Origin of the sequence: Methyloprofundus sedimenti (assembly GCF_002072955.1) — a bacterium.
Taxonomy (GTDB): Bacteria; Pseudomonadota; Gammaproteobacteria; order Methylococcales; family Methylomonadaceae; genus Methyloprofundus; species Methyloprofundus sedimenti.
The window spans coordinates 152672-268014 of sequence record NZ_LPUF01000001.1; the positions used below are offsets into that span (position 1 = coordinate 152672).

General features: G+C 40.2%; 81 protein-coding genes, 1 tRNA gene and 6 pseudogenes (2 of these 88 running past the window's edge). 25 read left to right on the forward strand and 63 right to left on the reverse strand.

All coding sequences use genetic code 11. The features are described from left to right. The 10 genes and pseudogenes from AU255_RS00630 to istA form a co-directional block, all read right to left on the reverse strand. Window positions 1-81 carry the 5' end (the start) of a MotA/TolQ/ExbB proton channel family protein gene (locus AU255_RS00630; protein WP_080521073.1) on the reverse strand. It extends 1281 nt beyond the left edge of the window, so only the first 81 of its 1362 coding nucleotides appear in the window; its start codon is at window positions 79-81; its stop codon lies beyond the left edge, outside the window. After that, window positions 78-857, reverse strand: a complete 780-nt coding sequence (locus tag AU255_RS00635) for a DUF3450 domain-containing protein (RefSeq protein ID WP_080521074.1) — start codon at window positions 855-857, stop codon at window positions 78-80. The genes AU255_RS00630 and AU255_RS00635 overlap by 4 nt, the downstream gene beginning before the upstream one ends. 1260 nt (window positions 858-2117) lie before the next feature. Next, window positions 2118-3440 (reverse strand): sialidase family protein, encoded by a 1323-nt coding sequence (locus AU255_RS00640; RefSeq protein WP_080521075.1) that lies wholly within the window; start codon window positions 3438-3440, stop codon window positions 2118-2120. Between the two features lie 9 nt (window positions 3441-3449). Next, window positions 3450-4301, reverse strand: a complete 852-nt coding sequence (locus AU255_RS00645) for a redoxin domain-containing protein (protein ID WP_158083018.1) — start codon at window positions 4299-4301, stop codon at window positions 3450-3452. A gap of 14 nt (window positions 4302-4315) precedes the next feature. After that, window positions 4316-5731, reverse strand: coding sequence for a sialidase family protein (locus tag AU255_RS00650; protein WP_143735823.1), 1416 nt, complete (start codon window positions 5729-5731; stop codon window positions 4316-4318). A 428-nt stretch (window positions 5732-6159) separates the two neighbouring features. Beyond that, window positions 6160-6648, reverse strand: a complete 489-nt coding sequence (locus AU255_RS00655) for an REP-associated tyrosine transposase (RefSeq protein ID WP_080521077.1) — start codon at window positions 6646-6648, stop codon at window positions 6160-6162. A 66-nt stretch (window positions 6649-6714) separates the two neighbouring features. Further along, window positions 6715-7260 carry an RNA polymerase sigma factor gene (locus AU255_RS00660; protein ID WP_080521078.1) on the reverse strand — a complete coding sequence of 182 codons (546 nt, stop codon included), beginning with the start codon at window positions 7258-7260 and terminating at the stop codon, window positions 6715-6717. Window positions 7261-8480: 1220 nt separating this feature from the next. Further along, window positions 8481-9910 (reverse strand): annotated as a pseudogene (locus AU255_RS21185) (diaminobutyrate--2-oxoglutarate transaminase). 857 nt (window positions 9911-10767) lie between these two features. Continuing rightward, a complete protein-coding gene (gene istB, locus AU255_RS00670) occupies window positions 10768-11529 on the reverse strand; it encodes an IS21-like element helper ATPase IstB (RefSeq protein WP_080521079.1) in 762 nt (253 codons plus the stop codon). Between the two features lie 12 nt (window positions 11530-11541). Then, a pseudogene (gene istA / locus AU255_RS00675) lies at window positions 11542-13088 on the reverse strand (IS21 family transposase). Window positions 13089-13377: 289 nt separating this feature from the next. Between istA and AU255_RS00685 the strand changes: the two are divergent. After that, window positions 13378-13986 (forward strand): annotated as a pseudogene (locus AU255_RS00685) (IS5 family transposase); the annotation flags it as partial. Window positions 13987-14208: 222 nt separating this feature from the next. Here the strand turns inward: AU255_RS00685 and AU255_RS00690 are convergent. The 16 genes and pseudogenes from AU255_RS00690 to AU255_RS00765 form a co-directional block, all read right to left on the reverse strand. Continuing rightward, window positions 14209-15885, reverse strand: a complete 1677-nt coding sequence (locus AU255_RS00690; RefSeq protein ID WP_080521081.1) for a cyclic peptide export ABC transporter — start codon at window positions 15883-15885, stop codon at window positions 14209-14211. A gap of 3 nt (window positions 15886-15888) precedes the next feature. Further along, the gene (locus AU255_RS00695) at window positions 15889-18279 is read right to left on the reverse strand and encodes a penicillin acylase family protein (RefSeq protein WP_080521082.1); all 2391 of its coding nucleotides are present in this window, start codon (window positions 18277-18279) and stop codon (window positions 15889-15891) included. 129 nt (window positions 18280-18408) lie between these two features. Beyond that, the gene (locus AU255_RS00700) at window positions 18409-19647 is read right to left on the reverse strand and encodes a sulfotransferase (protein WP_080521083.1); all 1239 of its coding nucleotides are present in this window, start codon (window positions 19645-19647) and stop codon (window positions 18409-18411) included. Between the two features lie 290 nt (window positions 19648-19937). Continuing rightward, window positions 19938-22223: an aminotransferase class III-fold pyridoxal phosphate-dependent enzyme gene (locus AU255_RS00705; protein ID WP_143735824.1), complete on the reverse strand. Its 2286-nt coding sequence runs from the start codon at window positions 22221-22223 to the stop codon at window positions 19938-19940. Continuing rightward, window positions 22159-26655 (reverse strand): non-ribosomal peptide synthetase, encoded by a 4497-nt coding sequence (locus tag AU255_RS00710; RefSeq protein ID WP_080521085.1) that lies wholly within the window; start codon window positions 26653-26655, stop codon window positions 22159-22161. Before AU255_RS00710 ends, AU255_RS00705 begins: the two co-directional genes overlap by 65 nt. A gap of 22 nt (window positions 26656-26677) precedes the next feature. Beyond that, window positions 26678-27892 carry a PepSY-associated TM helix domain-containing protein gene (locus AU255_RS00715; protein WP_080521086.1) on the reverse strand — a complete coding sequence of 405 codons (1215 nt, stop codon included), beginning with the start codon at window positions 27890-27892 and terminating at the stop codon, window positions 26678-26680. Window positions 27893-27968: 76 nt separating this feature from the next. After that, window positions 27969-30494 (reverse strand): TonB-dependent siderophore receptor, encoded by a 2526-nt coding sequence (locus AU255_RS00720; RefSeq protein WP_080521087.1) that lies wholly within the window; start codon window positions 30492-30494, stop codon window positions 27969-27971. Window positions 30495-30577: 83 nt separating this feature from the next. Further along, window positions 30578-39391 carry a non-ribosomal peptide synthetase gene (locus tag AU255_RS00725; RefSeq protein WP_080521088.1) on the reverse strand — a complete coding sequence of 2938 codons (8814 nt, stop codon included), beginning with the start codon at window positions 39389-39391 and terminating at the stop codon, window positions 30578-30580. Window positions 39392-39401: 10 nt separating this feature from the next. Next, window positions 39402-40382 carry a cupin-like domain-containing protein gene (locus AU255_RS00730; RefSeq protein WP_080521089.1) on the reverse strand — a complete coding sequence of 327 codons (981 nt, stop codon included), beginning with the start codon at window positions 40380-40382 and terminating at the stop codon, window positions 39402-39404. Between the two features lie 62 nt (window positions 40383-40444). Next, window positions 40445-41221, reverse strand: coding sequence for a 4'-phosphopantetheinyl transferase family protein (locus AU255_RS00735; protein ID WP_080521090.1), 777 nt, complete (start codon window positions 41219-41221; stop codon window positions 40445-40447). A gap of 2 nt (window positions 41222-41223) precedes the next feature. Then, window positions 41224-41466 (reverse strand): MbtH family protein, encoded by a 243-nt coding sequence (locus AU255_RS00740; RefSeq protein ID WP_080521091.1) that lies wholly within the window; start codon window positions 41464-41466, stop codon window positions 41224-41226. A gap of 376 nt (window positions 41467-41842) precedes the next feature. Further along, the gene (locus AU255_RS00745; protein ID WP_080521092.1) at window positions 41843-42820 is read right to left on the reverse strand and encodes a FecR family protein; all 978 of its coding nucleotides are present in this window, start codon (window positions 42818-42820) and stop codon (window positions 41843-41845) included. A 118-nt stretch (window positions 42821-42938) separates the two neighbouring features. Beyond that, window positions 42939-43029, reverse strand: a pseudogene (locus tag AU255_RS21535) (IS1 family transposase); the annotation flags it as partial. Between the two features lie 326 nt (window positions 43030-43355). Beyond that, window positions 43356-43877 (reverse strand): hypothetical protein, encoded by a 522-nt coding sequence (locus tag AU255_RS00750; protein WP_080521093.1) that lies wholly within the window; start codon window positions 43875-43877, stop codon window positions 43356-43358. A gap of 394 nt (window positions 43878-44271) precedes the next feature. Next, complete coding sequence (locus AU255_RS00755; RefSeq protein WP_080521094.1) at window positions 44272-46449, reverse strand: hypothetical protein; 2178 nt, start codon at window positions 46447-46449, stop codon at window positions 44272-44274. Window positions 46450-46967: 518 nt separating this feature from the next. Then, entirely contained in the window at window positions 46968-48728 is a 1761-nt protein-coding gene (locus AU255_RS00765) for a histone deacetylase family protein (RefSeq protein ID WP_080521096.1), read from the reverse strand. Window positions 48729-48852: 124 nt separating this feature from the next. Here AU255_RS00765 and AU255_RS19975 point away from each other — a divergent pair, with 124 nt between their 5' ends. Then, window positions 48853-49029 carry a hypothetical protein gene (locus AU255_RS19975; protein ID WP_158083020.1) on the forward strand — a complete coding sequence of 59 codons (177 nt, stop codon included), beginning with the start codon at window positions 48853-48855 and terminating at the stop codon, window positions 49027-49029. Between the two features lie 151 nt (window positions 49030-49180). Here AU255_RS19975 and bamE read toward each other — a convergent pair whose 3' ends face one another. Then, on the reverse strand, window positions 49181-49528 hold the full coding sequence (gene bamE, locus AU255_RS00770) for an outer membrane protein assembly factor BamE domain-containing protein (RefSeq protein ID WP_080521097.1): 348 nt from the start codon (window positions 49526-49528) through the stop codon (window positions 49181-49183). Window positions 49529-50201: 673 nt separating this feature from the next. Here bamE and AU255_RS20580 point away from each other — a divergent pair. The 4 genes and pseudogenes from AU255_RS20580 to AU255_RS00790 all read left to right on the forward strand — a co-directional run bounded on the left by AU255_RS20580 (window position 50202) and on the right by AU255_RS00790 (window position 52563). Then, a pseudogene (locus AU255_RS20580) lies at window positions 50202-50534 on the forward strand (Fic/DOC family N-terminal domain-containing protein). 339 nt (window positions 50535-50873) lie between these two features. Next, window positions 50874-51107 (forward strand): type II toxin-antitoxin system VapB family antitoxin, encoded by a 234-nt coding sequence (gene vapB, locus AU255_RS00780; protein WP_080521098.1) that lies wholly within the window; start codon window positions 50874-50876, stop codon window positions 51105-51107. Beyond that, complete coding sequence (gene vapC, locus AU255_RS00785) at window positions 51107-51505, forward strand: type II toxin-antitoxin system tRNA(fMet)-specific endonuclease VapC (RefSeq protein ID WP_080521099.1); 399 nt, start codon at window positions 51107-51109, stop codon at window positions 51503-51505. Before vapB ends, vapC begins: the two co-directional genes overlap by 1 nt. Window positions 51506-51528: 23 nt before the next feature. Next, the gene (locus tag AU255_RS00790; protein WP_080521100.1) at window positions 51529-52563 is read left to right on the forward strand and encodes a type I restriction endonuclease; all 1035 of its coding nucleotides are present in this window, start codon (window positions 51529-51531) and stop codon (window positions 52561-52563) included. A gap of 696 nt (window positions 52564-53259) precedes the next feature. On the opposite strand, the gene AU255_RS00795 is transcribed toward AU255_RS00790, so the two are convergent. The 23 genes and pseudogenes from AU255_RS00795 to AU255_RS00905 all read right to left on the reverse strand — a co-directional run bounded on the left by AU255_RS00795 (window position 53260) and on the right by AU255_RS00905 (window position 82499). Beyond that, window positions 53260-53336: transfer RNA gene (locus tag AU255_RS00795), tRNA-Arg, on the reverse strand. A gap of 36 nt (window positions 53337-53372) precedes the next feature. Further along, window positions 53373-55382 (reverse strand): DNA helicase Rep, encoded by a 2010-nt coding sequence (rep, locus tag AU255_RS00800; protein WP_080521101.1) that lies wholly within the window; start codon window positions 55380-55382, stop codon window positions 53373-53375. Continuing rightward, window positions 55382-56893, reverse strand: a complete 1512-nt coding sequence (locus AU255_RS00805; protein ID WP_080521102.1) for a YifB family Mg chelatase-like AAA ATPase — start codon at window positions 56891-56893, stop codon at window positions 55382-55384. Before AU255_RS00805 ends, rep begins: the two co-directional genes overlap by 1 nt. A gap of 196 nt (window positions 56894-57089) precedes the next feature. Next, the gene (locus AU255_RS00810; protein WP_198942508.1) at window positions 57090-59483 is read right to left on the reverse strand and encodes an SbcC/MukB-like Walker B domain-containing protein; all 2394 of its coding nucleotides are present in this window, start codon (window positions 59481-59483) and stop codon (window positions 57090-57092) included. Beyond that, on the reverse strand, window positions 59399-60823 hold the full coding sequence (locus tag AU255_RS00815) for an AAA family ATPase (protein ID WP_080521104.1): 1425 nt from the start codon (window positions 60821-60823) through the stop codon (window positions 59399-59401). The genes AU255_RS00810 and AU255_RS00815 overlap by 85 nt, the downstream gene beginning before the upstream one ends. Next, on the reverse strand, window positions 60823-62067 hold the full coding sequence (locus AU255_RS00820) for an exonuclease SbcCD subunit D C-terminal domain-containing protein (RefSeq protein ID WP_080521105.1): 1245 nt from the start codon (window positions 62065-62067) through the stop codon (window positions 60823-60825). The genes AU255_RS00815 and AU255_RS00820 overlap by 1 nt, the downstream gene beginning before the upstream one ends. Window positions 62068-62176: 109 nt before the next feature. After that, the gene (mnmE, locus tag AU255_RS00825) at window positions 62177-63523 is read right to left on the reverse strand and encodes a tRNA uridine-5-carboxymethylaminomethyl(34) synthesis GTPase MnmE (protein WP_080521106.1); all 1347 of its coding nucleotides are present in this window, start codon (window positions 63521-63523) and stop codon (window positions 62177-62179) included. Between the two features lie 397 nt (window positions 63524-63920). Further along, window positions 63921-65543 (reverse strand): membrane protein insertase YidC, encoded by a 1623-nt coding sequence (yidC, locus tag AU255_RS00830; RefSeq protein WP_080521107.1) that lies wholly within the window; start codon window positions 65541-65543, stop codon window positions 63921-63923. A 2-nt stretch (window positions 65544-65545) separates the two neighbouring features. Further along, window positions 65546-65773, reverse strand: a complete 228-nt coding sequence (gene yidD, locus AU255_RS00835; RefSeq protein WP_080521108.1) for a membrane protein insertion efficiency factor YidD — start codon at window positions 65771-65773, stop codon at window positions 65546-65548. Further along, window positions 65755-66123: a ribonuclease P protein component gene (rnpA, locus tag AU255_RS00840; RefSeq protein WP_080521109.1), complete on the reverse strand. Its 369-nt coding sequence runs from the start codon at window positions 66121-66123 to the stop codon at window positions 65755-65757. Before rnpA ends, yidD begins: the two co-directional genes overlap by 19 nt. Before the next feature lie 3 nt (window positions 66124-66126). After that, window positions 66127-66261, reverse strand: coding sequence for a 50S ribosomal protein L34 (gene rpmH / locus AU255_RS00845; protein ID WP_080521110.1), 135 nt, complete (start codon window positions 66259-66261; stop codon window positions 66127-66129). 574 nt (window positions 66262-66835) lie between these two features. Further along, window positions 66836-67450 carry a class I SAM-dependent methyltransferase gene (locus tag AU255_RS00850; protein WP_080521111.1) on the reverse strand — a complete coding sequence of 205 codons (615 nt, stop codon included), beginning with the start codon at window positions 67448-67450 and terminating at the stop codon, window positions 66836-66838. Between the two features lie 85 nt (window positions 67451-67535). Continuing rightward, a complete protein-coding gene (locus AU255_RS00855) occupies window positions 67536-68369 on the reverse strand; it encodes a thymidylate synthase (RefSeq protein WP_080521112.1) in 834 nt (277 codons plus the stop codon). Window positions 68370-68464: 95 nt separating this feature from the next. Then, the gene (gene lgt, locus AU255_RS00860) at window positions 68465-69259 is read right to left on the reverse strand and encodes a prolipoprotein diacylglyceryl transferase (protein WP_080521113.1); all 795 of its coding nucleotides are present in this window, start codon (window positions 69257-69259) and stop codon (window positions 68465-68467) included. Window positions 69260-69293: 34 nt separating this feature from the next. Beyond that, window positions 69294-70898, reverse strand: a complete 1605-nt coding sequence (locus AU255_RS00865; RefSeq protein ID WP_080521114.1) for a tetratricopeptide repeat protein — start codon at window positions 70896-70898, stop codon at window positions 69294-69296. Window positions 70899-71543: 645 nt separating this feature from the next. Continuing rightward, window positions 71544-71765 (reverse strand): annotated as a pseudogene (locus AU255_RS00870) (transposase); the annotation flags it as partial. 11 nt (window positions 71766-71776) lie between these two features. Beyond that, on the reverse strand, window positions 71777-72772 hold the full coding sequence (locus tag AU255_RS00875) for an IS30 family transposase (protein WP_143735826.1): 996 nt from the start codon (window positions 72770-72772) through the stop codon (window positions 71777-71779). A 280-nt stretch (window positions 72773-73052) separates the two neighbouring features. Then, window positions 73053-73592: an REP-associated tyrosine transposase gene (locus AU255_RS00880; RefSeq protein WP_080521116.1), complete on the reverse strand. Its 540-nt coding sequence runs from the start codon at window positions 73590-73592 to the stop codon at window positions 73053-73055. 729 nt (window positions 73593-74321) lie between these two features. Continuing rightward, the gene (gyrB, locus tag AU255_RS00885; protein WP_080521117.1) at window positions 74322-76736 is read right to left on the reverse strand and encodes a DNA topoisomerase (ATP-hydrolyzing) subunit B; all 2415 of its coding nucleotides are present in this window, start codon (window positions 76734-76736) and stop codon (window positions 74322-74324) included. A 44-nt stretch (window positions 76737-76780) separates the two neighbouring features. Beyond that, on the reverse strand, window positions 76781-77893 hold the full coding sequence (gene recF / locus AU255_RS00890; RefSeq protein ID WP_080521118.1) for a DNA replication/repair protein RecF: 1113 nt from the start codon (window positions 77891-77893) through the stop codon (window positions 76781-76783). 6 nt (window positions 77894-77899) lie between these two features. Continuing rightward, window positions 77900-79000 (reverse strand): DNA polymerase III subunit beta, encoded by a 1101-nt coding sequence (gene dnaN / locus AU255_RS00895; RefSeq protein WP_080521119.1) that lies wholly within the window; start codon window positions 78998-79000, stop codon window positions 77900-77902. A 327-nt stretch (window positions 79001-79327) separates the two neighbouring features. After that, a complete protein-coding gene (locus AU255_RS00900; protein WP_080521120.1) occupies window positions 79328-80743 on the reverse strand; it encodes a nicotinate-nucleotide adenylyltransferase in 1416 nt (471 codons plus the stop codon). A 1156-nt stretch (window positions 80744-81899) separates the two neighbouring features. Continuing rightward, window positions 81900-82499, reverse strand: coding sequence for an arylesterase (locus AU255_RS00905; RefSeq protein WP_080521121.1), 600 nt, complete (start codon window positions 82497-82499; stop codon window positions 81900-81902). 1 nt (window position 82500) lies between these two features. Here AU255_RS00905 and AU255_RS00910 point away from each other — a divergent pair, with 1 nt between their 5' ends. The 7 genes from AU255_RS00910 to AU255_RS00940 all read left to right on the forward strand — a co-directional run bounded on the left by AU255_RS00910 (window position 82501) and on the right by AU255_RS00940 (window position 90957). After that, window positions 82501-83190 (forward strand): ABC transporter ATP-binding protein, encoded by a 690-nt coding sequence (locus AU255_RS00910; RefSeq protein WP_080521122.1) that lies wholly within the window; start codon window positions 82501-82503, stop codon window positions 83188-83190. Next, complete coding sequence (locus tag AU255_RS00915; RefSeq protein ID WP_080521123.1) at window positions 83187-85670, forward strand: ABC transporter permease; 2484 nt, start codon at window positions 83187-83189, stop codon at window positions 85668-85670. The genes AU255_RS00910 and AU255_RS00915 overlap by 4 nt, the downstream gene beginning before the upstream one ends. Window positions 85671-85926: 256 nt before the next feature. Further along, on the forward strand, window positions 85927-86754 hold the full coding sequence (gene proC, locus AU255_RS00920; protein WP_080521124.1) for a pyrroline-5-carboxylate reductase: 828 nt from the start codon (window positions 85927-85929) through the stop codon (window positions 86752-86754). Then, the gene (locus AU255_RS00925; RefSeq protein WP_080521125.1) at window positions 86754-87329 is read left to right on the forward strand and encodes a YggT family protein; all 576 of its coding nucleotides are present in this window, start codon (window positions 86754-86756) and stop codon (window positions 87327-87329) included. Before proC ends, AU255_RS00925 begins: the two co-directional genes overlap by 1 nt. A gap of 276 nt (window positions 87330-87605) precedes the next feature. Beyond that, window positions 87606-88598, forward strand: a complete 993-nt coding sequence (locus AU255_RS00930) for a DUF4124 domain-containing protein (protein ID WP_080521126.1) — start codon at window positions 87606-87608, stop codon at window positions 88596-88598. Window positions 88599-88822: 224 nt separating this feature from the next. Further along, a complete protein-coding gene (locus tag AU255_RS00935) occupies window positions 88823-89923 on the forward strand; it encodes an NAD(P)/FAD-dependent oxidoreductase (RefSeq protein ID WP_080521127.1) in 1101 nt (366 codons plus the stop codon). An 11-nt stretch (window positions 89924-89934) separates the two neighbouring features. Then, window positions 89935-90957, forward strand: coding sequence for a quinone-dependent dihydroorotate dehydrogenase (locus tag AU255_RS00940; RefSeq protein WP_080521128.1), 1023 nt, complete (start codon window positions 89935-89937; stop codon window positions 90955-90957). 88 nt (window positions 90958-91045) lie between these two features. Here the strand turns inward: AU255_RS00940 and AU255_RS00945 are convergent, their stop codons facing one another. The 3 genes from AU255_RS00945 to trxA form a co-directional block, all read right to left on the reverse strand. Continuing rightward, the gene (locus tag AU255_RS00945; protein ID WP_080521129.1) at window positions 91046-91471 is read right to left on the reverse strand and encodes a hypothetical protein; all 426 of its coding nucleotides are present in this window, start codon (window positions 91469-91471) and stop codon (window positions 91046-91048) included. 179 nt (window positions 91472-91650) lie between these two features. Next, the gene (rho, locus tag AU255_RS00950; protein ID WP_080521130.1) at window positions 91651-92907 is read right to left on the reverse strand and encodes a transcription termination factor Rho; all 1257 of its coding nucleotides are present in this window, start codon (window positions 92905-92907) and stop codon (window positions 91651-91653) included. A 190-nt stretch (window positions 92908-93097) separates the two neighbouring features. Next, a complete protein-coding gene (trxA, locus tag AU255_RS00955) occupies window positions 93098-93424 on the reverse strand; it encodes a thioredoxin TrxA (RefSeq protein WP_080521131.1) in 327 nt (108 codons plus the stop codon). 231 nt (window positions 93425-93655) lie between these two features. On the opposite strand from trxA, the gene AU255_RS00960 reads away from it, so the two are divergent. Continuing rightward, complete coding sequence (locus AU255_RS00960; protein ID WP_080521132.1) at window positions 93656-94906, forward strand: DEAD/DEAH box helicase; 1251 nt, start codon at window positions 93656-93658, stop codon at window positions 94904-94906. Window positions 94907-95069: 163 nt separating this feature from the next. On the opposite strand, the gene yrfG is transcribed toward AU255_RS00960, so the two are convergent. Further along, window positions 95070-95729: a GMP/IMP nucleotidase gene (gene yrfG / locus AU255_RS00965; RefSeq protein ID WP_080521133.1), complete on the reverse strand. Its 660-nt coding sequence runs from the start codon at window positions 95727-95729 to the stop codon at window positions 95070-95072. Between the two features lie 48 nt (window positions 95730-95777). Here yrfG and nudE point away from each other — a divergent pair, with 48 nt between their 5' ends. Continuing rightward, window positions 95778-96329: an ADP compounds hydrolase NudE gene (gene nudE, locus AU255_RS00970; RefSeq protein ID WP_080521134.1), complete on the forward strand. Its 552-nt coding sequence runs from the start codon at window positions 95778-95780 to the stop codon at window positions 96327-96329. A 65-nt stretch (window positions 96330-96394) separates the two neighbouring features. Here the strand turns inward: nudE and AU255_RS00975 are convergent, their stop codons facing one another. Both AU255_RS00975 and dnaA read right to left on the reverse strand, forming a co-directional pair. After that, on the reverse strand, window positions 96395-96955 hold the full coding sequence (locus tag AU255_RS00975; protein ID WP_080521135.1) for a sugar transferase: 561 nt from the start codon (window positions 96953-96955) through the stop codon (window positions 96395-96397). A gap of 137 nt (window positions 96956-97092) precedes the next feature. After that, window positions 97093-98430 carry a chromosomal replication initiator protein DnaA gene (dnaA, locus tag AU255_RS00980; RefSeq protein WP_080521136.1) on the reverse strand — a complete coding sequence of 446 codons (1338 nt, stop codon included), beginning with the start codon at window positions 98428-98430 and terminating at the stop codon, window positions 97093-97095. Between the two features lie 147 nt (window positions 98431-98577). Here dnaA and AU255_RS00985 point away from each other — a divergent pair, with 147 nt between their 5' ends. Next, window positions 98578-99405 (forward strand): SDR family oxidoreductase, encoded by an 828-nt coding sequence (locus tag AU255_RS00985; protein ID WP_080521137.1) that lies wholly within the window; start codon window positions 98578-98580, stop codon window positions 99403-99405. Window positions 99406-99444: 39 nt separating this feature from the next. Here the strand turns inward: AU255_RS00985 and AU255_RS00990 are convergent, their stop codons facing one another. From AU255_RS00990 to AU255_RS01000, 3 genes are all read right to left on the reverse strand, one after another. Next, the gene (locus AU255_RS00990) at window positions 99445-99972 is read right to left on the reverse strand and encodes a DUF4136 domain-containing protein (protein WP_158083021.1); all 528 of its coding nucleotides are present in this window, start codon (window positions 99970-99972) and stop codon (window positions 99445-99447) included. Between the two features lie 4 nt (window positions 99973-99976). Next, window positions 99977-101056 (reverse strand): AI-2E family transporter, encoded by a 1080-nt coding sequence (locus AU255_RS00995; RefSeq protein ID WP_080521139.1) that lies wholly within the window; start codon window positions 101054-101056, stop codon window positions 99977-99979. 187 nt (window positions 101057-101243) lie between these two features. Next, window positions 101244-101741 carry a dihydrofolate reductase gene (locus tag AU255_RS01000; protein WP_080521140.1) on the reverse strand — a complete coding sequence of 166 codons (498 nt, stop codon included), beginning with the start codon at window positions 101739-101741 and terminating at the stop codon, window positions 101244-101246. A 109-nt stretch (window positions 101742-101850) separates the two neighbouring features. Between AU255_RS01000 and AU255_RS01005 the strand changes: the two genes are divergently transcribed. The 6 genes from AU255_RS01005 to AU255_RS01030 all read left to right on the forward strand — a co-directional run bounded on the left by AU255_RS01005 (window position 101851) and on the right by AU255_RS01030 (window position 108542). Then, on the forward strand, window positions 101851-102432 hold the full coding sequence (locus AU255_RS01005) for a PhnA domain-containing protein (RefSeq protein WP_080521141.1): 582 nt from the start codon (window positions 101851-101853) through the stop codon (window positions 102430-102432). Window positions 102433-102761: 329 nt separating this feature from the next. After that, entirely contained in the window at window positions 102762-103268 is a 507-nt protein-coding gene (locus AU255_RS21000) for a DNA cytosine methyltransferase (protein ID WP_080521142.1), read from the forward strand. Between the two features lie 79 nt (window positions 103269-103347). After that, entirely contained in the window at window positions 103348-105153 is a 1806-nt protein-coding gene (locus AU255_RS01015) for an MrcB family domain-containing protein (protein ID WP_080521143.1), read from the forward strand. Window positions 105154-105270: 117 nt separating this feature from the next. After that, on the forward strand, window positions 105271-107586 hold the full coding sequence (locus tag AU255_RS01020) for a DUF2357 domain-containing protein (protein ID WP_080521144.1): 2316 nt from the start codon (window positions 105271-105273) through the stop codon (window positions 107584-107586). A gap of 26 nt (window positions 107587-107612) precedes the next feature. Beyond that, the gene (locus tag AU255_RS01025; protein ID WP_233144517.1) at window positions 107613-108074 is read left to right on the forward strand and encodes a very short patch repair endonuclease; all 462 of its coding nucleotides are present in this window, start codon (window positions 107613-107615) and stop codon (window positions 108072-108074) included. Between the two features lie 147 nt (window positions 108075-108221). After that, window positions 108222-108542 (forward strand): helix-turn-helix domain-containing protein, encoded by a 321-nt coding sequence (locus tag AU255_RS01030; RefSeq protein WP_080521146.1) that lies wholly within the window; start codon window positions 108222-108224, stop codon window positions 108540-108542. Here AU255_RS01030 and AU255_RS01035 read toward each other — a convergent pair. The 3 genes from AU255_RS01035 to AU255_RS01045 form a co-directional block, all read right to left on the reverse strand. Beyond that, complete coding sequence (locus tag AU255_RS01035; protein ID WP_198942509.1) at window positions 108539-108877, reverse strand: type II toxin-antitoxin system RelE/ParE family toxin; 339 nt, start codon at window positions 108875-108877, stop codon at window positions 108539-108541. The two genes, AU255_RS01030 and AU255_RS01035, sit on opposite strands and share 4 nt — an antisense overlap. Window positions 108878-109006: 129 nt before the next feature. Next, window positions 109007-109690 (reverse strand): TSCPD domain-containing protein, encoded by a 684-nt coding sequence (locus AU255_RS01040; RefSeq protein WP_080521147.1) that lies wholly within the window; start codon window positions 109688-109690, stop codon window positions 109007-109009. A gap of 13 nt (window positions 109691-109703) precedes the next feature. Beyond that, the gene (locus AU255_RS01045) at window positions 109704-112985 is read right to left on the reverse strand and encodes an LAGLIDADG family homing endonuclease (protein ID WP_080521148.1); all 3282 of its coding nucleotides are present in this window, start codon (window positions 112983-112985) and stop codon (window positions 109704-109706) included. A 344-nt stretch (window positions 112986-113329) separates the two neighbouring features. Here AU255_RS01045 and AU255_RS01050 point away from each other — a divergent pair, with 344 nt between their 5' ends. Genes AU255_RS01050 through AU255_RS01060 form a run of 3 tightly spaced genes read left to right on the forward strand, consistent with a single transcriptional unit; the run spans window position 113330 to window position 114217 of the window. Continuing rightward, window positions 113330-113524 carry a hypothetical protein gene (locus tag AU255_RS01050; protein WP_080521149.1) on the forward strand — a complete coding sequence of 65 codons (195 nt, stop codon included), beginning with the start codon at window positions 113330-113332 and terminating at the stop codon, window positions 113522-113524. Continuing rightward, window positions 113521-113805: a type II toxin-antitoxin system Phd/YefM family antitoxin gene (locus AU255_RS01055; RefSeq protein WP_080521150.1), complete on the forward strand. Its 285-nt coding sequence runs from the start codon at window positions 113521-113523 to the stop codon at window positions 113803-113805. The genes AU255_RS01050 and AU255_RS01055 overlap by 4 nt, the downstream gene beginning before the upstream one ends. After that, the gene (locus AU255_RS01060) at window positions 113783-114217 is read left to right on the forward strand and encodes a type II toxin-antitoxin system VapC family toxin (protein WP_233144518.1); all 435 of its coding nucleotides are present in this window, start codon (window positions 113783-113785) and stop codon (window positions 114215-114217) included. The genes AU255_RS01055 and AU255_RS01060 overlap by 23 nt, the downstream gene beginning before the upstream one ends. A gap of 22 nt (window positions 114218-114239) precedes the next feature. Here the strand turns inward: AU255_RS01060 and AU255_RS01065 are convergent, their stop codons facing one another. Beyond that, window positions 114240-115343: the 3' portion of a DNA phosphorothioation-associated putative methyltransferase gene (locus tag AU255_RS01065; RefSeq protein ID WP_080521151.1), read on the reverse strand. Its footprint extends 924 nt past the window's final position; 1104 of the gene's 2028 nt are visible here — the last part of the coding sequence; its start codon lies off the right edge, out of view — the gene reads right to left on this strand; it ends in the stop codon at window positions 114240-114242.

Sequence of the window (115343 nt, forward strand, 5' to 3'; positions counted from 1 at the left end):
ATTTAAAGAGGGAGCAGCAACTGCTAATCCAGAGCCAAGTATCAAGAATATGGATACGAGTACTATTTTATATATCGTCATTGCACAGCCTCCGGTGCTGAAACTGGCAATTTAAGCAAATCAGGAGCAGTCTGTTTTTTAGCAATTCTCAAGCCTTGTAAAATAGAGCTACGATAACTATCTGATAAAGTTTCCCAGCGCTTTTCCTTACGCATCCAGTATCCGGCCTGACTACCATCTAAGGTTAAATAATAAAGCCCCAACCGTCCAAAACGTAAAAAATCAACCGTATTTTTCTTACCATCTAGCTCCAGGTTTCCCGTATAGCTTTCGATTGTGCGTCCATAATCCGTTTCAATCATATAAGCTTCAATCAGACGACGATATTTTTCAGCCAAATCAATATCAGACCGATCCATCATTTGTTGCAGGCTGGTAATTCGCAATTTACGTTCTTGTTGCAAAAAAGGCGCATCCAGCTCTACAAACTGTTCCAGCACTTTTTGCATGCGTAACATTAAAGGTATGATATTGCGTTGAGTAATCTCAATTTCCAGCATCTGCTCATTCAAATCTATTTTTTCTTGCTCTTGGCTACTCACAATTTTTTCTAGTTGATCGTGATAAACCTCTAAATTCTTCAACTCCAGACTGGCTTCTCGAAATTCAGCCAGCATAGATTGAGTCTGGTCATCAAGTTTTTCAACTTTATGTTGAGATTGACTGGCTTTATTATGAATTTGTTGCTGTACCTGAGTGGCAGAATCTAAATGAGTTGCATAGACCGGCTGAACTAAAGTAGCAAGCAACGGCAAGGTAACAAATTGTCGAGGTATTCCTCGCCAAAGATGAATCATGGGTTTATAACCTCTTATAAATTTAATTTACGTTAGTTGAAAATGAATTTTAAATAATTTAGACAGAGTGGAAAAAAGCTAAAAAACATCTTCTATATATTCATACGCTGACATTCTTCGAAGAATATTTCGGATTATTTTTTACTACCTTTAACCTACCCACATTACTCCTGTGTATTTTCTTGGTTTTTAATATTAACAAATACCTGACTAAAACTTACCTTCGCTATCTTACGATATAAAGGTATTTAATTTGCTTCCCATCTTATAAGACGAAATACAAGTCTGAAGACCTCACATAAAAAGCTAAAAAATTTATCCAATAGCCCAAACGGAATGAATACACGCCGTTATTATCAAGAACAAGTTCATAATGCAAACACTCTGTATACGACAAAAACCAATAAAATTTAAGCTATCGATTTTTTAAACAAATATACCGTAAGTAGTGAATTTTGTGCACAGAGGTGCAAATGACTATTTTTCCACCCTTACGATATTAAGATATTTATTTTGCTAATCCTAAGTAAGACGAAATACAAGCCTGAAAACCTCACATGAAAAGGTAAAAAATTTTCCAATAGCCCTAACGAAATAAATACACGCCTTTATTATCAAGAACAAGCTCATAATGCAAATCCTCTGTATACGACAAAAAGCAATAAAATATAAGCTTAAGCTATAGATTTTTTAAACAAATGTACCGTAAGTAATGAATTTTGTGCACAGAAGTGCAAATGACTATTTTGTCACCCGTATATTACAAAATTCAGCAAAAAACTGTGTAATATTGTGCTCTGAAAAGAGTTGAAATATTACTTGTAATTCAAGCATTGGTGAACAGCAATGTGAAGCCGAAAACTATATTCTGCACTAGAGTCCATAACTAGGGGCAGCTTCGATTGATATTTAAACTTTCCTTATAAATTGTTGATTTCCTATCGCCACCCTTTGATTTTGGAATGGCTTGCCGCTTCGTTAATTTTTCTATCTGTTCTCTGAATTTATCATTACCAGGCACCCATGCTTTATACCCTCCTTTTCATAAGCTTCCTGTACGATGATATTGATATAAGTCACTGGGCTCAACCGCATGTCCGGTGGTGAGGGAGAGCTGACGGGCGCAATCCCGATGCCTCCAACCAATCAATTTATCAACTGTCAGACAAGGCATGTAGCTCCGCAGAGTCTCACGATAGTGGGCAACGTGTTACTGACTTTTTACCCTTGAGCACACCCTTGTCATCATCAGAACACTGGTTACATGGCGTCAGCCTGAAGCGCCTGGATCGCGCCCTTGGGGCCGGCCCAGACTAGCGTGGCCGCACCTTCACGCGCGGCAATATCAGGCGAGTGGCCGAGCCAGGATCGGGGCTGCGATAGAAGCCCTTGAACATCAATCCGGACCATCACCACTCGCTCGCCATGTTCATTACGGTGATCTTCGAAAGCAATCCAGGCGGCGTCGCTTCCGTCCACGGCAAGTTTGACATCCGCGTAGGGCACCCAAGCAGCGGTGAGCAAGGCCAGTGGCTTGGAGAAGTGCCGCCCTTGGTCTGCGGACACTGCGTAGTAGACGCCAGGCCTTACACTGGTGCCCGTGTACCAGGCGACATGCAGCCGCCCCTTGGAATCGACACCAATTCCCAAGGTTATCTCCGGGCAATCACCTGCCTTGAAGCGGTCATCGTGAACCTTGACAGGAGAAGACCAGGTGGCGCCGCCATCGCTGGAAGCCGAAACCAACACATCCCGCACGGCATCGTATGAGCCCTTGAACTGGTCAAGCTTCGCACGCCAGGCGCTATACAGGACGCCGTCAGGCCCGACCGCCAGGGCAACACGACTGCGTTCGGAAGCACTTGCCGCGATCATTATACTGGGCCCGAAGCTTAATCCGCCGTCGGTGGAGCGAGCGAGACGCAGCTGCACCTTGGGGTCGTCCGAATTTAGATAACGCTTATCTTCCGGTCGTTGATCCTCGGGTAGCTTGGCGCGGGCAAAGGCATCCCGGTAGTCCAGCCAAGCGACGATCACCGTCCCGTCAGGAGTAATAACCAAGTGAGTCGCCTCGGCACTGGTTTCAACCCCGTCTGCCGCTGCTACATCCACCGGTGCTGAAAAACTCCGGCCACCGTCGGTGGAGCGTACCAACCGAGGAATGGTGCGGCCGCGCTCGTCATACTGCGAAGGTACACGCCGCCCGTAGAGGACATACACCTCACCCTTGGGACCTACGGACACTTGAGCCGGATTTACGGTGGCGGAAACGATGTCGGTGTCGTCCAGGCTGGCTACGACGGGATCGGCATAGCCCCGTTCGCCATTGGAACGAACAACGACCACCTCCGGAGAATTTTTGCCCTGCCGGATCCAGGCCACGTAACGGATGCCGGTGCTAACGTCGAGAGCCACGGTCGGATTGGCTCCATCAGTGGCGAGAACGATTGGTTTAGAAGCGTCCGATATCTTGGCGCTGGGTACTTTCCGTGCGGCAACAGGTGTTGCTGGCGTCGACTCGACAACAACGGCGAGCGCGAAAACACAGAACGCCACCGTAAGTATGGTTTGCTTATTGTACATTCTGCCCACCTATTGAGATAAGGATTCTAAATAACGAACCAGCGTTTCAACCTCGATCTTCGACAAGCGTTTACCCGGCATCGCCCCGGCCATCATTCCCTCGGAGTAGCCTGTGACGATCTCAACATCGGGATCCACAATGGCGCGGGTGAGGTAGGCGCGATCGCGCAGTACACTGCGACCATCAGTGAGTTGGGCTGTTGAACCGGCCAAGCCCTTCCAGCTTGGCCCCATACCCTGCGTACCGTCGCTGGAGTGGCAAGTCAGGCAGCCGCGCTGATCCGCTAGTCGTCGGCCACGCCGGACCGCCGCCAACTCGCCGTCTTGCGCTTGCGGATTAGCCGCAATCGAGGCTGGGGCAGATCCCAAGGCTGCTTTGATGGTCTTAAGATTGTCGGCAGCACCGGGATCCATCGGACCCTGCCAGCGGCGTACGATCATCCCTTCCCGGTTGATGAGCAGGGTTGCGGGAACACCCAGCACGCGGAAACGCTTACCAAAGCGGTTGTTCGGGTCGCGCCAAATCGAGAAGCCAATCTTCATGCCTTGCACGTAGCGTATCACCTCGTCGTCGGCCTCGCCTTCGTCGATGTTCACACCCACCACCGCAAGGCCTTGTTCCTTATAACTAGTATAGATGGCTTCGAAGTCCGGCATTTCCTCGCGGCAAGGGGGACACCAGGTGGCCCAGGCATTGAGCAAGACGACCTGGCCACGCAGACTGGCGAGAGTCGCTTCCTGCTCGCTGCCGAGCACGCGCGCACTATACTCCGGCGCGAGTTGCGGTTCCGCACCACAAGCCGATGCGGCGAATCCGTTGACCATAATCAGTGCTATCATCCAAATATGAGTATTTTTCATGCGCTTCGCCATGTTCACGGTTCCATTTTTGGACTGGCGATCAGGGTTTGAATTCCTCCGCCCTGTTCCTCACCCTCGGGTACGAGGCCTCCCCAGGCCACTACAACCGAGTCGCCAAGTCCCGCGACATCAGGAATGGTGCCCGGCCAAGGTTGGGCGCGGATAACCTGACCATCCGTAGCCACCCGCACCAGATGAATCAAATCGGTATCGCCGCGCCGATCTTCGAAGGCCACCCAGGCGTTATCGTGGGCGTCGAGAGCGAGCTTGACATCACCGTAGGGCACCCATTCATCCGTGAGCAGCGCGATCGGCTCGGAAAAACTTTTCCCGCCATTGCTGGATACGGCGTAAAAAACGCCAGGATGTAGTTCAGTACCGGTGTACCAGGCGGCATGCAAGCGTCCCTTGGAATCTACCGAAAGTCCGGGAGTTATGTCCGGGCAGCCGCTAATCTTAAAGCGGTCGTCGTGAACCTTGACGGCCTTGGACCACGTTGCCCCATGATCGCGCGAGGCGGCGACGATAATGTCACGCACAGCATCCACCGAGCCTTTCAACTCGGAGAAAGCCGAACCTCGTGTGCTGGCATAGAGTGGCCCGTCCACTCCTTGCGCCACTTTGGTTCCGCAACAAACGCAGACGGGCTTGGTAACCAGGGTGCTCTTGGCAAAACTGCGCCCGGCATCGATCGATCGCGTCACACGCAATTGTGACGCATACACGCCCCGAGGCGGGTGTTTCTTATGCTTCAGGACGTAAGTGATCGATTCACGAGAATCTAGCCAAGAGACGTAGAGTGAGCCGTCCGGAGCTACGAACAAATTCGCCATACCCAGCGATGTGACCAGACCTTCGATGGCCTCACTTCCGATCTCAATCGGCGCGGCAAAGCTCCGTCCACCATCTTCGGAGCGTGCCAATCGCAAGGTCTGGCGTCCGAGGTAGCTGCCCTCCAAGGTGAAATCCGGATCTTTGCTGCCATAAAGCACATAGACCTCGCCCTTCGGCCCCACGCCCACCTGGGTAGGATTGACAGAATGAGATATCACCCGATCCTTGGGCGAATTTACCACCACCGGGATACCGAAATGGCGGCCACCGTCATCCGAACGGGCCAGCAGAACCTCGAGTTTGGGATCAGCCTTCTTGCCCGTCTTCTGCACAGGTTCGGATGACGGCGCCTCTTGCGCCCAGGCCATATACACGGCCCCGGATTTCTGATCAACCGCCACGGTAGGGTTGCGCCCGCCCGTCTGTTTGAGTATCAGCGTTTCGGAAAGAGCCAGCGATGGTGTAACAGCGGCTGATGCGTGAGGCGATTGCGCCGTGTCGCCGAGAGGGGCTGCGATGACCGGCGTAAGTCCGCCGCCGGATGCCATTAAAAGTGCGCCGAGCATTGTAGCGAGTCGTCGGGTATTGGGTGACATTATTGTTTTCCTCTTTGTCTCAAGACGTTGCGTATGAATAGTCACGGCGATGCATGGCAACCCTGTTTTCTCCTCCGCAACAAATGTAACTTTTCATTAGCTGCTGACCGTATAGGTCTACATTTATAAGACGTTTGAAAATGCATTTTCCCCACCTGAAAATTATAACTTTTTTCAAATGCTTACCATTTGCTATTATTTCAACCCTATAATCACTTTAAAATATTATATTTTTCAATGAATTGCTTCTATTGAGCGGATGATAAAAATATTTATAGCCGCCCAGAAATTAAAAATAGCCCCCTCGCTAGCTAATTATTTTTTTGAAAATTATGGTGTGGGTAATATTGGCAGTACATTTCACCGTATGTGTTGAATTAGCTAAAAATGTCGGGTTACGCTACGCCGACTTGCCTGGCTACCCAAGATCATTCTCCATAACCCTCATCCTTAACACTCCCAAGATACCCAGACCAATCAGGGGGATAAATTCCAAGCTTAACAAAGCGGTGAAAGCTTGAATACGACCAGTTGCCAGGATGAGGCGCTAAGTCGTGTTTCACGGGATTCCAATGAATGTAATCACAATGCTTTTCGAAGTCCCGGTCATCGCGGATTTGATGTTCCCAGTAACGCGGTTGCCAGATGGTTTGCGCCCGTTTGCGTTGTTGGGAAAGAGACGGCGGTGATTTGTAGCGTTTTGAGCAACGGCGCGTAAAATAGTTTTTGATGGCGTTCCAACGCATCGGGTATTCCTTGTCGCCGGGTGGCAACATCCAAATGCAATGCAGATGTTCCGGCAGCAGCACAAAGGCATCAATAGTAAAAGGGTGCACCGATTTTACGCTACGGAACGCCGTCCGCAAGAGCTTGACGTTGCAGCATCCGATGATAAAGCCACGGCAACAATACCACAATGTTTATCACATTGGAGCATCGAAACGTCGGGCAGAAAAGCTTGCCCGACCTACGCGGCTTTGATTTTAACAATCATGAGGAGAGAGTTTTAAAACTAGACAATGCGCCAGTGCAATACGAATATTTTTTTCCACTGCACTTTTTGATACTCCAAAATGTTCAGCAATTTCTCCATGTTTCCAACCGTGGATTCTATTCAAAATAAGCATTTCACTGCGCCGTTTCGGTTGTTTTTCAAGTAAGTTAAGTAGCTGATTCAATTCTTGACTAGCCTGTGTGGCTATTTCAGGAGTCGGAGCACTATCTCTTATTTGTTCATATGAAAGGTCATCCATTTTCTCACTTTCGACCAGCTTCGTATTTCTAACTTTTTGTTTGCGTAGGTAATCCAGAGCCAGGTTTTTTGCTGTTTGATATAAATATGGCTGGGGATATTCAATAATTTTCTTTGCTGAAGCAACAGAAACTTTTAAATAAGCTTCCTGAGTAAGATCTTCCGCCGTTTGATGGCAACCAACCATACCTCGCAATATATGAATAAGGGTTTGTTGATGAGTAAGATACAGACTGTCAATATCAGTTTGAAGAATATTTACAGTGGAAGAAGTCACATGCGTTTCCTATAAGAAAAGAACTTAAAATGTGCACGCTCACTTACACTATTAGGCAAAAGATTTTTTAACCCCATACTGTAGTCATAGTGGTTAAAATTATTGCTCAAAATTTTATGCGTAGTCAAATTTACACCTGAAAAAAAAGGCCAATTCACACTCCTATTTTTACACAGGTAAATTACTTAACTTAAGAATATATGAATAGGCCATCTAATTAATAAGCAAAAAATATACCATAATAAACCTGCACAAAGATAACTCCAATAAAGTCTTTTATTTCGCATTCTTGCAGGGTTTTAAAATAGGCTCAAAGCAACAAAGACTAGCCACTATTGTTTTAGATAAGTTACCTATCACCTTTGCTACGGGGGTAATGCCATGAATAGCGCTTAGTAATTTAATATAAGGGAGACCGGACAATATTTATTTGTGTAAGGTAACGTATTTAACCCTTTATATCAACGGGCTGGGAATGTTATCAGTATCATTAATTTAACATTGTTATTTAACCTATATCAATGAGTCATATGCTTCGCTTTCAATATCTATAAATGTAATCGATTGTTGTAAATATACTTTTTCACAATAATTTATGCAGATTATATTATGATATTTTTTGTGAAAAATATCATCTTAGTCACTACATCTAAATGTTGATCGGCTAATTTTATGGACAGAAAGTACGGATACTCAATAATTAAACCAGGAAAATAGGTCATATAACAAAAACTAACGCGCTATTGTGTTGGTTAACTATAAGTTTTGGGATTCTTATCGCAAAACTAGATCCTCTACACAGCAAATCAATAGTGCCTCGGGCGCGCGTGCCCCATCAACTATGCACAAAGCCGCTTCGTTATGTTTACTTAAATGGCCATAAGACTCTTCGGATAAAATTTTTCCTAATTACGTACAATTCACAGCCATGTTAAAAGTCTCGTCATTCCCGAAGTCTTTTATCGGGAATCTTTGCTTTCCCCATGAGATTCCTGCTATAGGCATAGGATGACGAATATAGCTGAGAGTTATGGGTAGTCAGGAAAGTTTTTACTCCCTTGAGCACTGACGCGGACTAAAAAACAACCATGATTTTCAACGGGTGAAGAATAGCCAGGCAAGAAATTCTCACACAAGACTGTCAAGATAAATATTCTATTTAAGAACATACATTTGAGAGCGAAGATAAAATAATATCTCAATCTTGACTTCAATCTGTGTTATCCATATGTTAGTGCATTTAACGCGTCATTAAAGATTTGTCCGACCTGATCGACTTCATCGGAAGTAATAATTAGCGGTGGCAAAAAGCGCACGACACTGCCTTTTCGTCCTCCTAACTCAACAATCAAGCCACGTCTCAGGCACTCTGCCTGAATCTGGCTGGCTAATTCACGATCAGCGGGATAAGCACCCAGCGTATTGGAAGACAAGTCGGTATTTACAATCTCAACACCGATCATCAGCCCTCTACCTCTAACATCCCCTATATGCGGATGTGCAATTTGCGTTTTACGCAGCATAGCCATTAATCTCTTACCCATTTTATCGGCATGAAGATCCAAACGATATGTTCTAATATAGTCAATTGTCGCAGTACCGGCTGCCATCGCCAGTTGATTACCGCGAAAGGTTCCGGCATGAGCCCCTGGCTGCCATTCATCCAAAGACTTATTGTAAACTACGACACTCATAGGTAAGCCACCACCGATTGCTTTTGACAATACCAAAACATCCGGCACTATGCCGGCCTGTTCATAAGCATACATAGAGCCTGTTCTACCCAAGCAGGTTTGTACTTCATCAATAATTAACGGAATATCCCTTTCCTGAGTGATACGCCGGATCTCTCGCAGCCACTCATCTGGAGCCGGAATAACCCCCCCTCGCCTTGCACAACTTCCAAAATCATTGCCGCTGGTGGCACAATACCACTATTGCTATCATCAAGAAGTTGTTCGATATAGGCAATAGAAGTCCGCCAACTGGCTTCACCACCCAAACTAAATGGGCATCGGTAATCATAAGGAAAAGGTAAAAAATGTACATCCGGCATTAATCCAGACACTTGTAACTTTGGGCCAACCTCCCCTGTTATCCCAAGCGCCCCATGTGTCATACCATGATAAGCACCTTGAAATGCCAGGATTGATCGTCGCCCGGTTGCTGTTTTTACTAATTTAATGGCCGCCTCAACCGCATCGGCACCAGATGGACCACAAAACTGAATATAAGCTTGACCAGCGAATGTCTCCGGCAAACTAGAAAACAATTTCTCGACAAACTGATCCTTGACCGGCGTTGTCAGATCCAGTGTTTGAAAAGGAACACCGTCTGCCAGCGTCTGCCGAATCGCCTCCACCACATTCGGGTGATAATGGCCTAATGCAAGTGCCCCAGCTCCTGCCAGGCAATCAATATAGCGCCGTCCATCCATATCTTCAACAAACACTCCTTCGGCTTGTTTAATAGCAATAGGAAGTCTGCGTGGATAACTTCTGGCATTAGATTCATATCCAGACTGCTGATCAAGATAATACTTATTGTCACGTACGACTGAAATTTCCTTTTTTTCGTTAACTACATCTTGTACAACCACTTCTTCATTAGAAGCGTAATTTATTTCAGATTGAATTACTTCTTGCACCATAGCGACAACTCCGTATCTTCATTAATTAACAACATAGTCAACACAACATTTCGCTTTGTTCATTAGTATCAATAACTAATTTTTCACTGAGCTTTCCACCCTCAATCTTCATCAGTCAATCCGAAATTATTGTCGACCGTTTCTTAAGCCAAACCCGTCAAATGCAGGTCACTAAAAACACGAAACAAGCTTACCCACAGGAACCATTTCAGCCTATTCAGAATGAACTATCTGGTCCAAATTATTGCGAACTGTATATGCTTACTATTGCATGCATTCATTAACAATAAAGACCACATTAAAATACAAACTAAATTTAAACAGCTGTGTTATTCAAAATCAGTCAATTTTCATCCTGTCAGCTAAACTTTGAAATACCAGAAAACATATCAGAATTTGCATGAAGAGTTGTTCAAAAAAAATTGATACTCTTTGTTACCGACAAGACAGCATCCGATTTTGTAATCTTCATATACCAAGACGTTACAACTCGTTAAAATCCTTACCTGGGATATATGAAACTACTCCAAGTCATCTTTAACATGGCATAAAAGTGGTTGATCTGAATCCGAGAAACGAGGAATATACGTAATTACATTTGCGATACCACCTAAGTGCGTGTTTTAAAAGTGGCAAAAATACCTAAAAGGTAGAATACTAAGCTTTTTAATAGCTAAAAAGTGTCGTAAATCAAAAGTTAAGTGTTATCCAACAGATTTGAATGATAAAAAATGGGGCATTATTAGTCCCTTGTTGCCCGTCGCTTTATCGGGTGGTCGCCCAATGCATATACCGCTGATCATGAACACCCATACTGCGCCATCGTGAACACCTCCCTTGTTCACGCATTGGTTTTGTTATTTTACCTCTAAGTGTTCACGATCAGTCAAATTTGACTGTGTTTTTCGCATCGATTCTCCCTTTAATTTGATTCGGTGAGCGTTATGCATGAGCCGATCTAAAATAGCATCTGCCAATGTGTTATCACCGATAGATTGATACCATTGATCAGTCGGTAATTGGCTAACCATAATAGTGGACGAGCTTTCGTGACGATCATCCATAATTTCCATTAGGTCATTTCGTTGTGCAGCTTTTAATGGCTTTAATCCCCAGTCATCAATAATCAGACAATCTAGCTTGGCTAATGTTTGTAGTGCTTTGCTGTAGGTACCATCGGCTTTTGCTTGAGTCAGTTCCAGCATCAACCGAGACAACCGATAATATTTAACACTGTAACCTTTCATACAGGCGGTATGTCCTATCGCACAGGCAATATAGGTTTTACCACTGCCACAAGGGCCTGTAATCAGTATGTTTTGTGACTTGTTCAGCCAATCACAATGTAACAGTAAGGCCATCATGGATTGATTCAGCCCTCTGGGATGCTGATAATCAATGGCATGACTGTTGGCAGCCAGTTTTAGTTTTGCTGCTTTGAGTAAGCGTTGTTGTTTTCTATTTTCTCTGTCTTGATACTCACTATCCGCTAATAATTGCAGCCGTTCTTCAAAAGGCAGGCCTTCATAGGTGTTCGGTTGTTCTACTTGGCTGACCAATGCATTGGCCATGCCTGAGAGTTTAAGCTGACTGAGTTGTGTAATCGTTTGTTCTATCATCGCTTTATCCTGTTAATGAAAGCTTTCTGGGCCACGGATGTTTTCATGTGTTTGCGGCAGTATGGGCTTTGCCTCTTTTTGTTCTGTGACCAATTGATCTTGGTTACTCGATAGAATGTCTTTGATATGTTGTAGCCTGTATAAGCTGTTTTTATTGGCAATGGCACAGGCTTTGTTTAATCGCTGAGCAGGATAACTTTTGGATAGATTCAGTAGGCCCAAGCAGACTCTATAGGCCTGCTCTGGGTGTTGTCGTTGATTAAGCACGGTTTTAATCCACAGTAAGACCTCGTCACCGATATCTTTAGCCCAGTTCATAAGTCTCCCTGGTGTCCACTTATGGTGTTTTTCATGTTTAACGGGCATATGCTCAGATTCTGTCGTCATGCCAGCATAGTATTTTCTCGCATGGCTAGTGATGCGTTGGTTATGAAAGTAAAGTTCGATTAAGTATTCTTTGGCGTGTAATTGAATCTCTTCACCTACCAAATGGTGTGGGATGGAGTAAAAGTGATCGTCATATTGAATATGGTAATCAATATTGACCTTCACGGTTGTAATATCAGTGTATTGATAAGTCTGCTTAGGTAACGGTAACAGTGCGGGCTTATCTATGGATTCAAACCATTGTTGCCGAGTGCCTTTAAGCTGTTTAAAGGGTTTGTTATTCACTTACTCTAGCAGTGCTTTAATGCAATGGTTAAGTTCCGCTAAAGAGAAAAACGTATGATGGCGCAATCGAGCCAATATCCAGCTTTCTATAATTTGAACCCCGACTTCAGCTTTGGCTTTATCTTTGGGTTTCAAAGGTCTGGCTGGAACCAATGCGGTGCCATAATGCGCAGCGAGCTGTTGATACGATGGATTGATTTCTGGGTCATATCGACAGGCTTTAGTCACTGCACTTTTAAGATTATCAGGGACCACTATCACAGGAACACCACCGATAAATTCAAACGTCCTGACATGGCTGTTAATCCAGTCAGGCAATTTCTGACTCCACGTTGCTTCACAAAAGGTGTAGTTGGATGCGCCAAAAACAGCAACGAAGATCTGCGCGGTTCTGATTTCGCCCGTCTTGTGACTGACAATAGGCACGGTTTGGCCTGCATAATCCACAAACAGCTTTTCACCTGCCTTGTGGGTTTGACGCATGGAGCGTCTTTGCTTTTTTAGCCAGCGTTGATAAAGAATACAATATTGTGAATAGCTGTAATGCCGATCAGGGTATTGCTGACAGTATTCTTCCCATAGCAAGTGTTTCGTTATGCCTTTACGCTTGAGTTCTTGATAGAGCTCAATCCAGTCAGGCAGCTCAAATTTGCTGGATTGTCTGGTACCAGGCGTTACATAAAATTGCTGGAGGAGTTGCTGATCATTTAACTTTTCTATTGCTTCCCACATGTAAGGCTTAACTCATCCGCTTTGCTAATGACCTTTTGTATTGCCCCTAAGCTTAATTTAAGGCTATCCCTTATTTGACGCAGGCTTAATTTTGTATGCAGTCGTAATCGTAAGATTTCTCGTAATTGTCGCATTGGTATTCTCTTTGTTGCCATAACCCTTCCTGAAATAAAAAATCAGCTAGGGTAACAGTGGAAAAAATCAATGCGTGAAAAAGGTGCTGTTTTATCGTGAACACCAATTCTGGAAAAATCGCAAAAGTGTTCACGATGAAACCAGAATCAGCGTTCACGATGGAGCAGTATGGGTGTTCACGATAACGCAGAATAGGTGTTCATGATGGGGCAGAATATGCACCCAAGAGAAATTAGTTTAAGAAAAACTATCAATGCAATTTTTTATATTACCCGTAGCGGCTGCGCGTGGTGATTACTTCCACACGAATTTCCTGCATGGCAAACAGTGTATGGTTATTATAGTCGCTGGAGAAAAGATAAGACATGGCAACGTATTCACGATACATTGCGTGCTAAAGTGAGACAGAAGGCCGGTCGGCATAAACATCCCACAGCAGGCTCCATAGATAGTCAAAGCGTCAAAACAACCGCTTTGGCAGGAATAAAAGGCTTCGATGCAGGAAAGAAAATTCAAGGACGAAAACGCCATATTCTTGTGGATACACTTGGACTGATTATGGTCGTCGTGGTTACGGCTGCTTCGATTCAAGAGCGGGACGGCGCAAAAATATTATTCAAAGCATTCACAGGTAGTTGTAAAAAAATACGTCGTATTTGGGTTGATGGCGGTTATCGTGGCGCAAATATGATGGAATGGGTCGCTCACCGCTTTCATATTGTCTTGCAAACTATTTTGCGTTCAGAGGATACTAAAGGATTTAAATTATTACCGCGTCGCTGGGTCGTTGAAAGAACTTTTGCCTGGCTTTATCGTTATCGCCGATTAAGTAAAGATTACGAAGTGCTAACCGATTCAAGCACGGCGTTTATTCATATTGCGATGATTAACTTGATGCTTGGGCGGCTTGAGGGCTGATTCTTCGAACTTTTAAAACACGCACTAAGTACTCAGACATATTTAATTTAATATTTCTCGTAGGTTCGAATTTATTCGAATCATGTAGCATAAAACTTATTTTCAGTACGAATGATTTCGCACCTACAAAAAACACATTGAAAATCTGTTAGATTAATTCACCACATGTACTTATGTCTTTCATTTGTTTCACGATAAAGTGCATTCGATTTCCATATTTCCTTATACCACTGATATTTCAGATAACTGACCATCCTCCAATCGAAAACAGCGATCAGCTACATGAAAATATTGCTCATCATGGGAAATCACAATTACTGTTTTGCCTTTATCTTTCAGCGCTGGCAAAATTTCCGTGTAAAAAATCTTCTTAAATATCGGATCCTGATCCGCCGCCCATTCATCAAACAGATAAAAAGGTCGATCTTCCAGATAGGCAACTAATAATGCTAACCGCTTGCGTTGTCCTTGTGACAAATCCAATGTAGAAAACTCCCCGTGTTCAATTTGAACCTTATGATCTAATTGCAAACACGCCAAATAAGCACGAGCTTCAGCATCAAGCTCATTCCCATGAAAACCAAGTAGACTATCAAACAAATAAAAATCGGAAAAAACGGCTGAGAATTGCTGACGATATTCTTCTCGATTAGCTTTGGTAATGCATTGCTCCCCTAATCTTATTATTCCTTGTTCGGGCATATAAAGACCGACCATTAGCAGTGCCAGTGTCGTCTTACCACTGCCATTGCCACCAGTAAGGAAGACGACTTCACCAGGTTGCAATGTCAGATCAACAGGGCCTAACGTAAAAGGACGGTCCTCACCTTCCTTGCTGTACTGATGTGTCACTCCCATCAAGTTCAAAACAACCTGATGAGAAAATTCCAATGATTCCCCAGGCTTTGCCAATTCAGGTTCACGAGAATCCTTCCCCAAACCCTCAATTTTTTTTAATGCAATATTCCCTTTGGCCAAAAGTGGTAGACCCTCCACAAAAGCTGCTAAAGGAGATATCATATACAAAATAGTCAAGCAATAACCCCGTAAAACATCAGGTTTCATTGCCGGCCAAATAGGCAGTACAGCGACATCCAATTCCACAACTTGTGCAAATTTAACGATAACTTCCTGCCCATACGGCAACAAAAAAAGCACAGTACCGATTGACAGATAAAATAAACTGTTACCCCAATTTCCTGCCAGAATATAAAAACTGATCCCTTTGATGTACTGTCGACGATAGCTTTTTGCATCCGCTTCTAGGCATTCAGAAAAAAAAGCATTGCGACGCAGTTCGTGTAATTTCAGTTCTTTTACACCTTGCGTCAGACTGCGAAAATGACCATACAAAGCATCATCGTATTCACGAGCCATTGTTAGACTATGCAGAGCTCGAGTCTCAATAAGTCGAAACCCAATCACCCCTACAAGTATCGAAAACAACACAAGAATCAACAAGGCACTAGATAACCATCCCAAATAAAGCAAACAACCTAAAATAATGGCAGCATTAACGCAAAGCATTGGTAGCCATTGAAATGCCTCTGCTAAGGTTGCGATATCTTGAGTCAAACATGCTAGAATTCTTGCAGGACCCACTTTTTGCAAACGTGAGAAAGATACCTGTAAAATCTGTCGACTTAGCTTTAGGCGCAAATCAAAAATGACATCCTGCCCTAGTCGCATCAACAAAAAAGCTGAGATTATTCGAGCCACTAATAATAATCCACATAGCCCTGCAAAACACCACCCCAGTAGAACCAAAGTATTTTTTTCGTTACCCAAAGCCATATTAATAACGGCGATTAACCCAGCAGAACTTAATCCACTAATCAACCCAGCACACACAGAAAAAAATAAAACCCACCTCGAATTACCTAGTAAAAAACGGAACATGTTTTATAATCCTGCATTATTTTCAGACGTAGGTACAAATGTAAGATGATGGACTGTTACTCCTGTCTCCAGCGGAGACGCTATGCCATCAACCCAAGCCTGTTGCTGATCACTATAATGAACTGAAAGCGGGTGACCTGACTGACCACCGGGCATATGCAAAATACCATTTCCTTCATGCCCAGGTGACACAACCAGACGTTCGCTTACTCCGTAGTCGGCAGCCGAGATTCTTACACATTGCTTACAACCAGGCAAAGTAACCTGAGGCATATCCAACCAGTTTTTCAGTAATGGAAAGGAAGCCGAAAAAGGATGAGAAATACTGACTTGGTTAATCCCTCCCCAAACTAAGCTATTGGGTAAATCAGCTGGATTCTGCTGTAAAACATTGCGTTCAGATTGAACCAGTAATCTAAGCAAAAATGAATCCCAATCCCGATAGTGAATTTTATCGGGTAGCAATTCCGGCAATTTTGTTTCCAGTAACTGTTGCAAAGGAATATCAACCATTCCTGAAGAGAATTGAAACTCAGAATCATACTGTCGGCATTTCTGCATAAAAGGGGCAATTACAGCATCCAATAAAAGTTCACGAAACTCCACCAGAACCGCAAACCCTACAGAATTTTTCTCAGCAAAACCATCCCAGTTTGTCAGCCTTTGTTTAAGTCTCACTTGCGCTTCATCGTTACTTTCATTTAGGAGAGATAAAGCCAACTGTTGATAAAAACGATAAAATTCCACTCTTGTATCTAGTTGCAAAGCAAGCATTTCTCTTTCTGTAATATTTTGTGCTTCGGTAAGAGTTTCAGTAATGCGATAAGCGCGGTAACCTTGATCGAAATCATTTCCTATCTCATAGGAATAGTCATCACCCAACATTCTCTGATTGGCATTAACAATGAAACCGGAAGGAGGATTTAGCAAGTGAGGTAGTTCGTCAGGTAAAATATAGCCATTCCAACCGCGTGAACCATCAGCCCAGGAAAGACTCACCGAACCATTCAGCCCAAAGCGTTTAGGAATTTTACCGGTATAAGTCCAACCGATATTACCCTGCTTGTCTGCTATCAATGCATTCAAGGGTGGACCACCCGCTTGGTTAAACACTGTTAGTGCCGCCTGTACATCCTGTACTTTATCCAGATTAAGCAAATGTAAATCGGTAGCGCTGGGATCTAAGGCTGTCCAGTGCACCGCTACGGATTTGGAAAGCAAGGGTTTAGATAACATAGGGCCCCACACCGTAGTTTGTACTATGAATGTATAATCCGCCTCACCTTTTACATGAACCGTTTCCTCTCGCTCACCAAAACGCACAAAACCTTCTGGAGTCTGATACTTTTTGGGGTCGTCAGGATCAAGCTCCAACGAAACCAAATCCACATAATCCCCTTCTATATTGGTAAATCCCCAGGCCACCTTGCCATTCGAACCAACGACCATCAACGGAACACCAGGTAAAGTGAGACCAGTGAGTTGCACATCGTCGTAATGAATTTCAGCCCGGTACCAAATATTCGGAACCCGTAACGCTAAATGCATATCATTAGCTAAAATTGCTCGTCCATCCCAGGTTTTAGAAGATCCAACCACCCAGCCATTCGATCCTTTAGGCGGAGGGCCATCCGTCACTAAACCAGTGTAACGTTCATGGTTATCATTGATATCCAACAACGCAGACAATTCATCTTTAGGAATGGGTTGTGAAGAAATGCCTGATGCTTTACCATTCAGAAGTCGATCAGTATATAGATCAATAGAAGGCATAAAAAACTCATTTACAGCTTCAGGTAAAGCCGCTTTCATAATACTGCTCCTGCGTTCCCCATCGCTCGTCCAGCCTAAATCGGCTTCCATACCCAATACAACCAGCAGGCTATCCTCGGGCAACCAGACAGAAGGACTGTAACCCAGCAACAAAAATTCGGGCGGTAAAACTGATAAAGAACCTATAGCCTGATTAACACCGTCTGCGTATGCCTGCAACACCTGTTTTTGATCTTGCGGAAGACTTAGAAAAATATCGTTTGCCACCTGTTCAAACCCCATCACCCGATGCCATCGGTCGGATTCTTTCAATGCTGCCCCCATCACTTCAGCCAAACGACCTGCCATATGCCGACGTAATAAATCCATCTGAAATAAACGCTCGCGTGCTGTTAAAAAACCAAGTGCTTGAAATGCATCTTCTTGCGATTTTGCTGATATATTTGGAATACCTTTTTTGTCGAAATCCACTGTAACTTGAGAAGAAAAGCCTGATAGATGATACTCTCCATCCAGGGCAGGCAACGATTCCAGCAAGACAACGTAAATTCCAAGGCAATTAATAACTACCATTAAAACAATAGTGAGAATAACCCTTTGATAAAACTTTTTTTGTTTCAAACATCGCTCCAATTCAAAACGGTCACAAAACGAGTACCGGAAAACGTTAATGTGATAGGAAACTGTTACACTCTGATGAACAGCATGAGTCAAAACAGCAACTTAATTTAGCAGAAGACCCCATACTCCTCATCCAAACAGTAATTTCCCAAATTGTAGTGCGATGGGCTCGCTACCAAAAGATGTCACTTCACCTCTCTCATAAACTTCTTCAACACTTGCAGTATCATTGATCAAATTAAGGAATGCCCCATAGGTAATTGCAATGGTACAATCAGCTTGATCCTCGTCACGTGCCTCGCGTATTTCTGCAACTGATTCTGAGAGATCGATTACCCAAGATCCGCCACCTTTACCATCTACAACGAATCGACACATACCCCGTAGCATATCAACTTTGCCACCTTTTTCTCTAATGATTTCTCTTACCTTAATCTTAAAAAATTCATCTGGTTCTATTTGCTTAGCATGACTGTATTTTTCTGAATGTGATTCGATTGATAAAATGTCCTTACAGTTATCCTGATAAAAACTTTCAAGACTAGGATAATCAAGCCAATCGTTCACTTTGTCGAGCCGTTCTTTGAGGCCGCCGGGAATCGTCGCGAGAGGTATAGATTTTCCTTTACCGATTGAATCCCCACTGATTCGCCTAGAAAAATGAACCTTAAGATCACCTTCTCCTTGATCATGCTGCACCGAAAACACTTTCTGCAGAATGCATTCCTCCCAATCGACCCCTAAGAACTCAAATAGTGGAGGAAGCACAGTCAGAGGGTCATTAACCATGTGTTCATAATGAACTCTGAAGCACTGATCTGGATGAGTTGTTTCGAATGTAAATATCTTTTCGTTTTTTGCCAACCAATTTTCAGCCATGGCAACAACTAAATTTTCTGGATATCTTTGTACAAACTGTACTAGTTCAGGCATAAAACCCAGAGGATTAAATTTCAAGCAGGAATGAACCACATCCATACAATTACGATAAAGGCATATATACCTTGCTTCTGGAAACAAGTCAGACAATATCTTAAGATAATCAGTATTCAACGTAGTTTTTTCACACCAAATACTCTTATTACGAGCAGCGGAATAACGCTCCATCAATCCATCGATAATCCCTCTAACTTCCTGTAAAACCAGCTCTTTCCGTTCTATTTCCTTAGTGGCATCAAAAGTTTGTCCAAGGGAATAATTCATTGTACGGTACAACTCATTGCTCATGGAACCGAGATACAGTTGTCCAGGGCATGCAATTTCTGAATGAGTATCGACAATCAGGCGTAATAAGGTCGAACCTGAGCGCTCACAGGACAGAATGAAAATTGGTTGAACCTTGGCTTTATCAGCACGGAGAGAAGTCATATGCAATAGTATCCTTTCAAATATTTTAAGGGATGTAAACGTTATTAAACCATTAACAGAGTAGGTTACAGCAAGATACTCAATATTTATAATTCAAAAAAGAACGATTATTTTAAAAACATAATCTATCTCAGTTTATTATTGATCGAATTATTCTTCTTAGCAGTAAGCCTTTTGTTATCAAATTAGAACTAACCACACAACAACCATTTGTTTTCAATAAAGCAGATAATTCATCTCTGGGAATCGGTGGCGATGAAACTTCAACATCTTTTTTATTCAATAGGTTATCAGCATGCCTCACCTTTAATACTCCCTACCAGCTGTGCAACACCAGACCTAAACTGAGCTACCATCAATAAATAAAGAAAAATAAAACCATGCTTGAGTCCAAATAAGAAAAAGACTAAACGATTAATTTTTAAGGATTTTTCAATACCGGCTACTAATTCAAGAATCTCAGAATCAGAAATATTCAAAGGTGGTAGTAATCGGCAGAAATATTGTAAAACATGTCCTTGAGAGAGAAATAAACGCGAAACAAGTAATTCAGAAATGTCTTTACCAAACAGTGATAGTGGAAACCTCTCCAAATCAAGTAGTAATTGTAAATGAAGTCCTTCTCCTCTTATTTCTTTTAATAACGGAGACTGTTTGACAATTTTATTCAACTCAGACTTTAATAAACCTCCCGCATTCTTGATGCGATCTTTACCGTACAGTTTGTTTGCATTTATTAAGCTATTTAATGCTATATGCGCCCCTAATTGGTTGAGAAACAAACTCTGATAGCGTGTTACCAATTTTTCATTAACAAGCTTGGCACGACTATATATTTCATCGGTAAACAACACAGCCGAAACAGGAAATGTCAAATCACTTAAACCTTTAGACAGAGTAATGATATCCGGCTCATACTGAGTTCGGTTGAAAGATACAAAGGGTCCGGTTCTAAACATTCCATTCAGTATTTCATCAATGCCAATAATGTAATCATAATCCTTTTTATATTCGAAAATTATATCCATCAGCCTTGATGGAACTCGATCCAGGCTATTACCTTGCATAACTTCAAACCAAACTAAAGCAATTTTTCCAGACTGCAATTCCTTTAACAATTCAGCTTCAGCATTCTCAGCAAAAATATCCAGATAAACAACATCCCAATACAAAGGTGCAAAAGGCTTTCTATCGAATTCCTCTTCACTACCATTTATGGAAATCATAGTCTTACCAGCATAATTACCTTTAAAAACAAGAATTATGCTTTTTCCCGAATTGGCAAGCATGGCCAGTGACATAGCAATATCAACTGCGCAAGCACCGCTCACTGCCGGAAATACATTACCCAATCCGGTTAAGTCGCTTAACATGTGAGCTAGTTCCTTCCAATAATTGAAGGTTGGTTGGTGGGTTTCTAGCAGCCGTCCTATATCGTCCGGGTTATATCCCCGCAAATTACTACCGGCACCTCCGATGCAATCAATTAAATTAACTTTTTTACCGTATTGATCCTTAATGGTAATCTTCGAACCTTTAGCACTGATTATATCTAAGTCAAGCTTTGCAGCCCGATAAATTAAAGGTGTCATTGAATTAATATAAGTACGAAATATTTCCATTCGTGCATCCAAGTTATCCGCAATATTCTCAAGCTGAAAAAGAATATCTGATGTTACTGAAATTTTTTCAAGAACCCTGTCACGAACTATAGATGTAACTAAACTATTACCACCATAAGTTGACGAATGTATAAAACAGGTGGAGATATTGCCCCAAACTCTGTAAAGGTTATCTATCACCGAAAAAGCAGCAAAAGGAACCTGATGATCAGTCAATTCTTCTCCCCAAATAATAATATCGGGGGTATAAGATATAAAACTTAGAGCTAGCTCTATCACTCTGTCTGTTACATGTGAAGTATCAATTACCAAAGTCGCTTTATTCTCTTTACAAATTTGTTGTATGTCATTCAAACAGTCAATAGAAAAATCATCATATAAACAAAAGACCACTGCGTTAGTCGATACGCATGATTTGTTTAAATAATTTAATAAGTCAGAAAACACGTCGTAAAAAAACACATTAGGAACAAGTGCTTTACTCGACCCTTGAGACAACGGATCAAACAAAGCATCGTAATAGCGACCTTTGTCATAAACCAATACATTTCCAGTGCTATTGGAATGGATAATACCTGCATTGTGTCTTGAAATTTTTATTGCCCCATGCAAAGCTTCAATACGGGAATTACAAAAAAAGGTTTTATAAATTTTCCTTGTGCCTTTTTTTCTTAATACATTAATATATTCACACAATAAGTAGGCGGCCTGTGCGGATTCTGCAAAAATAGGTTGAGAAGCTAACAGGAAAGTTACTTTACCAGTTTGATTGCGTTGCTGAATCGTATTTAATATCGAACTGGTTGCTGGCTTATATAATCCCCCTCCAATACTTAGTTCTTTTCTCTCGACGGAAATACTAACACTATTTATACGCAATTTCATATCCTCAAAGACTATCATTGGCAGTATGTAAAGGTGGATTGAGGAAATTGATGCGAATAAAATAAGCAATGTATCGATGCACTATTTCGTTATCAATATCAGGACAAACAACACCACTATCCCTCAAAGCTATAACTGTTTTCTTACAACTAAAATGGGGTGAATGAGCCTCTTCAGCCGAATCGCTAATGTGTTTCGTAAGAAGAAATACCAACGGATACAATGGATGCTCAGGCGAACCATCGACTTCTTTGTCAATTTTGTTTATCCACTCTTGCATAGAAACGAGATCAAGCTTAAACCTCTCAGCTCGCAGTACATCAATTATCAGACGGTTGGAAACGGAATTAGGATTATTCAGGTGAAAAGTTTGCCCTCGGGATTCGTGTTTACTAGAAAGATATACAATCGCCTTGCTGACATAATCTACGGGAGCTATGTCAAATCCTGTCCATTCAGTTGGGGCATAGCCAACATCAACATAAGCTTTGATCATCCGGCAAATAAAATCACCAGTGTTCCACACGCCGGTTTGACTATGCCCAGAGATCTGTGCAGGTCTAAAAATACAAACTGGTATTCCACGTTTACCAGCTACCCTAACTATCTTTTCTGCCACCCACTTTGATTGTGCATAACCACCAATCAGTCCGGAACAATCTTCAGGAAAATCATCTTCCACGACTTTTTCTGAATCAGAATTCAAATCATCTTTAAATATGGATACAGTGGAAATATAATGAACAGGTTTGATCTTTTCTGTGCAGGCAAGACGTAACACTTCCTGGGTGCCTATCACGTTGGCAGGCTTTAAAGTTGAATAAGGATAAATAAAATTAACCAATGCACCATTATGGTAAATCACATCAATTACTTCCACTAATTGTTGCCATTGGCTTGTTTGAATTCCAAGATGCGCTTTGGATAAATCACCACATACGGGATAGATTTTAGAGGCATAATCATTGTCCCATAAACCATAATCTTCTAGGCTTCGTTTTATTTTTTCAAACCCTTGCTCCGATGTCGAAGAGCGCACCAGACAATAAATATCTATTGAAGTTTGTTGTAACAATTCTTTCAACAAAAACACACCAAGGTAGCCCGTTGCACCTGTCAAAAATATGCTCTTTATATTTGAGATAGGGTGATATTGAGAATCTGGACGAATAGAATCATCAAGTCTAGCTTCCTCTTTCCAATCAATGGAGTCTACATTTGAATCTTCATTAACGTTATCTGCAACTAATAATTGTGCTTGTGAAGCCAAGGTGGGTGATTGAAATAAATCGAGTAATGGTAAATTACAACTAAATGATTCCCTGATTTTAAATAATAATTGTGTTGCTAAAATGGAATGCCCCCCCAACCCAAAAAAGTCATCATGGACACCAACCTCTTCAACACCTAACACGTCACTCCATAGTTGCGCTAATCTTTGTTCCACTTGACTTCTTGGTGCAATGTATTCGGTAGCCAGTAAATGTCTGCTACCTAAGGCAGGCAGTGCATTCCTGTCCAGTTTCCCATTCGGATTCAATGGTAATTCATCCATAAAAATATACATACTAGGCAACATGTATGTGGGTAAGTTTTTTTTCAAAATTGTTCTAAAATACTCTGCATCCTGTTGGACTTGAGCCGAACAAACGATATATGCGACTAATCTCTTTTCGCCGGGTTGATCTTCACGAGCCATAACCACAGCATCTTTAATTTGTTGACATTGCAACAATTGAGCCTCAATTTCAGTCAACTCAATACGGAATCCGCGAATTTTGACTTGGTAATCCGTTCGCCCTAAAAACTCTATATTGCCTCCCAGACTAAAACGAGCTAAATCACCAGTTTTGTATAAACGACTACCGTCTCCCCGAAAAAAGTTGGGAACAAACTGCATCGCTGTTTGCTTAGGCTGTTCAAAGTATCCACGGGCAACTCCTCCCCCTCCAATATAAATTTCTCCATTCACTCCCACAGGAACTGGGCTTAGACATTTATCTAAAATATAAATCTGAATATTACTTATAGGTTTGCCAATTGAACTGGATATCCCCTCATCGAATGCTTTTGTCTGATAAACACTACACCATACTGTCGTTTCTGTGGGACCATACTCATTGTAGAGTTCCACTTGTGGAAATTTGGCATAATGCTGATTAACCATAATGGAAGGACAAACATCCCCAGCTAAAATTACAGTACCTAATGAATCAATTTTATCCCTGGTTGCATGTTCTAATAGCAAATTGTAAAATGCTGGCAGAGCAAGCAGATGAGTTACTTTGTCCTGAACAATACACTCAACTAAAACTGAGGAATCGGCGAGCATTTCATCAGATGAAATACACAATTTCCCACCTTGAATTAAAGTCCAAAAAATCCCTGCAACAGAACTATCAAAAGCAAAGGAAGATAACAAAAGAAAACAGTCTATTGGTTCTTGATAATAATGAAGTCGAGCGTAGGTAGAATTTACAATATTTCTGTGACTGATTACTACACCTTTTGACTTACCAGTTGAACCAGATGTATATATCATATAAGCGCTGTTTTCAGGTATCATTTTAGATGATAAATTCTCTTTCGAGTATTTCGATATTTTCCCCCACGCGCTGTCTAAGCAGATTGTCTTAGGAGATACTTTAGGTAATCTTGCCAACAAAGGTTCTTTTGTCAACAGTAAAATTGACCGAGAATCTATCAATAAATGCGTAATTCGCTTTTTAGGATAACTAGGATCAATCGGTACATAGCACCCTCCAGCTTTAAGTATCCCCAATAATCCAACGATCATTTCCAAAGAGCGATCAATACAAATAGCAACCTGCATCTCAGGCTTTACACCTTCAGATCTAAGATAATTTGCTAATCGATTGGCATCTTCATTAAGTTTTTTATATTTTATAGTTTTTTTCTTATAAACTACTGCTACTTTGTTAGGGTTAATTTCAGCTCTTTCCTCAAAAATATGATGAAGACATTTATTTTTCGGGTAATCAGCTTGAGTATCATTCCATTCATGTAGGGTTTTACTACGTTCTTCACCTAGCAATAAAGATAATTCTGATAACTTGCTAACATCGGGGGATTCAACAATACTCTTTAATAAAGATTCATAATGGACAGCAAGCCGCATGATCGTATCTTGTTCAAATAGGTCAGTATTGTATTCAAATGCCGCTTCTATCCACCCGTTGAGTTCTGTGGCATGAAGTACCAAATCAAACTTTGTTGTACCATAATCAATATCTAAAGGTGTTATCACTAAACCATCAACATTTAATGAACCTAAAGGTACATTATGTAATACAAACATGACTTGAAAAACTGGACTGTAACTAAGATCACGTTCTGGCTGAATGGTTTCGACAAGTTTCTCAAAAGGAAGGTCTTGATGCTCTAAAGCATCAATTGAAGTTTGATTAACTTTCTCTAAAAAGTCTATTAAGCATGGGTTTCCTGATAAATTGGATCGTATAACCAAAGTATTTACAAAAAATCCAATTAAGCTTTCGGTTTCAAATCGGTTTCGATTGGCAACAGGAATGCCAATATTAATATCACTTTGTCCACCATAACGATATAAAAGAATATTCAATGTCGAAATTAGAACTGAAAACAACGTCAATCCTTTTTGTTGACAATACAAATTAAGATTTTTTGCTAAATTACTCGTAATGGAAAACTTATATGTTTTTCCATTAGAGTTTTGAACCGAAGGTCGAGGATGGTCGATTGGCAATTTCAATAAAGTTGGAGAACCATTCAATTGTTCTCGCCAATAATTTAATTGTTTTTCTAACCGAGCACCTTGAAGCCATTTACGTTGCCAACTAGCAAAATCTGCATACTGTATCGCCAGATCAGGTAAAAGCGATTTCGTTTCATTACAATAAGCACTATATAATACAGAGAACTCTCGAAATAAAATCGCTGCAGACCAGCCATCTGAAATAATATGGTGCATGGTAATAAGAAAGATATACTCCTTTTCGCCCGTCTTATTACCTAAATAAAGTAATCGAAACCGAAACAAAGGAAAGTCCTTAAGGTCAAATGCCTTTATTCCTTCGGAATAGATAATGTCTTGAAGAAACAAATTCATTGATTCAGAAAATGAGCCACTTATATCTTCAACAGGAATATTCACAGAAACTTCAGGAATTATCATTTGTCTTGGCTGTTCATTCTCCATTACAAACTTTGTCCTTAAAATCGCATGCCTTTTAATAATGGCATTAAATGCCTTCTCCATCGCTCTATAATCTAATTTCCCTGATAATCTAATTGCCGTTGGAATGTTATAAGCAGAATTTTCTGACTCTAACTGACAAAGAAGCCATAAACGTTGTTGAGCAAAAGACAAAGGTGCTATCGAATCATTCTTACTTTGAATTTTTTCACTATACACTTGGTTTTTTGCTTTAAGAAGCTTTTCCAATACCGCCTGTTTTGTCGAAGAAAGGCTAGACTTATTTGAAAGCAATGCATTGGTCATTAAGTTTTACTCCATAATTCGATTAATATATCTTTTTTAAAGCTCTTTTTACTCGTCGTTTCTGACACCAACGGATGACACCTGTAACGTATAAAACCACGCAGTTAATACCCGTAAGAAAAACTAGAATTCGACCTGCCCACCCAAAAGCTTGACCACTGTGCAATGGCCATTGCCATTTTAAAAACACATCACCTGCGCTACCTGTTTTTTGATCATTAACACTTAGAATCTCACCAGAATATTGACCAACAAATACGCATCGCGTACTAACAAAACGATTTAATGACAGAATTCCTTTTTTACATACTTGATATCCCGCCATTTCATTTTGTGGTGGCGATAGATTACTGATCCTGCCCTCTGGGTAGTTTTTATCAACAATTTCAGCTGCATCACCCCAACTGATAACTGCCTCTAGTGTGTTTTCTTTTGCCGATTTTTGCTGCACTGATGATAACGGGGAAAACACTCCTATAACATTGGTAAATTGTTCAGGTAGGTTCATAGATACACCTGACATTAATACAGCTAATAAAACAATTGCACCATAGAACCCTGCCGTTTTGTGTAAATCAAAAATCAATCGTTCTTTACTGGCTTTAAACTTAATGGTGAGGGCCTGATGCCATTTATGCGTTAACGGCCACCAAAGTATTAACCCTGTTAATACAGAAATGATTAATATTACCGCTATGATGCCAACGAAAACCATGCCATTCGTTTTCATTAACAATGCATAGTGAAGTTTAAATATCAATGGAATAAAGTCCATGCCGGAAAAGTAATCCGCTGGATACCATAGCCTTGTGCCTTTAATTTGTGCACTAAAAGGATCAATATAAAGTTTCCATTCATCCATTTCTCCTGATACCGATAAGGATGGCATACTATAGTTTAAAACCAAAGATTCATGGCTATGATTTGGAAACTCTATCCAGCTTATTTCTGCCTGTTCAGGCAACATTGATTTTGATGTTTCGGCCAGTATTACAGGTGAAAGATAAACCTTGGTATCCGGAACTTCGACTTGCAATAATTGAGGATTCAACCAAGCATCTATTTCCTGCCAGAACACCAAAATACTGCCGGTCAAGCCTATTAAAAGTAAAGCTGCTCCAGCAGTTAATCCTAACCACAAATGAACATTAAGCCAAAGCTTTCGCCGGGCTTTTAGCCTCAATAGACTAGTATTTTTTTTAAGTGGCTTTATTGCCGTATTATTAGTATGTGACATTCATTTTCCATTTATATCTACCAGAGTACGCCTGTTAGTTTTGCGCACCCTGAATAAGACTCCAGCTAGACTTCGATCAATATTCAATCTTTATTGAACCCATCACCATCATAGGTTCAGCAACAGAAATGCCAGCACGTGGACTACCATCCAAAGTATTAGAGGCTGTATAATATGTCTTATCTAAAATATTATTGACATTCAGTTGTGTCGTGATCCGTGTTAAACCAGCATTAAATTGATAGGCAACCATCGCATCCCATCGGACATAGCCAGGTAATCTAAACGTATTTTCATTATCACCCTCTCGGTAACTCGAAACAAATGTACCGGTACCAATAGTTAATCCTTTAACCGTTTCAAATGGGAAGTCGTATTTAATCCATAAACTTCCTGAGTTCTCCGGAACATTAGCAAGTCGGTTACCTATATTGCCTGGTGCTTGATCATCACTGGTAATGCGAGCATCAATAAATGAATAGGAGCCAATGACACTAATTTCGTCGGTAATTTGCCCACTAAAATCCAACTCAATACCCTGACTAAGTGCTTTTCCTACTGTACGATAGAATGAGGTATCCGATGAATTGACAGTATCCAACGCCTGAATATTTTCTTTAGTCAGGTGATAGAATGTTAAACTGCCAGAAAAGCGTCCACCCCAAAGTTCAGTTTTAGCACCTACTTCGTATTGTATTCCCGTTTCAGGTTCAAGAACACTGCCATCAAAAGAGCGCCCTATATTGCTACCGACTGATTCCGAAAAATTCCCGAACACTGATAACCATTCCCACGGTTGATACAAGACTCCAACTCTTGGGCTAAAAAAACCAAAATCCAAACTACTAGACTCATTTGTAGTGAAAAATAAGTGCTCCCATCTTAGTTCATTTTGTTGTCGAATCCAGTCATAGCGACCTCCACCCATGATGTGCAGTTTTTCGAATAAAGTGATTTGGTCTTGAAAATAAATGCCATACCACTCTTCCATACTTGGAGCATGCCAATTGTAATCAGCCGAAGAAGGAAACTGTGATGTGTCAAAATTAAAAGCGGCATTCCCCCTTGGGTTATACGGATCAAAACCGTCTGTACCAGGAGGCCAAGGTAAACATGTACCTCCTTGTCCAGGTCCTACACACCCGTCACTATCTTCTTCATGCCTATAAAAGTCACCCCCCAGCAACATATTATGTTTAATACCATAAGTCTCTATCTTGCCATTTAAATTCAGACTGGTTGTGTAGGTTTGTCTTGGGTTCTCAACTTGCCAAAGCCCTCGGTGATACTCATCGTTACCAAAATCATTAACCGGCAAATAGCTTTCCGTGAAAGTCCTATCTTCGTAGATAAACGCAAGTTTCACAGACCAATTATCATTAAATTCATGAGTCCCATTAAAATCAACCAATACGCCTTCGTGCGTTGCAAAGTCACCTTCCCCACCCATAAATTCACTTCTATTCACATTTGCCGGACGGTTACCTTCTGCAACAATGCCAGAATCAATTACAAAATCGTCATTCGTATATTCCAACGCTAAATTGACTCTAGTTCTCTCACCTAATTTCCAACTGACTGATGGCGCAAAAAATATGCGCTCCTGATTTACATAGTCACGAAAAGACCCTTGATTAAGATAAGCAAAATTAACTCGATAACTTAAGTCCTCCATCAACGGTCCTGTTGCATCAAGCGTTGTACGATATAAATCATAAGAGCCAAACTGTTGTTGCAATGAATATCTAGCGTCATCCAAAGGTTGTTTGGTCACTAAATTTATTAACCCTCCTGGTTGAATACGTCCATATAATGCAGAAGAAGCGCCTTTTAAAACTTCTATCTGTTGCAAATGAGATGTTTCGAAAGAAGAACGAGGCAACCTCACACCGTTTCTGTATATTTGACTATCTGTACTAAAACCTCGAATAGTAAAGTTTTCACGTAAATTCCCAAAACTGAAGTTTTTCTGTACACCACTGATATTTTTAACCGCATCTTCAACTCGAATGACTTGTTGATCATCCATAACTGCTCGCGATATGACTTGTATCGAAAGTGGCGTGTCGAAAATCGGCGTGTCGGTTTTAGTCGCTGTACTTGAATCAAGGATGTTATATCCACTCAACTCCCGACCACTAACCATCAAGTCTTCCTGTTCAACCGGCCCATCATATTCCGCGCTATCAATCACCGTCTCAGGGTAATTTTCTTTAGGTGCTTGAGCTAGCAACATTTCAGTCGTAATTCCTTTAGCAGTGCGTTTTTGCAATGTAATTGAATTCTCTTCAACAACCTGGTATTGAATATCCGTCCCTTCTAGCAATTTTTTTAATGCCTGCTCTTTGGTGTACTCGCCTTGAACAGCTTTAGACTGTACACCCTTGGTTTGAGCCGTAACGAAACCGACTTGCCAGCCGGTTGTTTCTATAAAACTATTAATCGCTTCATTCAATGGTAGAGCTGGAATGGAAAATTCTTGCTTGGCTTGTTGCTGATTTTCGTTTGCCCACACTGGGTTAACAGATAGCAGCGTTACTGCTATGCTGGGTAAAATAATCATATCTACTACTGACTTTGAGGCGGTATTTATAAACGTCATCGGTACTCCTTTTGATAGTTCTTTACCTAGACGTACCTACGTTAAAAAGACGTAAGAGGAAAATGGAAATCATTTGAAATTACCTATTCGTCCTGCTCATGATCGTTCAATAAAGCCTCTGCCTCTTCTTCCGACAAACTATTCAAATGTTCAATCAGGAATTCTTCAACCAATAAGGCAAGCACTTCAATAGTAGACGCTTCGAAAAGTTGACGTAGAGGCACCTCAATGCCAAAGTCTTTGCGTATTCGCGACAACACTTGTACAGCTAGCAATGAGTGTCCGCCCAGTTCAAAAAAATTATCCGTTACGCCTATTTGCTCTATATCCAGTACCTCCCTCCAGATATCGACCAATGTTTCTTCGGCAGGGTTACGTGGCGCTAAATAAGTTGTATCACTTTGCTCTGCCATATCCGGTTCTGGTAATACTTTGCGGTCAATTTTTCCATTACTACTGACCGGCAAGGTATCCAATAGAACAAAAGCGGATGGCATCATAACTATAGGTAATAAAGTCGATAGATGATTACGTAACCCTGCTATCAGTTCAACATCTCTGGTAATTTCACTTTTATCACAAACTACGTAAGCCACCAGACGCTTTCCAGTTGCGCCGTTTTCTCTGACCATTACAAAGACTTGAACCACTTGCGGGAAGGTCAGGATATGTGCTTCGATTTCCCCAGGCTCTATTCGTACACCGCGTATTTTAACCTGATGATCGATTCTGCCCAAAAATTCAATCGTTCCGTCTTCGCGATAACGTCCAAGGTCCCCGGTGCGATATAATCGTTGCCCTGCTTCGTCGAATGCATCTGGAATGAACTTTTCCGCGGTTAAATCCGCACGACCAAGATAGCCTCGCCCTACTTGAATGCCTGATACACAAATTTCACCTGGCACACCAATAGGTGCAAGTTTCTGCCAATGGTTCAGAAGATAAAGTTTGGTGTTATGAACGGGCTGGCCGATCGGTACTATTGCGTCGGTTTCACCCGGTTGTTCCGGTACCTGATAGTAGGAAACATCATCTGAACATTCTGCCGGACCATAGGCATTGAGTACCTTGACATGAGGATACTGGTCCATCCAGCGACGACACAATTCCGGCGGAAAAGCTTCACCGCAGGCAATCAACCAGCGTAATTCGGGTAATTTATTTGACTCGTCGGCCATATCTAACAAGGCCTGAATCATAGAAGGGACAGCCTCAAGAATAGTGACACTATTTTCCGCTAAATGAGATAACAACAAGTTAGGTTCTTTAACGATTTCATCCGGGATAATTTCAACTCTTGCACCACAAACTAGTGCGGTTAAATGTTGCCAGACAGAAATATCAAAACATTGTCCAGCTGTTTGTGCAATGGCATCATGTTCGGTCAGTCCTAGAGTAGGTACCTTGGTAATCAAGTTATTAAACATACCTTGATGCTCAACCATCGCCCCTTTCGGTAAACCGGTTGAACCTGAGGTAAAGATAACGAAAGCTAGGTTAGTCGGGAAATGTTGCCTAGGTGGATTGGCTTTATTTTCACATATTTCTAACACTTCCAACCTAAGCACATCAGGTTGATGAAGAGACTCAAATGGTGTTATTACGTCCGTACTAGCCCCCATTTGGCTGGAATTCGTTGCGCTCTCATCAGCTAACGAATCTACCAATGTTTGCGCACGTTCAGCATAAGCCGCATTGGTAAAGATTTTATTCGCACCACTTTCTTTTACAACCTGTTCAATTCTTGCATCAGGATGGGCTGGATCTAACGGCATATATGCTGCACCAACCTTAAACACACTTAGCATCATCACCATGTATTCAACACCGCGATCACTAAATAATGCTATCAACATCTCGGGAACTACCCCTTCAGCTAGTAGGGCATGTGCTACGCAGTTAACACGATGATTAAGTTCCAAATAACTCAGCTTTTGCCCTTTGTATGCTACCGCCATCTGATTCGGCGTTTGAACCACTTGTGCTTCAAATGATGCCACAATATCGCAAGGCTCTGAATAGCTATATTGAGTTTGATTCCAGTATATTAAGCTATTATTGCTTTCTTCTACCGATAACATATCTACATTACAGAGCTGTTTATCTGGGTAAGCAACCATATCCTCCAATAGATTTTTGAAATGAAGGAGCATTCGCTCAATCACATCAACTTCAAAACGCGCAGTCTGATAAGTAATTTGTAAATGTATTTTCGTATCGGGAATAACCATAACGGTGATTGGATAGTTAGTATGAGTGCGAACAGAAATATCCTCAAACCAAAATGACCCAGTCCGTTTCCGTAATTTTGGATCAACCGGCGCATTCTCAAAAGTAAGTAGGTGCTGAAAAAGATCTTGGTCACGCGATAAACCGCTCCACTCCTGAATACTCGTCAATGAACTGTGTTCAAACTGCCGCATTTCCAGATTCTGGTTCTGTAACTCATGCAGAAACACCCTTACAGATTTACGACGATCAATACTAACGCGTAATGGCAAACCATTAATAAATAACCCTAAAATCCCCTCAACATTTGTTAGCTCTACCGGTCGGCCGGTTACTGTAATACCAAACAAAACTTCGTTAAGATTACTGTAACGGTTTAATAATAAAGCCCATGCTCCTTGCACAAACGTATTAGGAGTCAATCGTAGCTTTTGAGCAACATCGTTAAGGCAGCGTGTCGAAGTTTCAGGCAATTGAATGGAAACATCAGCAACATCCATCAATTCGTTGCCGTTAGTTAAGCGATCAACGACTAACGGGGTAGACACGGTGAAACCATCAAGGTAGTTACGCCAAAACTTTTCTTCGGCTATTACATCTTGTTTTTGTAGCCATACCACATAATCAGAGAATGGTGTTGCCGCAATTTGTTCAATTAAGTCATTTGCGATCAGCTTGTCATAGTTAGATTTAAATTCTGTCAAAATTAACGAGGTACACCATGCATCAAGCAGTATATGGTGATGGCTACGAACAAACTGGTACTGTTCTTCAGATATCAGTATTAAACGCAATCGAAGTAAGGGAGGATGCAATAAATCAAAGCCATCCTTTAACTCATTTTGCAATATATTTTCCAATTGGGATTTCTGATCTTGTTTTGAAAGATCTCTCCAATCAAAAAACTCAAATGCTACATTAAGCTGTTTATGAACAATCTGATGAGGAGTTGACGTGACATTCCAAACGAAACTACTCCGCAAAATAGGATTTCTTCGAATCACCAGATCCCAGGCTTTTTTAAATACAGCTACATCTATCGCTCCTTTTAACTCAAACCTATCCTGCATCAAATAGACACCTGAACCAGGCTCCATCAAGGTATGAAATAACATTCCTTCCTGCATAGGTGTCAGGGGATATATATCTTCTAATTCGTCAAGATCATACGGTAATTCAGATAATTCCTTGAGTTCTAATCGTGATAATGGGAATTGCTCACAAATAACTTTTTCAGCGAGTTTCGTATCTTCTATATCCTGCTCAACGGATTGAATTACACTTGCCAGTTCTGCAATGGTTTGATTTTGAAATAGTTCACGCGCTGTAAAAGAAAGTCCTGCTTTATGAGCCTGAATAGCGATCTGAATCGCTAATATTGAATCACCACCTAAACTAAAAAAGTTGTCATTTATTCCAGCTTTTTCTAGGCGTAACACCTTTGCCCATATCTCACTTAATTGTCTTTCAATAGCAGTGCCAGGGGCAGTATATTGTTGTATTGATAGCTCATTCCATTCCGGTACAGGTAGAGCCTTTCGATTAATTTTCCCGTTAGCAGTTTTAGGTAATTGCTCCAATTTTACGAAAAAAGAAGGGATCATATATACAGGCAGGCAGCTCTTTAAATACAATGTCAGTCTATCAATACTAACCAACTCTTCCAGGTCACTTTGAACAGGAACAAAATAAGCGATTAGGTGTTTAGTACCAGCGTTACTTTCACTAGCGATTACCATCACCTCCTCAACCTCACCATATTCCAGCAACCTTGATTCAATTTCATCCAATTCAACTCGAAAACCTCGAATTTTGACCTGATGATCTACGCGTCCCAAAAATTTTAAATTCCCATCATTTGTCCAACTCGCCAAGTCTCCGGTTCGATATAAACGTTCACCCACCCCAGATTCAAAATGGTTAGGAATAAATCGTTCTGCAGTCAAATTGGGTTGTTTATAATAGCATCTGCAAACGCCTCTCCCCGCTATATACAACTCCCCTGTTACACCGATAGCTACCGGGTTTAAATACTCATCAAGCAAGTAAATCTTTGTATTGGAAATTGGATTTCCAATGAAGGCTGACATCCCTACATTAACATCAGACTTTTTAAACTCATAAGCGCTACACCATACAGTCCCTTCGGTCGGTCCATACTCATTGTAGAATCGAGTGTTTTTCAAACTTTTGAAATGTAAGCGTGGTAATGTTGATGGGCAGTTTTCTCCGGCCACAATAACCGTCTTCAAACCTGCCAATTGACTAGATTTCACTCCTTCAAGAAGTAGACTATACAACGCGGGCAAACAGAGTAAATGACTCAATTGCTCTTGTTGAATTACCTCGGCTAGTGCAATTGGGTCCTGATAGCTTTCCTCGCTTGGAATACATAACTTCCCTCCCTGACTTAACGTCCAAAAAATCCCAGCAATAGAGCTATCAAAAGTGTATGAAGATAATAATAAGAAACCTTCAACTACTTCCGGGTAAAAGTTAAAACGAGCAAATGTTGAAGCCACTGCATTTGCATGGCTAACCACAACACCCTTAGGTTTGCCTGTCGAACCGGAAGTATAAATGATATAAGCAGCATTATCTGGTTGGACATAACTCGGTTGCGATATTAGTTCTTGTTCGGTAATCTTCCCCCAGTCTCGATCCAAATATAAAACAGAGATGTTTTCTATTTTTATCTGTTCCAATAAATGATCTTGTGTTATTAATATTTTTGCATCACAGTCTTTTATAATATCGGTTATTCGTTCACTAGGCGACCCCGGGTCAACAGGTACATAAGTACCTCCTGACTTTAGGACTGCAAAAATACAAATTATGACTTCAATGGAACGCTCTAAGCAAAGCCCGACTCGATCTTCACGACTAATTCCAATTCTGGATAAATAAGAGGCTACATAATTAGCTCTCTCATTTAACTCTTGGTAATTAATACTCATTCCAGAACAGCATACTGCTGTAGATTGCGGAGTTTTTAAGGCTTGCTTTTCAAATAACTCATGAAGACAACATTCTGGATAACTTACCGTTTTTGCATTCCATTCATTTAAAACTTTATTTCTTTCAGAGCATGCTAATAAGGGTAAATCTAACAAACGCTCATTAGGGTTAGCAACAATTCCTTTCAATAGCGTGGCAAAATTTGATTTTAATTGCTCAATACTAATGCTACTAAATATCGAATCACGATTCTGGAATGAAAACACCAACCCTTCGGCATCTTCCGTCGCCATGACCATTAGATCAAAATTCTCTACTCGCTGCTCCATCTTAAAAGCTCGTACATTCCAATCACCCCAAGCCGATTCAACACTATTTTCACCTAATGTGAGTGATGCCAAATCAGAATCAATACCCATCTGAGCCTGCTGCAAAACAAACATCGTCTGATAAATCGGCCAATGATCCGCAATACGTTCAGGTTGTAGTTGATCGACTATTTGAGAAAATGGATAATCCTGATGTTTTAATGCCATTTGTAATGACTCGTTAACCTCAGCTAAATAATCGGTAAATGATTTATCACCACTCGGATAACTGCGTAATGGCAGTGGATTAACAAAATTACCGACCACCAAGGCAAAACTTGATTGAGACCGGCCACTGGTCGGAACACCGACAATCACATCTTTTTGGTGAGTATATCGATGTAATAGGACTTTATACGCGGTCAGTAATAAGGCAAATAATGTGACGCCCTGTTTTTTAGCCAGATTTTTAAGTTGTTCTGTATCTTCTTTATTTAACTGGAAGGCGAGTGATGCACCGTGATAATCGGAAACCGTTGGGCGTTGATAATCTGTTGGTAAAGCAAGTAGCGGCAGTTCTCCGGATAATTGCTTTTGCCAATAATCCCAATCTTTTTGGCTATTTGGGCTTTGCATATAACCTTGTTGCCAGCTAACGAAATCATTATAGTTTGACTTCAATGCTGGCAACTGCGATATTTGACCAGCTATCAAGTCAGCATAAATTATTTTTAATTCATCAATAAGAATCAATACTGACCATAAATCAATGGCTATATGATGAGCACAAATTAATAAGGTATTTTGTTTATCATCGGTATTTTGTTCATAAAAATGTGTTCTTATTAAAGGCCCGCTTGATAAGTCAAAGGCTTCTCTGGCTTTGTGCGTCATATCATCTTGCAGTTGATCTTTTGACCACGAAGAGGCATCGATTAACGAGAATATTTCTTCTACTTCTGTTACTTCCAAGACATGTTGTTTAACTGTCTCATCGTCACTGATACGATATACGGTGCGTAGTTGGGTATGGCGCTGCAAAAGAAACTGAAACGCCTGATGTAGCGCTTCTTGTTTCACTTCGCCTTGAATTTGCAGTGCAAGATGAAGATTGTAGATAATGCTATCAGGTTCCAATTGTTGCATTGTCCACATGGACAATTGAGTGGATGATAGTGTAGAAGTATCTTTCTTATTTAGACTTATAGCTTCGGAAATCTTCTCAGGTTCAGCATGTCCTTTTTCCAAAGATTTATCTTCCGCTTGATGTTCAGCAGAACGCTGTATAATCTCTGATAATTGTTGGGCAATCTCAGTTAAAGAACTGTCAGATAAAAATAATGATAACGGAATATCTTTATCTAATAACTGGTCAACAATATGTTTAAGCTCAACAACCTTGAGCGAGTCCAAACCGAATGCTGGAAGAGATAATTCGGGTGTTATTTCAGATTCATCCTGTTTCATCATCAAGGCAATTTTATTTTTTAAAAATTGGCTGATTAAAGCAGATCGCTGATCTGGTGGTATAACTGCTAATGCTTGTTTAAGCATCTTAAATTCTGGTGTTAAAGTAGCTGTTGAAGAAACAATATCATCCATTTTTTTTGACCTGTTAGAAGAGTGTTGAGAAGCTCCAGAGCGAAACAACTCGGTTAAATTATTTTGTTCATACATTTTTTTGAAGGCTTGTCGACGATTTTTTCCGCTGGATGTTTTAGGAACGGTTCCAAGCCGTAACAAGACCAGTTCTTCAGGAGTTACTTCACAAATTTCTGTCAGCGCCTGGCGTATATTGGCGATGCTCGCTGCGTAGTTTTTTTGTCGCATAGCCGATCGGGTCAATTCGGCGGCTACAATCAGTTTTTCTTGTTGATCCTCACCGGTTATCGAAAAAGCGACGCAGCCATCGCTCATCAGATCCGAAATATTTTCGGTTAATGTCCGTTCTATATCTTGCGGATAAAAATTCCGTCCTCGGATAATAATCAAATCTTTAATGCGTCCACTTATATAGAGCTGCTCATCACTAACAAAACCTAAATCACCTGTCCGCAGGTAGGACTTATTATCTAACGCCAAAAATCGTTCGCCTTTTTGGGATTGCTCAAGAATTTCAGCTTGAAACATCTGTTTTGATAACTCAGGACGATTCCAATAGCCTTGGGTAATATTTGCACCTGTCAACCAAATTTCACCAACATCACCATCCTGACAAAGCTTTGCTGTTTCGGGGTTGACAATATACAGTTGCGGATCAGTCGATATTGAACCACAGGAAACTGAATTAAATTGGGCCTGTTTTTGTTCGCTGAGCATTGAAAGGTCAGCAGAACAAATATTACCATTTTCAATTTGTAATTTTTTTCCACTTACAAACAGGGTTGCTTCGGCCAGACCATAGCAAGGGTAAAAACTGCCTAACTCGAAGCCACAGTCAGAAAACTTCTCTGCAAAGCGTTCCATTGTTTTATCATGCACTGGCTCGGAGCCATTAAAAGCCAATGTCCATGTGCGTAAATCCAAACCCTGCATTTGTTCCGGGGTTATTTTCTGATAACACAAATCGTAAGCGAAGTTAGGGCCGCCGGAGGTTTCGGCTTTATAGTTTGCGATGGCCCTAAGCCAACGAATGGGTTTTTCCAGAAATACCATAGGCGGCATTAAAATAGCCGTAGCGCCTAAATAAAGTGGCTGCAACAAGTTTCCGATTAACCCCATATCATGATACAAAGGCAGCCAACCTACAACGACAGAATCTTCTGTATGTTTAAAGCCTTGTTGTATTGATAACTGGTTGTCCATCAGGTTACCATGACTAACTATTACACCTTTAGGATCTCCCGTGGTACCAGAGGTATATTGAAGAAAAGCTAAGCTGTCTGAGTTTAGTTCCGGTTGCACCCAGCTCTCTGCAATCTCTTTCTCCAAGTTATCCGTTGCAAGCCAATTAAAATCCTGCTGATTCATATCACTATCAGTAAAATCTATGATAAGCCTTTCTTTAAGATCGTTAGTCGTTAAAATGATGGCTGGCAAAGCGTCATTAATAACAGCAAAAAGCCTAGATTTATGTCTTCGGGAAGGTGGATAGGCTGGAACCGCAATCACTCCAGCATATAAACAGCCAAGAAATCCTTCAATATAATCAAAACCAGGAGGATACAAAAGTAGTGCCCGTTCTCCTGTCATTCCTAGATTTTGAAGTCGAGCTGCGATGGTACGAGCGCGTTGATCCAGTTCAGCAAAGTTTATCCTTGCACTTTCATTTTCGCCATCTTGCAAAAAAATATAGGCTGTTTTATTAGCTCTTTCATTCGCTTTACTACATATAAGTTCCACAATATTCGAATAACTCATGTGAATACTTTCTGTAGCTATAGATTCTTCGAAAATTCTCACTATTACCTCACTAAGAAACGTAGTTCAAATATGACAGGTACCAGGGCAGCACTTTTGTTGCAGACAAACCGGTACTCTGTCCTAGCGCAATAACCGCGTTGTAATAAACATTCTTAATTGGCATCCCTTGTTTAAGTGCCAATACGCCTCGAATAGCACTATCGCGCGTATGCCAGTCAACATTAAAGGACATTGAGCAATCTAAACTGCGGACGTGATGCAACATCCCTGATGGCATGTAAAGCATATCTCCTGGTTCTACAATACACTCTTGAATTTGCGCACCCCGATAAAGCGGATGACGTATAAAGTCCGGATTTTCCGCATCTACCTCGCTCCAACGCCATTTATAGCAATAACAAGATGACAGTTGATCATGCTGTAATAAGATAAAGCGTTTGCGGCCCTTGACTTGAAAGAACAGGTTATGAGTCAGCAGGCAATCGAAATGCAAAGGAGTTAAGCTATGGCTAGGTCCAAAAAAGAATTGAGCGTACTTAGTCCAATCACTTCGATACCACTCTGGAAAATAATCGGATGGAAAACCAACCAGATCATTGGCCGCATTTGGCAAAACACTCAATAACGGTAAGTCGTGCAAATATGGTGGCCTATCTATGGCCGAAACTTCATTCCTTTGAAGCTCAGTTTCAAATATTTCTACTTGATCCAGGTAATCGTTCAATCGTGTTGTTACTGTCATCAGGTTTGCTACACCTTCATCTTTTAAACCTTGTTTAAGAGTAACTGTACGATCACCAGAAATTTCACGAAGATACGCAGTTTCCCACTTAGAAAGTGCCAAACAATTTTTTAATACCCCTGAAACCACCACAGGACGATTCTTTAACACATAATTGGTAAAGAAACTTTTGGCTGACAAGCTCTCTCTACGATCTATTTCAGGATAATGATTTATTACCTTTGCTCTTGTTGTAGCCGAATTTGCTGATAAGTCAGCTGCAGGCTTTACTTCAATTAATGTTTCCATTTTCTCTCCTATAGAACAGCGAAGCATTTTCTGTAAACTGTCGGCATGATGTCAGTTGTGACCTAATAAACTTTCATCCTTATGCTATTTAGTCGCGTTCCTTTTATAGCCAAAGCCGCCATAAACCCAACTAAAGGGTCAATCGGATATAAATACCAAACACCTTGATGTTTAGGCTGAGTAAGTATTTCTATAACCCTCGACGTTTCAAGATGTCTTAGGGGTACGTTATACACCTTTGCATTTAACGAAAAACCTAAGCCGCAACACTTGGCAAGCGCTTCCTTTCGCGTCCATCCTCGAAAAAATGCATTCATTTTGTCTTCTTCTGGAATTTCATCCAGTTCCAGCAATTCATTCTCAGAAAAAATAATCGGGGCTAATTCCCACCAAGCCATTCTGTGGTTAAGAAGTTCTATATCGATACCAACTTGTCGCCGATTTGCAAACACGTAAACTGCTGAATTAGCTGCATGGGATAGGTTAAATTCAAGTCCATCACCCACCAATAAACCTGTTAAATAAGGTTTTCCATAAGTCCCATAAGTGAATCTAACTTGTTCGGGAGTAATACCGAGATAATTTCCCAACAATTCACGTAATATTCCGCGCGCGATGATATATCTATTTCTATCCAGGCCTCGAACAAAGCTTTTTGCCCGTTTTCGTTCATCTTTCGATAATGTTCCAAAGAAGGTTTCTAGTCTATCTTGTGTTGCAATCAATGATGCAGACCAAATATGAACTTCTTCTGGCTGGAGTTGCACTTCATCATTAACTGATAAAGCGCAGTAGATATTCCTACTACCTAACCAGTCTACTGACTGAGTAGATGCCATTATCAGCTCTCCGTCTGACTAACTCTATTATCCTGATTTTCCGCCATTGCTTTGCGCAAACTCAAAGGGCGCATATCCGTCCAGACCTTTTTGATATACTCCAGACATTCCTGTTTTAAGCCTGTTTGACCGACTGTTTTCCAACCTTTTGGCACTTCTTTATATTCAGGCCAAATGGAGTATTGTTCCTCATGATTAACAACCACATGGTAAATTGTTGTATCTTCCTCTTCATCCCAAGCCATAGCTTATCCTTAGTTAAAATTTAAGAAATCGAATATATTTTGAGCTCAATTTTAATTGCAGAATAAGAAAATTGAATTTATTATTTATTTTTCTGAAATTGAGCGGTAATCAATTTTTTCACTCTTTGTTGTTTAGAGTTATGACCTTGACGTACCAGCCTTTAAAAGACTCACTAGGAAATGATAAATTTTCTTAATGGAATAGCTTTGCTTGCCTTATGCGGATAAATCCGCACCTGCATTTTAGTTTTTTTTGCTGAAATTTTCGGATTCAAAGCGTTGTTGAAGCAAGGATTTCCAGTCCACGAAGGAGATAGGGAATAAGCCAAATTCTGGTCGGGACAGCGAGTTTTCGCACGATACGCCGATCCGAGCATTAATACAAAACCGTTAAATACGCTGATACATTCACTACTTTGGCGCCTGTTGCCTGGGCTAATGATGCGATAATTGCTCTAGGATTATTCAATTTATAGTCACCTGTAACACCAATGTCAGACAGCTTTTGATTACCTAATATAATAATACCTGGCTGATAACGGTCAATTTCGGCAATTATTTCTCCCAGCGGAAGATTGTGAAATTTAAAACGGCCTTCTGTCCAGGAAAATACCGCACTTGATTGATCAGTTTCTATCACTTTGAACTGATTTTGTGTTTTTTCTAGCTGTTCGCCAGCAATCACTATGTCTGTATTATCAGCATTATTTGCTCGATATGCGACAATGCCCTGTTGTACAATCAACGGAGTATTACTCTCAGTATTGACGATAAAACGTGTGCCGACAACTCGTACACTTTCTTCCTCAGTTTTAACTATAAAGGGGCGTGTTATATCGGGCTGTATGTTAAAAAAGGCTCGACCGCTTAATAAGTCAACATTTCTGCCATGCTCATCGTACGATACCTTAATTGCACTATCGGTATCCAACATCACGCTTGAACCATCAGCCAGTATCAATGTTTGTTGCTGACCCACTGTGGTGTATAGATCAGCAGTCAGCCTTTGTAGCATATTGCCTTGAAAAATACCCCAGACGCTCAATAACAAAGTTGCGACTATTGCTAGCCCCGGCCTAAAACGGCGAGTTTTTGCTGACTTTTTGTGACTAATTCTCTGCTCTTCAATTTGTAATGCCTGTACAAATACCTCCGAACCCCATAGCTGTGCAATTTGCTCATATGCCTGTTTGTTTTCCGGGTTTTCTGCACACCAATTTAAAAATTCAAGTTGAACGGATGCTTTGACTGGCGTTTCTTCTAATCGAGTAAACCATTCTAAAGCCTGCTCACTGGCACTGCTTATTGAAGGAAGCTCATTATTATCATTTTTTTCAGAATTGTATTTGGTCATATTTGATATTATCAATATTACGAATTAAATGCCTTTAAAGACCTAGACGTTTAACAGTAAATAATAACACACTGAAATACCAAATTACTCAGTTTAATTGGCCATTAAAAATTACCTCTCAGATTACAATGTCATGCCTCTTTTCTAACTTTGAAAAACAAATAGTTCTGCGTGTTAAATGCTTTCCATGTTCTAAAGTTTAGATTTTTTCACCAAATTTACGGCCTTAAAAGATATGCGCTTTATTGCACTGATACTAGAAGACTAGTAGCAAGGAAATCCTTACAGTTCGACAAGTTTTTACAAGCAAAAACGGGAGGTACGGGTTTAATGAACCTGGTTTGCAGAGATTTGACGTGTAATGGCAAACTAGCGCGACAACCTATCAGAAACGATTGAAAGCAGCTATGTCCGATGATAAAGATGCGGCAACAAAACCACAATGTTTAACACATTGGAGCAATGTAATGTCGGGCAAAAAAGCATGCCCGACCTACCTGGTTGCGGCTGACCGCTTTTGATTCTTTTGGTTTTGCTAAAGAACCTCGCGTCTTTTGAACATTGACCACTGCACCAATACACCCGTGATTACCAGAGCTAAGAAAAGTGCCGCTTCGGTAGCGGGGGAGGCGATAATGGCATTCACAATTGCTGCTGCGCCCGCAAGTGATGAGAGAATAATTATCGTCCAGTCCATTAATAGCCAAGCTATAATCGAGCCAATTAGTCCTGTGATTAAGACTGCGCTGATCGGAGCGGGATCAATTCCAAGCTTGGCAGACAGCACAATGGCAAGATAGCCGGCTGCGTAAAAACCACCGAGGGCAAAGGCGACACGCTGGTAAATTACCGATAGCACGACGCTAATTATTCCTACCGTAATTGCGACAGAAATGATGACCCACATGGGCTGACCCTCGAACCAGATTTCAGCGAGTTCGGCACCAATTAAAAATCCTGCTAACATGATAAATAACCAAAAAATGTTACGTCCTGCCAGAAGTAAGGCGCATCCGAACACAATGTGCAAGATGCTTTCATCTGTTACTAAATTCATATCATTCTTCTCAAAATAGGCTCAACAGGTATACCAGGACTGAACCAAAGAAACTCAAGGGATCAAACTCGATTTAACAGATTAATCCATATATATCCTATGCTAAATATCCATTCAACCGAGTCTAATGGAATGGTCCTCCTCACTGCCTAAAACGGCTTCAAATGAGCCATGATGCAAGTTTTACAGCAAACATCAAAACAGAAGTGAGACAAACCATAAACAATAATACTGCAAAAGGACTGATTACAGTAAAAATCCACTATACTGGACCCTTTAATTTTAGCTGACTATCATGCCAGTCACACACAACTCATCCGCTAAAGCTTCTTCGCTTCCTGTCCGCCTTCAAGGAGTGATCGCACGATCACTCCTTTTTTGATGCATAGACTTGCTAATTCGCAGATCTATGCTCATCAAAACCAGGCCCGCTGCAAAGAGGAACACCTCCCGGTCCGACGACAGGAAAAGCACCCTGCGGACAGTCTATGGGTTCGGGATCCCTGCCAACCGGTACTGCTGGTGCACGGCAAATACATTCACCATTTTCATCGATTGAGGGCTCTACCCCTTCTCCGCAATCAGTATTGGGGCAGGCCAGGGCGTCATTTCTCCCCTCTTGTTGTTCCATGCAGGCCGCCCAGGACGGGGCATCAGGATTGTCCCATGGCAATGGCATAATGGTCTCCGGCAACCCGGGCCGCGAGGGAACGGCCTCATCATTGGTTGTAAAACAGTCCAGCATCGCCTGTTGTACACCGGACAAAGCACTGCAGTTATTACAATCACCGGTGTCAGGACTACAGTATTCATCTCCGCCTTCATTACCGCTTGCATCAGGTGGACAGTTGTCTTCCCAGGCCCAGCAGAAAAAATCATCATCGTCCTCATCTTCATCTGATGGCGGCTCCGGAATAGGTTCCAATGCTGGCTGTTCTGATGGCGTTTCATCATGGATGATCTGTTTTAAAACAAGTTCCGCGTCACTTTTTAATTCTTCGTTATTAGTTTCCTTTAAATAACTTCTGTTGAAAACAAGAAGGTAATAGTCATCCTCTTCTTCCAAACAGACCTTAGGGCATCTGTTCCTGTCATTGGTCAGTTCCGCGTTGCTTAAAAAGTCTTTCAAAAGTGCTATTTCTTCTTCCGTAAATTCTTCAAGCACCTCATTAAATGTCTTTTTCAATTTGTTTGTTAATTTTTTGTCACCTCGCTGTCCTCTTATTAACGGATCGTTGCAATTGTCGTTTTCCGCAGGCGCTGGAGCAAAACCGAAACGGGTCGCTTTACCCTGATTTACAACTGCAACAAAACATGCCTGCTGACCTTTTTGTTCGGCCAACAGCGTTTCGGTAATGCATTCCATGTAATTTTGTGAATCCCCCAACAAACCGACTATACCGGCATTAGCACTGCCACCTTTAGACCCTTCAGGACAATCTCGCGATTCACGCAGGGTGTCGAGAGGCATGCCATAGGCGGTCATTTTGTTGTCAATTGCTTGTTGCACTACGGGTATATTTTTACCATTTTCAGAACAGACATCCCGTTGGCACACATAACCCAATTTAATATCAAAAACCGGGCTGATCATATCGGTTAGCAGACACGATGCGAGACCTAATCGTCGTGGGTTAATCAATGCATCCAAAGTAGCCGTAGCGGAAACGCAATTTCCTGTAGCTTTGTCGATCTCCTTGAATCTCAGGCTTTCACACAAAGGACCCACGGCAACCATTCTGTCCAGTTTCATATCGTACAACCAATACCCCGCGATATGAATCGGGCTGTTGCGATCCATGAAAACGTCACCAAGGGCCAATCGATGACCCTTGATAAATTCGTACATTAGAGTTGGTCCGTATGCTTTGGTAATATCTTGAACAATTATGAAGAGATTAGCCGTTGAATAGAGCAAATAGGAGCGCGCACGGCTTAAAAATTCCTTATTATGCCCAAACCGCCGCAGTGTACTTTCGTAGGCCGTGACCAGATCCCGGCTGAATGACAAGGCTTCTGCCATGGAATAGCATTCCATACCCTGTACAATGCGCGCGAGCGAATCAGCATATAAACTGGGTTTAGCTTCTGCCAGACCCAAAGCCCATTGATTAAGCACACCGTCGCTTACAATATCAGGGCATCTTTTCAGGTCCCGCTTATCAGCACGCGTCCAAGAACGCTCTGCATAGCCACCCACTCGATGTGTGCGAAATTCATATAAAAATGTGGTTAAAACGATTTCATTGAAGGTCGCGAGTTTTTTAGTGGTTGCAGACTTGTTCAAACGGGTAATAAAGCCAATTCTTTTTTGATATAGGTCCTTCAGGTGCTGGCTAATTTTTGCAGCTTTTTGTCTGATTTCTTCGGTTTTCTTTTTATTATCCGCAGTTCTGAAAGCGATAATCGTCTTGTTATAGTCCTGTTTTGCCTTTAAAACCAACTGGTCAAGCTTGATTTCTTTTTTGAGAATTCCTGCTGTCCGTGGTTTGGCATAAGTTACCTCAGCTAGTGAAATGAGGGTTAACGAACATACTATGGTAAAAACCCCAAACAGTCTTTTTTTAAACATGAATATCCTCTTTATTCCAGTTAGTTATATACTGATTTGTTTAATTTTTTCAATAATACCTGTCTACGCCTTAATGGCAGTTAATCATAATTTTAAAAAAGTGTAAACCAACTGATATAACTCACTGTCCAGTAGCGTTGCTTTATACCGCCCTTCCCATAAGCTACCTGTACGCAGATCTTGATGATTGAAATATTGAATATAATAACGACCTGATGACTGCATCACTTCGCTGATGCTATTTGCTACATGCGGCGTTATTAATATAAGCCTATGGTTTGTCACCAACACATAGGCATGGAAATCACACGGGTATTTTTGGCAGGCCTATTTCAGGATATTCAGATAATATTGATATTTTTCATTTGCAACAAACCCAACTGCTCGATTATTGCCGCGCTGATGCTGAGACTGACCGGGGATGACACTCAAGCATAGTGTGACACCACGTCGGGTTAAATTGCGATCCTTTCCAGTATCTAAATTTGAGTCCGCAAACCATCAACAAGGCTGACTCATCAATTAGTTTTCTCTTGCGCCTTTTCCTGACCAAAGAATCCAGACCATAAGCCCTGGAAAAAATATTTGGCATTGGTGCCCAAGGTTTGCGTACGGTAGCCACCTTCTTGAACAACAACGATGTGATATTTTGTTTCGCCAATCAATTGGCCAATTTTGAAGAAGTCTTCATAGTTATGGCTCCAGGTTCCGGTCGGATCAGACTTTGCAGTATCCAGTCCCAAAGACACCACAAGGTAGGCGGGATTAAAGACCTTAATACGCTTTATCGCAGTAGCTAACGTACGGCGGTATTTCTCTGCATCAATATGTTCCGCTAGTGGATAATTAATATTAAAACCTTCTCCTTCCTTGCTACCAATTTCATCTTTAAAACCGGAAAAATGCGGATATGCGAAGTGTGGATCACCATGAATCGACACCGTGAGTACATCACTACGTTCATAAAAAATATCTTGTGTACCATTTCCGTGATGGAAATCGATATCAAGTACAGCAACTTTGCCATAGTTACTCAGATGATGGGCGGCAATAGCGGCTGAGTTAAAGTAACAAAAGCCACCAAAGGTACGGCGCTCCGCGTGATGGCCTGGCGGGCGTACCAATGCATAAGAAATATGCGCGCCATCCAACACGGCGTTAGCCGCTGTTACAGCACAATCAACCGCGCCTCGTGCAGCCTGATAAGCATTGCTGTTTAACGGCGTGAAAGTATCTAAGCAATAGTAACCGACTTGCAGTTCGATATCTTTTGGTGGTCGTTCCAAGTTACGTAAGGGAAAAATTATGGGATATATCGATTTTCCCGGCGGTAGTGCAGCACATGCCCGACGTAAATAATCCACATAGGCAGGAGAGTGGACCTTTTTAATAAAAGCTTCGCTGACGCGCCTGGGTTCGATTCGTTTAAACAGTTGCGTTTTGCCCAAAGCAGTAAGGATTGTCGACAGGCGCACCGGTGCTTCAACATAGCCCCGATCCTTCACATGGTGAATACTGTGTCCTTCATTGACCACCAGCACAATCGACTCCATGTCCTTGTGGCTACGAGTGATGGCAACAGGCTTATGTATGTAGCGCGGCTCACGGAAACGTAAGTTTTTGTCAGTAAATGACTGGACGACATCATCAATCTGGTTCTGTGGAATAAGTTCCCCGTACTTACGCTCCAGGATTGCACGAACGATCTTCTGTGCCATGCCGCTTTTGATTGTTTTTTTGGTTCCCAGATCATCCATCATCAGGTAATACAAGTCTTCATCACCCGGATTGACTGGTGTCGCATAACTATCGTTAACGATGGGGTAGACACCGTAACGTTCATAGAATTTTAAACGGGCTATGTTTTGCTTCAAAATAACCGGATCTTTGATTTGCTCCGGATCATCGATGGAACACTCAAAGAACAAACCCTTGACCTTCAGTAGCAAACATTCTTCACGCAAATACTCATACAGGGCACCACCAATGCCTCCACTGGTCTGTCCAAGCGCAGCAGAAATCAATTCCAGGTAAGCAATGTTGATATCCGGAAAATGCAGTAACATGGCAAATCCCTTGACCTTACCAACAGCGTTTTCAGCAACAAATAATATTGAGCGATACTTATATTTGAGCGGGTCGTTTAGCTGTTCTGGAAGCTTATTGAACTCCTCCTTGCGAGCAGCCGGAAATTGCTGCGTGAGAATGGACAAAACCTGATTTATGGCCTCACAATTTGCACTGGAGGTGTTATCGAGGACTTTACGGATTCTAAACATTGATGGTTATACCTGTAACCTTAAAAAAAGACTGGCACGCCACAGCGTACCAATCGCCCTAATGACTGCATCACTTTGCCGATGCTATTTTCTGCATGCGGCGTGATTAACAAGTGAATATAGTTTGTCATTAACACATAGGCAAGTAAATCAAATTGCTATTTTTGGCAGGATTATTTCAGGATTCTATGATAATAGTGATCATCTTTATCTGCAACAAACACAGCTTCTCGATTATTGCCGCGCTGAATCTGATGCTGAGACTGACCGGGTATTACAAAGCGAGGAAGACGAGCCATAATTTAAGGCCGAAATATTAATCTCTGCGGGTCGAATTCCCCGCTGCTTGCGGCGGGGTTGTTCATTAATTTGGTTAATTATAGTATATCAACCGAGCCTGACTTTTTTGAGTCTCCATATTCCCATGCGGAGTATGGGAATATAAACAAATTTTATTTATTTGGTGATGAGTTAAACGTGTATGAGCGAACTAGGCGTTTTTTATCAAAACGAATAACCAGATCCTGGGTATCTGCAGGACTAAACAGGGAATAATAATAGTCTGCATATGTCCAGGTAACAAAACCATCTTCAATACCCGTGCGCCACGGTTCTCCAAACATTTCCCTGACTTCCTGCTGGGTGGTTTCACCGATTTTAAGCTCTACAACTCGAGACACGGGGAACTCCTGCCCGACACTGGCGCAGCCAGTAGAAAAGATGACAAAGCCAGCACTGATTGAATATATAACTATTACTCTGAAAACTCTTAATAAACTTAACAAACGTAAAGCACTCATAATTTTTCCTTTAAAATAAAAATAAATCATATCCGAGATTACAACACATTTTTACTAGCTTTAGTTTTACTTTACTCCCTGCAGTTCAAAATGTTCCGACGCTCTCCACGTTCGATGATGCTGATGCAGGAACAAAAGACTGTTTTGTAAATCATCGTTTATTAAATAAAAAATGAGCTGGTTGTAACTGCAATCATAACTGATAATAGCAAGAAAAATGGCGTGTTAAAGCAACTGCTCAGCTTGCTAGTAGATTACTGGCTTACAAAGTTGGTCAAAAAATAAGGCTATGTCATCGTTAAGTATGGAACTTCATATAACAAGAGCGTATAAGTAAACAAAGCACATGTAAATTAAGGAGATAGTTATGAAAGCTCCAGAGTTTTTAGAGTTCATTTCCGAAATAAATCAACTTGACCACCATCAACGCACTGGATCAACTAGAGGACGAACCGAAGGTTTATGATTGAATTGAAACAATATTCGATAGCAAAGGTCAATGCCCTCATTGCTCCCATACTGAAAACCACAGGCATGGAATCATCGTTCCCACGCTCTGCGTGGTAATGCATTGTTAGACGCTCCAGCGTCCCGAATTAAAACGACGCAGGAGCGTCAAGAGCTGAGTTCCCACGCAGAGCGTGGGAACTATAGGTTTTTTTTGGAGTGAAAAATGAATTATAAAATCCCTTTATTGCCCCTGGTTGAAGACATAGAAAGCAAAGCCGTTTTAAAAAAAGCAGCTAAAGCACATCAAGCCTTGGCTGAGTTGAAAGGCATTGTAGCCACCATTCCCAATGAAAGCATTTTGATCAATACTTTATCCTTGTAGGAAGCCAAAGACAGTTCGGCGATAGAAAACATTATCACCACTCATGATGAGCTGTTTAAAAGTGATAATATCAGTCAGCAATTCGCTTCTTTAGCAGCGAAAGAGGTGTTTAATTATGCGACGGCTTTACAGGATGGCTTTAAGCAAATTAAGCAACGCGGATTATTATTTTAATTTAAGAATAGCGAACAATCAAAATAAGCCTAACATGCACATAAAAGTGATTTTTTTGGATATAACAAATATGTTGTCATCCATAACGTGAGTAAAAAATTGGATTTGTTACCCCTATAAATAAAACATGTACCCTAAATAGCGATTTCTTACGTAGGTTGTTAAATGGACTAGTTCCCACGGTCTCCGTGGGAACTCATAAGGGGACGCTCTGCGTTCCGTGACTCAGAGCGTGAGGAGCGAGAAAAAATAGCGATTTTTACCCCTAATGAATCGTTGCTAAAGTCATCTTTTCAGGTATATACTTGCAGTGTATATTTTTATTAAGAGGTTCATCAAATGATACAAGGCTCAATATTTGTCAATAATAAAACACAGGCGGTACGCTTACCTATTGAGGCACGGTTTGATGATAATATTAAACGTGTTGTAATCCGTAAGGTGGGTAAAGAGCGTATATTAAGCCCATTGGAAAATACCTGGGACAGTTTCTTTTTAAACGAAGAGGCGGTGAGTGATGATTTTTTAACTGAACGCGCCGAACAAACCGAATCTGTCCGCGAGGCATTTTGATGTTGAAATACATGCTTGATACCAATATTGTAATTTACGTTATCAAGCGTCGGCCCATTGAGGTGTTAGCAACGTTTAATTTACATACAGGGCAGTTATGTATTTCCAGTATCACCTTAGCTGAGCTATTACATGGTGCTGAAAAAAGTGAACGCCCTGAGCATAATTTAAGACAGGTAGAAGACTTTGTATCGCGCCTGGATGTCTTAGACTATGGTAGTAAAGCCGCTGAACATTACGGAAATATCCGTGCTAGTCTGGAAAAACAAGGTAAAACCATTGGGGTGAATGATTTACATATTGCAGCACACGCTCGTAGTGAAAGTTTAATTTTAGTCAGTAATAATTTAAAAGAATTTAAACGAGTTGAGGCGTTGAGACTGGATAACTGGGTATAACCTTCATTATTTAAGGAAAGTTAATGAGTTACGAGTATTCTGAAGATGGTTTGGTTGAAGCTGCTGCACAAGAAGTCCTGGAGGATTTAGGCTGGATTGTTGAATATGCCTGGGCTAGGGAGGGCTTAAGCCCAGTAGACGATAAACTACGCAAAAAGGGTTTATTAGGCCGAATCAATAAATCCGAAGTGCTGCTAGTGCGTTATCTCTTGGCTGCCTTACAAGAACTCAATCCCAACTTACCCGCCACCGCATACCAACAAGCGGTTGATCTACTAAACGGCACTATTGCTGATAAACATTTAGCGGCGATTAATAAAGAAAAGTATCATTATCTGGTTAATGGCGTTCCTGTCAGTTTTCAGGATGAAAAAGGCGTGTTGCAAAAAAAACTGTTGCAGGTAATTAACTTTGCCGAGCCTGTGAAGAACGATTTTAGAGCGGTACGTCAGTTTGAAGTGGTGGGTAAGTTGTATAACCGCCGCCCTGATATAGTCGGCTTTGTGAATGGTATTCCTTTGGTGTTTTTCGAACTAAAAGCCCATCACACTGATTTACGCCATGCTTTTGATGATATTCTTTGCACTTATAAAGCAGATATTCCTGAAATATTACAATGCAATGGCTTTATTATCCTGAGTAATGGCACTGATGCACGGGTCGGCACAGTGACCAGTCCGTATAAATTCTTTCTGGAATGGAAGCGGATAAACGAAGATGATGCCGGCTTAGTCAGTCTTGATACCTTGCTTCGAGGCACTTGCGATAAAACTCGTTTGTTAGACTTATTTGAGAACTTAGCTAAGGAAGAAGCCGAAGTTAAGAAAGTGGCTAAAAAGACTCTGGAATCGTTAAAGGCTGAAAAATTGAAGATTGATCGTTGGCGCGAAAGTGAACAGGTTAGTTCTCAGGTTAAAGTAATGATTTCTGATGCGCTAGAATATTTACCACCTGAGCCTTATCCTGATGATGAATTAGCGGATATGAGTTTAGCTGTGTATCAGCATGTGTATAGTCATTATCAAGGTGGTGGTGCTAGTAGTTATGATGTGATTTAACGTTTTATGAAGTGTTAAGGAACGTACATGAAATAACTTAAACAAGTTAAAAATCTGTAGGATGGGCAAAGCAATAGCGTGCCCATCAAGCTACTGATGGCTGTACTATATAAAGATGGGCACGAAAAAGACCTTTGCCCATCCTACCAGTTGCTTATATTATTTCGTGCATGTTCCTAAGTTGCTTAATGATTTCGATAAAAAATAATGAAGGTATTTAATGGGTGGTATGGGATCTGAAAGCTGAATGCGTCTTGGGAGTATATCTACGGTTGATTCTCAGCATGAAGATTTCTATGATCGTCAGCTATCAAAGGCTCAATCGATATGAACAAAGTTGGGTGGATCAGGGAGTTTAGCGAGGCGAGCCAGTTCCCTAAAAAGCCAAAAGGAATGCATTGGCAAACATCTAGAAAACTTCACTTGCAATCAATGAGAGCTGAAGGGAGTTATTTGCAGAAAATGGATAAGTTTTTTAATCGATTTTCTTGAACAGATAAATCCATAGATACTTGCTATTAATTGTATTCTTATTGCCTTTTTATATGCTTGGCAATGAGTGCCTTAGATAATTATATTATCGCAGGTAAAAAGGTGAAATTTATTTAAAACGTCAACCCACTATCAACTCAGAAAACAGGGTTAAAGTTAAACAAAATAACAAACCTTAAAACCTATTAAAAATCTAGTAATTAATGGTGCGCCCGAGACGATTCGAACGTCCGACCCCTGCCTTCGGAGGGCAGTACTCTATCCAGCTGAGCTACGGGCGCTTATTTGAACTTGGTATTTTAACCTATACTCTTCATTTACGATAGCATCGATTTTAAATGCGCAAGGTTCGCTTTGCCGCGTATCTTCTGCTCTGCTTCATCTACAGGTTTTTTACTCGGCCACTCTAAATCCTCCTCGGGCAGTTCGGCTAAAAACCGGCTGGGTTCGCTTTCTGTAATATCTCCATAACGTTTACGGTGAGTACAATAGCTAAAGGTACATGTATGCTGCGCACGGGTAATACCCACATAGGCAAGGCGGCGCTCTTCTTCTATATTGTTGCTTTCGATGCTGTTTTGATGGGGCAGGATATTTTCTTCGATACCGATTAAAAAAACATGCGGAAATTCCAGACCTTTGGCTGCATGTAATGTCATTAAACTGACTTGATTTTCAGCCTGGTTATCCTGGTTACGGTCCAGTATATCCATTAATTGAATTTTAGAGACAATATCATCCAGCCCCTTTTCTGCTTCACTTTCATCTTCGCTTTTTGCGATACGCTGTAGCCATTCAAGCAGTTCTGTAACATTTTTAATTTTCCGTTCTGCGGCTTGCTGGGTATTGCTGTTTTCCTGTAGCCATTGGTGATAATTAATTTGCTGTATAAAAGCATTCATTTCGGCAAAGGTGTCGCCGGTCTGCATCGCTGCAGCTGTTTTGTGGGTCCACTGACAGAATTTTTGCAGTCGTGCCAGCGCTGCCTGGGGGAGCTTTTCTCTGACGCCCATTTCAGAACAGGCACTGAACAGGCTAATATGCCGTTCATTAGCATACGCACCCAGTTTTTCTAATGTCGTCGGGCCAATTTCACGGCGCGGGGTGTTCACTATGCGCAGAAAGGCGGCATCGTCATCTGGATTTACAAATAATTTTAGATAGCTGAGTATGTCTTTGATTTCTGCATATGCAAAAAACGAGGTGCTACCGGTAATAAAATACGGGACATCAAACTCGCGTAAGCTGCGTTCAAATAAGCGCGACTGATGGTTGCCCCGATAAAGTATCGCATAGTCGCCATAATCAGCCCCGGTTTTGAACTTATGGTGCACGATTTCCGAAACAATTTGTTTGGCTTCTTCGTTATCATTTTTATGGGTTAATACGCGTAATGGCTCGCCAAATCCCATATTGCTCCATAATTTTTTTTCAAATGCATGCGGATTATTAGCAATGAGCTGGTTGGCTACTTTTAAGATCCGTCCATAAGAGCGGTAATTTTGCTCCAGCTTTATCACCGTTAAACGGGCATAGTCTTTTTGTAATTGTGCCAGGTTTTCTGGCTGTGCGCCTCGCCATGCATAGATGGACTGGTCATCATCACCGACTACGGTAAATTTGCCCAGCTTGCCAACTAGTAATTTCACTAATTGATATTGGGTAATATTAGTATCCTGATATTCATCGACCAGTAAATAACGAATTTTATTTTGCCATTTCTCCAGGATCTCGGCATGGTTTTGAAATATTAAAACCGGCAGTAAAATCAGATCATCAAAATCAACGGCATTGTAGGCTTTTAAACTGCGCGTATAGTCGACATAAATCTGTGCCGCAATGTTATCATCTAAACTGGCATGGCTTAAAGCCTGCTCGGGCGTGATAAAAGCATTTTTCCATTGACCTATCTTGCCGGAATAAATATCCACGCTATCAATATCGTAATTAGCATTACTATGGCTAATCAGATTTTTCAGCAGGGTAATTTTATCTTGTTCATCAAATAAAGAAATACCAGCTTTATACTGCAGGATTTTATGCTCTTTGCGCAGTATATCCAGCCCTAAGGAATGAAATGTCGAGACACGTAAACCGCGCAATTGCTTGTCATCTAATAATTTACTGATCCGTTCCTTCATTTCCCGCGCGGCTTTGTTGGTAAAGGTTAGCGCTGCGATATGGCGTGCCGGCAGGCCTTGTTTAACCAGATAAGCAATTTTTTCGGTAATTACGCGGGTTTTCCCGCTGCCAGCACCGGCTAGTACTAGCAAAGGGCGGTCTATGGTTTTTACTGCGCGCTGTTGTTCGGGGTTGAGTTTGGGCATTAAGGTTGACGGTCTAATTTACGGTAGCTAATGGCTTCGCTTAAATGTGGAATTTCTATCTGTGCTGATCCGGCTAAATCAGCAATAGTACGGGCCAGTTTTAAAATTCGGTGGTAGGCGCGATGGGATAGGCCAAAGGTATTCATGGCTTGTTCTAATAATTGATGACCTTGTTCAGTAAGTGTGCAAATCTGTTTTACCTCGGCTGCTGTCAGCTTACTGTTCGCTTTTCCTGAGCGTGTTATGGCTATATTGCGTGCATTAATCACACGCTGGCGTATAGTTGCGCTGCTTTCTTCGCCTTCAGGCGATCCTTTACGTAACACTTCATGCGAAACACGCGGGACTTCCAGATGCATATCAATTCGGTCTAATAACGGGCCGGAGATTTTACCACGGTAACGGGAAACTTGTTCCGATGTACAATGGCAACGACCTGACGGATCTCCCAGGTAACCGCAAGGGCAGGGATTCATAGCTGCAATGAGCTGGAATCGTGCAGGAAAGTCAGCCTGTCTTGCCGCGCGCGAAATGGTGATATGTCCGGTCTCTAAAGGTTCGCGTAATACTTCCAGTACTTTGCGATCAAACTCAGGCAATTCATCTAGAAATAACAAGCCATTGTGCGCCAAAGAAATCTCCCCGGGCTGTGGATTGCTGCCTCCTCCCACTAAAGCTGGCGCAGAGGCAGTATGGTGCGGCGCTCTATAAGGCGGCTTAAGCCAGTTATTGGCATCAAAACGGATATCACTAATAGAGACTATCGCTGCACTTTCCAACGCTTGTGCTTCGGTCAGAAGCGGTAAAATACTGGGCAAACGGGATGCCAGCATGGATTTACCTGTCCCGGGAGGGCCGAGCATCAGGAGATTATGTAAGCCAGTAGCCGCGATTTCCAGGGCTCGTTTTACATGAAACTGCCCCTGCACATCAGCAAAGTCCAGATCAGACTCATGCATATCAACATCAGGTATTTGCTTTGCTTGCACAGGGAGGCGTTGCTGACCATTCAGGTGCGCACAAATTTCCAGTAAATGTTGTGCCGGAAATAATTCTGCATTTTGTACTAATGCCGCTTCATGTGCATTTTCTAACGGTAAAAACAAGGCTCTCTTTGCTTCTCGTGCTTGTAATGCAACCGGCAATACGCCCTTTACACTGCGCAATTCACCGCCTAATGACAGTTCGCCGATACTTTCATATTTCGCCAGCTCAATACTCGAAATTTGTCCCGATGCAGCAAGAATGCCTAAGGCGATCGGCAAGTCAAAGCGCCCGCCTTCTTTGGGCACATCTGCCGGAGCCAGATTGATGGTAATGCGCTGCATGGGAAATTGAAAATGCGAATTAATAATCGCACCGCGTACCCGATCCTTACTTTCCTTAACGGCTGTTTCCGGCAGACCCACTAGATTTAGCGCAGGCAAACCATTGGAAATATGCACTTCTACCGTGACCAGAGGTGCATCAATTCCTGATCTGCCTCGACTATAGGCGATAGCAAGTGACATCTTCAATTCCTTGATTTTTCATAAGATCGTAATGATAAAATAAGACTTATTGTACCTGTTACCATGAATATTCTTGTAAACATATCAAGCTTATATTAAAAACCTGCTATAGAGTGTATCTCTGCTGGATTGATCAGGAGCTGTTGTAATGGACAGACCCCGTTTATCTAGCCTGTATGCTTGTAATCTATCTGCTTTAATTCGCCCTGATAGTAACGCTACTCTGTCCACCGCCTAATTTCTGCACAACAATCTGTGCACCAATCCGCTCTACTAAAACGGCGACATGCGAAATAACGCCCACTTTGCGCCCTAATGATTGCAAGGTATCTAAACTCGCAATCGCAATATCCAGTGTTTCCTGATCCAGGCTACCAAAACCTTCATCAATAAACAGCGATTCAACCTGAGTTTTATTCGATGACAATGAGGCCAGTCCTAATGCCAGAGCCAGGGAAACCAGAAAGCTTTCACCGCCGGATAGACTATGCACGCTACGAACTTCATCTGCCATATCACGATCAATTACCTGTAATTCCAGATCACTACCCGGTACTCGTTGTAACATGTAGCGTCTGGCAAATTCCTGTAAATGACTGTTGGTATAAGAAAGTAAGGTTTCCAGCGTGAGGCTTTGGGCAAATACACGGAACTTCTGGCCACTGCTTGAACCTATTAACTCATTAAGACTTTCCCATTGTTCCCAGCTTTGTTGCTGTGTTTGCAACTGATCTTGCAGGACTTTTCCCGTGGCAATTTTTTCATCATCCGAGCGCAATGCAAAAGCATTATTTTCTTTATCCTGGGTTAATTTATCCTGCTCTCCGGTAAGCTGCTCTATTTGCTCGCGGATATGCTCTTCCAGTTCTTCCGGGGCGTCGCTTTGATGTGCTGATATATTCTGTGTGCTAATTTTTAATGCCGCCTGTGCTTCCTGCAAGGCGATAGCTAAAGCCTGGTTTTTTTCTGTCTGTGTCTTTATCCAGGACTCATCTTTACTCAATAGGCTTTCGAGCGTTTGCTTACTTATCTGTTGCGCTTGTAATGCTGCGGTCAGGTTTTGTTGGGCAATAATATGATTTTCTGCACGTCTCTGTTGTTCTTTTTGCCAGTGCCCTATTGCAGCCTTGCTCGTTTCAACATCTGTATTGGCGGTTATTATCTGTGCCGCTGACTCCTGTTTTTTGGCTTCTGTCTGATGCAATGTCCGATCCAGATTTGCTGCATATTCAGTAGCGGATATACCACTAAAATATTGGCTGCGTTCGGCCAGCAAAACTTGTTGCTGCTGCGTATGACGATCCAGTTCCTGTTTATATTGCAGGTACAGTTTAGACTGCAGCGTTTGCTCTGATTCAGCGCCAAGCAATGCTTTCTCAAGTTGCAGGCACTGTTCCTTTACCCGTGTTTGTTGTTCAGCTTTTTCTTGCCATAGGCTCACAGCTGCGCGTATTTGCTGCAAAAATGCGTCTCCTGCCTGAGTCAGATCGGCTTGCCAATGATCAATTTGTTGTAACGGAATACTGAGTATTTCGATTAAGTTTTTAAGTTCATGTTTAACACGTTGTACACTTTCTTTTTTAGCGCTCAGATTACTGCATAGCTCGGCTAGTTTTTTGTCTAGCGCGGCTGTTGCAACCGATTTATCTATATAGAGCTGATTCAACTGCTCAAACTGGAAACGCATTTTTTTAAGCAATTGCTGTTGCTGCAAAGCATCCTCTTCCTGCCGCTTAAGCTTTGCATACTCAGCCTTTAAAGCATCACTTTGATTGCCCAATCCGATGACATATGCTTCTTGTATATCAACCCACTCTGTTTTATTGTCCAGGGCAATGAGTAACCATTGTTCATGCAAATGACTCTGTGTAATTTTCGCCTGGCCTATGCGCCCGGAACTGAGCTGCTGATTTTTGTCTGCCTGCTTAATTATCCCGAGTTGTTCACTTAAATCCTGTATTAGCTGTTCTTTTTCCGCTTGTAGCGTATTTAATCGTGCTTGCTGGTCGGATAAAGGTTGCTTGATGGGTTGCAATAAATCAGCCCATGGATGTTCAGCGGCGCCACAAACCGGGCAGGGTTGCTGATCTTTTAATAAGGCACGCAAATCTTCTGCTGATTTTTGACTGGCGGCCTGCATTAGGTCAAATGCCTGTTGCGCCTCTTGCAGCTGAGATTGCTTATTTACTTGCGCAAGTTGTATTTGCGCTTTTGTGGCATTCGCTAGCAGTAGTGCGTTCTCTGCCTGACGTAGCTCATTCTGATCATCTAGCAGGTTTGCCTTTATCTCCAGTGCTTTTACAGCAATACCGAGGGCTGCATCAAGATTTTCTTTGTGCTTTTCCAGCTGTGTTTTTTGCTGATGTAAGTCAGTAAGAGACAGTTCATTTGCCTGATGTTCTGCCTGTTTGAGCTCTACTCCCAGGCTATTTTTATCTGTTAGTGCCTGATCTTGTTGCGCCTGTAAAGCCTGCAATTTACTTTGCTGCTGGCTAATATGGTCTATTAAAGTTGCTTCCAGTTGAACGTGCTGCTGCAACTCTTTATCCAGAGTGATGTATTCCTGTATTCCTGTATTTCTGTTTCCCATCTCCCCCATTGATTCGCCAATGGCAGAATATGACTATGCTGCTCTTGCCAGAGTGTTATTTGCTGCAAACTATGTTCAAGCTGGTCTTTTTGACTGCTTAGTGCCTCAAGGCTTGTTTTGGCTGTTTGCCATTTTTCCTGCTGAGTAACCGTCTCCTTGGCTAAGCCTTGGAGTCGGGAATGACTATCATCTATTTGTGTATCCAGTTTACGCGCGGCAATCAGTAAGGGCTGTGCTTCTGCGTGCTGTTGCTGGGCAAGATTATAAGCCTGATGGTGCGCCTCTAATTGCTTATTAATCCTGGAGACCTTATCTGCCGCTGCATTCAGTGTACTTTGATACTCTTGCAGCCGTGTATCGGCATCCAGACATTCATTTGCCACGCTTTGTTCATGCAGCAATAAGGTACGTAACGGCTGTGCCTGTTCAACCTGCTTTAATAATTCTCGTTCTGCAGCATTGCTATCCCACATACCCTGACTTTGCTGAACTTTTTCTTGCGTAATTTGCTGTTCATTTTTAAGTGTTGTCAGCTGGATATACCAGGCAATAATTTTTTGTTTGTCTACCAGACTTTGCTGAATAATCGCTAATTGGCCAGTCAACAGTAATTTCTCTTGTTCCAGTTCTGCTCTTGCCTCTCTCTCTAGCGGTACTTTATCTGCCATTTTTTCCAGGATACGATCCAGTTGCTTCTTTTCCTGTTTGGCGCGTTCAAAGGCAGCAATAGATAATTCACTGTAAATATCCGTGCCGGTAATTTTTTCCAGTAAGCTGGAGCGCTCATCTTTTTTAGCCTTTAGAAAAGCGGCAAAATCGCCTTGCGCGAGTAAAACAGAACGGCGAAACTGATCAAAATTTAATCCGATTCGGGCGACAATCGCCTGTTGTATCTCTTTTTTTCCCTGACCGATGTATTCCCTGGTAAGCAGATTTTGTAAGCTAATTTTCTGCGCCTGTAGGCGGCCATCCACTTTAGCGCGGGCCCGGCTAATTTCCCAGCGCGCCCGATAACTGTGTTTATCTTGTCCTGTAAAATCGACTTCTGCATAAGCTGTCGCAGTACCACGTCGTAAAATTGAACTGACGTCATGACTTTTAACACGTACCGATTCATCTTCATCTTTATGCCCGATCGAGACACCATGACCTTCCGGTAGACGTGGCATTTGATCATAAAGTGCCAGGCAGAGCGCATCCAGAATAGTACTTTTACCCGCTCCTGTTGGACCGGTAATGGCGAATAAACCCACTTGCTGTAATACACCTTCCTCCAGCAATACTTCAAATTCATTGGCTAAACTGGCTAAATTTTTTCCTCTAATGGCTAAAATTCGCATTATTCGCTTTCCTGCAGATCTTCATATAATTTATGAAACAGGCTCATCATTTCCAGCGGCGCATCCTGGTCATATTTACTCTGGTAACAGCGCTGGAAAACCTGTTCTGGTAGTAATTCTTCCAGGCGCTGCTCGTCAACGACATCTGCCAGTCCTTTTTCACTGCCTGAATATGCAGTGCTAATTTTTAGCAGACGTACCGGCAAATCGGCGACACATTGCTCGATTTGTTGCCTTAGGCCAGGCTCAGGTTTTTCCAGTGCAATACGTAATTCCAGTAAAGGCTGTTGCTCTATACTTAAATCTTTGGCAAAGGGATGCTCACTCAGACACTGCAATGCTCTTGCTAAATCAGAGTAATTTTTGCCATCAGGGATACGTAAAATTTCTACACTACGCGGCACCATAAGCGAATCTGTTGTTATATTTTTATCGTTATCTACAACAACCAGCACAACTTGATGCTGATAATGCTGTTCATCAAAAGACAAAGGTATTGGTGAACCACTGTAACGCACCGACTCGTTACCGCCTACGTTTTGGGCTAAATGTAGATGGCCTAAAGCGGTATAACAAATCTGTTCAGGAAAAATATCCACCGGCAAGGCATGTTGATTGCCTCCCAGAATTTTGCGCTCGCTTAATTCTGATATATTACCGTCGACCATATAACAGTGGCCGGTTAATAACAGGGCTTCATTTTGTTGTGCATTGTGCTGCAATTGCTGAATAAGCTGACTATATAATTCTCGTACTCCGGAAATCAAGGGATCATCTGTAGACTCAATACCGGGTAAATCCGCATGACGCAAAAATGGCATCGCACCACACCAGGCTTTTATTTCACCCTGAGAGTTTTTTAAAGGGACTAATAATCGTTGCCAATCAATTTCACCCCGCTCATCTCTTATCAAGCCACCGACAACAAACACACCGAGTGCATTTAAAATGGCCGCAGGTGCATCTAAACGAGCAGCGGAATCATGATTACCACCGACCAGGACGATATCGATATAAGGACATTTGCCACGTGCTTGCAGCAAAAAATCATACAACTGGGCTTGCGCAGCTGCGGAGGGGTTTGCGGTATCAAATATATCGCCAGCAACAATCAGGACATCAGCTTGTTGCTCCTCAAGTTGTAGTAATAACCAGCTCAGAAATTGCTGATGTTCATAAACGCGCGGGACACCATGCAGATGATGCCCCAGGTGCCAGTCGGCAGTATGTATTATTTTTAGCATGAGCAGGATAAATTGCCTGGAAAATATTTCATTTTGGATATGGATCGAGGGCTATATGATGTGCAGTCCTTAGCTTCAATTTTTCGTTTATCCAGCTTTGCGTCGCACGTCATTTGCCAATACAAAACGAACTAAAAATCTTGCCTAACAAGTCTTCGGATGTAAACTCACCGGTAATTTCCGCCAGGTGATTCTGTGCCTGCCTTAAGTCTTCGGCAACTAACTCGCCTGCTTGATGGTGTTGCAACTGGCCAAGCGCATTGTGTACGAACTCCTGACCCTTAGTTAAAGCATCTATATGTCTGCGTCGAGCAATGAAGACATTATCTGCTGCACCATCAAAACCGACACATTGTTTTAAATGTTGTTTTAATAAATCCATACCAATATCTTTTTTTATCGACAGATAAATTTGTGTAATATTGTCTTTTTCTACTATCGCGGGTGGAAGTTCCAGCAAATCAATTTTATTGTAAATTATGCTTAAGCTTATATGTTTAGGTAAGGTTTTTAATAGCTTATCTGGTTCGGGATCATTGACATCAATGAGTAATAAAATTTTATCTGCTTTTTGAATTTCAGCATGTGCACGGCGTATACCTTCCTGTTCGACTGCATTATCACTGTCATGTAGTCCGGCAGTATCGATAATATGCAGTGGCATACCATCAATTTGTATACGTTCTTTTAGTACATCACGCGTAGTTCCGGCAATGTCGGTAACGATAGCCGCTTCATGCCCTGCCAATGCATTAAGTAAACTCGACTTTCCTGCATTAGGTTTACCTGCAAGAACGACAGTCATACCATCGCGTAATAAACGACCTTGCTGTGCCGTTGCTAAAATATTCTGTATGCAATCTAAAAGGCGGATAACTCTTTTTTCGACGACCCCATCGCCCAAAAAATCAATTTCTTCGTCTACAAAATCTATCGCAGCTTCTACATAAATACGCAGATCGGTTAACTCTTTAACTAGCTCATTGACTTGTCTGGAAAAAACACCTTGCATGGATTGCTGTGCAGAGCGGGCTGATTTTTCGGTGCTGCTTTCTATCAAATCAGCAATTGCTTCTGCCTGCGCCAGGTCCATTTTGTTATTTAAAAAGGCTCTTTCCGAGAATTCACCTGGCCTGGCTATGCGTACACCTAAAGACAAGATACGCTTCAATAACATATCCATGATAACCGAACCGCCATGCCCCTGAATTTCGACAGTGTCTTCCCCAGTAAAGGACGCGGGATTTGGGAAAAAAATCGCTAAACCTGAGTCTATGATGCTGTGATCAGCATCATAGAAAGAAGAATAATGAGCATGCCGTGCTTGCAGATCTTTATTGATTAATTGCTCAGCTATTTGTTTCGCTTTATTTCCAGATATTCTGATAATACCGACGCCTCCATTTCCTGGTGGCGTTGCAATTGCTGCTATGGTGTCTTGATGAGTGATATTCATAAGTCGGGTTAATAAATACCTAAGTGAAAAATTAAAGAAAATCTAGGTGAAAAAAAGCTGGATTGGTGAATTCATCATTTAGCTGTATTGCTATGAATTTGCCGAACCCACAGCTAAATAATGGTATAAAAAAATAATTTAATCAGCTGAATACATTTTACAATCAGGCGTAAAAAAGCTTTAGCTATTTTCTTGTAACAGCAACAGCTAAAGCTATTGCACTCCTCATATTAAGAGATTCATATAATTATGTGTGTATTTAAAAGCGGGCTGAAACCACGCCCTAAAACTATTTGTAATGAAAAACTGTACTATAAGTCTAGTGCCTATTCTTTAAACAAAAAAGCCGAAGCAGCGTAAACTGATTCGGCTTTTTAAGGTTTATGGTGCGCTACTTTTAAGTTTTTCCAACAATTTTATTGGTTATATACCATTGCTGAATAATCGATAAAGTATTATTGGTTACCCAGTATAAAACCAGACCCGCCGGGAAGAACAAGAAAAATACAGTAAATACAATCGGGAACATACGCATGATTTTCGCTTGCAATGGATCCACAGGCGCAGGATTCAACCTTTGCTGCAGGAACATGGTAATGCCCATAATCACAGGTAAAACGAAATACGGATCTTTTACTGATAAATCATGAATCCAGAGTATAAAAGGCGCTTGTCTTAATTCAACAGTTTCAATCAATACCCAGTAAAGCGAAATAAATACCGGGATCTGTACCATAATCGGTAAACAGCCTCCCATAGGATTTACTTTTTCCTTACGGTATAAATCCATCATTTCCTGGTTAAAGCGCTGTCTATCATCGCCATAACTTTCTTTTAATTGCGCTAAACGTGGCTGCAGTTTACGCATGTTCGCCATCGATTTATAACTAGCCGCAGATAATGGGAAAAACAGTAACTTAATACAAAAAGTTACACCCATAATTGAAAATCCCCAGTTACCGATATATGAATGAATAAAATTCAATAAAGCATAAATAGGTTTACCAATAATAGTCAGCCAGCTGTAGTCGACAGTCAATTCTAAACCGGGAGCAACGGCTTCCATCATCGGCTGTATTTTAGGTCCAACAAATAACTTGCTGCTAAATACCAGGCTATCATTGGCTGCAACCGTTGCAGGATTGGAATATGAGCCAATCACAAAACGTGAATTACTTAATTCCTTGGTAAAGTAATGCTCCTCATTCGGTGCCGGAGGTACCCAGGCCGTTGCAAAATAATGTTGAATCATACCCGACCAACCACCAGTACTTGCGATTTTCAGGTCTTCTTCAGCCATGTCATCAAAATCGATTTTCTGGTATTTATTTTGCTCTGTGTAAACCGCAGCACCAGCAAAAGTACGAATAAAGGTATTACCTTTTCCATCACTGTAAGGTATTCTGAGCAATTGAGTATATTGTCTGCCTGTCCAGTCATTAGCAGACTGGTTATCAATTTTTTGCTCTAGGCCAATAACATAACTACCCCGAGTAAAAGTATAGGTTTTGTTATAACTCAAGCCATTATTATCTGTCCATGTTAAAGGAACAGTCAGCGTATTTTCACCTTCTTTAAGCTGATAGCGTGCCTGTGCAGAATTTAATTCGGTATTGTGGTTAGGTAGTTTGGTTGATTGGCCGCTTGTTAACAGACCACTTTGACCTAAAAATAGTTTTTCAGCACTACTATTAAATAGGCGAACTTTAGCATCTTCACCCTTTACAACAGTATAATCAAGTAAGTCAAGATTACGTAATGTCCCGCCTTGTGTGTCTATTTCTAATTTGTAGACATCTGTAGTAACAGTAATAATATTATTTGCTACATTTTCAGAAAACGGTAATTCAGCTGAGTCCTGATTATTATCAGCATTTATAGTAATGGGATTGCCATTCGCATCAATCGTTGTTTGAGCGGTTACTTCTGGCTTAGGGCCATAGTCAACTTGCCATGCTTCCCATAACATTATAGAAATCATCGAAAGAATGACGATGAGTACAAACCTTATATTCTCCATTTTTACTTACCAACTTTTTTGGGTACTGGATCATCAATATCACCATGATAAAAAGGGTGACACCGGAGTAATCGTTTTATTGTGAGATAGGAGCCGAATATAGCACCATGCATAGCGATAGCTTGCATAGCATAGCTCGAACAAGAGGGGTGAAAGCGGCAATGGTTTCCTAGCAAAGGACTTATAAAATATTTATAAAACCTGAGTAGAGCTATGAGTAAGTAGCGCATCGCTTATTTAATCTAAGCCAATGATTATCCAGAGAGGCCTGAAGTATTTTTGAGTTCGCAGTTGCCGCATCCCTGCGTGCCATTACAACAATATCGATATTAATCATTTCGTGTTGTTGTAATCTAAAGCTTTCCCGGGCAGATCGTTTGATTTTATTTCTATCGACAGCGCGTCTTATATTTTTTTTTGCAATTGCAAGACCTAGACGTGGAAAGTCTAGCTCGTTGACAATAGCAAGCACTGTAAAATACTTATCTGTGGATCTTTCCGCTTTAGCGAAAACACGTTTAAATTCAGCCGGCTCTCTTAACCGAACTTGCGGTGGAAAACAAGCGGCTTTCTGTGTCAAGTGTTAAAGAGCGAGTGTATGACGACCTTTTGTTCTACGTGCGTTTATAACTTTACGGCCACCTTTAGTTGCCATTCTTGCGCGGAAGCCATGAGTACGCGCGCGTTTTATCTTGCTGGGTTGATAAGTTCTTTTCATTCTTAGGGTTCCTTAACTTTAGGGTGAAAAAATGGATGAAAAAGAGATGGAATTGTATGAAACTATTAGAATTTTGTCAATAATTATAGCTAGACAAATATATTAGCCCATATACTTTCTTATAAAAACAACACTGAAGTTATTTTTTAATTTCCTGAATTCATGACTACTGCAAACAATAATACTAGATTATTAACATTTGATTAACCCTATCTAGACTATCACCTGAAAATCTTTACCTAACTTAGAAAAGCATTTTTTACGAGGGAATCTTTGCGCGAGAATATTGGGTAGATCATTAATTGTTCCAAAAATTTTCCTGATTACTCACAAGCTTCAGCTATCTTTAAAAAATACGTATAAATTTAATGTAGCCCGCATGAAGTTTACGGAATGCGGGAAATAGGTGCCATAAATATCCCATATTCCGCTAGCCTTTGCATATAATGTATCAGGCAGCTACTGATGGCTGTACTATATAAAGATGGGCACGAAAAAAACCTTTGCCCATCCTACAAGTTGCTCATATTATTTCGTGCATGTTCCTAAGTCATCTTGAATAACATATTTATTCTTATTTAACTGCTCTGATCATTTTTACTATATGCGAGCTTTCTGGTAAAACGTCTACTTTAGAGAATCCACAGACTTGTACTGTTTTCACTGTTTCCCGGTTTATATTCGCTCCGAATAAGCGCACTATAATTGGGTTTGATAGGTTCATTATTGCCGCTAGAAATTTATTAGTACTCAGCACATGCTCCAGTAGCAACACTTCACCGCCTGGCTTGCAGACTCTTTTTAATTCTAACAGGCCATGTTTTGGCCCTGGCACTGAGCAGAATAAAAAGGTACCGATAACGCTATCAAAATAATTGTCAGGAAAATCCAGTTGCTGTACATCCATAATAGCTAAATCGACTACTACCCCTAGGTGTTGTCGTTTCTTCCTGGCTTCATTAATCATCGCTGGACTGAAATCAATTGCTGTGATTGATTTTGCAGGATAGTAAGGAAAATTTTTTCCTGTGCCGACACCTACTTCCAGGATTTTTTCTCCTGAGACCTTTTGCCAGATACTTTCCCTTAATTCCCCCATCATCATTTTTTCCATCATACTTTCTATACGATCAAAATAGGGTGCAAGGCGATCGTAACGTTTTTTAATAATTTCGGTTTGATTGGGCATAAGTGTTGGACCTTCATAAGAGGGGGGATTTGTCGGATTACGTTTTTTAATGCTACGCAATAAAAAATCTAATCCGACCTACATTTTAGACAGCTATGGGTGCAGAAATATGCGGATGTGGATCGTAGCCGACAATCTCAAAATCTTCAAAATGATAGTCGAAAATACTGTCTGGTTTACGTTTGATAATTAATTCTGGTAGTGCTTTGGGCTCGCGTTGTAATTGTATTTTCGCTTGTTCAAAATGGTTACTGTATAAATGACAGTCCCCAATTGAGATAATAATCTCGCCAACATCGAGATCACATTGCTGCGCAATCATGTGCGTAAAAATTGCCAGACTGCAGGTGTTATACGGATTACCTAAAAACAAGTCATTGCTGCGGATATATAAAGAACCGCTTAGTTTACCTTCTGCGACATACCATTGATAAAGTAAATGGCAGGGCGGCAAAGCCATTTTTCCATTGGCTACATTTTCTTGCGGGGATTTGGTTTCATCGGGCAGATCGGCAACATTCCAGCCACTGATAATATGTCTTCGGCTATCGGGATTATTTTTTATACCTGCGATCAAGGCAGTCACCTGATCGTAGCTTTCTCCTTCTACCCCTTTCCAGTTTCGCCACTGAGCACCATATACAGGACCTAGTTCGCCTGTTTCAGTCGCCCATTCATTCCAGATTGATACACCATTATCATTGAGATATTTTATATTGGTATCGCCTTTGAGGAACCAGAGTAACTCATGAATAATGGATCTGGTATGCAGGCGTTTGGTTGTGACTAAGGGCAGACCTGCCTGCAGATTAAAACGTATCTGACGCCCAAAAAGAGACTTTGTGCCTGTTCCGGTGCGATCTCCCTTTAAGCAGCCTGTGGTGAGCGTTTCTTCTAATAATTCGAGATATTGTTTCATATTGTATTCTCGTTCCCGCGCTCGGCGCAGGAATGCATATGTTGATGTTCTGCATCATAAGTTACGTTCCCATGCAGCGCATAAGACCGATGTAACTATGATGATTTTACAAGCTTAGATTTATAGGCAAAACTTAATAAGATAATACCTACAATGATCATTGGCGTAGACAGGATCTGTCCCATCGTTAACCAGTCCATTGCCAGGTAACCTAAATGCGCATCAGGCACTCGATAGAATTCCACGCTAAAGCGAAAGATCCCATAGAACAAGGCAAATAATCCTGAGACTGCCATATAGGGTCTTTGCTTACTGGAATAAATCCATAAGATCAAAAAGAGGGCTAGTCCTTCTAACCCGGCTTCGTATAACTGTGAAGGGTGTCTGGCTAATGGGCCTGCGCCTGGAAAGACAAATGACCAGTAAACATCGGTTGGTCTACCCCATAGCTCTGCATTAATAAAATTGCCTATCCGCCCAAAAAATAAACCGATAGGGACTACCGGTGCAATAAAGTCGGTAAGTGCGAGCATGGTGCATTGATTCTTTCTTGCAGATATCCACATAGCAATAATAACACCGAGTAAACCACCATGAAATGACATGCCGCCTTCCCAGACTTTAAATAGCAATAAAGGATCGGCCAAAAATTGATTAAAATTATAGAAGATGACATAACCGATTCGTCCACCAAGGATAACGCCCATTGCTCCGTAGAATATTAAATCCTCTAAAGCTTCGGGTTTGATTGGTGAATAGCTTTTGTTAACACGAAAACTTAATAGTAACCAGGCTCCACCTATACCGATTAAATACATCAACCCATACCAGTGAACTTTGATGGGGCCTAGACTAATTGCAACGGGATCTATAATTGGGTAAGTAAGCATGTGTTTAATGTTTTAGTAAATAAAAAAGGGCAGATTAAGTTATTGCTGGTTTAATATCAAAAGCCACACAAAATCGTTCCTGATCCGAACTGAAAGGAATCGTATGATGAAATAAAGAAGATGGAAACAAAACCAGGTCACCCACATTAACATCCACAATCTGACTAGGAAAGTCATTATTTAATCTTGGATAATCATCGCCATCAGTGCTGTAAGCAAAACTTCCTTCATGGCCATTCATGCGATCAGGCAATTTAAGATAAACACAACCACTGATCCAGCCCTCCTCGTGTATATGAGATGTCAGATGTCCGCCTTGCTTCATTCTTATATACCAGGAACTGGTAAACTCAATATTTTTAGGAAACTCTTTAATCAATCCATTTTGGGAACCTGAGAAATGTTTTCGATAATTTTTAACTTTTTTAATGATTAAAGTCGCCAGGCTTTGAAATGAAGCTTCAGAGCGTAATAACAAGTTACCGGCTGACTGATTACCATAATATAAACGTGATTGTTGCCTTTCCGCTATTGCAAGGTGAGTAATATCATGCACCAGCTCTTCAAGTAGAGGATTATCCTTATCTATTAATTCATCAATAGGCGTCTGTAACACAAAATCCATTGGATTATCACAAAAGGGATAGTGATTTTTTTGCCCAAAATTGGTCGCATAATGTGTAGACAAGGTGCCCAATAAAACCGTGGTATGTTTTTGCTTGGCAATCAGGCTATCAAACCTTTGCTTAAATAAATCAAATTGACGCGTTTTATAAAGACATTGCAGCGCCCTTTCCTGACTATCAGCAAATTGTGAAGCTTCAAAATAAGAAATTGCATCTTCAAAGTGATCAGCCAGACACAAATATTCCCCCATATTATATTTCGCCCGGTTATGATCAGGATCAATTTCCAAGGCTTTTTTATAACTTAAAATAGCCTTATCCATTTCACCATAATCGCGCTGGATTTCTCCCAATGAATTCCAGGCATCTGCAAAAGACGGGTCAAGTGTCAGTGAATTTCTGAATGCTTCACATGCTGCTTCATGTTGCCCCAAACCATACAGCACAGTCCCCAAATTAAAGTGAGCTCTGGCATTAGGATGAAGGGACAAATTTTTCCGGTAACATTGTTCTGCTTCTTCCAGCAATCCTTGCTGCTGCAGAACAGCTCCTAAATTAACCTGTGCCTGGAAAAAGTCAGAATCCAAGCTAACCGCTTTTCGATAATATTTGGCTGACTCACTTAAAAAGCCCTGAGATTGTAATAAGGTACCTAAATTAAAATGTGCTGAAGTCATATCAGGTTTTAACTTAATGGCTTTGCGATAACTGGCAACCGCATCTTTCACTTTATCCAGTTGCGTTAATAAAATCGCCAAATTGAAATGAACTTCTGCAATACCCGGGTCAACTGTCAATAACTTTTTAAAACTACTGGCCGCTTGCGATAGCTTACCTTGATGTTGCTGACAAAGACCAATAACATTCAACAAAGAGGGTGCTTTGGGATATTTCTTAAGCATCGATTCGGCTATCGATTCAGCTTGCTGCATATTGCCTGCCTGAAATAACTGGTGCAAACTTTGTAATTCTGCTGGAGCAGGTTGCTGAGGAATTTTTTGCGACTTTTTCATATTAATTCAGTTTATAAAAATATTGTAAAAAAAGCATTTATACTTCCAGAAATTCGCCCCCGTGACCGCGCGAAGTATAAACTAGCGTTTCAAGTTACCCAGATTCTATCCATCAAAATATAGAATTAATTCACCACGCCAAAGCATAATGCGACAATTACCGCCGTTGAGTACGGATTTTGTGGAAAATTTGAGTATGAAAAACAAGTCACAGCTCGCAGGCAAGGTCGTAGTCCTTGGCAAGAGCTGTTGGGGAATTTCGTCTGATCACCAATTGAAAAACGCCTGTAAACTGATACTTTTAATCAATTGAATATTATCATTATTACTTACTCATTCTGCAACATCTAAAACTAACTCGTTAGATAAATTCTCTAAGCAACCGTTGAACAGAAATCAGAATTTTCTAGACAAAACCGTGAAACGGCAAAATAGAGCACCTACTTTACCGGCGCGTAATGACTCGCAAAAAGACACACTACTCATCCTACAAAATGTATTAATTTTTTGGAGTGTCTGAAGACTTTCACCCAATACGCTTTTTATATTCCCCAGACCAGAATGAGCCTGCAACCTTTCCAGTAAACGGGCAGATTGTGTTGATATTCAGTCAACTTAATGGCCGTTTTTCAAAAAACAACCTGATTACCCATAACCCTCAGCCAATTTCAATAGGCGTCCTGGCATAGGTGGAGTTCGCATAGCCATATAGCCCAATCGAGGTAACATGTCTTCCAATTGGAAGCGCCGATTAAACCGATAACAGAACTCTGCAAGGTAGCGTGGTAGGTGTTTTTTGCCAATAGAATGGTAAACGCCAGTCATTGCCGTCTTTATATTACCAATTATCGTATTCACCCAAGTGAATTCCCGCGAATTCAAGCAATTAATGCAACACCCTGTGATTTATTTATATCAACCCCCGTTATTTGGCAAAATACTTCCCATGGAGTTCTGTAATTTAACCCTTTTCTTGGACGATGATTAAGTGCTGTAATGGCACTATCAACCTCATCTTGAGTTACCTTATCCAAAGGTTCTTTTTTAGGGAAGTATTGCCTTAATAAGCCATTGTGGTTTTCATTTAAACCTCGTTGCCACGAATGATACGGTTTGGCAAAATAAGTGCCGCAGTCGAGTGTTTTTGCAATGGCTTCATGCCCACAAAACTCACGTCCATTATCAAAGGTAATCGTGTGAACCCAACGTTTAAAAGGCTCAAGAGCATTGATAATCGCCTCTTTCGTTAATTCAGATTCTTTACGCTCAATTGAGATGGCGAAGTTGAGCTTTGAGACCCGTTCAGTCAGCGTCACCAATACGCCTTTATGTCCTTTACCGATAACAGTATCTGCTTCCCAATCACCTAAACGCGTTTTATCATCAACCACTTTTGGTCGCTCATCAATATCAACACGGCTGGGTATCGTTCCGCGATAATCATTTTTTCCATATCGCTTACGATAAGGTTTGGCTTGATGCCTCAAATAAGTATACAAATCGCCACCGGCTGCTTTGTTAGCTAAAATATAACGGTAAATAGTCTCATGACTGACGGAGTCCTTACCTTGTTGTTTTAAGCGTCCTGAAATACAGTCAGGACTCCATTTCTCTTTGATTAAAGGCGTTATTATCTGTTGTAACTCAGCCGTCATCTTGATGTTTTTGGGCTTATCAATATGGCGTTGTTTAGCTATTCTCTCAGCTTGCTTGTAACGATAACCACACTGACCTGTATTACGCGTAATTTCACGTCCAATAGTCGATTTATGACGCCCCAATGTGATGGCTATTTGATTCTTAGAAACGCCTTGTTTTAGTTGCGTATAAATGTAAAATCTTTCCTCTTGGGTTAGATGGTTAAACGTGTTCATTGAGCACCTCTTTTTAGTTTCAGGTTTTAGTCGACGGAAACTATACCATCTAACCCTTTAAAGAGGTGTTGCAGTTATTATATGAATTCGGGGGGTCCTCTAAGGTAACGCAATCAGGCCCTCCACCCTTGATAATACTGGTGTGTATACGGTTCCGTAGGTCGGGTTAGCGGCCTCATCGCGTAACCCGACATTTCAAAACCATCACCCTATTTTGAGCTCTTTTTCTGAACCCGTCGGGTTACGCTAGCGCTAACCCGACCTACGTTTTTGTTGTGCACTATTCTTTACCTATTTCATTGGGTATTTCAATACCTGAAACACCCCAATTTTTCGGAATAATTCCGTCTTTTATATATTGATGCAAACTGGAATAAGGCCAATCAACCGCTTTATTGGTATATCCATGCTTTACTGGGTTGTAATGTATATAATCAATATGCTCATGATAATCCTGCTCATTCCGTATCATATGCTCCCAAAAACGATGCTGCCAAATGGCTTGTTGTTTTTTTCGTATTCTGGCTTGATTGGGTTGATTTATATTCGTCTTATCACAATTTTTGCTAAATCCTGTTTTAATCAAACGCCAACGTGTTGAATAATCATGATCACCTTCCGGTAATGTCCAAATGCAATGAAGATGATCGGGTAATACCACAATGGCATTAATCGTAAATGGATATTTTTTCATCACCTTTTTAAATGACTCGCGCAATATATTTATTTGTTTTTCATCTTTAAAAATAGGTCGTCTTTTTTCTGTCACCAAGGTGAAAAAATAACAAGCTCCTTTGATATAGACCCGATGATATTGCATTCTTTATAACTCAGTAGGTCGGGTTAGCAGCCTTATCGCGTAACCCGACATTTCAAAACTGAACTTGTTTAACGATGTTTGACAACTCCGCATACCAAGCTTTAGTATTTTCAGTCTTTGGCGTTATATCATTAACCCAAGCTGCCTTTTTTTGGAATAGTCTCATAACATACGCTCCTGCATAGTTTGGCACTTGCTCATTATATGTAAATGGCTAGACCATGATAATTCCCACATTAATTTTTAGAGTTTTAGTGTATCCGCATAAGTCACATAAAACTGCCGCATACGCCAGAAATCTTGTGCCAGTGCTTCACCTAATTGGCGTAATTTAATGAGTGTGGTATGGGATCGCTGGTAAAAGCGTTTTCTGCAGCATGTGCTAATTGCAAAAAAATAGGGTCATGTTCTTGTAGGAAATGAAAATTACTTTTAACCATCATTAGTCCCTCTCAAGAATGTATTCCTTTCTTAGATTCAACTCACAGTTCGGCTTAATATATCACTAAGAACATATTTTATTACTCTGGTTTAGCTGTATAAAATTTACAATATAACAACTAGTGAATCCATTTTTATTGAGGTAATAGCTAGATAAATCCTATTATTTACCTAGCTATTAATGCGTTATTAATACTTTCTATATGATATAAAAAGTGGTGTTTTTTTTATTATTTGTATTACTAGTTTGGCACACTTGTCACTCATTGTGTCACCCGACAAAAATATTTATACATCCAGATTGGAAACCTCTAGTGCATTTTTTACAATAAAATCTCTACGCGGCTCTACAACATCGCCCATGAGCGTGGTAAACACTTCATCCGCAGCAATCGCATCAGCAATATGGACCTGCAATAATACGCGCTGATTCACATCTAGCGTTGTTTCAAACAGTTGCTCCGGATTCATTTCTCCTAAACCTTTATAACGCTGGATATGCTGTCCTTTTTTAATTTCACGCATCATCCAGCCAAAGGCTTCCTTAAAATTATTAACCGGTTGCTTACGTTCACCCATCTGGATAAATGATTCATCACTGAATAAATCGTTAGTGTCTTCGATATAAGTCGCTATTTTTTTATAGTCATTACTATTAAAAAAAACTGCTTCTATAATAAAAATTTTCTCTACGCCATGTTCTCTTTTATGAATGGTTAAGGTGTAATCTTCTGCATTGCGATAGGCTATTTCAATAATAAATGTAGATTTACTAATGCGTTGATTAAGACTCGATTCAACCATACCAAGCCATGCTGTAAGCTGCACTTCATCTTGTTGTGCTTCTTTTGTTAAAGTTTGGACTCGAGTCAGCTCTTCTAAAAAGTCATCATCATAACGTCTACCCATACGATTAATCACTTCCTCAACACCAAGATATTCATTAGCCAATTTTTCCAGGCCGATACCTTTAATTTCTGGTGTTTCGCTATTAGTCACCAATTGGGTTTTTTCCAGTGCTAACTGGATCAAGTATTCATTAAGTTCTGCATCATCTTTTACATAGCGTTCCTGCTTTCCTTTTTTGATTTTATACAAAGGCGGTTGCGCAATATAAATATGTCCACGCTCAATTAATTCTGGCATTTGTCTATAAAAGAACGTCAGTAATAAAGTTCTGATATGTGAGCCATCGACATCCGCATCGGTCATGATAATGATTCGGTGATAACGCAGCTTTTCAGGATCGTATTCATCTTTACCGATACCACAGCCTAGAGCGGTAATTAACGTGCCTACTTCATCCGAAGAAATCATGCGGTCAAAACGCGCTCTTTCTACATTGAGGATTTTTCCTTTTAGCGGCAAAATAGCTTGCGTGCGTCTGTCTCTACCTTGTTTCGCAGAACCGCCAGCTGAGTCTCCTTCCACAATAAATATTTCAGAAAGAGCCGGATCTTTTTCCTGACAATCCGCTAATTTTCCTGGTAAGCCTGCGATATCCAGTGTCGTTTTACGACGGGTTAAATCTCTTGCTTTACGCGCCGCATCTCTTGCTCTTGCCGCTTCAACAATTTTATTCACAATAATTTTTGCAATGCCGGGTGTTTCTTGCAAGAAATCATTGAGCCGTTCATTCATGGCTGATTCAACAAGTGGCTTAACTTCAGAAGAAACCAGCTTATCCTTGGTTTGCGATGAAAATTTGGGATCAGGTACTTTAACCGACAGCACCGCTGTTAGACCTTCACGGGCATCATCGCCGGTAGTCGAAACTTTTTCTTTTTTCGCTAAACCGGTTGCTTCAATATATTGATTGATAGTTCTGGTCAATCCACCTCTAAAACCTGCTAAATGCGAACCCCCATCACGTTGCGGAATATTGTTAGTAAAACAGAATATGTTTTCCTGATACGAGTCATTCCATTGCATCGCAACTTCGACTGTGACACCTTCTTTTTCCACAGTGAAGTAAAACACTTCAGGAAACAAAGGGGTTTTATTTTTATTCAGGTGCTCAACAAAAGCTTTAATTCCACCTTCGAATTCAAATATATCTTCTTTACCACTACGCGTGTCTTTTACATGAATCCGTACACCTGAATTTAAGAAAGACAGTTCACGTAATCTTTTGACTAGAATTTCATAATGAAATTCAACATCGCCAAAGGTATCTTTACTCGGTAAAAAAGTAACCTTAGTCCCTTTCTTATCTGTCGTCTCCATTTTTTCTAGAGGTGAAACCGGTTCGCCATGTTTATAAGTCTGACGATATACATAGCCACCTTTATAAATTTCCAGATCCAGCTTCTCAGATAAGGCATTGACTACTGAAATACCCACTCCATGCAACCCCCCTGAGACCTTGTAGGCATTGTCATCAAACTTACCCCCGGCATGCAGCACAGTCATGATAACTTCGGCCGATGAGCGCCCTTCCTCGGGGTGTATATCTACAGGAATACCACGCCCATCATCAGATACTGTGACAGAACCATTGTCATTGATCGTCACGTTCACTTCTTTGCAGTAACCTGCCAAGGCTTCATCAATTGAGTTATCCACCACTTCAAAAACCATATGGTGCAAACCTGTTCCATCATCGGTATCCCCAATATACATGCCAGGTCTTTTGCGTACCGCATCCAACCCTTTTAGAACCTTAATATTAGAACTATCGTAATTATCCGTTTTGTCACTCATTTTTGACCTATTTTTTATTATGTTCCACGTGGAACATGTTTGTTTTACACTTTGTTCAATGTTTCACGTGAAACATTTTGATCAACTTCCGAGACCACACCATGTTCCACGTGAAACATTTTGTACTCTCCGAGATTACTTAAATCACCAAACTCATTTTGTTCAGTTGCAGTTATAAATACTTGTACATCCATATCTGCCAGAAAATCTAATAATTTAGTACGACTAGAAAAATCGAGTTCTGCAACAGCATCATCAATTAATATACAACCCGATTTAGATCCATTATTTAATAGATGCTGTACCTGAGCTAATTTTAAAGACAACATCAATAATTTTAGTTGACCTCTGGAAACAAAGTCTTTGGCTTTTCTTGATTCAATCAATAATTGAAAATCAGCCCTATGTGGACCACTATGAGTAAATCCATAGCGTAAATCCTTTTCTAAATCTTCCGTTAGTTTATCCAACAATAAAAAATCAGCATCCCAACCGGGTAATAACTTTAATTCAATATTTTCTAATGCTGTAAATTTATGCATTATTTGTAAAAAAACCGGCATTAATTCCGTCAAATATTGCATTCGATATTCAGCCACTATTGTACCGTATTGCTGCAATTCATGATTCCAAACATTTAACTCTTTAACACTGCGCGTTTTCAATAAAGCGTTTCGATGATTTAAGATTCTCTTGAAATTTCGCCAGTTATTTAGAAAATCCGGGTGCTGATTAAATACGCCCCAATCTATAAACTCTCTACGCAACTGCGGGCCAGCATCTAATAATTGATAACTCTTAGGATGAATCATCTGGATTGGCAGAGCATAAGCTAACTCAGAGCGCGAGTATCTGGTTTCTTCATCAATACGGATCTGGATGCCTTTTCCATCAATCCGTATGCCAAGAGTGGATACATGTGCATTAGTGAAACGCACCTTACCTGAAACAATTAACTCATTATGCGCAAAGTGAATTACGTTTTTGATAGTGGTAGAGCGAAATGAACTTGCTCTACCTAATAAATAAATCGCTTCAAGTATAGAGCTTTTACCACTGGCATTGTTGCCGTATATTAAATTGATTTTTGTTGCTGGATATAACGAGGCTTGCTGAAGATTACGAACATGGTAAATATCTAACTTTTGTAAACTCATAGCGCCTTATAAACGCATTGGCATAACAATAAATTTATATTCCTGTTCGTTAGGCTCTTCAATAAAACAACAGCTGGAATTTTCAGCGATAGTGAGCACTGCTAGTTCAGAATCCAGATTAGCGACAGCATCTAAAATATACTGAGAATTAAATGCAATCGAAAGTGGTTGCCCTTGGTATTCAATAAAAATCTCTTCATCAGCTTCTTCATGTTCGGGGTTATTAGTACTTATTTTTAAGTTACCCCCATCAATAGAAAACTCAACCCCTTTAAACTTTTCATTTGAAAGAATCGCAACTCGCGTTAAAGCATCTTTTAATAATTGTTTTTGTACATGAATCGGACTATAAAAGTCCTGCTCAAAAACTTTGCTAAAGTCCGGATATTTTGAATCAACCAGCTTGGCTGAAAATATCAAATTACCAATGACTACACGTATATTATTACGCGAAAAATCTACCTGTAATTCCTGTTCCTCATTATCTAACAAACGTGCTAATTCCAATACACCTTTTCTAGGAATAATAATGCGCAATTCAATCCCGGTTTCCTGAGCAATACGATCTTCATAGATTGCCAGTCTATGACCATCAGATCCAACCAGTTTAAGTTGCTGGTTAAATATATTCAGCATAATGCCATTTAAGTAATAGCGTATATCCTGATTAGCCATGCAGAATGTTGTTTTATCCAGAGCTTTTTTGAGCTGGCCTGCTTGTATAGAGAAATGACAATCCATTGAGCTCATTTCAAAGTTTGGATAGTCATCAGCCGGTAGAGTACTTACGACAAAGCGACTACGACCTGATTGAATTTTTAATTTGTTGTCACTTAATTCAAATTTAATATCAACAGCGCTGGGTAATAAACGACAGATATCGAGAAGTTTCCGTGCCGGAATAGTAATACTACCTTCGACTTCATTATCCAATGCAAGTTTAGCAACAATTTGTACTTCCAGGTCTGTGCCCGTCAATGTAAGTTGATTGTTTTGCAATTGAAAAAGCACATTAGCAAGAATAGGCATGGTTTGCTTTTTTTCGATAACATTGACAATCTGCTGTAGAGGCGTGAGTAATAGCTCTCTATTAATTATAAATTTCATAAAAGATATATTATTTTATTAGTATTACTATTGAGTTAGCTTCTAACTATTGATAGGTATTATTAGGACAGCATTTTAACCTGTTTTGTAACCTTGTGCCTAAGATTGAAAATACTTGTATCCTGGATTTACAGGTAAATGAAAGCGTTAAATTCAAGTACTGACCGAACACAATAAACCCGGCACTCAAAGTACTGGATTGTGCATAGAATGAAACCGGGGTGCTGTGGTAAAGCGGACCTAAAGTCCGCTATAAGAAATACGACTCAAGAAGGGAAAAAACAGGCGAACTAGAGTTAGAGTCCGTCTATACTGAATTAAAAATTTCTATCTAGCAGAGTAGCCAAGCAATCTTTTACTAATAATCATTTTAGAAATAGATTCAGGGACTTGATCCTCCCATTTTCCCCTCCCTTTTTGAATTTCTGAGAGTACTTGAGATGGATTTATATGCAGCATACTTTCGTCTACATTTTCTAAACCTACCAAATAACCATTTTCTTTACAGTATTCAAATAAGTGCTGTAATTTTTTAGGCGGTTTAAAATTATCAATCGTGATTAATTCTTCTTGTTCAGGGCTTTTGATAGGGTATATGTATAAACGGGTATTGTCTGGAAATAATTTTGCGAACGCTTCCAGAATCCCTCCTTCTAATCCAATATAATAATCTTCAGTGAAAATAAGATCCAGATTGGAAATTCCAAGAATCATACCAAGCTGTTGATTGGTATAACGACGGAAATATTGACGTAAGCGGAAATAGCGCAAATAATTAGAAATCATCACTGTATATCCCTGGGTGTTTAGCATATCCACACGAGCAAGAAAATCAGCATCATCGATTACATCACCTACAGTCAAGCTCGCCATAGTTATTTCAGCTAACACCAGGATTTTGCTGGTATCAATATTATCAACTTCCTTAAAGTGTTCCTCACCACATTTTTTCATATCAAGATGTAGTTTTGTTAAAGGCGTGTAGGTGCCACGGATTACCAAAATATTTTTCTTGTACAGGAGTTCACTAGGCACTTGTACTTCACCTTCCGGGCTAAACATTATGGCATGCGTCAAATTTTTATGAACCAGATGTAAATTCATTAATCTATTTTCAGTCTCTTCAAAATAAGGACCTGAAAAATTAATTAAATCAACTTCAATACGGCAGGGTTCTAGATCATCAACCAACGCTTCAATGATTTTTTTAGGTTGAGTGAAATGGTGAAAAGCAGCATGAATTAAATTTACCCCTACTACACCTAATGCCTCTTGCTGAGCACCACCATCATTATCTAACATACGCACATGTACAATAATATCGCTAGGTGCAGCTCCGGGGTATAGCTGTACTCGAATACCTAACCAACCATGACATTCATTTTTTTGTAAATAACTTTTTGCAGTGACTGTTGCAGCATAAGAAAAAAAAGTAGTATTTCTCGGGCGTGTTGGAGTTAATAAATCAGTAACAGCCGTATATTCCCGATCCAGCATTTTCATCAATCGACTGCGACTGACATATCGCTTGGTTTCTTCAGCCCCATAAATATCATCACTTACTTGCATATCATATGCGGACATTGTTTTAGCAATTGTTCCGGCTGCTCCACCTGCTTGAAAAAAGTTTCTTGCAACTTCCTGACCCGCTCCTATTTCAACAATTGTTCCATACTTGCAAATATCCAGATTAATTTCTAAAGCTTTTTGTAATGTTTTTTGAATTTTTTCACGATCAGACATTTTGGTAAAACCTTTTGGTAGTAATTTTTACAGTCATTATGACGTGTTAGTTAGTAATAATAAAATATTTATTTATATAAACTTACTATTACTATTAGTCATTGATTAAGTTGTGGATAAGCTGTTTTTCAACATTAATATCAATTTCTTAACGTGTATGTAACTATGTTATAAAGTTTAGTGTTGAGTGTGACAAAGGTGTACGTAAAAAGGCAATGAATCATTGAACACAGAATAAAAACATCTTTAAACATGGCTAATTAACAGGGTTGTACACACTTGCAAGCGCTCAAAATATTATCTGATTAGCCACAAGCTTCAACTATCTTTAAAAAAAATGCGTATAAATCTAATGTAGCCCATATGACGTTTATGGAATGCGGAGAATAGGTGCCATGAATATCCCGTATTCCGCTAGCGCCATAACGGGCAACAAAGTAGTTATTGATAGGCTGAAAATTAAACGTAATCAGGAAATATTAAAAACGGAGCTAGCTTAACTAAATGAATATTTTAGTGCTCCATTTAGGTTTGGAACATCTGCGTAAGCGAACAGTATTTTTTTGTCGATAAAATATAAGGTGCTCCGATATCAATCACATCAGGACATGTAAGGTAAAAAATATAAACTGCTGCAGATTTTATAAAGGGATGTAGCTCGAATCAGAGCAACATCCATTTCAATTTGTCTCGTTGAGCCTGGATACCTAAAGTAAGTCTGTGTAAAAAATAATTCTCCAATACTGTTTTTAATCGCATATGTATCAATCCAATACTATCGAATATGAATTCGATAGTTTAGTTTGGCAATTCTGCTGACTTTTCAATACATAAAATTTCTAAATTTGAAATCTTTGAACGGGCAATCCAAAGATCTCTCAGTGCCAGGATTTTAAGCACTTTGTAAAATCTCTAATAATTATAAGAAGGTTAAATATATAAACTTATTATTACTATTAGCAAAGCAAAAGTCTGTTGATAAGTTATTTTTTAGCTTAACTATCAGTTTATTAACCTGTTTGTAATATTGTTATAAAGCTTAGTTATAGATGTTACAAAGATGTGGGTTTAAAGGACAGTAAAAATTAATAACAGATAGAAAACATCTTTATGTATACATAGTTAACAGGCTTATGCACATGAAACTTGCTAAGCTTTACAACAATGGCAACAGATAAGGCACTATATTATTTGCAATAACAGTTTGTGCGATTTCATTAGGATGTAAGCCATCGCGCTGTATTTGAGATTTATCTAAAGCAACACCTTCGAGAATAAAGGGTACTAAAGTAATATTGCTTTTTTTAGCTATTTTTTCATAGCTGGTATAAAACATGTCAGTGTAGCGTTTTCCATAATTACTGGGTATACGCATAGTTAGTAGTAAAACTTTTGCACCCGATTTTTTTGCCTGTTCAATTATGGCAGTTAAATTTTGTTGCATGTTCTTTAAAGACAAACCTCTTAACCCATCGTTCGCACCAAGTTCAAGTATGAGTATCTCGGGTTGATATCGGGTTAGTATTTGCGGTAAACGTGCTAGTCCTCCGGCGGTAGTATCACCACTAATACTTGCATTATGCACTGTATAATCAGGATGACTGGATGCCAATTGCTTGGCCATTAAAGCAACCCAGCCATGTTGTACTTCAAATCCATAGCTAGCACTGATACTATCTCCTAAGACTACAATTGACTTTGCCTGTGTCAGCGTAGAACAAAAAAATAAAACTCCCACTAAAATAACTTTAAGCATAATGAACTCCCAAATAGATAAATATAAATCAAGCATCATTAATGTTGATAACTTGTGTAAAACAGTATCCAGTAATAATAGCGATTTGACTATCTTGTCATCAGTTAGCTTTAAAATCAAAGCCGCAGAAAGTGTAGCGATTATTGGTGCTTCAGGATCTGGGAAATCTACTTTACTGAGTTTATTGGCAGGCCTGGATGTTGCCAGCTCCGGTTCAATAGAAATACTGGGTCAATCAATTGGTAAATTTGATGAAGATGGTCGCGCAGCTTTACGTAATCAATTGATTGGTTTTGTATTTCAATCTTTTCAATTATTACCCAATCTTACTGCATTAGAAAATGTCATGTTGCCGCTAGAATTAACGGGTAATAAAAATGCAAAAAAATTGGCGGCTGATTTGTTAGATCGAGTTGGATTAAGCCAGAGATTAACACATACACCAAATCAACTGTCTGGTGGAGAACAGCAACGCGTTGCTTTAGCGCGCGCATTTGTGACTCGACCTAAAATTTTATTTGCGGATGAACCGACTGGCAACCTGGATAGCACAACAGGTGAATATATTATCGATTTACTATTTGAATTAAATCGAGAAAATCAGACGACTTTAATATTGGTGACACATGATCAGCGATTAGCAGAACATTGTGATCGCATCATTGAATTAAAAGCAGGGTGTATTATATGAATCGTTTGTTATTAGCCTTGCGCTTTTTGCACAGAGATAGTCGCTCAGGAGAATTGACTTTATTAATGTTCGCACTGATTATCGCTGTAGGAAGTTCTACCGCGATCAGTTTATTTGCCAATCGCATCAATCGCACGATGAATTTTCAGGCAGCTGAATTTTTAGCAGCAGATTTGGTACTGACTAGTCCAGACTTTATTACGCATGATATTTTGGCAAAGGCCGAAAGTTTGGGATTAAAACATTCACAGGGAACTGATTTTTCCAGTGTGCTGATGGAAAATGATGAGTTTTTATTAGCCGCTGTTAAAGCAGTGAGTGCAAACTATCCATTACATGGTTATTTAAAAATAAGACAAGACAGCTATGCTCAGGAGCAGACTGTTTATCACGGTCCTTACATAGGTGAGGCATGGGTGGAAGCGCGTATCTTGTCTGCTTTACAACTTAAATTAGGCGATTTTTTGAGAGTTGGTGAGAAATCACTGTTAATTGCCCAGATTCTGACTTATGAACCTGATAAGCAAGGCGATTTATATAGCCTATCACCCAGAGTGATGATTAATGCAGGTGATTTGGCAGAAACCAGAGTATTACAACCAGGCAGTCATGTACATCACTTTTATCAATTTGCTGGAGATGAGGCAGGTATTCTTAAATTTAAGCGCTGGCTAAAGCCTCAGCTAGGTGTATCGCAGCGTATTATGGATGTTTATGAGGATAGACCAAAACTGGGCTCTGCTTTAGAAAAAGCGGAACGTTATCTGGGCTTGTCCAGTATTGTGGTCATTTTAATTTCCGGTGTCGCGATTGCGATGGCAACAAGGCGTTATAGTGAAAGGCATTTTAACAGTAGCGCAATTTTGCGCTGTTTAGGTTATAAACAAAATGATGTGCTGCAATTATTTTTATGGCAATTTGCTTTTATCGGCTTGTGTGCCAGCAGCATCGGCTGTCTAGTAGGATGGGTTACACAGGAATTTTTATTACATACCTTGCGTGAATTATTACCGGCAAAAATAGCAGCTCCTAGCTTACTTGCTTTTTTATTCGGCATAATTATGGGAGTTGTAGTGTTATTCGGGTTTGCTTTACCCCCTTTGTTACGTCTAAAACAGGTATCGCCTTTACGTATATTGCGTCGTGACCTGGTTCCGTTACCCAGTAGTGCCTGGCTGGTATATGGATTGGCAATAACTTTGTTACTGGTGTTAATAACTCAATATACTGAAGATATGCAAATGACACTTATTATTATCGGTGCATGTGCTCTTAGTTTATTAATAATAGCGGGGCTGGTATATCTTATATTAAGTACAAGTCGTTATTTACTTGCGTATGTGAATTTAACCTGGCGCTTTGGTTTGCAAGGATTGTCAAAAAACAAGCACACAAATATTGTGCAGATATTAGCCTTTAGTATGACTTTGTTGGCAATCATATTGAGTTTTACAGTACGATCGGATTTAATCAATGACTGGCAAAAGCAATTAGCGGATGATGCACCCAATCATTTTGCTTTAAATGTTTTTGCAGATCAGAAAGATGGATTGGAGTTGGAATTAAAACAACAAGGGGTAAAAGTGAGCAAGTTTTATCCTGTCGTTAGAGGACGTCTGGTTGAAATCAATTCACAACCGGTACAGCAAATTGTGACTAAAGACTCTACAGGCGAACGTGCGATACATCGTGATTTAAGTTTAACCTGGTCGCAAGCTGTCGCTAAGGATAATAGAATTGTCGCAGGACAATGGCCGGAAAAGCGTAAGCCAGGCCTTGTTTCAATAGAACAAAAACTAGCAGAAAATCTAAAGGTTAATATTGGCGACACGTTAACATTTTCTATCGGCAGTCAACAAGTTAAGGCAGAAGTTGATAGTATTCGCAAAGTTGATTGGGATACCATGAAGCCTAATTTTTATATGATGTTCTCACCGGGCAGTATTGATCAGTTTGCGCATACCTATATCACCAGCTTTTATTTATCTGCCAGCAAAAAAGATTTGTTGAATCAATTACTCAAACATTATCCCGCGATGACAGTATTAGATGTGGATTTATTATTACAACAGATTAATCGCATTTTGAGTCAATTAACAGCAGCTATTAATTACTTATTATATTTTGCATTAGCGGCCGGATTTTTAGTGTTATTTGCAGCAGTTCAAACAACATTAGATAGCCGAATTTATACCGGTGTATTAATGCGTACGCTAGGTGCAAAGCGCAGTTTTTTTCAAAAAATACAATGGATTGAATTTAGTGCCTTGGGTTTAATAGCAGGGATCCTGGCAGTTTTGATGTCGCAACTGGTCATCTATGCTTTATATTATTGGGTACTTAAACTGGATTTTACTATTAACCTTACTTTGTGTTTAACAGTTCCAGTAGCGTCCGCTTTATTGATAGGTTTAGCAGGATTCTGGGGTACGCGCTCTGTTGTTAATCAGTCGCCTATGCAAGTCTTGAGAGAGTTGTAGCGTGCGAACTGTATTTAATGCACTACAGAATTTTTACTCAAAAGGAAATAGAGAGCAGAATTGTAAAGTTGCTTTTCTCAGAGCTTAATTCTAGATTAAAGAATAATTATGAATAACTACTTATTGATAAACAGGTAAAATGTCACTATCTTAATAAAGTGTTTATTAACATTGAAAATTGTAGGTTTGACACTAAAAACCTCCTAGTTAATGGTATGTTGTGCGTGCCTTCAGAAATATAGAGATTGCTTAAATAATGAAAACAAAGAAAATAGGATTTATCGGTGGCGGTAATATGGCTCATAGCCTGATCAGTGGTCTAATTGCTAGTGGCCACCCGGCGCAACAAATCTGGGTTGCTGATTCAGATCAGGAAAAACTCTCCAGTTTGGCTAGCAGTATGCATGTAAATACTTCGGCAACAAATGATGATTTGATTGCACAAGTTGAAGTCGTTGTATTAGCAGTTAAACCTCAATCGATTGCAGCCGTAATTAGGGCTTCCAAAGCTAGTTTTAATAAAGCCAATATTTTACTGGTTTCAATTGCAGCGGGTATTAATCAGCAAAGTTTAAGTAAATGGCTAGGTGCAGATAAAGCGATTGTTCGTTGTATGCCCAATACACCTGCTTTAGTACAAACCGGTGCAAGCGGATTACATGCTAATCAAAATGTAACTGAAGAACAACATGATTTGGCGGAAAATATCATGCGTTCTGTAGGAATTGCAGTCTGGGTTGAAAATGAATTTGAATTAGATGCTGTTACTGCAGTTTCAGGTAGTGGTCCTGCTTATTTCTTTTTGCTAATGGAAGCGATGGAAAAAGCAGCGCTTGAATTGGGTTTATCGCAGCATACGGCTCAATTACTCATTGAACAAACCGCTTTAGGGGCAGCAAGAATTGCACTGGAATCGTCAGAGTCACCCGGAGAATTAAGAAAACGGGTGACCTCACCAGGTGGTACGACAGAAGAAGCGATTAAAACTTTTGAACAAGGTGGTTTCACTGCTTTGGTAAAAAAAGCTTTGCAAGCAGCCAATGATCGATCCATTTCATTATCTAAAGAATTGGGAGCAGAATAATGGGTTCAACATATGTTAGTGATCCAATCATTTTTTTGATGGATACCGTTTTTTCATTTTATATTTTAGCGGTGGTTTTACGTTTTCTTTTACAATGGGTGGGCGGAGATTTTTATAATCCAATCTCACAGTTCTTAGTGAAAATAACCCATCCGCCTCTTCGAGTGTTACGCCGCTATATTCCGGCAGTGGGTAAAATAGATACATCATCCATCGTGTTTGTCATTGCTTTGCAAATGTTTTCAGATCTTATTACCCTGACTCTAAAAGGCATTCCATTTAGTTTTGCTGCACTCATTCTATTATCCATCAGTCAGTTAATTTCTTTAGTCATTAATGTGTTTGTGTTTGCTGTCTTTGTACGCGCATTATTAAGCTGGATAAACCCAGGTTCATTTAATGCGGCTTCCAATTTGCTGTACAGCATTACTGAGCCACTATTAGTTTCTTGCAGACGAGTCATTCCCGATATTGGTGGTATCGATCTATCGCCATTGCTTGTTCTTGTGGGTCTGCAACTGGCTAAAATGTTAATTATTCCACCGTTACAGGAATTAATTACTCTGGTTGGATAATTTGTCCAGGATGTAGCAGTATTTTCCTGGATACTGCTATATCTTTGTTAAATTTAAAATATCTAAGATTATACTTCGCGCGACCACATGCCACATATGCGGTTTTCTAGCGGCCGAATTTAGCCGATAGCCGCGTTGCTTATTATGCGCCTGTTTCAGCGCCTTGCTCTTAACCAAAATAAACTCGATAAAAATTCCGTATCCGTGACCGCGCGAAGTATAATAAAAACATAAGACATGACTAGTCTGTGAACTTTAGATAATTGTGTTTATCCTATGAAAAATTCTAGCTTTATTTTTTGTTCAATATTGATTACCGGTATGATTGCATTGCAATCCTCGGTGCATGCAAAAATGTACCGTTGGGTAGATAAAGACGGCAATGTATCATACTCTGATCAGGTTCCTCCGGATCAGTCCAGGCTCGAGCGAAACGTATTAAATGACAGTGGCAGGGTAATTGATACAGTAAGTGCCGCAAAAACTCAGGAACAAATTGACCTGGAAAAAAGACTGGCAATTTTAAGAACGGAACAAGAAAAGATTATAGCCAAGCAAAATTTAAACGATAAAGTGTTACTGAGTACCTTTCGCAATGTTGATGATTTACGCTTAACCTTAAATTCCAAGTTACTTGCTGTGGATGCACAAAAACGTGTGTATGACAAAACCCAGGAAAATTTAAGAGAAGATTTAGCTCAAGCGCGCAAACGAGCAGCACAAGCGGAAAGAAGTGGTCATAAGGTTTCTCAAGCGATTTTAAATGAAATTGCCCAAATAGAAAAAAGTATAGATGTCACTGACCAGGAAATTAGTAAAGTAATAGTAAAACGACAGGAAATTGAAAAAAAGTTTGATAAAGAAATAGAACGCTTTCTTTTTTTAACTAAAACAAATAAAGACAATTCCAAAAATGTAATTAATGAGATAGCAGAACTAAAGGATGCTGATGATTTGGGTTTGTTTAGTTGTGAGGATGCAAACAGCTGTCAACTAGCATGGGAAGAAGCTAAGCAGTTTGTTGTATTGAATTCCACGACAGGAATTAATTATTTTACTGAAACTTTGATTATGGGGAATGATCCTGTAAAAGAAACAGATATAAGTCTATCGGTATCTAAATTGATGCGGAAAAATAATAATGACAGCATATTTTTAGATATACGCTGTCATAATTCCAGTAGGGGCACGGAACTGTGTCTCAGTAAACAAGTGGATTTAATACGTCGCTCTTTTGGACCTTATATTCAAAGTGCGGTGAAAAAATAAACCATTGATAGACACCGCCCCGGCAGACTTATTACACTGTATCAAAGTATTCCAGCTATTAAACTTTCACAAAAGCTTTAAAAAGATTTATTCTCGGCCACCAGCTCGTTGTAAACATGCAGTGTTTACTGCTTTATTTTGCTGCTATTCACACATACTTAACGGTGCACTTCTGGAAGTGCAAAAGGTATAATGATTTTCTGTCTTTTTAAGGTCTATTTTTTATGTATTCTATTCCCGATATAACTTTTGTTGGTGGTGGTATCACTAGCTTTTTAAGTGCGCGTTTGTTTGCTTTAGCTGGAGCTAATGTCACTATTATAGATAAGAATCAGACTGGAAAAGAATCGTCCTGGGCGGGTGGTGGTATTTTACTGCCCCTATATCCCTGGCGTCAGGCGGATGCCATTAGTCAACTTGTTATTCGAAGCATAGAGGCTTATCCAGAGTTAGCACAAGCATTGATTGATTCTACCGGCCTCGATCCTGAATATATTGAGAGTGGTTTGTTAATGTCACAGCTGACAGATTTAGATAAAGCTCAGGAATGGTGTGCTAAATATTCTATAGACTGTTGCTCTGCAAATAGGCAACAACTAGAAAACTTCCCACAGATCAATAATCAATCTCTGTATATGGATTCTATTGCTCAAGTAAGAAATCCACGTTTACTTAAATCACTTAAACAGGATTTGCTCCAGCGTGGAGTTAATATTATCGAAAATTGCGCGATAGAAAAAGTAAGCATCAAAAATAACCGAATTACTGAAATAGCGAGTGAATCTGATTCATTTAACGTTAATTCGGTGATTATTACGGCTGGTGCCTGGACAGGAACATTGTGCAGACAATTATTCGGCGGAACAATTGCAGAGCAGCCTGATGTTTTTCCTGTAAAAGGGCAAATGTTAATATTAGATACGGCTGTAAATACTCTGGATACTATTATTCTTGAAAATGATAGGTATCTAATACCCCGAAGTGATGGAAAAATTCTATGCGGCAGCACGGTAGAGTATGCCGATTTTGATAAATCGACATCAGAACAGGCGCAACAATCATTGCTTGCATTTGCCAGGAAATTATTTCCTGCTTTAGAGTCAGCGCCCATTATTCATCACTGGGCTGGTTTACGTCCGGGGACTCAACAAGGTATCCCGTACATAGATATTCATCCAGAGATAAATAATCTAGCGATTAGTGCAGGACATTTTAGAAACGGATTTGCTATGGGACCCGCTTCAGCGCAATTGCTGTTTGAAATAATAACTAAGCAACCCACAACAATTGATGCTGCCTTGTATCAATTTTCAGCCAAGCACTAAGTTATCTGCCTATGAATTATTACCCTTTTATACAGCCCTTACTTTTTAAGTTAGATGCTGAGGCTTCCCATTACCTGACTTTAAATGGTTTAAAACTCTCACATTTGGCCGGTTTGGACAAAATATTGAATCCAGCCATGATAGTAAAGCCGTTAACAGTTATGGGGCTAGAGTTTGCAAACCCTGTGGGTCTGGCTGCCGGCCTGGATAAAAATGGCGATTATATTGATGCCTTGTCTGCCCTTGGGTTTGGTTTTATAGAAATAGGTACGGTAACTCCGCGTCCTCAACCTGGAAATCCCAAACCACGGTTATTCAGGTTAATCGAACATCAGGCTATCATTAATCGTATGGGTTTTAATAATCAGGGTGTTGATTATTTATTAGAACAAGTTAAAAAAAGTCAGTATAAAGGGGTGTTAGGTATTAATATTGGCAAAAATTTTGATACGCCGATTGATAAAGCTACTGAAGATTATCTGATTTGTCTACGTAAAGCTTATTTGGATGCGAGTTATATAACTATAAATATTTCATCACCGAATACTAAAAATCTACGTCAACTGCAACAAGGAGATGAAATTAAAAAGCTACTCTCGTCTTTAAAAGAAGAACAACTGCAGTTACAAATGCAATATCAAAAATATACACCCATTGTCGTTAAGATCGCGCCTGATTTAAGTGATGCAGAAATCCAGCATATTGCAGGGCTCTTAGTTGAATTTTCTATAGATGGTGTCATTGCAACGAATACAACCCTGGAACGCAGTGCTGTACAAGGTCATCCCCTGGCTGATCAAATGGGCGGCTTGAGCGGAGCACCAGTGAAACAGAAAGCAACGTATGTTGTTGCGCAACTAACTGATGAATTACAAGGAAAACTGCCCATTATCGCAGTCGGCGGAATTATGAGTTATGCTGATGCACAAGAAAAACTTGATGCTGGAGCGAGTTTGGTACAAGTATATAGCGGCCTGATTTATCAGGGGCCAACTTTAGTACATGATATTATGCGCGGATTATCAGCAGCTTAAACCTGTTTTTTGAATCAAATATTCAGAGAAATAAAAAAGGCCGCTAGAGTAACAAACTCTAGCGGCCTTCTTGTGAACTAAATAGTTATTAATTTAATTCAACTGAATAATCGCCCAGAGGACGGCGAAAAGCAAAATAATAAGGAGTTACGACAAAGTCGTTCCATGTCGTTTTAAAAGCATCATGTGGCTCAGGTATACTAGCTAGTCCAGAGAAAGGTGACGCAGCAATAAAAATTGCCAATCCTGTGATACTGCCAATTACCGCTACGGGGCGTATGATAATCTCGGAAAGCATATCTGTGGTAGTTGATGAGTTTTCATCTAATTCAGTAGCGATATCCTGGGCTTTTGACAGGGTTGGGTCAAAGTCCTTTTCAGTTTTTGTTGTAGGGGAATCCACTTCCTTGGCCTGCTGAGATGTGCTGGTATCATTTTGCTCTGCAGCAAAAGCTGTTTGTTGGGTTAGGAAAATGAATGAGGCTATAAAAAAACAGGTCCTAATGTATTGCATACTGTTCCCCTTATTTTACTAAATGATGATACTACGATCAGTAATTCTGGTTGATATTGAATCTGGAAAAGTCGTTACGTCTAACTGTACTTGTTTTTATATCAGTTACTGTTCAGTTGTATTATATAAAATTCAATAGACACAGAAGAGCTAAATCAGATTCAGGTTGAGAAAGTTAATTAGCGTTTCATGGATTCAAAAAATTCGGCATTAGTTTTAAAATCCTTTAATTTGCCGAGTATGAATTCAGAAGCAGCCATTTCATCCATAGGTTGCAGAATTTTGCGTAAAATCCAGGTTTTTTGCAACGCTTCCGGATCTACTAGATAATCTTCACGACGCGTACCTGAGCGGTTAATATTAATAGCAGGATAAATACGTTTCTCTGCAATTTTACGTTCCAGATGCAGCTCCATATTGCCCGTTCCCTTGAATTCTTCGTAAATGACTTCGTCCATGCGTGAACCGGTGTCAACAAGTGCCGTTGCAATAATGGTTAAACTGCCACCTTCTTCAATATTACGGGCAGCACCAAAGAAACGTTTAGGTTTTTCTAATGCATTTGCATCAACACCACCAGAAAGTATCTTGCCAGATGATGGAGCGACCATATTGTAAGCCCGCGCCAAACGGGTCAAAGAGTCTAACAAAATAACTACATCGTGTTTGTGTTCAACCAGTCGGCGAGCTTTCTCAATAACCATTTCGGCTACTTGAACATGACGTGTAGCAGGTTCATCAAAGGTGCTGGAAATAACTTCACCACGTACACAGCGCTGCATTTCCGTGACTTCTTCAGGGCGTTCATCAATGAGCAGAACGATCATGTAGCACTCTGGATTATTTTCTGCAATGGCATGTGCCAGGCTTTGCAGAATCATGGTTTTACCCGCTTTTGGAGGTGAAACAATAAGACCACGCTGACCTTTGCCAATAGGGGAAATTAAATCAATTACCCGTCCGGTTAAATCTTCACTACTGCCATCGCCACGTTCCATAATGAAACGTTTGTTAGGGAATAAAGGTGTTAAATTTGTAAAGAGAATTTTGTGTTTAGCATTTTCGGGTGTTTCAAAATTGATTTTTTCAACTTTGAGCATTGCAAAATAACGTTCGTTGTCTTTTGGGGGGCGTATTTTACCACTGATGGTATCCCCGGTACGTAAGCTAAAGCGTCTGATCTGACTAGGGGAAACATAAATATCATCAGGTCCAGCCAGATAAGAACTGCCCGGTGTGCGTAAAAAACCAAAACCATCCTGTAGAATTTCTATGACTCCGTCGCCGTAGATGTCTTCGCCGCTTTTTGCTTGTTTTTTTAGAATAGAAAAGATAACTTCTTGTTTCCTCGTTCGAGAAACATTTTCGATACCAAGGTTTTCAGCGAGTTCGATAATTTCTGTAATTGGTTTTAATTTTAATTCGGTAAGATTCATACAAGGATAGTTTTAGGAAGATATAGCATTTTTGGCTAACAGATATAGTTAGCTTGATATGTAAGATGCGGTTATTTTGATATGCAGAAGGTGCAGAAGAGGTTAGCACCAGATTCGTAGTATACGCATAAAAAAAGGAAGTAACAAATATTTCTTGTTACTTCCCCTGGATTTTAAAATAGAGTGTACTTTAAATGTTGCTGTCGATGAATTGAGTAAGTTGTGATTTTGTCAATGCACCTACTTTTGTTGCTTCAACATCGCCATCTTTAAATAGCATTAGTGTTGGGATTCCACGTACACCATAATGTGATGGTGTGGCAGGATTGTCATCAATGTTCAATTTTGCAACAGTAATTTTACCTGAATATTCTTTAGAGATTTCATCTAAAACAGGCGCGATCATTTTACAAGGACCACACCATTCTGCCCAGTAGTCAACCAAAACTGGCGTACCGGCTTTTAAAACAAGCTCATCAAAATTACTATCCGTTACATGAAGGACTGAGTCACTCACGCTATTCTCCAAATTATTTTACGAGTGGGTAATATCGCTGTATCACCTAATTTTGTCAATAAATTTTTTCTAAAAATATGGATTTTTTTGACTTGCCCTGGAATAGAAAAATATGACTTTAAGTAGGCTTATTTTTCAGTTATTGTGGAATCATGAGTTTTTGTTAGCAATAAAGCGTATTAGCTTAAACAGAGCAGTGCAAATTAGCAGTTATTGATGTATTCTATCAGGATGAAGAAAACACATTTAACGGATACACGTTTCATTAACCTGGAACTTTCCGGCATTATTTTAAAAGGCTTGAAAGATGCAGGTTTTGATTATTGCTCTCCAATTCAGGATCAATCCTTACCTATTGCTCTTAGAGACAGGGATGTTGCCGGACAAGCACAAACAGGGACAGGAAAGACAGCAAGTTTTTTACTGGCTACCTTTCAGCGCTTGCTAAACGATAATAGTGAAAAGAAAAAATATCCCAGAGCGATTATTTTAGCCCCCACTCGTGAACTTGCTATTCAAATTCATAAAGATGCAGTGTTATTAGGCAAGCATCTGAATTTTAATTTAGCACTTATCTATGGTGGAACAGACTATGAGAAGCAATTAAAAGCAGTTCAAGGGAAAGTCGATATTATCGTAGCAACGCCGGGCAGAATTATAGATTTTTATCGGCAAAAAGCGTTTTCTCTGGATAATATCCAGGTGATGGTGCTGGATGAGGCCGATAGAATGTTTGATTTAGGGTTTATTAAAGATATACGCTATTTACTCAATCGTATGCCAAGTCCTGAAAAACGCCTTAATATGTTGTTTTCAGCCACTTTATCATTCAAGGTATCCGAGCTGGCTTATGAACATATGTATCAGCCTGTGATGATTAAAATTGAAACGGAAGAGGTGACTTCAGTGTCAATTAAGCAATTTGCATTTTGTCCCGCTAATGAGCAGAAAATACCCTTATTAGTAGGTTTGCTTAATTCGCACATGCCGGTGCGTAGTATTGTTTTTGTTAATACCAAGCGTAGTGCAGAAAAATTAGCCGATTATCTTGCTGTAAATGGGCATAAAACTGCATTATTAAGTGGCGATGTGCCACAGGAAAAACGTCAACGTCTGTTGGCTGACTTTCAGGAAAATAAAGTCACCATTATGATTGCTACAGATGTTGCGGCACGCGGCCTGCATATCCCTGATGTCTCACATGTTTTTAATTTTGACTTACCCCAGGATGCCGAAGATTACGTGCATAGAATAGGTAGAACAGCACGCTTTGGCGCAAAAGGTGAAGCGATCAGTTTTATTTGTGAAGAATATGCCTATTCAATGCCAGATATTGAAGATTACATCAGTCAGAAAGTACCGGTACATAAAGTAACTGAAGATTTATTACCTGAATTAATAAAACCAGTGCCTAGAGCCAGAATTCCACGCAAGCAATATTCATCAGGAAAGCCCGCACATAGAACTCATACAAAAGCGTAGGCCTGGCGGGTTCATGAATTGATGTGTGTCGACCCTGAAAAGTAGAAGAACAGCCAGATTCTATGTTATTGATTTCCGCTATTTAATTGAGATAATGCTATAACTCTTTTAGAGCTGATTTTTTTATTCTCTACATTGTCCTGTATGAAATAAAGTTATAACGTTACTCAGCAACCGGCATAATCTCACGAAAGTCATTAATAGCAAGAAATTCATTAATAATTCGGGGCATTTTTTTTGAATCAGGCTGTTTAATGGATACTAAGTATTCAATGCCAAATGTCTGAGCAGAACGTAATACGGCAAGACTATCATCAACCATTAAGGTCGATTGTTTATCCCACCGGTGCTGATTTTGAAAGGCTTGCCAAAACGATTGATGCTCTTTGGCAAAACCAAAATCATGAGAGCAAATAATATCGTCAAAAAAGGACTGTAAGCAGGTTTTCTCCATTTTTAATGACAAACTTCCACGGTGTGCATTGGTGACTAAAAGTACTCGCTTGTCAGTTTGCTGTAATGCACTTAAAAAATCAGTGACGTGAGGTAATATGCTAATCAAACCAGAAACTTCAGTTTTCAGGCCGACAATATCCAGGTTTAAAATATCGCTCCAGTAATCCAGACAATACCATTCCAGTTTTCCTTCCATATTTTTAAATAAGGGCTGCAAAACAACTGTTGCTTCATCGATAGTTAATTGATTTTGAATTGCGTAGCGTTCCGGGATAAATTCCAGCCAGAAATGATTATCAAAATTCAAATCCAGTAAGGTACCATCCATATCCAGTAAAACTGTATTAATTTTATTCCAATCCAGCATAACAAAGGCTATAGTAATATTAAATAAATAAAAGTTACCATACCAAAAATGTCAGAAAAACCGAAGATACTTAACAGAAAAATCGTGGCTCAATCCAGTTTGTTTAGAGTTGAGTCTATGAATTTAGAATTCAGCAATGGTGTGACAAGGCAATATGAACGTTTAATGCGAGGTAGTGGCAGTAATGGTGCAGTACTTATCGTACCCATGATAGATGAGCACACAGTATTATTGATCCGTGAATATTCTGCCGGTATTGAACGGTATGAGTTAGGGCTTGCCAAGGGAAAAATAGACGATGGTGAAAACGCCTTACAAGCTGCAAATCGTGAATTAAAGGAAGAGGTGGGTTACGGAGCGCATAAAATCAAACAAATCAGCTCCTTTTCTATTGCACCTAGTTATATGGAGCATATGACAGAAATTATTCTTGCTCAGGATTTATATCCAGAAAAATTGCCAGGTGATGAGCCGGAAGAATTAGAAGTAGTACCCTGGAAACTGGATAATTTAACGGAATTAGTGAGCAGTGGGCAATGTACCGAAGCAAGAAGTATTGCTGCTTTATATATAGTCAGAGACTATTTATTGAAAAATTGAGGTTTTAAAAACGATTAACCACAAAAAAATATTTCATTTTGTGCGTGGTTCGTTAGTCAAGTAATTTAGTGCCTTATTCCATGGCTGCTGACAACTTTAAACAGGGTTAACCAAAGGATACCCAGGTCTCCAGTAAAAGACTGCTTCTGCATATACTCTGTATCCAGTTTCACTTTTTCAGGAATAGCCAATTCATCACGGCCATTTATTTGTGCCCATCCTGTAAGACCAGGGATTAATCGGTGAATACCCTGCTCGGTACGCAGAGCTATTAAATCATGCTGATTAAATAAGGCTGGCCGTGGACCAACAAAACTCATTTCACCTTTTAAAATATTCCATAATTGCGGTAATTCATCCAGACTGGTTTTGCGTAAAAAATTACCGATGGGTGTTAATGCGCTCTGTGGGTTAGTTAATAAATGTGTAGCAACTTCAGGGGTATCAATTTTCATACTCCTGAATTTAGGCATTTTAAACAATTCATTATTTAAACCTACCCGATCCGACCAGTATAAAACAGGTCCTGTTGAGGTAAGTTTGACTATCAGTGCAATGATAAGAATGGGGATGATAGAAATCAGTAAAATACTAATCGCTAAAATAATGTCAAAAATTCTTTTCATTATTGCTTTGCTTAATATGTATTAGGGTGAAGTGCTGGCTTAGAAAATAAGAAAAAATATACAGGAGTAAAATATTTATTGCTTTATTTTAGTTATTGACAGCAATAGTTAAAGCTATTGCACGCCTTTTATGTAAGTTAATGCGATAAGGTACGCAACAAATTCGCATAATCTTCATCAACTTTATAATCGCTAGCACGTAATGCCTTAATTCGTTTACAGGCATTAATGACCGTAGTATGGTCACGACCACTAAAAGCATCACCAATTTCAGGTAAGCTATGGCTGGTTAATTCTCTTGCCAATGACATGGCGATTTGTCGAGGTCGTGTAACTGATTGTTTACGGCTTTTGGATAATAAATCGGCAATTCTGATTTTGAAGTAATCAGCAACTGTTTTTTGAATATTGTCTATGCTTACCAGTTTATCTTGTAGCGATATTAAATCGTGTAGTGCTTCTTTAGCAAAATCAATGGTAATATCCGCTCCCGTAAATTGAGCATTGGCCAGAACACGACGTAATGCACCCTCCAGGTCCCGCACATTTGATGGAATACGTTTACCAATAAAAAAAGCAACCTCATGATCCAGTTCAACATTATTTTGCTGAGCTTTATTGATTAAAATTGCCGCTCTTGTTTCCAGATCAGGCGGCTCGACAGCCACAGGTAAGCCCCAGCCAAAGCGTGATTTTAAGCGGTCTTCCAGCCCATCAATTTCCTTCGGGTATTTATCACAGGTTAAAACAACCTGATTTTTCTTTTCTAACAGTGTATTAAAGGTATGAAAAAACTCTTCCTGTGAGCGCTCTTTCCCCGCAAAAAACTGGATATCATCAACAAATAAAGCATCAACATTACGATAATAGTCTTTAAACGCATTAATACTGTTTTGCTGGAACGCCTTAACCATATCCTGAACAAATTTTTCGGAATGTAAATAAACAACATTGGCATTTGGGTTTTTTGCCAGAATTGCGTTACCGATGGCATGCATTAAATGTGTTTTACCTAAACCTGATGCACCATAGATCAGCAAGGGATTATAAGCTTTGCCTATGTTTTCGGACACTTGAATTGAAGCTGCTTTTGCCAGTTGATTAGATTTACCTTCAACAAAATTCTCAAAGGTAAAAGCGGTATTAATAAAAGTGGGTGTTTTTTTCTTCTTTTGAGGTTCACTGGAAGGGCCGGTAGTGCGCGTGCTTCGATTTGCTATGATTGCAGGTTTAGCATTTTTTGAGCCGATCTCCATTTTTACAGTATATTGACCATTGGAAAATTCATAGATCGTATCTTCAATTTTACCTAAAAAATGATCTTTTACATGCGCAATAATAAACTGGTTGGGAGCCAGAAGTTTAATAACATCATTTTCTACTTGCGCTTGTAATGGTCGAATCCAGGTGTTTAAATCATTAGCAGAGATTTCATTTTCAAGACGGGACAGACAGGAATTCCAAATAGAGCTCATTAAACGATTCGTATGATAGTAAACAGCAGATAAGTTAGCTTAATGCTAAATAGCTGTTAAAAATAAGAAAAAACAGGATCTGAAGTACACTTCAGTTGAGATAAATCATAGCATAAAAGCGCACACCTCTTAATAATTAATACCAAAATGAATACACAAACTATATTAATTACCGGCTGCTCGACAGGTATAGGTTATCGAGCTGCTGTATTGTTAAAACAACGCGGTTATCGCGTTGTCGCCTCTGCCAGAAAAATCGAAGATGTTACGCGCCTGCGTGATGAAGGTTTTGAAACCGTGCAACTGGATTTAGCAGATAGTAACAGTATTCAGCAGGCTGTAAAACAAGTTGCTGAAATGACCGAAGGAAAAATTGATGGATTATTTAATAATGGTGCCTTTGGGCAACCGGGTGCTGTGGAAGATCTAAGCCGTGATGTTTTACGCGAGCAATTTGAGACTAATTTTTTTGGTACCCATGAATTAACCAATCTGATTATTCCCTTAATGCGTCAGCAAGGAAAAGGGCGGATTATCTATAATAGTTCCGTCCTGGGGTTTATTGCGATGACGTATAGAGGCGCTTATAACGCCAGTAAATTTGCTTTGGAGGGGCTTGTTGATACGCTACGCCTGGAATTATATAGGACTAATATCCATCTTTCATTAATAGAACCGGGGCCTATTAGCAGTGATTTTCGGAAAAATGCATTTGCTTTATATAAAAAAAATATCGATCCCGTCAATAGCCCGCATAAAGAGACCTACCAGGCTATGGAAATCCGTCTGCAAAAAAAAGGTCCGGCTGTCCCCTTTACTTTACCCGCAGATGCTGTGGTGCAGAAAGTTATTCATGCAATGGAATCAAAACGCCCCAGGATTCGTTATTATGTGACTGTCCCGACTTATGTATTTGGCTATTTAAAAAGGATTCTACCCACAAGTTGGCTTGATTACCTGGCACGCAAAGTATAGATAGCTAAGCGGCCTGGGGGGGGATTATTTAGCGCAGGATTAAAACCAGGATTTATTGTTCAAACCCTTGAACATTTCAGTAATAGTATAATCAAGTCGTTTACGGACTAACTCGGCATCAATATCCTGCTGTATTTCAGCTTCTGCCTTGCTAATCCAGATTATATTCTTACTGGCGATATCAGTTAAAACAACTATTAGGGTGGCATCAGGTTTGATAATTAGCATATCCTGACTGGAGTTAGGTTTTTTTACTAACTCCAATGCCTGCATATTAGCAGCCAGCCGAAATGAGACAGCCAAGCCAGGATTCGTTGTGCTATAGCGTACTCCACGTTTAGCTAATTCACGATCAATAAGTTGTCTGATATCCTCGGTGATATCAAAACCTGGAGGTTGCCATTTGCCACTAGGGTCGTTCAAGCTGGTTATCGATTCCGACCAGATATAAGCAGTATAGCGGCTAATATCTGCGTGAACGCCAACTTCGGTTTGGACCCGAATATCTCTGGCATAGTAAGCGCATCCTGTTTGCAGGATCAACAATGTTATTAATAGAAGTCGCATCTGATTACTCTTTCTGCATATCTTTATCCAGCCATGCCATAAATATCTCATAACCTAATGCTAGCGTGATAGCACCAACAAATAAACCCACGAGACCAAACCACATCATACCGCCAATGGCGCCCAGCAGAATAACCAGTGTTGGAGTATCCATTCCCCGTCCAAGAAGTAGAGGTTTCAAAAAGCTATCACTCATACTGACGAGAAGACTCCATACGGCAAATATAACGGCGGGAGCTGTATCAGCAATAGAGAAAACATAAAATATAGCAGGAACAAGGACTAAAAGCGGAGGTAACTGGGCTACTGCAAGAATAAGAATAAAGATTGTCCAGAGTCCCCAGCCCGGTATATCCATAAGATACATCCCCATGCCTCCTAAAACAGCCTGAATAACTGCTACTCCAAGCACTCCTTGCGCAACGCTGCGAATGGTTGCCGTTGTCAGATTGGTAAACTGTAAACCTTGTTCTTTATCTGTCAGTCGAGAGACAATTTTTACAGATATCTCATAAGCTCGCTGAGAGTTGGCTAAAAATATGCCAGAGATAATAATTGATAAAATAAACTGCAGAACACTGCCGCCTATTCCCGTAACAGCAGAAATAAAAGCTTTGCCTAGTTTCTTAATGACAGGGATATTTTGTTTAAGCATGGCTTCAAGATTAGCAGAAGCCTGGCTCCATGCCGAATAAACAGTATCACCAATCAACGGCCACTGACTAACTCTTTGGGAGGGTGGCGGGATCTTCAAGGTACCTGCAGAAAACCCCTTTACCAGATGGGAAGACGTTTCGACCAGAGAGCCTGAAATCAGTATTGAAGGAGCAATTAATAGACTTAATGCGAACAGTGTATACAGCGTTGCTGCTAACTTAAAACGACCATGTAGAGCGAGGTTTAGCTTGTTATAAAGTGGAAAAATGGCAACCGCAATAATGATGCCCCATACGACAATAATTATAAAAGGCTTAATAATCTCGAAACACAGGGCAATAATTAAAAAAGTCAGAGCTAGTCGAATACTGACTTCTATCACTCTATTGGTAAATATTTTCTCATCCGGCTTTGTATCGGAAATCATGTGCTTACCTCTAATATTATTTGTGATAGAAATCACGTCAATAATTAAAAAATCCTACAATGAAACAGATCTAGACAATACGACTGTTAGCTATTCCAGCATGTAGCAGAATAGCGATATAAATCATTCTTTAGCGCCTTTGGGTTATAGAAGAGTGGACTGAATTGCATTTTACAAGATTAATTCCTCAAGGTTGAGTAATCTTCCTCTCATAAACAATAAAGCTGTAGTTAAAATCGACGCTGGTATCATCATGAATATCTTTGCGCGCAACTTCCTGCCATAGCTGCAGATCAATTTCTGGAAACCAGGTGTCGCCATCGAATGCCTGTTGAATTTGGGTAATATAAAGCCTGTCAGCTCGAGCCAAAGTTGCAGCATATAATGTTGCACCACCAATCACAAAGACTTCGTCAATGTCTGCACAGCTTTGTAATGCACCATCAAGATTATTAAAAACAAGACAGCCTTGTTGCGCATAGTCAGGATCACGACTGATAATAATATTTTGCCGGCCGGGCAATGGACGACCGATCGATTCAAACGTTTTCCGCCCCATGATAATAGGGTGTCCCATAGTAATGTGTTTGAATTTTTTAAGATCTGCAGATAAGTGCCATGGCATTTGATTATTTAGACCAATCGAATAATTCGTTGCCATGGCGACAATAAGCGAAAGTTTCATTTTTTGAGTGTTTTTAGCAAGTGTAAGTTAGAAGGAATACTACATGATTTTTGCAATACCCAGATAAAAAAAGAGATAATACATCTACATTTTTCTTAAGAGACTATATATGAGTACTGAACAATCCTTATTACAACGTAGTAATTCCAAATGTGAACTATGCACAGCTGAGCAAAACCTGAGCGTTTATAACTTACCGCCTGAGAGTGAAGACAGCGCTGAAAAATCGGTCTTGCTTTGTGCCACATGCCTTAGCCAGATTACCAATCCGGAAGCAATGGATACAAATCATTGGCGATGTCTGAATGATAGTATGTGGAATCCTGAACCTGCCGTTCAGGTTATGGCATGGCGAGTGTTGAAACACTTATCAACCGAGCCCTGGGCTCAGGATTTACTGGATATGTTGTATTTAGAACCGGAAATACTAAGCTGGGCGGAAGCAGATAGTTTAGGCGCGAGTGATGCAGATGATACTGTTCCGACGCTTGATAATAATGGCACAAAGCTGGAAGCGGGCGATACGGTTACATTGATTAAAGACCTGGATGTAAAAGGCGCAGGATTTACTGCCAAACGTGGAACAGTAGTAAAAAATATCTCATTAACAGATAACCCTAAACATATCGAAGGACGAGTAAATGGCGTACGTATAGTACTGGTCGCAGATTACCTGAAAAAGGCAAATTAGCGGTTACTAGTCCTACGGACTCAGCAAGAATTTCTGCGTGAACGCCTTGCGTTCCGTGACGCAGTTTTTTGATATTATGCTGATATGTTGCAAGAACATATGCCACGTTGAATAGAGAGTTTTGTTTTATTGTAGCGTCTTACTTAATGCTCCCGGCATAATTAGTCGCAATTAAATCAAAAAATGGAAGACCGTTATTGATTTATCGGTAACGGTCTCTATTTGTCAATAAATTCGCACTTAGGGATCTGACCCCCGTTCCTGACCCCCGTTCCTCTCTTGATCGTCAATAATAATGAACAACCAAACCACGTGGAAAGTTAAGAGCAGTGAGTAATATTTTAGAAGAATTAGAAACAGTCTTATCATCAGATGCGCAGGTCTATACTCCCGAAGGAAGTGAATCTAAAGCTGTAGTTCATCAGTGGGTGCATGCCATTGCACATGATTTACCTCTTTTTGCTGAAGTTAAAGGGGTTAATAAATCAGCTATTATAAAGACCCTTAAAGACAATCAGCTCTTTAAAGATAAAACCTCATTTCATCATAAATTAACAGCACATTTGCCTATTGTTCCGCCTAACAAGGCAAGGTTTACATTTATTGATCTCTTTGCCGGTATTGGTGGCATGAGAATCGGCGCGCAAAATAATGGCGGTGTTTGTGTGTTTTCTTCAGAATTTGAAAAAAATGCGCAACAAACGTATTTAGATAATCACGGTGAACTTCCTTTTGGAGATATAACTGAAATAGCCGTAACTGATATTCCTAGTCATGATGTCTTGTTTGCTGGATTTCCTTGCCAACCTTTTTCGCAAGTAATGGTGTCGATGTAATATTTTGAAAACTATCGTATTTTTAATAATACGCTTAGAGAGTTGCAAATAGAAAACTAAAAAAATTTATGAGGGAACAATGAAAGAGTTGTTAGAGGAAATTATTAATGGCTGGAGTTCTGCAACAAGAGAAAAATTTACCAATCACCCCATTGCCCAAAAAATTAGAATAGAGTTTCCTAATAAAATAAGAGATTATATTTCTGAAACACACCCATCCTTTATAGTTAAATCAAGTGCCGGGGCTGGTAATTGGGCCAATGTAGCCTGGCTATCAATATTGAACCCTGAAATAACTACCACAACTCAAGATGGTATTTATCCAGTCTATTTATTTAAAGCAGATGGGAGTGGAATATATCTTTCGTTAATCCTCGGAACAACAAATCCTGCAAAATCTCTTGGTAAAAAGGAAGCAAATAAGCAAGCTGACAATATTTCTCAATATATACGTGAGTCAATAGATGGGTTAAAAAACTGGGGGGACTCTTCAATTGATTTGGCAGCCACAACAGCGCTAGGAAAATCATACGAGACTTCCAATATTGTTGCGAAATACTATCCTTCTGAATTGATGCCAGATGAAGAGATATTAAAAAAAGACCTTATGGATTTGCTTGTATTTTATGAACAAGTCCCTGCGTTATGGATGAAAATTAAAAGGGATGAGGCAAGTGATATTAATTTTAGCATTCAGTTAACAACTCAGGTTGATAACATACCTTTACCAAAACCCTTCATCCTCCTATCCGGAATCTCCGGGACTGGAAAAACACGTTTCGTTAAACAGCAAGCCATAAGCTCTAGGCAAGACGCATCAAATTATCAGTTAGTCCCAGTACGCCCTGACTGGCACGAACCTTCTGATTTATTAGGCTATATTTCCCGTCTTGGTGATAAGGGCGCTGAGTACATTGTGACTGACTTCTTGCGGTTTATAGTGGCCGCATGGAAAGATGTTATTGAAAGTATTGAAGTGCATGAGATTAGCTATAAAGATGACTGCGTGCCGTATTGGTTATGTCTGGATGAAATGAATCTTGCGCCTGTCGAACAATATTTTGCGGACTATTTATCTGTAATTGAAACAAGATATTGGGAAAACGGTAAATATAGCTGTGATCCTTTGCTTAATGCCAGTATTTTTACACAAGTGGCTGATGTTTCTAAATTAAGAAATAGTCTTAATTTAGAGGGGGATGAAAATGATGATTTATGGGACTATTTTTTTAAAAATGGCATTAGCATACCGCCCAACCTGATTGTAGCAGGTACGGTGAATATGGATGAAACCACACATGGTTTCTCTCGTAAGGTGATTGATCGGGCATTTACCCTGGATTTTGGCGAGTTCTTCCCCAATGATTATCAGCATTATTTTGAGCCTAAAACACAGGCAAAGGTATTAAGCTTTCCTGTTCTTTCTCAGGTTGATCCGGATCTTATGACTAAGGTAGAGAGTGATAAAGATGCTCAGAAAAGCATTCAATTTTTAGAATCCATTAACGCGGAATTAAAAGGGACGCCTTTTGAACTCGCTTATCGGGCATTGAATGAGTTGCTGATTGCTGTAGTTTGTTTTGAACCTAAAGATGAAGTCTCACTTCAAGCGGTATGGGATGATTTTTTAATGACCAAGGTACTGCCACGGATTGAAGGAGATGGTGAAAAATTGCAGGATGATGGAGAGCATAACTTGTTCAATAAACTGGAATCTGTTCTTGCGTTTCAGCTATCTCAAATATGGGAGTCAGAAGCACGTCCTGATTTATTAAGAGAAAATATTAACGGTGATGTGCTTACCATTCCATGTCGCTCAAAAAAGAAAATCAACTGGATGAAAAATCGCTTAAGTGATAATGGTTTTACTTCTTTCTGGCCATAATGCGTAATTATAGTTCCCATGCTTTGCGTGGGAATTCATACAGGAACGCTCCTGCGTTCTGTGACGCAGAGCATGGGAACGATGTGTAATTATTTTCATTCTACAGGAGGTTGAAAAATGCCAGAACTATTGGGTCTTGAGACACCTGACTGGAAATTAGTCGTCTGGAGCAAGGATATTAGTCAGTCTCAGAAAATGTTAAACCATACCTTAAGTACTAGAAAGACAAAGCCACCAAATACTTGTTTACGGTTTGACCCTCTACTGCATATCGTCGATTTAGATAGTCGAGAAAGCCAGTATATCTGCTCTGATAAACCGCTGTTTTTTGAAAACAAACTGTATGAGTTTGATTTTCAATTTCAAGAGAGGCGGTTTTCTGGTGAGCCGGTTATTAAACATCGTTTACAAGCCATAGAAGATGCTTTTCATTTTTCAGGAAATTCATTAAGAGGCAGCTTAAACTTCGGTAATGCAGTGGGCTGGTTTAAGCTGGAGTTAAACTATGAGCTAAACAGTAGATGTATTGCACAAGCGATTTCTTTTGAAGTTTTTCCGATTAAAATGGATATTGAAACAGATTTATCAGCCATTCAACAAATTATTGACAAGCAGTATCCTTTATTCCGTTTTTCTTTTGCGCAAAAAACAGAGCAAGAATTATCGCGCTCGCGAAAGCCGCATGAGCGTTTTCCATTATTGTGGCTGTCTCAATTTGAAAGTTTACGGCTAGAGCTGGAAAGCGGTATTAAAAAAATTCTACAAGCCCCGCATTCTCGACTATTGCCACGCACAAAAAAGCTAAGAGCAGAGCAACTCAAAGGGCGTTTATCGCCTAAATTAGAGGAGCAAGTCAGGTCGGCATTAAAAAACAGTGAAAGTTACAGGCGTTATAAGCTAGATACTCAAATCCTGTCAGTTGATACGCCTGAAAATCGTTTTATTAAAATGGTGTTGGTACGCTGTACACGTGAATTGTCGGCTTTTATTGCGCGTGTAAAGGAGAGTGATGCTGCACCTGAAAATAGTCGAGTATCGGATACGTTTTTTAAACAGATTAATCACTGGAAAACACCTTTAGAGCGATTTTTAAATCGTCCGTTTTTTAAAGAAATAGGCAGCTATGAAGGCTTGAATGGCGAATCATTGGTGTTACATCAAAAAGCAGGTTATGCCAATGTTTATCGAGTCTGGCAACAATTAAAGCTCTATCTTTATGTCTTTGGTCAGCATGCAAGTATTTCCATGAAGTCTGTTGCCGAGTTGTATGAGGTTTGGTGTATTCTGGAAGTACGCAGATTATTAATCGATGAACTTGGTTTTACTGAAACCACTAACAGGAAACCAGCCTTATATAAAAAAAATGTAGAAAAAGCATTGCGTGATGGAATGGGCGCGGCTTTTAATTTACAGCGTAATGGCATAAAAATACGCCTGGCACATGAGCCGCCATTTAACAAGCCGCCTGATAATCCTCAAATGGGGCATATTTATTCATGGATTACCAGTCAGAAGCCGGATATTTTATTGGAAGCGGAATTTGAGAGTGGCGAAAAGTTACGCTGGATATTTGATGCCAAATATCGGATTTCTGCTGATGATAATGCAGTTGATTTTGCGCCAGATGATGCCATCAATCAGATGCATCGGTATCGTGATGCATTAATTCATATTCACCAGGCTAACGATGGCTGGCAGGAAAAATCGCGACCTATTTTCGGTGCCTTTGTTTTATACCCAGGCTGGTTTGAAGCAAGTGAATCTCAAAATCCATATAAACAAGCTATCAAAGAAATTGGTATTGGTGCTTTTCCTTTGTTACCAAACTCAAAGAACAGCTGGTTAGGTGAATTTTTAGTCGAACAGTTTGGTGTTATTGATAATAAACTGGATGATTACAAAACCGGCTCGGCAGATCACTTGTATGTACAGGAATCCGCTCGAATTAGTTACACAGGAATGGAATTGTCAAAATTCCAGGATTTAACTCTCACCGTTGCTTTAGGAAAAGGCAGGAGTAAGGCTTATTTAGAAAAGTTTAGAGAGGGTAAAGCGCAATGGTATCACTTGCCTTTAAAAACAACAGTGGCAAAAAGAATGCAGCGCACAGCAATGCGTGAGCTTAAGTATTGTGCTTTTGTTGTTTATTATCCCGATGATGTGCAGCGGCGAATAGAATATGTTTATGAGCTTGTTTCCGTACAACTGGTCAAGCGTAGAGACATAACTGCTGAGCAAGCAGGAGTACCCCCTAAAAATTCAGACGATGACTATTGGCTGTTTGAACTGGGGAGAGTGAATAAAATGGCATTAGCTATTGACGTTTCAGGCACTAGAGATTTCAAGTTCAGACTTGCAAACATTGATGAATTAATAAAAGCTGAAGCATGGACTGATCTGCCAAATCATTATGCTTTTTTGCAAAAGGCATAAACTTTTTGCTAATTGGTAGGCAATTCGTGGATACTGTAGACAAACAAACTCGGTCCAGAATGATGGCTAATATCAAAGGTAAAAATACCAGGCCTGAGATTATTATTCGTTCTTTGTTACATCGCCAGGGTTTTCGCTTTCGTATTCACGATAAGCTTTTGCCTGGAACCCCGGATCTTGTTTTAAAGAAATATAAAGCGGTAATTTTTGTTCATGGATGTTTCTGGCATCGGCATGATAACTGCAAATTGACAAGCACACCCAAACAAAACAAAGAATTTTGGGTAAAAAAGTTTGCAGCAACTGTATATAGGGATGGAGTAAATTATTTTAAATTAAAGCGTCTTGGCTGGCGAACAGCTGTAGTTTGGGAATGCGCTATTCGTGATAAAGCGCATTTATCAAACTATATTAAAACGCTGGCTGCATGGTTAAGATCAGAAAGTGAATATATTGAAATTCCAGAATGTCACACTGAGAATGACTAAGCTATACGAGTTTCGGCTTAATCTGATGACGTTATACCAGGCATTTCAGGAATTAGAGGAATTGTACAATAGCCATCAAAAAAAATGAGCATTGATTTTATATAAAATTTTATATAAACTAATCTTAATTCAACCAGGAGATCAGGTGTGGCACTAAAATTTTATGAAAGTCCTTTTCATGTGACTGAAACAGCTGAGGTAGCCAGCAATATGGTTTTGCGTGCTGATATTATTATCATGATTAGAGATATTATTCAGCATCAGGGCTGGACACAGCAACAAGCTGCTAATCAACTCTGTATAAGTCAGCCACGCATTTCAGATATTATGAATGGCAAAATAGAAAAATTTACCCTTGATTTTTTAGTTACTATTCTGGATGCCCTTGGATTCAAAGCTCACTTTACTTTTGGTGATATTAATAGTGCAAATATTGATATCAGGCGTGTTAAAAACAAATCTGCTTAATTTTTTAGCTGACTCTTAAGTTCTTTATATCTTGCTTTTACTGTTGCCATAGCCTGTTTATCCACCCCATTTGTTGTTTTTTCAAATGAATGAAGTACGATAACAGTATTGAAATATTTAGCAATATAGACACACCTAAACGCAGGGTGTCCATTTATCTTCAATTCAATGACACCAGCACCTATGCTACTTAATGACCTAATGTTTAAAAACGGTTTTTTGTTTTCCTGAATTGCTCTCAAACTTGTTCCAAATTCAATCTGTATGCTCTTTTGAAAGTTTTTATACTCTCTTTCAGCAGCATCATTAACAAATGCAAATCTCTTTTTATTCACTATTAAGCCCCAAAAAAAACAGATCAATCTTGATGCTTTTTCACGCTCAGCATCATGAGTGCTGAGCGTTTGTATAAAACTTTACCCACAGCATAAAAGCTAGAAAAGGCTTTGCCCCTAATTATAACGTCATGAACACTTGCTATCCCCACAGTTCAGGCAGGTCATACAACCATCCAGCAACACTAAAGCTTTAGTCTGGCATTTAACACATAACTGCGCCTGTTTCGGAAAATTATCGCTTTCATCCGCTTTTTCGCCATGCCTGGCTTCAAACTCTTTGCGTTTTTCCGCAAGAAATTGTTTCTGATGCGCGTCCATTTCCAGATCTTTCAACATGCCGATTTGCTTCATATGCTGCTCTATGGCATGCCCTATTTCTGCAACAAGAGAAGGCATATAGGTTCCGCCCTTTTTAAAGTAACCGCCTTTCGGATCAAAAACCGCTTTTAACTCCTCGACCATAAAGGTGATATCGCCACCCTTACGAAAGACTGCAGAAATAACCCGGGTTAAAGCCAGGACCCACTGAAAATGCTCCATATTTTTCGAGTTGATAAATACTTCATACGGGCGGCGTTCCTCATGCTCTGTGCCCATATTCAGGATCATGTCATTTACGGTAATGTATAGCGCATGTTCTGATTGCGGGGTTTTAATTTTATAGGTTGAGCCAAACAACATTTCCGGACGTAAAACATTTTCATGCATACTGACAACATCCAGAACTTCTTCCTTTTTTGCCGCAGGCTGTTGGTCTTCTTTGGTAAGGACTTTAAAGCCTACAATTTTTTTATCTATTTTTATGGTCATTGGTTTTTTCGCCTTAGAATTTTCCGTAATAGCCTTCTTTCAAGGCATCAAACAAATTAGCTGCACTATGCATTTCGCCATCATATTCAATTTGCTCATTTCCTTTTAACTCCAGGACATGACCATCTTCCAGTGTAAATTGATAAGTGGTATTTTCAAGATCCGACTCTTTAACTAATACACCTTGAAAAACTTCTGGATTAAACCGGAATGTTGTACAGCCTTTTAAGCCTTTATCATAAGCATACATGTAGATATTTTTAAAATCTTCATACGGATAATCGGTGGGTACATTAGCCGTTTTAGAAATCGAGGAGTCGATCCAGACTTGTGCTGCTGCCTGTACATCAACATGCTGTTTAGGCGTAACGGCATCAGCAGTAATAAAATATTCCGGCAATTTTTCGTTTTCTTTTTCACTGTACGGCATAGCCTTACTATTAATCAGCTTACGATAGGCAAGTAATTCAAACGAAAAAACATCGACTTTTTCTTTAGACTTTTTACCTGCACGAATCACATTGCGTGAATAGTGATGCGCAAAGCTTGGCTCAATACCGTTACTGGCATTATTCGCCAAGGATAAAGAAATAGTGCCTGTTGGTGCAATCGAGCTGTGATGGGTAAAACGAGCTCCATGTTCCATCAGCGCTGCAACGAGTTCAGGCTCTACTTCTGCGATTTTCTGCATATAGCGACTATATTTTGCATGTAATACTTTCCCAGCGATCTCATCGCCTACTTTGTAACCGTCGGTCACCATTTCCGGGCGCTTATGTAACATTGAACCTGTGACTTTATACATTTTTTCCAACGCGGGAGCCGTGCCTTTTTCTTTCGCTAATGCCAGCGCTTCTTTCCAGCCCTCAACTGCCAATACTTTAGTCACTTCGCCGGTAAATGCCAAAGAAGCCTCATCGCCATAGTGCATACCTAACATTGTAGCAGTAGACCCCAAGCCAAGATAACCCATACCATGACGACGTTTAGAAATAATCTCTTCCTGTTGCTGTTCTAAGGGTAAGCCATTAATTTCGACAACGTTATCCAGCATACGTGTAAAAACACGGATGGTTTTACGATAAGTATCCCAGTTAAAAGAGGCATTATCAGTAAACGGCTGTTCCACAAAACGAGTCAGGTTGATTGAACCTAGAAGACATGAGCCGTAGGGTGGTAAAGGCTGCTCACCGCAATTGTGTGCATGTAAACCATTGGCATCAAAAGTATTAATACCCGGTACCTGAATATCAAAAACATCTTCAATTCCGTCAGGAATAATAGCTTCAACAGTTGCAGTAAAGCGCTCACGGTTTAATTGACGCTTATAGTTGCAAAGTGCACTGTTAAGTTTTAATGCTTTATTGATATCGGTAAAATTCACTAACTCTTGAAATACAACTAAATTAGCTCCGCTTATCACCAATTCATGCTGTGCTTTTATTTGATAATCTGCATTTCCACCTTTGCCATCAGGTAACTGTTTTATCCCTGCAGGGCGACGGTTACGATCAATACTCGATTTAATTCCCAGGCGCAATAACATACGCTGTACAGCTTCTAGGCGGCTTAAATCTGACTGGGCCAATCGAACACTAACACCCTTTTCATGAGAACCTTGAACACTGCCATCCGCATCAAAAAAACCTTGCAAAAATCCCTTGTAAAAATCACTTGATGCTGTTTCAATCGCGGGGGTAATTGCTTTATTTCCTGCAGACATACCGAGTTCTTCGGCAAAAGATTTAAGTCCTGCAAAGCTCAGTCTATACTCATTTCTGCCAGCAATTTCAGACCATCCGTTAAAATCACTATGCGTTGTAAATTCCTGGCTTGCGACAAGCACTTTATCCATAATCGCATTTACGCCGGTATTTATGCTATCAAAACCTGCATTGGCTACCTGAGCGCTTTTCCAGACAGATAAAACAGTTTTATCTTCTTTTAAAGTGCCATCACCGATCAATAAGCCAATTAAATACCCTTGCTTTTCAGTGTATGCTCCTTGCCAGGCGTTTGAGGCTTGATGATTATTTAATAAAACCCTATCTCCTGCCACTAATTCACTTGCTGCACACCACTGTGTTTCCTGTTTATAACGACTTTGAGATACAACCTTACGAACTTGATGATCTTTAGTTAGGCGTAAGTTATAACCTTCCTTAGTCATCAATTTGACCACTTTTTTAGTTGCTGTCTTAAAAAAACCTTCTGCGCCTGATTGATGTAGTTTACCATCGACCAGGAGGTTAATTTGTTGTCCTAATAGTGAGCTAACTTGTCTCGCACCATGCTCGGTTTGTACCCAGGTATCAGCTGTTACGCAAGGATTAGTCGCCCGAATATCTTCACAAAACCAGTTGTTATTCATTTCATTGACTTTATCAATAAGAATAAAACCGGGTTCAGCATAATCGTAAGTTGAAGACATAATAATGTCCCATAAGCGACGTGCTGGCAGAGTTTTGGAAATTTTACAGGCAACCAGGCCATCTGCATTTTCTACATAGCCTTCAGTATGCGGTAAATCACGCCAGATAATCAGCGTATCGTCAGCTTCATCCAGATTATCTTCTTCCCACTCTCTTTGCATAACGGGAAAAGAAAGCGGCCAGGATTTATCCGCTTTTACAGCTTCGACAAATTCTGCGGTGATCAAGAGCGATAAGTTGAACTGGCGTAGACGGCCATCTTCACGTTTGGCCCGGATAAATTCGATAACATCAGGGTGACCAATATCAAATGTAGCCATTTGTGCTCCGCGGCGCCCACCTGCAGAGGATACGGTAAAACACATTTTGTCATAAATATCCATAAAGGATAAAGGCCCGGATGTATAGGCTCCAGCGCCTGAGACATAGGCATCTTTGGGTCTAAGGGTTGAAAATTCATAGCCAATGCCGCAGCCCGCTTTTAAAGTAAGCCCTGCTTCATGTACTTTGCCTAAAATATCATCCATCGAATCAACAATAGAGCCGGAAACCGTGCAGTTAATTGTCGAGGTTGCCGGTTTATGCTCGTATGCGCCTGCATTAGAAATAATACGACCCGCTGGAATCACGCCCTGGCGTAAAGCCCATAAGAATTCTTTATAGTATTTATCCTGTTTGACCTTGCCTTTTTCGACACTGGATAAGGCTTTGGCAACACGCTGATAGGTTTCATCAATACTGCCATCAATAGCGACACCTGATTTGGTTTTTAAGCGATATTTGGTATCCCATATATCGACAGATGCATCCTGTAGGGGAATTTCGGTTATAGCACCCGAATCAGCGGCTAACTTGGCGGTCATTTTTTTTCCTAGTCTGTGAGTATAGTGTCGACATACCTAAAGCGAGACTTTTGATCAAAAAAAATCTATTTTGAGTAGGCAGCCAGACGGTATATTTTGTTTTGCAATATTTTAACATACCACAATATATAGTGTTAAAAAATATTATAAACACTATATAAGGTATATTTTATGTGGAATTGTTTCTTAGAGAGGTATGCTCAAAGCTGGTGTTTAAGGTCAGGCTGGCTTTATGTCTTCATTATCCAGATTGTCAGTTTTATGCCATTGACTAACTATTCATTTATAGGGATTTGTAAAAAATACGCTGTATTTGGGTTGGTGATGGTTATCGTGGTGTCAATATGATGGAATGCGTCGCTCAACGTTTTCATATTGTTTTGCAAGCTATTATCCTAGAATTTGCTTTAGCAAGAGCGTTATATGATTTAAAAGATAGTGGCGACACAATCAAAAGTGGTTCAACAGGTGTATTAGTTGCTTGTTATGTCTATAATGATGGCTATATTTTTTTCCAGGTAATGAGGTTTATTTTATGAAGACAAGCACTATCGCAGCCGCTAAAAATAACCTATCCCATTTGATTAATCAACTAGAGTTTGAAGAGCCTATCCATTTAACACGTTATGGTAAGCCTGTCGCAGTTGTGATGTCAGAGAGCCAGTATCAAGCATTGGTTTCACCTCCCAAAAGTTTAAATTTGGCAATTTTGAATTGGCGTGAACAGTTAGATGAAGAGTCTGATGTTGGTTTAACGGAGAGTGAGCTTAATATAATCCGTAAAGAGTCTAGTGGGCGTGACTTTACATGGGCCGAATGAAGTATCTGCTAGATACCAATATCCTTTTCAGAACCCGCGAGACAAAAAATTAAGTGATAAGGTTATGCAGTGTTTTTCCAAGTATGATGGTCAATATGTAACGGCTGCTATTGTCTGGCATGAACTACATTACGGCTGTGCATTGTTACCAGACTCTAAACGAAAAACTCAGTTGCAAGCTTATTTATTAACATTACAATACTCTGGGTTAATCATTTTGCCTTATGAGCAAGCGGCAGCTGAATGGTTTGCCTACCATCGAGCTGTTTTAAAAGAACACGGGAAAACAGCGGCGTATGCTGATGGGGAGATTGCAGCTATCGCGGCGGTTAATAATTTGACATTGGTTACGCGTAATACTGATGATTTTAGTGCCTATAATAATTTATTATTAGATAACTGGTTTGAGTAAATCTTTGGGCTAAATACAACAGTTAGGCTGTTTGTTTTTTTGCATAAAAGCGAAAGCCTTTAATTTCCATTTGATTATTATCCAGTATCATTTTTAAAGCATCGAGCCTGATACCATAACGATTATTTGCCGGTAAAAACAGAGCGATTTTTTTATCGAAGCTGACTTGTTTTTTGTAGTTAGGGTAATCTTCAGTGAGATAGTGCGATTTAAAATATAGGGGTTGCTGTGCATATTCATCAACATAATCAAAGTAGTCAACGGCTTGTTGCGTTAATTTGACTTTAATGCGCTCTTTTAATAAAGGTAGTGGTGAGTCATTAAAATCTTCATAACCCATAAAGGATACCTTACCTGAATGGAAGTGAATTTTTACTAATTGGATGTCATCCAGTTCACCATAAAGCTGAACGCCACAGCCGACATAAACACGTAAGGCAGCCGGTAAAAGGTCAATAAAGTCTTTATGAAAGGTCAGCGAATGATTGGCGAGTAAAGTGCTAGCTGGTAATAGTTGTTGTGCGGCTAAGCTTGTCTCTGTGATCAGTTCAGTATTTGCAACAGAAAATAATAATTCACGAGCGATTTCAATGGCGTTATTGTAATTGCCGAAAAAGGCTTTGACATCACGTTGTAATTGATCCGGCAATTGCGTGTACGGTTTACGTTTATCAAATTGAGATAAGGCAAAATAAACCAATAAATCTTCTTTACGATACTGTTCTGCTTGTGCAAAATCATTTTCTTCAAACAGGCTATCGAGCAGGGTAAAGGTTTTATGGTGCGAGCCAACGAGTTCTTTGATTTTATCTGTATCAGAAAATTCATCATTGGCTGGGATGCGCCCTAAAATTAGACAGGTATTCCAAAAGTCTTTAAAGAGTGCTTCGTGCTCAACATATACCAACTCAAACTTTTCTTTACTGCTGGTCGGTCGAGTGGTGATTTGTTTCCAGTTGTGATGACGTTTCTGCCTGTCTGCTAAAAATAACTGCTCTTCTAATTTGTCTTTAAAGACAAAGAAAATACCAGGGCCAACCGCAATGGCATTTTCATCGAGGGTATTTTCAATAAAACCTTGTAATTCAGATTGCGAATAATATTTCTGGAAAGTATTGAGTGAGGT

Bases quoted from the DNA above. Each gene is read 5' to 3' on its own strand.
- AU255_RS00635 (WP_080521074.1), bottom strand. From the start codon at position 857: ATGATTCATCTTTGGCGAGGAATACCTCGACAATTTGTTACCTTGCCG.
- AU255_RS00640 (WP_080521075.1), bottom strand. From the start codon at position 3,440: ATGTACAATAAGCAAACCATACTTACGGTGGCGTTCTGTGTTTTCGCG.
- AU255_RS00645 (WP_158083018.1), bottom strand. From the start codon at position 4,301: ATGAAAAATACTCATATTTGGATGATAGCACTGATTATGGTCAACGGA.
- AU255_RS00650 (WP_143735823.1), bottom strand. From the start codon at position 5,731: ATGTCACCCAATACCCGACGACTCGCTACAATGCTCGGCGCACTTTTA.
- istB (WP_080521079.1), bottom strand. From the start codon at position 11,529: ATGATAGAACAAACGATTACACAACTCAGTCAGCTTAAACTCTCAGGC.
- AU255_RS00690 (WP_080521081.1), bottom strand. From the start codon at position 15,885: ATGTTCCGTTTTTTACTAGGTAATTCGAGGTGGGTTTTATTTTTTTCT.
- AU255_RS00700 (WP_080521083.1), bottom strand. From the start codon at position 19,647: ATGACTTCTCTCCGTGCTGATAAAGCCAAGGTTCAACCAATTTTCATT.
- AU255_RS00710 (WP_080521085.1), bottom strand. From the start codon at position 26,655: ATGACCAATGCATTGCTTTCAAATAAGTCTAGCCTTTCTTCGACAAAA.
- AU255_RS00715 (WP_080521086.1), bottom strand. From the start codon at position 27,892: ATGTCACATACTAATAATACGGCAATAAAGCCACTTAAAAAAAATACT.
- AU255_RS00720 (WP_080521087.1), bottom strand. From the start codon at position 30,494: ATGACGTTTATAAATACCGCCTCAAAGTCAGTAGTAGATATGATTATT.
- AU255_RS00730 (WP_080521089.1), bottom strand. From the start codon at position 40,382: ATGGAAACATTAATTGAAGTAAAGCCTGCAGCTGACTTATCAGCAAAT.
- AU255_RS00735 (WP_080521090.1), bottom strand. From the start codon at position 41,221: ATGGCATCTACTCAGTCAGTAGACTGGTTAGGTAGTAGGAATATCTAC.
- AU255_RS00740 (WP_080521091.1), bottom strand. From the start codon at position 41,466: ATGGCTTGGGATGAAGAGGAAGATACAACAATTTACCATGTGGTTGTT.
- AU255_RS00745 (WP_080521092.1), bottom strand. From the start codon at position 42,820: ATGACCAAATACAATTCTGAAAAAAATGATAATAATGAGCTTCCTTCA.
- AU255_RS00750 (WP_080521093.1), bottom strand. From the start codon at position 43,877: ATGAATTTAGTAACAGATGAAAGCATCTTGCACATTGTGTTCGGATGC.
- AU255_RS00755 (WP_080521094.1), bottom strand. From the start codon at position 46,449: ATGTTTAAAAAAAGACTGTTTGGGGTTTTTACCATAGTATGTTCGTTA.
- AU255_RS00765 (WP_080521096.1), bottom strand. From the start codon at position 48,728: ATGTTTAGAATCCGTAAAGTCCTCGATAACACCTCCAGTGCAAATTGT.
- bamE (WP_080521097.1), bottom strand. From the start codon at position 49,528: ATGAGTGCTTTACGTTTGTTAAGTTTATTAAGAGTTTTCAGAGTAATA.
- vapB (WP_080521098.1), top strand. From the start codon at position 50,874: ATGATACAAGGCTCAATATTTGTCAATAATAAAACACAGGCGGTACGC.
- vapC (WP_080521099.1), top strand. From the start codon at position 51,107: ATGTTGAAATACATGCTTGATACCAATATTGTAATTTACGTTATCAAG.
- AU255_RS00790 (WP_080521100.1), top strand. From the start codon at position 51,529: ATGAGTTACGAGTATTCTGAAGATGGTTTGGTTGAAGCTGCTGCACAA.
- rep (WP_080521101.1), bottom strand. From the start codon at position 55,382: ATGCCCAAACTCAACCCCGAACAACAGCGCGCAGTAAAAACCATAGAC.
- AU255_RS00805 (WP_080521102.1), bottom strand. From the start codon at position 56,893: ATGTCACTTGCTATCGCCTATAGTCGAGGCAGATCAGGAATTGATGCA.
- AU255_RS00810 (WP_198942508.1), bottom strand. From the start codon at position 59,483: ATGGGAAACAGAAATACAGGAATACAGGAATACATCACTCTGGATAAA.
- AU255_RS00815 (WP_080521104.1), bottom strand. From the start codon at position 60,823: ATGCGAATTTTAGCCATTAGAGGAAAAAATTTAGCCAGTTTAGCCAAT.
- AU255_RS00820 (WP_080521105.1), bottom strand. From the start codon at position 62,067: ATGCTAAAAATAATACATACTGCCGACTGGCACCTGGGGCATCATCTG.
- mnmE (WP_080521106.1), bottom strand. From the start codon at position 63,523: ATGAATATCACTCATCAAGACACCATAGCAGCAATTGCAACGCCACCA.
- yidC (WP_080521107.1), bottom strand. From the start codon at position 65,543: ATGGAGAATATAAGGTTTGTACTCATCGTCATTCTTTCGATGATTTCT.
- yidD (WP_080521108.1), bottom strand. From the start codon at position 65,773: ATGCGCTACTTACTCATAGCTCTACTCAGGTTTTATAAATATTTTATA.
- rpmH (WP_080521110.1), bottom strand. From the start codon at position 66,261: ATGAAAAGAACTTATCAACCCAGCAAGATAAAACGCGCGCGTACTCAT.
- AU255_RS00850 (WP_080521111.1), bottom strand. From the start codon at position 67,450: ATGCCCAATCAAACCGAAATTATTAAAAAACGTTACGATCGCCTTGCA.
- AU255_RS00855 (WP_080521112.1), bottom strand. From the start codon at position 68,369: ATGAAACAATATCTCGAATTATTAGAAGAAACGCTCACCACAGGCTGC.
- lgt (WP_080521113.1), bottom strand. From the start codon at position 69,259: ATGCTTACTTACCCAATTATAGATCCCGTTGCAATTAGTCTAGGCCCC.
- AU255_RS00865 (WP_080521114.1), bottom strand. From the start codon at position 70,898: ATGAAAAAGTCGCAAAAAATTCCTCAGCAACCTGCTCCAGCAGAATTA.
- AU255_RS00875 (WP_143735826.1), bottom strand. From the start codon at position 72,772: ATGAACACGTTTAACCATCTAACCCAAGAGGAAAGATTTTACATTTAT.
- AU255_RS00880 (WP_080521116.1), bottom strand. From the start codon at position 73,592: ATGCAATATCATCGGGTCTATATCAAAGGAGCTTGTTATTTTTTCACC.
- gyrB (WP_080521117.1), bottom strand. From the start codon at position 76,736: ATGAGTGACAAAACGGATAATTACGATAGTTCTAATATTAAGGTTCTA.
- recF (WP_080521118.1), bottom strand. From the start codon at position 77,893: ATGAGTTTACAAAAGTTAGATATTTACCATGTTCGTAATCTTCAGCAA.
- dnaN (WP_080521119.1), bottom strand. From the start codon at position 79,000: ATGAAATTTATAATTAATAGAGAGCTATTACTCACGCCTCTACAGCAG.
- AU255_RS00900 (WP_080521120.1), bottom strand. From the start codon at position 80,743: ATGTCTGATCGTGAAAAAATTCAAAAAACATTACAAAAAGCTTTAGAA.
- AU255_RS00905 (WP_080521121.1), bottom strand. From the start codon at position 82,499: ATGCTTAAAGTTATTTTAGTGGGAGTTTTATTTTTTTGTTCTACGCTG.
- AU255_RS00910 (WP_080521122.1), top strand. From the start codon at position 82,501: ATGAACTCCCAAATAGATAAATATAAATCAAGCATCATTAATGTTGAT.
- AU255_RS00915 (WP_080521123.1), top strand. From the start codon at position 83,187: ATGAATCGTTTGTTATTAGCCTTGCGCTTTTTGCACAGAGATAGTCGC.
- proC (WP_080521124.1), top strand. From the start codon at position 85,927: ATGAAAACAAAGAAAATAGGATTTATCGGTGGCGGTAATATGGCTCAT.
- AU255_RS00925 (WP_080521125.1), top strand. From the start codon at position 86,754: ATGGGTTCAACATATGTTAGTGATCCAATCATTTTTTTGATGGATACC.
- AU255_RS00930 (WP_080521126.1), top strand. From the start codon at position 87,606: ATGAAAAATTCTAGCTTTATTTTTTGTTCAATATTGATTACCGGTATG.
- AU255_RS00935 (WP_080521127.1), top strand. From the start codon at position 88,823: ATGTATTCTATTCCCGATATAACTTTTGTTGGTGGTGGTATCACTAGC.
- AU255_RS00940 (WP_080521128.1), top strand. From the start codon at position 89,935: ATGAATTATTACCCTTTTATACAGCCCTTACTTTTTAAGTTAGATGCT.
- AU255_RS00945 (WP_080521129.1), bottom strand. From the start codon at position 91,471: ATGCAATACATTAGGACCTGTTTTTTTATAGCCTCATTCATTTTCCTA.
- rho (WP_080521130.1), bottom strand. From the start codon at position 92,907: ATGAATCTTACCGAATTAAAATTAAAACCAATTACAGAAATTATCGAA.
- AU255_RS00960 (WP_080521132.1), top strand. From the start codon at position 93,656: ATGAAGAAAACACATTTAACGGATACACGTTTCATTAACCTGGAACTT.
- yrfG (WP_080521133.1), bottom strand. From the start codon at position 95,729: ATGCTGGATTGGAATAAAATTAATACAGTTTTACTGGATATGGATGGT.
- nudE (WP_080521134.1), top strand. From the start codon at position 95,778: ATGTCAGAAAAACCGAAGATACTTAACAGAAAAATCGTGGCTCAATCC.
- AU255_RS00975 (WP_080521135.1), bottom strand. From the start codon at position 96,955: ATGAAAAGAATTTTTGACATTATTTTAGCGATTAGTATTTTACTGATT.
- dnaA (WP_080521136.1), bottom strand. From the start codon at position 98,430: ATGAGCTCTATTTGGAATTCCTGTCTGTCCCGTCTTGAAAATGAAATC.
- AU255_RS00985 (WP_080521137.1), top strand. From the start codon at position 98,578: ATGAATACACAAACTATATTAATTACCGGCTGCTCGACAGGTATAGGT.
- AU255_RS00990 (WP_158083021.1), bottom strand. From the start codon at position 99,972: ATGCGACTTCTATTAATAACATTGTTGATCCTGCAAACAGGATGCGCT.
- AU255_RS00995 (WP_080521139.1), bottom strand. From the start codon at position 101,056: ATGATTTCCGATACAAAGCCGGATGAGAAAATATTTACCAATAGAGTG.
- AU255_RS01000 (WP_080521140.1), bottom strand. From the start codon at position 101,741: ATGAAACTTTCGCTTATTGTCGCCATGGCAACGAATTATTCGATTGGT.
- AU255_RS01005 (WP_080521141.1), top strand. From the start codon at position 101,851: ATGAGTACTGAACAATCCTTATTACAACGTAGTAATTCCAAATGTGAA.
- AU255_RS01015 (WP_080521143.1), top strand. From the start codon at position 103,348: ATGAAAGAGTTGTTAGAGGAAATTATTAATGGCTGGAGTTCTGCAACA.
- AU255_RS01020 (WP_080521144.1), top strand. From the start codon at position 105,271: ATGCCAGAACTATTGGGTCTTGAGACACCTGACTGGAAATTAGTCGTC.
- AU255_RS01040 (WP_080521147.1), bottom strand. From the start codon at position 109,690: ATGACCATAAAAATAGATAAAAAAATTGTAGGCTTTAAAGTCCTTACC.
- AU255_RS01045 (WP_080521148.1), bottom strand. From the start codon at position 112,985: ATGACCGCCAAGTTAGCCGCTGATTCGGGTGCTATAACCGAAATTCCC.
- AU255_RS01050 (WP_080521149.1), top strand. From the start codon at position 113,330: ATGATGGAATGCGTCGCTCAACGTTTTCATATTGTTTTGCAAGCTATT.
- AU255_RS01055 (WP_080521150.1), top strand. From the start codon at position 113,521: ATGAAGACAAGCACTATCGCAGCCGCTAAAAATAACCTATCCCATTTG.